Below are 115,343 nucleotides of genomic sequence, written 5' to 3'. Positions count from 1 at the left end.
ACTCCACGATCCGCCCGGCGTACATCACCATCATCCGGTCCGCGACGTAGCGGGCGCTGGCAATGTCGTGGGTGATGTACAACAGCGATACACCTTGCTCGTCACGCAACGCAGTCATCACGTTGAGCAGGCCGATCCGGATCGAGATGTCCAGCATCGACACCGGCTCATCGGCCAAGATCAACTTCGGCCGATAGGCCAGCGCCTGGGCGAAGCCGATCCGTTGTCGTTGCCCACCGGACAACTCGTAGGGGTAGCGATCCACGATCTGTGCCGCCGGCGACAGACCGACCGCGGTGAGCAGCCGTTCGGCCTCGGCTCGCCGTTCGCCGGGCGCGATGTCGGGACGATGCAGCTTCAATCCCCGCAGGATCCCGTGCGATACCGGGTAAGCCGGATTGAGCGAGCTGAACGGGTCCTGGAACACCATCGGCACTGCGGCCCGATACCGCAGCACCTCGCGGCGGGAGCGCAGCGACGACAGCGGTTTGCCGTCGAAAAAGATCTCACCGCTGGTCGGACGATAGACCTGCGCCAGCAGCCGAGCGATGGTGCTCTTGCCGCTGCCGCTCTCGCCGACCAGGGCGACGATCTCGGACCGACCGATCGAGAAATTGGCGTCATCGACCGCATGCAGCCGGCCGCGTCCGCGTAGCCCGCTGCCGACGCGGAACGTCCGGGTCAACCCCTTGGCCTGCAGCACGTCGTGGGTGTCCCCGGAGTTCGAAGCCGCGGTCGACGTGTCCGTCCGTGCGTCAGTCATGATCACCGGCTCTCCTCGTCTCGGTACCGATCCGGGCCGGATCGGCAAGCAGGCAGCGGGACCCCACTCCGGCGATGTCATACAGCGCGGGCTCGGTCGTCGCACAATCGGCGAACGCCAACGGACAGCGCGGTTCGAAGCGGCAGCCCGGTGGCAGTGCGGACAGACTCGGCGGTGCGCCCGGGATGCCCTCCAGCGGTCTCCGTTCACCCTTGATCGACGGGAACGCGTCCAGCAATCCCCTGCTGTACGGGTGTGCCGGGGTGTCGAAGACCTGCCGGGTCGGGCCGAATTCCACCTCCTGGCCGGCATACATCACCATCAGTCGGTCGGAGAAGTGACTGACCAGACTCATGTCGTGGGTGACGAAGAGCACCGCGAAGCCGAGCCGGTCCTGCAGTTCCTTGATCTGTAGCATCAACGAGCGTTGAGCGACGACGTCCAGCGCCGACGTCGGCTCGTCCATGATCACCAATTCGGGGGTGAACAGGAGTGCCATCGCGATCATCGCGCGCTGCCGCATCCCGCCCGACAGTTGATGCGGGAAGCTCGCCAAGTGGGCCCGGTCGATGCCGACCAGGTCCAGCACGTCCTCGGATCGGGCGCGGATCTCGGCCTTGTCCCGCACGCCGTGTGCGCGCATCGTGTCGGCGAACTGGTCCCGCAGCCGCTTCACCGGGTTGAGCGCATTCATCGCGCTCTGCATCACCACCGACATCTCCCGCCAACGGATCGGCGCCAGCTCGCGGGCATTCATCGCCACCATGTTCTTGCCGCGGAAGACCACCTCGCCGCCGGCGATCCCGGCCGGTGCGGTCAGCAGTTGTGCGATCGCGAACAACAGCGTCGACTTGCCGCACCCGGACTCCCCGACGATGCCGAGGAACTCCCCCGGCTGCAGCGTCAGGTCGACATGATCGACCGCCGTGACCGGGCCGGCGGAGGTGTCGTAGGTGACCGACAGGTCGGTGACCTCCAGCAGATTGCTCACGTGGACGCACCCTTCCGTCGGCGCACCGGACGCAGCGCCGGATTGCTGATCTCGTCGAAGGCGTAGTTCAGCAGGGCGAACGAAGCCCCGAGCAGCGCGATGCAGAGCCCGGGTGCGACCACCCACCACTGCTGTCCGGTCTGCAGTGCCTCATTGCTCTGCGCCCAGTGCAGCATCGTCCCCCAACTGATCGACGACGAATCACCCAAGCCGATGAACTGCAGGCCAGCGGCAGCCAGCAACGCGTACAGCGCCGCGCCGAGGAAGTTGGCGGCGATCAGCGAGATCATCGTGGGCAGCATCTCGAACAGGATCACGTACGGTGCCCGTTCGCCCCGCACCCGCGCGGATTCCAGGAAGTCCCGATTCCGCAGCGACATGGCCTGGGCGCGGAGCTGGCGAGCACCGTAGGACCAGCCGGTGACCACCAACACACCGATCACCACCGCCAGGTTGCCGCCACCGGCGTAGGCGGCGATGACGATCATCAACGGAAAGGCGGGGATCACCAGGAAGACGTCGATCAACAGTGACAGCAGGTCCTCCGCCACACCCCCGAGATAGGCTGCGGAGACCCCGATGATCACCGACAGCAGACTGGCCAGGGCACCGGCGACCACGGCAACGAGCAGCGACAGCCGGGTCCCGTAGATCAACTGGGCCCAGATGTCCTGACCGAACGCGTTCGTCCCCAGCAGATGCCCGGCACCGGGTGGCAGCAGTTGGGCGAACTTCTGATTGGGGTCGTGCACCGAGGTGAAGATCCCGGGCACGATCGCTGCTACCACGAAGATCAACAACAGCACGGCGCCGACCAGGGCCTTGCGGTTACCCAGCACCGCCCGGAGCACGCCCGAACCGGACCGCACTCGGGTTGTCGACGCCGCTTGATCGGTTGCCGCGCCGGCTGTGACAGCACTCATCGCTCCGCCCTCCTCAGCCTGCGGTCCGGACGCGCGGATCGAGCCAGGCGGTCAGGAAGTCGCTGATCAGCACCGCGACCAGGACCGTGACCGTGATCAGCACGAACAATGCCTGCATCAACGGATAGTCCTGATTGTTGACCGAACTCAGCAGCATGTAGCCGACTCCCGGATAGTTGAAGGTGTATTCGACCAGGATCGATCCGCTGACCACGAATCCGAGCGACATCGCAAAGCCCGAGAGATTCGGCAACACCGCATTCCGGGCAGCGTAGTTGATCATGATCTTCCGGTCGGCGATCCCCTTGGCTCGCGCCATTCTGATGTAGTCCTCGGCCAGGGTGGTCACCACGTTGTTGCGCATGGTCAGGATCCAGCCGCCGATCGAGACCACCAGGATGCTGATCGACGGCAGGATCGCGTGTTTGATCACGTCGACGACGAACTCGGCATTGAAGCCCGGATCGAGGATCGGGTCGTACCCACCGTCGTTCGGCAGCGCACCGTTGGTGCCGAGTGAGAAGGCCATGATCAGGATCAGCCCGACCCAGAAGTACGGCAGTGCCGAGGTGATCACGAACACCGGCGGTAGCACGCTGTCCACGGCCCCGTTGCGTCGCCATCCACCGATCACGCCGATCCCGGTGCCGACGACGAACGCGACCACGGTGGTGATGCCCACCAGGCCGAGCGTCCACGGCAGGGCCTGGGCGACGACCTGACTCACCGGCTGCGGAAAGAACGTCAACGACGTACCGAAGTCTCCGGTCAGGGTGTTGCCCAGATACTCCACGTATTGCACCGGGAGCGGCTTGTGAGTGTTCAACCCGAAGGCGACCTCGAGCGCCTTCAGCGCCTCCGGATTCACCCGCCCCTTGTAGCGGGCCATCATGGCCTCGGCGGGGTTCCCCGGCATCAGCCGGGGAACGAAGAAGTTCACCGTCAGTGCCACCCACAGGGTGATCACGAAGAACCCCAACCGCCGCACGATGAAGCGCATCAGCCGCTCCCGGTCCGGTAACTGTCGATCATGACTATCCCTTGGGCTTCAGGTGCAGCAGCACCTGCTCGAGGTCGGGCACCGCATACGGCGCCGGCAGCGCGTACGGGTCCTCCTTGGTCGGCCAGCCGGTGAAGTCCTTGGTGTTGTACTGGAACCAGCTCACACTCTCCAACACCGGGATGGTCGGCACGTCGGCGAGCATCACGCTCTGCAACTCGTCGACGATCTCGTGCTGCCGCTTGTCGTCGGCCCCCGGGTACTCGTTGAACAGTGCATCGGTCTTCTTGTCGGAGTAGCGGGAGTAGTTGCTGGACGCGTTCTCCCCCAGCGGCGCGGTGTTGCCGCTGTACAGGTTCTGGCGCAGCTCGTAGTACGGCAGCGGCCCGCCGGTCTGCGACCCGTAGGCCAACTGGAAGTCGCCCTTGTAGAGCTTGGTGTTGTAGGTCTGGCCGGCGATGTTCTGCACGTCCAGGGTGATGCCGAGCGGCTGCAGCTGGGACTTGATCTCCTGCAGCTCGGCCTCCCAGTCGGTGTAGCCGGAGACGCTGATGATCGTCAGCTTGAGCGGCTTGGACGTCGAATAGCCCGCCTTGGACAGCAGACTCTTGACCTTGGCCTTGTCCTGCTGGTAGCCGTACTTGTCCGCCGCGGCCTGGTCGTACCAGTCCTTGAAGGTCGGCAGCACGATGCCGGCCTGGTTGGAGGCCGGAAGCTGGCCGCCGACGCCGATCTTGGAGACCTGTTCCTTGTCGATCGCGTAGGCCAACGCCTGCCGGACCGCCAGGTCCGCGGTCGGTCCCTTCTTCAGGTTCAGGAAGATCTGCACGTTGGCCACCGGCGGATACCAGTAGTGGTTGTTCTCCTTGTCACGATCGACGTAGTAGCGATCGACGTTGGGAATGTACTGACCGCCCCACTGCGCCTTGCCGGTGGCAAGATCAAGATTGGCCGGGCTGTTGTCGGTGTAGGACGGGTAGTTGACCGTCTTGATCACCGGCTTGCCCTGCTGCCAGAAGTTGGGATTGGCCTGGTAGCGGATGTTGGCCGGCTTGCAGTTGTCGATCGTGTACGGACCGCTGCCGACCGGCTTCTTGTCGGTGAACTGCACCGGATCCTTGGCCGCTTCCCCGGTGCTCCAGACATGCTCCGGCACGATCGGGGTCTGACCGGCGATGTAGTAGAAGTACGGCTCCGACGGCTGCTTGAACTTCATCGTCACCGTCGACCCGCTGGCCTTCACCGACAACAGACCGGACGACCAGACCGCGTTCAGGTCTAGCCCTTTGTACTTCTTCAGCAGGTTGAAGGTGAAGGCGACGTCGTCGGCCGTCAGCGGCTTGCCGTCGTTCCACTTCACGCCGTCCCGGATGGTGAAAGTGAGCGTCTCCTTGTCACTGCTCCATTTGGCAGCCGACGCGATCATCGGTGTCTGCTTGGCATTCTGCAAGGTGTTGACGTGCACCAGCGTCTCGTAGACGAATCCGATCGACTGGCCGTTCACCGACGGGTTGAACGGATTGAACCCGCAGGTCCAGGTGGCCCCGCCGACGTTGGCGATCGTCAACGAAGCACCCTTGGACCCGGATCCCGACGATCCCCCGCCGGAGCATCCGGCGATCAGGCTGAGGATCGCGATCACCGCGACGATCAGCGATTTCCGCTTCATGATCATTTCCTCCCGTTGTCGGATGCTCCGGTCGCCACAGCCGGACCGGTCATCCGAAGACTTCTTCCTGCAGTTGACGAACGGCGGCCTCGACGGCACCATGGCGGACCGCATTCTCACGCCCGGTGGCCGGTCGGACCTCCGGGCGATGAGCGACCAGCCGGTGCAACCGGTCGGCCACTCGGTCGGCGAGTCGATCTCCTCCGGCGACGCCGATATCACCGCCGAGGATGACGAGCTGGGGGTCGAGCAGCGAGACCGGAATGACTACCGCCTGGGCGATCCGCCCCGCAAGATCACCGAGGAATCCTTCCGGGTCACCAGGAGCCTGGCCATGATCGGCAACACCCGACACGGCACGCCGGACCGCTGTCGTCGCTCGGCTGGCGGCGATCCCGTAGGAGGAGGCCAGGGACAGTACGCCGGCAGCGTCGATCAGCCTGCTGATCGGCTGACCGTCGGTGGTGATCGGCGCGAAGTCGATCTCTCCGGCGGCTCCGCGCGATCCGCGATGCAGACGCCCGCTGACGATCACGGCCGCCGCGACACCGCGGCTCATCCAGAGCAGCACGACGTCGGTGTAGCCGCGGGCGCAGCCGTGCAACAATTCGTCGGTGGCGACCAGATTGACGTCGTTCTCCACCGTGACCGGCACCCCGAGCGCTTCGGTGAGCCGGCTGGGCACATCGAATCCGAGCCAGCGCGGCATGTGACCGGCGTAGCCCAGCAGACCGGTGAGTGGATCGATCGATCCGGAGATCCCGACCACGGCCCGGTCCAGGTCGGCCAGCTTCAGCCCGTGGCCGCGGGCAGCATCGATCACGGCGCGGCGAAGGGTCGGGATCGGATCCGGTCCGGTCCCCCGGCTGGTCACCTTCCGCTCGGCGACGATTCCGCCCGCCAGGTCGGCGACGGCGACATCGAAGCTGGAGGAGATCACATCGATGCCGATGGCGTAGCCCGCGGTCTCGTTGACCGTCCACAGCCGCGCATTCGGTCCGGGGCCGGCACTGGCCCGATGTCCGTCCTGACGGACGAGCTCGGCCTCCTGCAGCCGGCGCAGCAGCTCCGCAGCCGCGGGCTTGGACAGCCCGATCTCCTGCTCCAGTTCGATCCGCGACATCGGACCACGACGGATCAGTGCATGCAATGCGGCACGATCGTTCATCGCACGGAGCGCCCGGGGACCGCCGACTCGCACAGCTCATCCCCCTTCCCGACAGCTTCGTCGCTGCCGTCCCGAACGATCAGGCCATCCGCCAACGGCCCGGCCACCCTCAACGACCAAGGACGACGCCAGAACTTAATGGTCTGGAAAGTTCCCAGATAGAAAGAGGATGGCGCAGGGTCATCAGGGCGTCAAGGGGTGGACCACCATGTAACAGGTTGTTCACAACGAGATCCGGGCGCCCGGGTCGGCCGGCGGCGAAGTCGGCAGTGTGCTCAGCTCGGCGCCAGGACGGCGGCGATCACGATCAACACGACCAGCGACAAGACGGTGGTGACGAAGACCGAATCGCGGGCGAGGATGACGCCCCGGTCGTACCGTACGGCGTGGGTGAACACATTCTGCGCAGTCGGCAGCGCCGCCACCACGGTGACAGCCAGCACGGCATGCGGCTCGAGGCCGAGCACGTACCTGGCCATCACAAATCCGACCAACGGCTGCACGACCAGCTTCAGCAGCGCGATGTAGCCGATCTGGATCTTCGGCTCACCACGTCCGGGCAGTGGGCCGAGGCGCAGCGAGATGCCGTACGCGATCAGCATCCCGGGCACTGCCATGTTGCCGATCATGTGCAGCGGGTCGTTGAGCACCCGGGGCAGGTGGATCGAGAAGATCGACAGCAACAGGCCGACCAGTGAGCCGAGCATCAGCGGGTTGCGGAACGGCTGGCTGATCAGCCGCAGCCATCGCCGGTCCCCGTGGTTCTGGCTGTTGGTGGTCAGATCGAGGATCGCCAATCCGAGCGGCTGCAGCAAGATCAACTGGGTCAGCAGCATCGGCACGATCCAGGACGCACTGCCGAGCGCGTAGACCGCCATCGGCAACCCGAGATTGCCGGCGTTGACGTAGGCCGAGCAGAAGGTACCGATCACGGTGTCGCTGGCGTTGCGCCGGAAGATGAACCGGGCGGCCAGCACGTAGAGCACGGCACTGACCGCGACACTGGTGATCGACGCGATCAGATTGGCCGAGAAGATCTGCCGGACGTCGGTCTCGGCCAGCACCGTCAGCATCAGTGCCGGACTGGCGACGAAGAACGCCAGCCGGGCCAGCACCGTCTGCGCCGTCGCGCCGGCGATCTTGAGATGGGCGATGGCGAAACCGACGCCGATCACGATCACCAGGGTCAGGAATCCCTGCAGGACTCCACCCACGCGCATCTCTTCCTGTCGGACCGGCCGTTGCCAGCGCCATTCTTCCCTACCGGCCACCGCTACGACGACTCGGTCCACCCGACGGGCGACGGTGCCGGTCAGAAGGCCGGTCGTCAGAAGGTCGGTCTGGCCATTCCTGCGACCACCAGCTGGACGACCACCGCTGCGATCAACAGCAGGGCCGCGACCGGCCACAGCCTGCTCGGCGGGGTGCGGACGACGTTCCAGACGAGCCACCCGGCCGCAGCCACGGTCAGCGCCACCACCAGCCCGGTGCCCACTACTGCCGGACCGAAGGTGGTGACGTGCTTCGAAGCCTCGCCACCCGACGTTCGCGGCGGCAACGAGTAGGTCATCGTCGTCTGGGAAGCGAGCAGCAGCACCATCGCCGCACAGCCGAGCGTGATGACCGCCGAGGCAGCGATCCGAAGGGGTTTTGGCACCGTCCGATTGTGCCGCACCGGCGGACCATCCCGGTCCGCCGCGATCCGGGGCGGGTCAGCCCGGAAGCGGGAGGCCGAAGCCGGGACGCTCCGGCACGACCAACGCCCCGTCGACGAATCGGTAGCCGGAGTCGTCGACCCGATCGGTCCGCCCGGGCACCCCCTCGACGACCGGCACGTTACCCAGACCAGCGGCGAGCTGGGCGGCGTACAGCGTCTTCAACGGGCGACCCCAGGCGTGCGGCGATGCTGCCACTCCGATCTCGAGCAGCCGCGGCATGATCCGCCGCCAACGCGTGATCCCGTACGACATCACGTCCATCAGCAGCACATCGATATGACCGTCCGCGGCAACCGCGAGCAGCGACTCGACGTCGGGATGGGTCTCGCCCTCGGCGATCAACGTGTCCGGACTGACCCGGTCCAGGTGCCGACGCAGCGCCGCGAGGTCGTCGGCGTTGTCGTCGAACGGCTCCTCCACCCAGTACAGGTCGATCTCGGCGACCGCATCCAGATAGCGACAGAAGCCGTCCAGGTCGTAACCGTCGTTGGCGTCGACCAGGATGCGTGCGTCGGGCCACGCCTCCCGGACCGCTCGGGTGATCTCGATGTCCCGGTCGTCGCCGGCCTTGCGGTCCAGCCATCGGTTGCCGCGGCCGATCTTGAGCTTGAAGTCACCGAATCCGAGCCCGGCGTCGGCCGTGCAGTTGTCCAGAACCACCTGCGGCCCCCGCGGCGCATCGTCGGGATCAAGATCATCGAAGTAGATCGCACCGTCGTAGACACCGATCGTGCGATCACCGGCGGCACCGAGGATGTCCCAGACGGGACGGTCTTCGACGACTCCGAGCAGGTCGTGCAGCGCCGCATCGGCCCAGAGATGATCATCGTCACGAACCCCGGTCTCAGAGTCGATCAGCTCGGTCAACGTCTTGCCGATCATGGTGTCGGGGGCCGCAGGCTCGGCCTCGATCATTCCCCAGCCCCGGCATCCGGTGTCGGTGCCGAGGAGCACAATGCGCGCGGCCCCTCCGGAGCCGTGACTGCCGAGCCGCGCGTTCCGTCCGACTGTCCGCGGATAACGCACCGGCAACTCGTCAAACTCGACGGAGGTGACGATCGGGTCCTGTCGGTTCACGATCAGACGTCCTGTTCCACGGCGAAGGGACTCTCGGGCTGCTGCGGCTGAACAGCGTAGCGAACGACCATCGCCGTACGGCGCCGCCCCGGAATACCGGCCCCGACCCCACGGACAGGTCGACGCGCCAACTCCGGCCAAGGGTTGTGCAATCCATCTCGTCTGTTGTAGACAATAGTCGCAACGGATCGGACAGTCACCCAGCTTCTGAGGAGATGGCAACGATGGAGTTCGCCGAGATCGAGAGTCTGTACACCGGCCTGCGAGTCGCCGACGTCCGCGACGGCATGGACTGGATCGGCCTGTTCAGCAAGGGGTCGGTGGCACGCTCGATCCGCCCGCTGATCCCCGGCAGCGCCACGTTCGGCCCGGCACTCACCGTCCGTGGCCGTGGCTCCCAGGTCCAGCCGGAGACGATGACCCCGGAGGAGTACACCGAATGGGCGCGTAACTACTGGTACAAGAAGATGCACATCGAGCCGTACGCGGAGGAGATCACTCCGGGCGACGTGTTGGTCTTCGAGAGCCCGGACCTCGGTGTCGGTCAACTTGGCTCGAACAACACGCTCAAGTTCCGCACCCACGGCGCGAACGGCGCCGTCACCAGCGGTGGCTGCCGCGACATCGACGAGGTGCGGCTCCAGGGGTTCCCGGTCTTCGCCCAGTACATCAATCAGACGATGACCCAGGGCCGACTCGAGTACGACAGCCACAACATCCCGGTCACTGTCGGCAATGTGCTGGTGCGGCCGGGTGACATCGTCGTGGCGGACGGGGACGGCGTGATCGTGGTGCCACAGCAGCACGCGACCGAGGTCGCCACCTACGCTCGCCAGGAGCTCGAACACGACAAGGATGCACGCCGGAAGATGTACGCCGAGCTGGGCTGGGAACCCGACCGCTCGGTGCTCTGACCGGTCGTGCTCACCGACCAGGAGCATGATCACCGAAGACAGGAGGCAAGCTGGTGGCCGGTGACGTGCTGATCGACCGATCGGCCGACGTGCTGACCCTGACGGTGTCGAATCCGACCCGACGCAACGCCCTGACGATGAAGATGTACGCGACCATCGAACGCGAATGCCTCGACGCAGCGGCCGACCCACGGCTTCGCGCCGTCGTCCTGCGGGGAGCCGCGGGCCATTTCGCCGGTGGAACCGACATCAACGACCTGCGCGATATCACCACCGGCGAGCTCGGCGTGCAGTACGAACACGAGATGCGCCGGGTCCAGCAGGCACTGCTCGACCTGAGGGTGCCGGTGATCGCTGTCGTGCAAGGAATCTGTGTCGGCGGCGGACTCGTCTACGCCGCCCTGAGCGACATCGTCCTGTGCACCCCTGACGCCCGGTTCGGCTCGCCGATCGCCCGCACCATCGGCAACACGCTGTCGGCGACCGCGCTGGCGCGGCTGTACGCCCTGCTCGGACGGCGACTCACCACGCGACTGCTGATGACCGGTTCGCTGATCGATGCCGAGACGGCCCGTGATGCGGGCCTGGTCACCGAAATCGTGTCTTCCGACAATCTCCCGGCCGCTGTCGAACGAACGATCGACGCCATCCGGCACTGCGCACCGGAGAGCATCGCATCGTTCAAGGAGCTCGAACGCCGTCTCGACCACGCCGCCGCCGAGATCCCGGTCGACGACATCTATCGGCGGGTGTACGGCAGTGCCGACTTCGCCGAGGGGGTCCGCGCCTTCCTGAACAAACGGACGCCCCGCTTCGGCGGGCCGCCCGACCCGCACTGACAGACCTCAGTCGCCGGAGGACGCCTGCGGTGAGTTCGCTTCGAAGGAGCGTTGCAGGTGGATGGTCAGCTCATCGATCGCCGCCGCCCGATCCCCGGACTCGACGAGCTCCAGCAGCAGTCGGTGCAGGTCGGCATGCGCGTGCAGATCCTCGGCAGCATGCTGCCGCTTGATCAGATTGCGGGACATGCACAGCAGCAACTGCTGCTGCACCGAGGCATAGATCACCTCCAACCGCTGATGGTTGGCGATCTTGATCAAGCTCGCATGGAAGTAGTAGCCGGCCTGCACCATCGCGCCACGATCATCGGAGTCCGCACAGCGATACATCTCCTGCAGTGCGGCCCGCGCCGGTTCGAGCAGGGCGGGATCCTTCACCGGGATCCCGACCTCGAACGCCATCCGCTCCAACGCCGAGCGCAGCGTCAGGATCTCGAACACGTCCTGCTCGGTCAAGGTCGCAACGAACGAACCACGTCGCGGCATGGAGACGACGAGCCCTTCGTTCTCCAGCAGCCGGAGTGCCTCGCGAAGCGGCGGTCTGCTGATCGCCAGGTCCTTGGTCAACCGTTCCTCGATCAGCCGTTCGCCGGGCTTCAGATCGTCGGACAGGATCTGCTTGCGGATCGAATCGACGGCCAACGTCACCAGGCTCGGAGCGTGCAGCGCACGATCGTCACCGGATGCGGGCGGGTCGGTTGGTGTGACCATCGGTACCTCTCGCTCAGGGAAACAGAACAATGCTAACCGCCTGTTGCCTTTTGTCTACGTCTGTTGTAGACAATAGGCGGTACGGATTCATCGGGGCACTGGACCTAGCAATCCTGCCGGTCCGCCAGCAGTGCATCCGTTTCTCAATGAGGAGGGTGGGGTCATTGTCGACACCGGACGCGACCGTCGGTCTGGTCGGCGCGGGCAACCTCGGACGGGCGATCGGGCTCAATCTGCTGGACCGGGGCTGGGCCGTGCGGACACTGGACCGGTCCGACGAACGACAGCGGTTCCTGGTCGACGCCGGCGCGACGGCAGCCACCGGGCCGGACCTGATCGACTGCCGGACCATCTGTTTCGTCGTCCCGGACGACCGGGCCATCCGGGAGGTCCTGGAGTCGGCCACGACCTCGCCCCCGCTGGCCGATGGTCTGGGCGCACAACACACCGTCGTCGTGATCAGCACCATCCTCCCCCGCGCCGGCCAGGAACTGTCAGCGGTGATCAAGAGGACCGGCGCCGGCTATGTCGAGGCGCCGGTCACCGGCGGACCGGATCGGGCCCGGACCGGAGAACTGAGCGTCTACCTGGCCGGAACGCCGGACGATCTCGACGCCGCGGCCCCGTTCCTGCAGGCGATCGGCACCGAGCACCATCGACTCGGCGACGTCGGCGCCGCCGCCGCGACGAAGTTGGCCAACCAGCTGATCATGTTCGCCGCTCTCGGCGGGATCCAGGAGGCGCTGCGGCTGACCCGACGGCACGGCGTCTCCGAGGACGATCTGCTGTCGGCACTCACCGGCGGCACGGCCGACACCTGGGTCGGCCGGAACTGGGGATTCTTCGACCGGATCGCCCGCGACTACAACGCGGCAGGAGTCCCGGTCGATCAACGGCCGTGGTCGAAAGATCTCCGCGAGGTCCTCGACGTCGCCGACGAACTCGGCGAGTCGACACCCTTGGCCCGACTGCTCTCCGAAACCGTCGCCGATCAGATAGAACAACACGCTCTGGCCACCGATGACAAGGCCGTGACCGGATGACCGCCACCGGAGATGTCGCTGCGCCGGTCTCCGATCCGATCGCCGGCCGTACCTCCCCCGGTCGCCGACCGCACCGGATGCAGAAGATCGAACATCGGGCCGGCTTCGCATTCCTGACACCCTGGCTGATCGGGATGGCCGCGCTGACCCTCGGTCCGATGATCTACTCGCTCTACCTGGCCTTCACCGACTACAACCTGCTGAGCTCGCCGCAATGGGTCGGCCTGGGCAACTTCCGGGCGATGTTCGCCGACGACCGGTTCATCAGCTCGGTCCAGGTCACCCTGCTGTACGTGGTCGTGTCGGTGCCGGTCGTGCTGATCGTCTCGATGCTGGTCGCGCTGCTGTTGAACACCGGACTGCGCTTCATCAAGGCCTACCGCGCGCTGTTCTACCTCCCGTCGTTGCTTGCGGCCAGCGTGGCGGTGGCGACCCTGTGGCGGCAGATCTTCGGCCCGAGCGGCTTGATCAACAACCTGCTGTCATTGGTCGGCATCCATGCGCAGAGCTGGATCGGCAATCCGTCCACCGCCCTCGGAGTGATCATCTCGCTGAACGCCTGGGCGTTCGGGGCAACCATGATCATCTTCCTGGCCGGCCTGCGTCAGGTGCCGTCCGAGCTCTATGAGGCGGCGTCGGTGGACGGTGCCGGCCGGCTGCGCAAGTTCGTCAGCATCACCGTGCCGTGGATCAGCCCGCTGATCTTCTTCAACGTCCTGATGGACACGGTGCACGCGTTCCAGGCCTTCACTTCTGCCTACGTGGTCAGCGGCGGTTCTGGCGGCCCGTCGGACTCAACGTTGTTCTACACGCTCTACCTGTATCAGAAGGGATTCACCGAGTTGAACATGGGCTACGCATCGGCGATGGCCTGGCTGCTCGTCATCGTCCTCGGCGTGTTCACCGGCCTCTTCTTCCTCTCGGCCCGATTCTGGGTCCACTACGGAGATCGCTGATGGCTTCCACCACGGGCTCTGCCGGCACCCTCACCCGATATGTCCGCAAGCCGCGGACCCGACTCGCATCGGAGATCGTCAAACATTTCCTGTTGATCGTGTTGCTGTTCGCGATGCTCTACCCGCTGTTGTGGATGGTGGCTGCCTCGTTCCGTCCGAACAGCGAGATCTTCAGAAGCCTCGGCCTGTGGTCGTCCAACCTCACCGTGTCCAACTACGTGAACGGATGGACCGGTGGCGGCCTGCAGTTCTCCCGCTACTTCCTCAACTCGGCGTTGATCTCCTTCCTCGCCGTGGTCGGAAACATCTTCGCCTGCTCGTTGACTGCGTACGCCTTCGCCCGACTGGAGTTTCCCGGCCGGCGGATCTTCTTCGCGATGTTGCTGGTCACCTTGCTGCTGCCCTACCACGTCACCCTGGTGCCGCAGTACATCCTGTTCAACAAGCTCAATCTGATCAACAGCTACGTACCGCTGGTGCTGCCGCGCTTCCTGGCCGTCGACGCCTTCTTCGTGTTCTTGATGGTGCAGTTCATCAGGGCGCTGCCGCGCGACCTGGACGACGCTGCACGAATCGACGGCTGCGGCCATCTCGGTGTCTTCACACGCGTGATCGTTCCGCTGGCTCTGCCGGCGATCGGCACCACGGCGCTGTTCACCTTCATCAACACCTGGAACGACTTCCTCGGGCCGATGCTCTACCTCAGCGACTCCAACCTGTGGACCGTTCCGATCGGTCTGAACGCATTTCTCGATGCCACCGGCGGCCAGTCGTCCTACGGCTCGCTGTTCGCGATGGCCCTGCTGTCCCTCGCCCCACTCGTCGGATTCTTCGTCGCCTTCCAGAAGGTGCTCATCGAAGGCATCGCGACCTCGGGTCTGAAGTGAAAGGAATCATGCCATGCGATTGTCGAAGCGGGCGACAACACTCAGGAAAGGGCTCGCACTGCTGCTGGCGGCGGGCCTGGCCAGCACCGTAGCTGCCTGCAGCGGGTCCGACTCAGGAGCCAACGCGGACGGTCCGGCCAAGGGCGCGATCCAACTGGCCTACTGGGGATCCTCGACGAGGGTCGACAAGACCAACAAGATCCTCGCCGACTTCAAGAAGGAATATCCCGACGTCTCGGTCAATCCCTCTGTCACCGACTTCGGGACCTACTTCCAGAAGTTGAACACCCAGGCCGCCAGCAAGAGCATGCCCTGTGTCGCCGGCATGCAGACCCGTCAACTCAACGACTACACCTCGAACCAGACACTGGTGCCGCTGGACGACCTGGTCAAATCCGGCAAGCTCGACATGAAGGACGTCCCGAAGAGCATCCTGGACAGCGGGCGCGGCCCGGACGGCAAGCTCTACATGATCCCGTACGGCGTCGCCTGGAATGCCTTCCTGGTCAACAAGACCGTCGCAGACAAGTACGACATCCCCGACCTCAAGGAGGGCTACACCTGGGATGAGTGGCTGGCCTGGCTGAAGCAGGCCAAGTCCAAACTGCCCAAGGACGTGGCGCCGATCCTGGAGCAGGGCGGCAACGAGGCGCTGTTCTCGGCCTACGTTCTCAGCAATGGACAGAAGATGTTCAACGACCAGGGCAAGGTCGGCTTCAGCAAGCAGAGCCTGACCGAGTACTGGACGATGTGGGAGAACCTGCGCAGGACGGGACTGACCAACTCGATGCAGAACGCTGCTTCCGAGCCCGACCAGATCGAACAGCACGCAGTGATCGCCGGGAAAGTGCTGATGCAGGGCGAGGCAGGCAACCAGTACGTCGCCGCGATCGCTGCCGCACCGGACGTCAAGCTCACCGAGCACGCCTTCCCGAGCGGCTCCAGCGGGCTGGGCAACATGTTCTTCACCAGCGGCTGGTCGATCCCGAAGAACTGTGACAATCAGGCCGCCGCCGCAGCGTTCATCGACTACTGGACCAACAACGACAACGCCGCCAAGATCTACGCGTCCGACAACGGCGCGGTCGCCAACAAGCGTCAACTCCAGGATCAGATCGACAACCCGTCCTCCCCCGGCCTGGAAGTCGTGCTGAAGAACTACCAGTACATCCTGTCCGAGGATGTCCCGAACCCGGTCATCCCGCCGGGCTACAACGCCAGTTTCGAGACGTCGTTCGAACGGGAGTACGAGAACGTCGCCTTCGGCAAGAAGTCGATCAAGCAGGCCGTCGACGACTTCTTCGCCGCGGCCAACTCCACGATGGGCAACAAGTCCTGATGCCAGCAGCCCCGAACATCCTCGCCAACCGAGATGGGAAGTGATCATGTCCGAGCCATCCCCCGATCATCACGCCGCTGATCATGACCGGGAGACCGCCCATGGCGGGTCGCAACAGCGTCCCGGAGCGCTCGACGGCATCCGGGTCCTCGACCTGACCCAGGTGATGTCCGGGCCGTTCTGCACGATGATCCTGGCCGATCTCGGTGCCGACGTGATCAAGATCGAGAACCCCGAGCACGGCGATCAGACCAGGAAATCGTGGGGGTACTCGGTGATCGGTGAGGACAGTCGAGCCTTCCTGTCGTTGAATCGGAACAAACGCAGCGTGGTGCTCGATCTGAAGGACGACGGTGATCATCGGACGTTCCTGGAGCTGGTCCGCACCGCCGACGTCGTGGTGGAGAATTTCCGACCCGGTGTGGCCGAACGACTCGGCGTCGACTACCCGACGTTGCGGGCGGTCAACGACCGGATCATCTACGGCAGCATCTCCGGCTTCGGACGCACCGGCCCGTACGCGACGCATCCGGGTTACGACCTGATCGCGCAGGCGATGACCGGGATCATGAGCGTGATGGGCCAACCCGGCGAGCCGCCGGTGAAGTCGGCGATCCCGGTCGGCGACCTCGGAGCAGGGCTGTTCTGCTGCATCGGCATCCTCGGCGCGCTGATGTCACGGCAACGGACCGGCACCGGCCAGTACGTCGAGACGTCGCTGTTCGAAGCGGCGCTGGCCCTGTCGGTCTGGGAGTCGACCGAGTTCTGGTCCACCGGCAAGGCACCCGAACCCTTGGGCTCGGCGAATCGGATGTCGGCGCCCTATCAAGCGTTGGCCACCGCGGACGGCTACCTGACCATCGGCGCCAACAACGAGAAGTTGTGGCGCCTGCTCTGTGGCGTACTGGAGTTGCCGGAGCTGCTCGACGATCCCCGGTTCGTCGACAACAACCACCGGATGGACCACCGGGAGGAGTTGGCCGCCCGGTTGGAGAAGCGGCTGGCGGACAGGACGACCGACGAGTGGGTCACCGCGCTGCTGGCCGCCGGCGTCCCGGCCGGCCCGATCCGTGATTACGCCTACGTACTCACCGAGGACCCGCACGTCCGCGCGCGCAACATGGTGACCACCTACGACCATCCGGTCGAGGGCGAGACCTCGGTCCTGAACTCACCGATCACGCTGTCCGACACCCCTGTCCGGGAGGCCGCGTCGGCACCGTTGCTCGGCGAACACACTGCCGACGTGCTGGCCGAGCTTGCGGTCCACTCCGGCGCCTCCGCGGCCCCTCGATCCGCCAAGCAGGCCGAAGAGCGGATCGGCGAATGAGCAGCAGACCCGAGGATCCGTCGGACCGACCCGATGAGCACCGACCGATGGTGATCGACGCTCATCAACACTTCTGGAAGACCGCAGCCCAGGAACAGCCCTGGCGCGGACCCGATCATCGGATCCTGGAACGGGACTTCGACGTCGATGATCTTGTCCCCGAGCTCGATCGCGCAGGTATCGACGGCACAGTGCTCGTCCAGTCGGTCGACGAACCCGCTGAGAACCTCCGGCTCGCTCGATACGCCGCCAGTGATCGGGTCGCCGGTGTGGTGGCATGGCTGCCCCTGCGGGACCCGCGATCGGCGCGACGTGAACTCGCCGGGCTGAAGATTCCCAAGCTGGTCGGCGTCCGCTGCCTGATCGCCGACGACCCCTTGGACTGGCTCGCCGACCCCGAGCCGCTCGGACTCTTCGGTGAGCTCGCCGATCACGGGCTCAGCTGGGATGTGGTGCCCATCACCCGCGAGCAGATCGGCGCTGTGATCAAGCTGGCCGAGGCTGTACCCGGACTGCGGATGATCATCGATCATCTCGGCCGGCCGCCGTTGGAGACCGCGGGCTGGCAGCCGTGGGCGGGCCAGCTCGCCGAACTCGCGGCCTGCCCGAACGTGGCGATCAAGCTCTCGGTCGGCATCGATGCGCTGACAGCCTGGTCCGGTTGGAATCCCTCCACCATCGAGCGCTATGCCGATCACGCACTGGACCTCTTCGGCCCGGATCGCGTGATGGTTGCCAGTAACTGGCCGGTGGTCGAGTTGCGGGCCGGCTACCACACGGCGTGGACCGACCTGTCCCGGCTTGCGCTCCGCGATCGGCACGACCCCGAAGAACGCAGGGCCGTCCTCGGCGGTTCGGCGCAGCGGTGGTACCGGCTCCCGACCGTCTCCGGTGCCGCCACCCGTCAGGGGGTGACCGCCCCGACACCCTGATGTGTTGCCCGGTCGACAACCAGTTCATGATCAGAAAGAAGGATACGGAAGTCATGACAACAACGGTGTCCAACAGCACCAGGACCATCGGCGGCTTTGCCAAGGCCGACAACAATCAGCTTTCCAGTCTCTACCAGCCACTACGAGTGGTCGATGTGGCCGATGCGCTCGACGGGATCGGCTACTTCAACATCGGTCTGATGGACCGCGAGGTCCGGCCGTTGTGGGTCGGCATGAAGTTCTGGGGCGAGGCCGCGACCATGCGCTGCGTTCCGGCCAACAAACCGATGTGGAAGCTGGACTCGACCGACGATATCGTCGGTGCACACGGCATCTGGTTCGAGAAGAATCCACCGGCGCGGATGCCCACCGATCTGCCCGCGGGCCATGTCATCGTGATGGACGCCGGCGGCGGTCCCGAGGTCGGCTTCTGGGGCAGTGAGAACTCCATGGGTGCGGTCGCTGCCGGCGCAGTCGGCATCATCACCGACGGCTACTGCCGCGACACCGCCGAGGTAGCCAGGCAGCGGACGCCGATCTGCTCGCGGTATCGCGGCCGGACGATCATCCCCGGCCGGATCGAGGCGGTCGAGACCCAGACCACGATCGCCTGCGGCGGCGTCCAGGTCAATCCCGGCGACATCGTCGGTGCCGACGACGACGGCGTCATCGTCGTCCCGCAGGAGGTCGCCCACGAGGTCGCCGGACACGCCCGAGCGATCCTGCTGTCCGACATGCGGGCCCGCAAGAAGAAGTATGACGCTCTCGGCATGACCGGCGACGAAACGGTGGACGCGGCGCTCGTCGAGGCCTACTTCGCCGACGTCTGAGGGCGAACACACCCGCACGTCAATCGACGCGGAACCACCGTCTGAAACACAGGAGCGTCCCGGACGAATCCGGGACGCTCCTGTCTGTTGATCAAGGGAAGGTGATCAGCTGCAGCCGCTGGTCGATCCGCAACCTTCGCAGACGTAGCAGCTGCCGCTGGGCCGCATCTTCGTCCCGCAAGTGAAGCAGAGTGGTGCGTCGACGCTCATCCCGGAGATCGACTCCATCAGCTCGGCGGTGGTGTGTGCATTCTTGGGTGCCGGCGCTGACGACGTCGACGCCTTGGTGGCCACCGACTCGGTGGTCGGCTCGGCTACGGCCGGCGCCTCGGTCTTCGCCTCCGACGTCAGCGAATCCGCCTCGGACTCGTCGGTCGCCTCCTCGACGGGCAGGTACGAACCGGTCTCGACCTGACGGGCCCGCTCAGCGGCGGTGTAGATCCCAAGTTCGGACCGTTCGTCGAAGCTCAGGTAGTCCAGCGCCAACCGGCGGAACACGTAGTCCATGATCGACTGCGACATCCGCACGTCCGGGTCGTCGGTCAGACCGGCCGGCTCGAACTTCATGTTGGTGAACTTCTCGACGTAGGTCTCCAGCGGCACGCCGTACTGCAGTGCCACCGAGATCGCGATCGAGAAGGCATCCATCACACCGGCAAGGGTCGAGCCCTGCTTGCCGAGCTTGAGGAAGACCTCGCCCAGTCCGCCGTCCTCGTGAGCACCGGAGATCATGTAGCCCTCGGCACCACCGACCGAGAACGAGGTGGTCCGGCTGACCCGGGACTTCGGCATCCGGCGGCGGATCGGGCGGTACTCCACCCGCACCTCCTCGGACTTGGCGTCGGCGGACTGGGTGTCGCCGGCCTTGTCCGATCCCTTGGACTTGGCGTCGCTCAACGGCTGACCGACCTTGCAGTTGTCCCGGTAGACCGCGAGCGCCTTGAGGCCGAGCTTCCAGCCCTCCAGGTAGACCTCACCGATCTCTTCGACCGTTGCGCTCTCCGGCAGGTTGACGGTCTTGGAGATCGCGCCGGACAGGAACGGCTGGGTGGCCGCCATCATCCGCACGTGGCCCATCGGCTTGATGGCCCGCTGCCCCATCGCGCAGTCGAACACCTCGTAGTGCTCCGGCTTCAGGCCCGGAGCGTCGATCACGTGACCGTGCTCGGCGATGTACTCCACGATCGCTTCGCTGGTCTCGGTGGTGTAGCCGAGGTTCTTCAACGCCCGCGGGATGGTCTGGTTGACGATCTGCATCGAACCGCCGCCGACCAGCTTCTTGAACTTGACCAGGGAGAAGTCCGGCTCGATGCCGGTGGTGTCGCAGTCCATCATGAAGCCGATGGTGCCGGTCGGTGCCAGCAGCGAGGCCTGGGCGTTGCGGAAGCCGTTGCTCTCACCGAGCTTGACGACCTGGTCCCATTCCTTGGCGGCCAGCTTGTGGATGTCGCCGTCGAAGCCGCCCAGCGTTCGCAGCTCATCGTTGGCGGCCTGATGCTTGCGCATCACCCGCTTGTGGGCGTCGGCGTTGCGGGCGTAACCGGCATACGGTCCGACCACGGCAGCCAACTCGGCGGACCGCCGGTAGGCAACGCCGGTCATCAGCGAGGTGATGGCACCGGCGACGGCGCGGCCACCTTCTGAGTCGTAGCCGTGGCCGGTCGCCATCAGCAGTGCGCCGAGGTTGGCGTACCCGATGCCCAGCTGACGGTAGTCCTTGGTGGTCTTGGTGATCGCCTCGGTCGGGAAGTCGGCGAAAGTGATCGAGATGTCCATCGCGGTGATGATCAACTCGACGGCCTTGGTGAACAGCGGCGCGTCGAAGGTGTCGTCGTCCTTCAGGAACTTGAGCAGGTTGAGGCTGGCCAGGTTGCAGGAGCTGTTGTCCAGGCTCATGTACTCCGAGCACGGGTTGGACGCGGTGATCCGGCCGGTCTCGGGGTTGGTGTGCCAATCGTTGATGGTGCCGTCGTACTGGATGCCCGGGTCGGCGCACTCCCACGCCGCCTGGGCGATCTTGCCGAAGAGCTCCTTGGCGTCGACGGACTCGATCACCTCACCGGTGTGCCGCGCACGCAGCCCGAAGTCGGTGCCGTCCTCGACGGCCCGCATGAACTCGTCGGTGACCCGGACCGAGTTGTTCGCGTTCTGGTACTGCACCGAGGCGATGTCCTTGCCGCCGAGGTCCATGTCGAAACCGGCGTCGCGCAGCGCGCGGATCTTGTCCTCCTCGCGCGCCTTGGTCTCGACGAACTCCTCGATGTCGGGATGATCGACATCCAGCACCACCATCTTGGCCGCCCGACGGGTTGCGCCACCGGACTTGATGGTCCCGGCCGAAGCATCCGCGCCACGCATGAACGACACCGGCCCCGACGCCGTGCCGCCCGAGCTGAGCAGTTCCTTGGAGGACCGGATCCGGGACAGGTTCAGGCCCGCGCCCGAACCGCCCTTGAAGATGAAGCCCTCTTCCTTGTACCAGTTGAGGATCGAGTCCATCGAGTCGTCGACGCTCAGGATGAAACAGGCGCTGACCTGCTGCGGCGCGTTGGTACCGACGTTGAACCAGACCGGCGAGTTGAAGCTGAAGAACTGGTGCAGCAGCATCCAGGTCAGTTCGTGCTCGAAGATGTCGGCGTCGGCGCCGGTGGCGAAGTATCCGTTCTCCTCGCCGGACCTGCGATAGGTCTTCACGACCCGATCGATCAGCTGCTTGAGGCTGCGCTCACGGACGTCGGTGCCCACGGCACCACGGAAGTACTTCGTGGTGACGATGGTGGACGCGTTCACGCTCCAGAAGTCGGGGAACTCCGCACCCTTCTGCTCGAAGACCGTCTCACCCGTCTTCCAGTTGGTCTGGACGACGTCACGCGGCTCCCAGCTCACCTCGTCGTACGGATGCACGCCCTCAGTGGTGAAGACGCGGCCGATGGTCAGTCCCCGGCCGGCGCCGGGGACCTTCTCGGCGGCCTTCTTCTGCCGGCTGGACTGCTGGTCCGAGCGGGTCGTTTCGGACATAGGTGACTGCCTCTCTCTCCAGCAGATGCCGAGATGTCGGGTCCGGCCTGCTGATCGTGGAACTGCTGATGCTGAACGTCGTGCTGTATCGGTCTTGCCACTGCTGCTGTTGCGATGTGGTGAGGTACTACCGGTACCCGGGCCCGAGCTCGGTCATCGGGCAGCGGGGGGTCAGACCGGGACGGACCCACGCACCCTTCCCCAAGTGCGCGGAGGCCCGTCCCGGAGTTCAGGGGGACCGCTGGTTGCCCGATCCGGCGGCGCGTTTGCTCACCGCGGATCGGCGACCGGTGCGGCTGCGCGCGGCAACGGGCTTGGCGACGCGGCCGGCGGTGGCCAGCTCCGGGATCAACGGTTCGATCCCGGGCGGATCCTGCTCGATCCGCAGCGTCGCGATCTCGGCCTCGAAGTCGTCCACCGACGCGAACTGGCGGTAGACGCTGGCGAACCGCAGGTACGCCACCTGGTCGAGCTTGCGCAACGGCCCCAAGATCGCCACCCCCACCTCGTCGGCGGGCACCTCCGGCTTGCCGGACGCCCGCAGCGCCTCCTCGACCTCCTGGCCGAGCTTGGCCAGCTGGTCCTCATTCACCGGCCGGCCCTTGCAAGCCTTGCGTACGCCACTGACAACCTTGTCGCGATTGAAGGGTTCGACAACGCCCGACCGCTTCACCACCGCGAGCAGCATCTGCTCGATCGTGGTGAACCGGCTCTCGCACTCCGGGCACTGCCGACGGCGGCGGATGCTGCCGCCGTCCTCGGCGACCCTGGAGTCCAGCACCCGGGTATCGGTGTGCCGGCAGTACGGGCAATGCACGACGTCCTTCTCTCTGCTCCGGCCTCGTCCTGGGGACAACTCTGGGGACGACTTGTGGGCGACCATGTGGATCGGATGTGGACGATGTGTGGATAGCGAACACAAATTGTGGACGAAACACACGTCTGTAACTACTAGATATGGATACTACGTCCGCCGGGGTGAGCAGTCAACCGTCACCGCCGGCCGCGCGTGGCGTGTCGGAGGGGACCGTCCGGGCAGCCTCGATGAGCCCTCAGTGAGGGCGGACCGACCAGCCCAGCCGCCCAGCCGAGCAGCTCTGGCGCATGGGGTGGCCGCCGCCATAGGCTGTCCGGCAGCCGCGAGGGCGATCGACCCCGACCAGGAGGTGTGCCGTGGCGAACGGGCTCTTCGCCGGGATCCCGGTCCGGGACTTTCGGGCTGCCCTGGCGTGGTACGTGCGGCTGCTGGGTGCCGAGCCGTCGTTCTACCCCAACGACATCGAGGCCGTCTGGCAGCTGGCGGAGAACCAGTTCGTCTACATCGTCCAGCAGCCGGAGCGCGCCGGTGGCGCGGTCAACATGATCTGGGCCGATGACCTGGCCGACCGGGTGGCAGCGCTGGCCGCCCGCGGACTGGAACCGACAGAGATCGAGCGACTTGACGGAGTCAGTAAGTACGTCTACCGGGACCCGGACGGCAACGAGACGGGACTCGGCGGCACGACCTGATCCGAACCCGGACGGACGGCCTGCGCTGCGGCGCGGGACGGCCCGGTGTCACAAAACACGGCGACACCTGCCGAGCAGCCGGGACGACCGGGTGGCGGAGCGCTGACGGTCGTGATCAGCGACCGGCGACGGCCGAATGGCCCGCCGGCGTGTAATCGGGTGAGGTCACCGTCAGTGCGGTCGCCGTGATGACGGTGACCGCGGCTGCCATCAGCATCGCACCGGTGATCATCACCACCGCGATCCCTCGGTTGGTCAGCCGCCAGCTCGCGGTCGCCGCCTGACGCACCGAACGCACTCCGGCCGCCGCAACACGCTCGTCGCGGCATGCCGTGGCCGTTGCCTGCCGGCCGTCGACGGGGACCGAACGGCCGGGAACCAGCCGGGGTGCAGCGACGCCGGTCGTCGAGCGGCCCACCGGCGCGGCACCTCGGCCGCTACCCCGGCTGCGCCGCGGCCGACGGACCCGGATCGGAGCTGCGGTTCGGGTTGCCCGATCCTTGTCGCCGTGCGCCGACGAGACCGCCTCGATCGTTGCTGCACTCATCTTCGACTCCCCTGTAACTCGATTCGAGCCAAGTGACTGACTCGCACGTCTCTCGAACGGATGTTCGATCGAACGCCTGTGTGATTTGTAGTCGATCCGCGGGTCATTCGCAAGACCATTCGTACATTCGTTCTCATTCGTTACCTCGTCGGCCGTACGCTGCTGCGATCCGACGAACAACAGCACATCAGGCACCTCTGACAGTTCTCCTCGACCGCTTCGCCGAGACGCCCCGGATCCCCCGGATCCGAGCGCGACACGCCGACACGCCGCTCGAACAATTGTTTGATTCCCGCCTCAGTTTTCCCTACGGTGAGCACATGGCCGATTCGAAGAAGAGCTCCAGCCGCACTGGGGGACGCGGTACTACCTCCACCGCCGGGAAGCAAGGCAAGCGGGGCCGGCCGCGCAATTCAGACGTCGAGGCGCAGATCGCGCAGGCCCGTCGTCGTTCGGCGGAGGTCTCGGAGCGGGCGTCGGTGACCCCGCTGCCCGACGGCCCGCCGGATGCGAGCGGTCTGACACCGCGGCAACGACGCGTCCTCGAGGTGATCAAGGACGCGGTGGAGAATCGCGGCTACCCGCCGAGCATCCGCGAGCTCGGCGACGAGGTCGGATTGGCCAGCTCCTCCAGCGTCGCCCACCAGCTGAAGGTCCTTGAGCAGAAGGGATTCCTCCGCCGCGACCCGAACCGGCCGCGGGCGATGGAGGTGATCCTGCCGCAGGACTTCACCGGCACCTCCGACGGTGTCTCCGCTGTCCGCCCGCTTCCCCACCGGGTATCGGCGACCAGCGACGAGACCGGCATCGACGACGCGTTCCCGGCGCCGGTGCACGTACCGGTGCTCGGTCGGATCGCAGCCGGCGGGCCGATCCTGGCCGAGGAGCGCTATGAGGATGTCTTCGCGCTACCCAAGCAGGTGGTCGGCGAGGGTGATCTGTTCCTGCTGGAGGTCCGCGGCGATTCGATGATCGACGCAGCGATCTGTGATGGCGACTGGGTCGTCGTCCGTAAGGAACAGACTGCGGAGAACGGCGACATCGTGGCCGCGCTGCTCGACGACGAGGCAACAGTCAAGACGTTCCGCCGGGCCGACGGTCACGTCTGGCTGATGCCACACAACGAGGCCTACGACCCGATCGACGGCGACGCCGCCTCGATCCTCGGCAAGGTTGTCGCGGTGCTGCGGCGGGTCTGAGCCTGATCAGTCAGGCTGGGCGCGATCTGTCAGGCGGGAGCGGCCAGCGCGTTGTCCAGCCATTCCCGCGCCTCTCCCGGCGCATCGGCAGTGATCATGTCGACGCCGAGCTCGACGGCGAGCGCGGCGTCGTCGGCGTTGCGCACCGGCCAGCCCGCAACCTGGATGTCCTCATCATGCAGACGGTCCACCACTGCCGGCGTCAATCCCTTCCACCCCGACATCACCGCCGAGGCGCCGACGTCGTGGGCGCTGACCCGCAACGCGTCGTCATAGGAATTGGCGATCACCCCGCGCGGGATCTGCGGCAGCAACTGTTGCAACTCGGCCAGGATCGGCACCTGGAAGCTGGTCAGCAGGCATCGTTGTTGATCATCGGGATATTCGGCGAGCACCTCGGCCACCAGCGCCGGTGCGGTCGGCGCCTTGACCTCGATCTGGAGATCGGACTGGGTCAGCTCCAACACCTCCGGCAACGTCAGCAGGCGTTGCCCCCGCGGCAGTCGCAGGCGCTGCAGATCGCACCACGCGGTCGTACTCACTCGCGGCGCCGGACTCGCCCCCAGCACGCGGGCAAGATCATCGTCGTGACTGATCACCGGCACCCCGTCGGCACTGAGCCGGACGTCGAACTCGATCTCGTCGACGCCCAGTTGCTCCGCGGTCACCAGGCTGAGGGCAGTGTTCTCCGGGGCGTGCGCCATCGCACCGCGGTGACCCGTCACCCGGATCCCGCGCGGACCACCCGGAACCGCTGCGGTCCCGGTTGCGCGCCGACCTGCATTAACAGTCACGGGTCCAATCTTCACACACCACGCAAAATCGTTGGTGGACCGACACAGGCTGCACCAAGGTCCCTTCGATGTCGCGAATCATCCGGTCCCAGCCAGTGTTTTCCCTAGCCATCGCGATGATGGAAGCTCTCGGAGGCGAGCCCGACAGACCACGAGGCGACGACGACGCGACGCCGAAGACCCACGCGTTCGGCACCGTTCATCTAGACTTCATATGTTATTTGTGCGCCGCATGATGTGATCTTCTTCGGCGTCCATCACAGGAGGGTTCACACAACGATGACGCAGACCCGCGACGCGCGGCTGGCGGCGATCGTCGATCATCTGGTCGAGGTCGGTTCGGAGGCGGCCAAGCAACTCGCCGCCCGCTTCGACGTCTCGGTGATGACTGTTCATCGTGACCTGGACGAACTCGAGCAACGCGGTCTGGTCCGCAAGTTCCACGGCGGCGCCAGCGTCACCCGGACCGGAAGCTACGAGATCGCCGCCGCGATCCGTCGGCGGTTGGCCGTCGCGCAGAAACAGACGTTGGCCAACGCAGCCGCCGAGTCCGTCCGCGACGGCCAGACAGTGATGATCGACGACTCCTCGACCGCTTCGGCGATGGTCGATCCGCTGATCCGCTCCGCGATGACCATCCAGGTGATCACCAACTACCTGCCGTCGCTGATCGCGCTCTCCCGCTCGACCCGAGTAGTGGCCCAAGCGATCGGTGGTGAGTACGACCGCAGCCACGAGTCCTATCTCGGAGTCGGCGCCGTGGACGCCGTGCACGCCTTACGTCCCGACACGGTCTTCGTCTCCTCGACCACTGCGGATGCGGCCGGCATCTATCACCAGGAAGAGCGGATCGTCACGCTCAAGCAGGAGATGCTGCGCTCGGCCCGGCGCCGCGTGCTGCTGTTGGACGAGACCAAGATCGGCGCATCCTCGCTCTACCGGGTCTGCGGCTGGGAGATGATCGACGAACTGATCACCACCGACGCAGCCCCGGCGGAGGTGTTGGCCGAGATCGATCCGCGGGTGAAGGTCACGGTTGTCGCCCTCGGCGCCGCCTCGTCGGAAGAATCTCCGGCGGGTGCGGGACACTAGTGTCCCCCGCGCCGACCGGTACCCCCTACCAGGGCACAACGGGGCCGACGACCAGCAGGTCGCGCCGCCGGGACCGCCTGACCGGCTTTCGGTAAATGGGCTGACACCGCCCGCTGAGACTGCATAGGCTTGTCCCGACGGCAACAGGCCCCAGGACCAGGATCAGGAGGAGCTGACGATGCGAGCGACGTACGCGGTTCTTCGTCTTCCCTCTCCGTTCCCTCCTGGTCCAAGGATTTCGCGTGCCGTCCACTCGCTTTCTCAATCTGGGCATCCTCGCCCACGTCGACGCCGGTAAGACCACCCTCACCGAGCAGTTGCTCTATCTCGGTGGAGCGATCGACGAGCTCGGCTCGGTCGATACCGGCACCACCCGCTCCGACAGTCTCGCCCTGGAGCGTGAACGCGGCATCACGATCAAGTCCGCTGTCGTCTCGTTCCCGCTGGACGATCGGCTGATCAACGTCGTCGACACCCCGGGCCACCCGGACTTCATTGCCGAGGTCGAGCGGGTGCTCGGCATCCTCGACGGGGCGATCCTGGTGCTCTCGGCCGTCGAGGGAGTCCAGCCGCAGACGCGCATCATCATGCGTGCTCTGCAGCGACTGCAGGTGCCGACGCTGCTCTTCGTCAACAAGATCGACCGGTCGGGAGCCGACCTCGATCGGGTGATCGCCGAGATCCGCACCCGATTGACACCCGATGTCCTGGCCATGGGCCGGGTGCTGCGCGCCGGGTCCCGGGCCTCCTCGTTCGCCAGCTTCGGCACCGACGACCCGGCGTTCGCCGAGCGCGCGACGACTACCCTCGCCGAGCACGACGACACGGTCCTCGCGGCGTACGTCGACGGCAGCACCGTCGCCGGGTCCGAGTTGACCGCCGACGTCGCGGCTCAGACCCGAGCCGGCGTGCTGCATCCGATCTTCGCCGGGTCGGCCGTCACCGGCGCCGGCGTCGGCGACCTGCTGTCCTCCCTGACCACCCTGTTGCCGACCGCACCCGGCACCGCCGAGGCACCGGTATCGGCCCGGGTCTTCAAGGTCGAACGCAGTCCGAGCGGTGCCAAGATCGCCTACCTGCGGATGATGGACGGCACCGTACGGCCTCGACAACGCCTGGAACTTCCCGGTGGTCGCAGCGGCAAAGTGTCATCCCTGGAGACCTATGACGCCGGCGGCTGGACATCGACCGAGCTGCTCACCCCCGGGCAGGTCGGTCGCGTCCGCGGCCTGGCAGCGGTCCGGGTCGGCGACCCGGTCGGTGAGCTGGTCGAGCAGGCGGAGCCACAGTTTCCACCGCCGACACTCGAGGCCGCGGTCGAGGCGGTGCGCCCCGCCGACGGCCCGGCGCTACGGGCGGCGTTGGGACAGCTCGCCGACTCCGACCCCCTCATCAACGTCCACCTCGACGCCGCCGGCACCCCCACCGTTTCGCTGTACGGCCGGGTGCAGCGAGAGGTGCTCGAGGCGACGCTGGCCGACGAGTACGGCGTCCGGGCCCGGTTCGCCGATGCGGCAGTGCTGCACATCGAACGACCTCGCCGGGCAGCCATGGCGGTCGAACGGCTGAACACCCCGAGCAATCCGTACCAGGCAACGATCGGGCTGACGATCGAGCCGGCCGAACCCGGTAGCGGAGTGCAGTTCGTGATCGCCGCCCCGGCACTCGACATGCCGTTGTATCTGTACGGCGATGTCGGCCGCTTCGGGGCCGCGATCGAACGACACATCCTGGAAGCCCTCGACCGCGGCCACTACGGCTGGGCCGTCACCGACTGCATCGTGACGCTCGTCGAGGTCGCCTACAGCGTGGCCGATGGCCCGCCGTCCAAGCGCGGCCCGACCAGCACCTCCCGCGACTATCGCAAGGTCGCCCCGGTGGTGTGCCGGCAGGCGCTGCGGCTCGCCGGCACCCAGGTCTGCGAGCCGGTCCTCCGGGTATCGCTCGAGGTGCCGGAGGCCGACGCGGCCGCCCTGCAGACCGTCCTCGGCAGGATGCGCGCCCAACCGATGGGCCAGTGGCAGACCGGGCCGATGGCGCGGATCGAGGCCCGTCTGGTCGCGGCGCGATTGCATGATCTGCAGCACCAGTTGCCCGATCTCACCGGCGGCGAAGGCGTCCTGGAGTATCGGTTCGACAGCTATCAGCCCGTCCGTGGGCGACCACCGCGGCGCGCCCGGCACCACGACCGGGCCGACCCGGCGGAGTCGCTGATCTGATCCGAACGCGAAGGTCGGAGATCGTTCTTCCGCTCGTCACGGCGACCTCGACCCGGCGCCTCATCTGACCGTCTGGGACGCGAAGACATCACGCACATCGACATCGCGGGCCGAGGACCTGGCGCGGCTAGCTGACTGCCTTGTCCAGCGCCTTCAGGTAGCCGTCGATCCCCCACGTCAACGACAGTGCCGTGGGTGGCGAGACGGCGGCCACGAACTCGGGGCCGACGACGGTCGCGACATGGTCGGCACGGACCTGCTGCATCGACTTGGCGTAGGACTTGTCCAGGAACGCGTCGGCCTGCTTCTGATCATCGGCATAGACCAGCAGCACATCACTGCGCAGCTTGCTGACCTGCTCGTAACTCAACGTGTAATAGAAGTTGTCGTCGTCGGGGGCGAGTTTGTCGACGCTCGGAGCACTCACCATCCCCAGATCGGTCAGGAACGCCACGCGAGGGTCACGCTTCTTGTAGACGTAGAAGCTGTCGCCGGTGTCCCAGACCGCTGCGACCGTCTTGCCCTTGAACTGGGGGTGCGCCGCAGCCTTCTGTTCGACCTGCCGGTCGATCCCGGCCAGCAGCTGCTCGGTCTTCGGCTCCTCGCCGAGCACAGTACCGACCGTTCTGACGACATCGCGCCACGGCGTCGCCCACGGCTGATCGGGATAGGCCACGGTCGGCGCGATCTTGCTCAACGTCGCGTACTGCTTGGCCGTGATGCCGGAGTAGTTGGCCAGGATGACGTCCGGGGCGGCCTTGGCGATCTCTTCCATCGGCACCTCGTTCGAGCCGCTGGGATTGCTCAGCAGGGTTGGGGTCTTGGCACCCATCCGGGTCAGCTTCTGCTTCACCCAGGGCAGTACACCCGACTTGTCCACACCGTAGGTCTGTTCGGGCATCGCCACCGGCACCACGCCGAGAGCCAAGGCTGCGTCGGTGCTGCCGAAGCCCCAGGTGACCACCCGCTCTGGCTTCTTCTCGATCGTCGTCGAGCCGAAGGCGTGCTTGACCGTCACCGGAAAGTTGCCCGCACCGCCCGCCGCTGAACTGCTCGCCACCGATGACGGCGCACGGCCCGCTGTCGGCGAGGACTCGCAGCCGGCCACTACGATCAGGCCGATCACACTCAACAGCGCGACCACGGCGCGGATAGGTCTGAACACGTATTTCCCCTTCGACAGCGGACATTCCGACAACACATCGAGCTCAAGTTAGGTAAACCTCAGTAAGGGTAACCCAAGTCGTCGCCGAGTCGTCAGTCGGCGCCGCCGCTGAGACGCTGACCGGACCCGGTTCACCGAAACCGACCGCTGCCGGTGATCATGGTCGGGTGAACCGCGAACTGCTCAGCACCTTCGGCCTGGACCCGGAGGTCCTGCACCTCAACCACGGCGCGTTCGGTTGTGCACCGATCCCGGTACGGCGGGCGGCTGAGGTCTGGCGGGATCGGGCCGAGCGCAACCCGCATCGATTCAACGCCGACGAACTGCCGCCGTTGATCGCCGAGACCCGACAGCGGGCGGCGAGCTTCCTCGGCATCTCGCCGGAGTCCGCCGGACTGGTCCGCAACGTCTCGGAGGGAGTCTCGGCAGTGCTCGGTTCGCTGGACCTCGGCGCGGGCGACGAGATCCTGCTCAGCAGTCACGGGTACGGCGCCGTCCGGATCGCGGCGACGAGTTGGGCCGAGCGTCGGGGCGCGAGCGTCGTCAGCACCGATTTCGCCGTCGGGGCCGACGACGAGGACATCGTCGCCGCCTTTGTCGAGCGCTGCAGTCCTCGGACCCGATTGGTGGTCGTCGACCAGATCACCTCGGGGACCGCGATGGTGTTGCCGGTGGCGAGGATCGCGGCCGCCGTGGATGCGCCGGTCCTTGTCGATGCCGCCCACGTCCCCGGCACGCTCCGGACCGACATCGCCGGACTCGGGGTCGCCTACTGGGTGGGCAATCTGCACAAGTGGGGTTACACCCCACGCGGCTCGGCGGTGTTGTGGACCCGCGAGGACCTCCGAGCGGTGACGTTCCCGGCAGTGCTCAGCTGGCAGCTCCCCGACGGGTACGCCGCGGCCTTCGACCACCCCGGGACCGGCGACTACGCCGGCTGGCTGGCGATCGGCGACGGGCTGGATTTCTGGGAACGCCTCGGCGGCTGGGATCAGATCGCCCGGCAGGCAACGATGATCACCGACGCCCAGCATCGACTCGCCGAGGCGATCGATGCGGACCTGAAGGATCTGGCGACGGTCCCCGCACCGACGATGCGACTGCTGCCGCTGCCCGACCTGCCCGACGAGTCGGCCGACCGGCTCAGCGGACTGCTCGCCGAACGGCACCGGATCACGGTGCCGACGACCGGCCATGGTGGCCGCAGATTCCTGCGGATGGCTGCGGCGCCGTACAACACGCCGGACGACTACGACCGGCTCGGTGAGGCACTGCTCGACGTCATCGGCGGCTGACCGGCGGCGGTTGTGGTGCTTGCCGCCGGGCCGCCTTTCCCGCATGATGGTCCACAACAACATCACAACCGCTGTACCAGGGGATTGAGGGCCGGCACCCGAATGGATGCTGCCCATGCACACCTCCCCTCGTCGTCGAGCGTTCGTGATCTTCTGGATCGCGCAGACCGTTTCGCTCGGCGGTCTGCAGATCAGCGGCCTCGGACTGCCGCTCACCGCGTTGACGGCGTTGTCCGCCGACACCCGGACGCTCGCCGTGCTCTCCGCTGCCGGCACCGCACCATGGATCATCTTCGGGTTGGCCGTCGGCACCGTGGTCGACCGATTCCCGCGCCGGCTGTTGATCATGATCTCCCATCTCGGCCGGACCGCTGTGCTGGCGACGATCCCGGTGTGTTGGCTGTTCGGCGTGCTGTCCGTCACCCAGTTGATCATGGTCGCGGGGGCGGTCGGGATCCTGGCGATGATCTTCGAGACCGCCTATCACGCCTACCTGCCGTATCTGGTGCCGGCCGCGGAGCTGTCGGCCGCCAATCGCCGGTTGGCGATCACCGACGGCGCCGCCCGGGCGTCGGGCCCGGCCGCAGCCGGGGCCGTGATCCAGTCCGTCGGAGCTCCGCTGAGCATGATCATTCCGGCGGCCTGCCACCTCTTCTGCGGAGCCGCTACGGCCGTGTTGCCCGCCACTCCCGCTACCTCCCGGCGTCCCCGGGCAGCCGACCTGCTGGAGGGTGCCCGGTTGGTCTGGCGGGACCGTCGGCTGCGCCGGCTGGTGGGCCAGGAGATGGCGTTCGGGTTCGGGTTCGCCGTTGCGTCGGCGGCGTTGCTGGTCAGCTACGCCGACGCCGGTCTGTCGTCGTCCATGATCGGACTGGTGATCGGAATCGGCGCGGTGGCCGGTATCGCCGGGTCGGTCGGTTCGGCCCGGATCGGTACGCTGCTCGGCACCGAAGCGATGATGAGGCTCGGGCTGGTGCTGCGCGCCGTCGGGCTCGGTGCCCTGCCGTTGTTGTTCGGACTGGAGATCGCACCCGTCGTCGTCGCCGCCGGATGTCGAGCCGCGATGTCAGCGGGATGGTCGCTGTGGGACATTCCACGGCTGACGATCATGCAGTCCGCTGCCACCGACGATCTCGGCAAGATCAACGGGACCGCACTGTTCGCGGTCCGCACCGCAGAACTGCTCGGATCGTCGACCGCCGCTGCCCTTGCCGCAGCGCTGGCACCGCCTGCGGTGATCATGGTCGGTGCCACGGTGGCGACGGTTGCGGCGATCGGCTACCTGCTGCGACGTCGTTGATCGCGCGGCGGGCCCGTGTAGCTCTCGTCGATGACGGTCAATCCGCGACCAGCATCGAACTGGTCAGCCGTTCGACGGCACGCAGCTTGTTGGTGACGTCGAGTGCCGCGACCTTGTAGGCCTCGGACAGCGTCGGGTAGTTCAGGACGGTGTCGACCAGATAGTCCACGGTGCCGCCGCAGCCCATGATCGCCTGGCCGATGTGCACGAGTTCGGTCGCGTTCGTGCCGAACACGTGGACGCCGAGGATCTGTCGGGTGTCGGTGTGCACGATCAGTTTGAGCATCCCGTAGGAGTCACCGATGATCTGGCCGCGAGCCAGCTCGCGGTACCGCGAGATGCCCACCTCGAACGGGACCGCCTCCTCGGTCAGTTCGGCCTCGGTCTTGCCGCAGTAGGAAACCTCCGGGATCGTGTAGATGCCGATCGGCTGCAGCGCTGCAAGATCATGAGCCGGTTCGTCGAAGGCATGCGATGCGGCGAGTCGGCCCTGGTCCATCGAGGTTGCTGCCAGGGCAGGGAATCCGATGACGTCGCCGACCGCATAGATGTGCTCGACCTCGGTCCGGTAATGATCATCGACCACCAGCCGTCCGCGGTCGTCGGCCTTGAGCCCGGCCGAGTCCAGTCGTAGCCGCTCTGTGTTGCCCTGTCGTCCGGCCGAATACATCACCACTTCGGCGGCGATCCGCTTCCCCGAGGCCAGCGTGGTGATGGTGCCGTTGCCACCGGCCTCGACACCGGCGACCTCCTCCCCCAATCGGAAGGACATGGTCTGGTCCCGGAGGTGGAACTTCAGCGACTCGATGATCTCCGGATCGCAGAACGGCAACATCGCCGGTCGCTTCTCCACCAAGGTCACTCTGGTGCCGAGGGCGGCGAAGATCGACGCGTACTCCACGCCGATCACGCCGGCGCCGACGACCACCATGGTGTCCGGGACCCGTTCGACATCGAGGATCTGATCGGAATCGAGCACCCGGACCCCGTCGAAGGTGATGTGGCCCGGACGGGCGGGGGTCGTACCGGTGGCGATGATGATCTTGTCAGCGGTGACCGTGCGCTGCTGATCCGGGCCGTCCACCTCGACCTCGAGGGTGTGCGGATCGGAGAAGCGTGCCAGGCCACCGATCAGGTCCACGTGGTTGCGCAGCAACTGCGCCCTGATCACCTCGGTCTCCCGACCGATCACATGCTGTAACCGACCGAGCAGATCGGTGACGGTGATCTCCTCCTTGACCCGGTAACTGGCGCCGTACAGCTCCCGCAGTTGCATCCCGGTCAGGTAGAGCACCGCCTCCCGGAGCGTCTTCGACGGGATCGTTCCGGTCTGCACACAGACGCCGCCGACCATCGTCCGGGCGTCGATCACACAGACCCGTTTGCCCAGCTTGGCAGCCATGATCGCCGATCGCTGACCGCCCGGCCCGGAGCCGATGACCGCCAGATCGTACTCATGTTCGTGGTCCATGTCCGAACGATTACACGTCTGGTCAGCATCCGCCAGCGAATCGGCACAGAGATTCGGCCCCGGGTCGGTGACCCGTTCGGTCGATACCGTGGATAGCTCATCGAGGGGGAATGATCATGGGAACGCGAGTACACCGTGTCGCGGCAGCAGCCGCCGCCGGGATCATGCTTGCGAGTTCGACAGTCCTGGCCGCTGATGCCGAGACCACACAGCCGCCGGCGTTGCGGGACGACTTCGCCAGGACGTCGGGCGGTTACTGCTTCATCGACATCGACACCGATACCGAACGCTGTGCCGCCACCGAAGCCGCCGCCCGGACGATGGTCAAGGACCGGACCCTGTTCATGACGGCCTGGGCCAAGCCGAAGTGGCAGGGCAAGTACATCAGCTTCTTCACCAAGGTCAGCCAGCCCTGCAGCTGGCCGCAGATCTTCGGCAAGACGCGTGATCTTCGCAAGCACCACGTCGGTCTTCCGGGTAAGCAGAACTGGAACAACCGGATCAGCTCGCTGGTGATGCGCAAGGGCTGCAAGGTCACGCTCTACGCGCAGAAGGACTTCGAAGGCAACTCAACGGACTGGCTCGGGACGACCGGCCGACTCGGCAGGGTCCCCGATCCCGGTGACAACTGGAACAACGCCGCGACGTCGATGCTGTACGGCGGGACCAGCCCGGACTAGTCTCAGTCGACTGACCCGGCCCGCTTGGCGGTGCTACTGATCGGCGGCGTTGCGCAGGTGCGGGTCGGCCAGATGATCATGAGGCTGGAATCCTGCGACCAGCACCCGCCGTTCGGCATCCAGACCGTCCCACAGCTGGTCGGCCAGATCGACATGTGAGGCGGCAGCGACGGTGATCGACACAGGGACCCGATTGGTCACCGGTTCGGCGACCGGGCCGGAGTAGGTCGACAGCAACGCACCCTGCCCGACCTCCAGCGCACCGATCCGGGTGACGATGGTGTCCGACGACGCCCGCTCGGCCGACCCGCGATGGGCCGCGGCCAACCAGACCTGGTCCTGACGATCGATGACGGTGGTGATCCGCGGCGTGTAGATCGGCGGATCACCTTCGTACTCGAGATCCTCCAATGCGACCGCGGGCGGTGCACCCTCGGCCAACCGATCGGCCACCGGGTCGGTCTGGGTGCCGTTGCTCAGCACGAAATGCCGATCGCCGCCGCGAACGGCGCGGTAGTGCCGCAACGGGTCGTGCGCATCACCGACGGTCGGCTCGACGAAGAGGTCGCCGTCATCGGTCAGCCGGATCCGGCGTTGCCGGGAGGCTTCACTGCGGCCGGTCGCCGCGTAGCTGCAGGCGAGGCCGGCAGCGGTGCGGGCAACCACCAGCACCCGACCGGGATACGGACGTTCGGCGAGCACGGTGGCAAGATCAACATCAGTCACGGCTCCCATCCTTGCCTATTGCCGGTCGGAGCGCGACACGGGGCGGCGTTCGTCCGACACCGCCGACTTCGTGACCTCGCCGAAATCCCTGTCAACGTTGACATACACTGCGGTTATGCAGAGCGACGAGCCCGAGGAGATGATCGTTCCGGCATCGGCGCCAGATGCTGCCACCGCTGCGTCCGCCGACGCTCCGCAGCGCCGGCGACGCCCCCGGCTCGAGGACGTTTCCGCGGCCACGGGGGTCAGCAACAAGACCGTGTCCCGGGCGCTGCGTGGCGACCCGAAGGTGCGCGACTCCACTCGGCAGCGGATCATCGCCGAGGCGGACCGACTGGGTTTCCAGATGAACGACGTGGCCGCCGGGCTGCGCCGCAAGAACCAGTCGATGACGACCATCGGAGTCACTCTCGGTGACTGCAGCAACCCGTTCTTTGCACCGATGTTGCGGGGGATCCACTCCGTTGCCGCCGAACACGGCTACCTGGTGTTGAGCGCCGACGCACAGAACGATCCCGATCTCGAGCACCGGGCCATCCGGTCGTTCTTCGCCCACCGGGTCGCCGGACTGATCATCGCGCCGATCGGAAACGATCTTGGTTACCTGGCCAACGAAGCTGCCTTCGGCTCCGCGATCGTCTTCGTCGACTCTCCCCCGCCGGGACTGGGCGAATCGATGGATTCGGTCACCACGACCAATACCTCCAGCACCCGCGAGGGAATCGACCATCTGTTGGCCCGCGGCCACCGCAGGATCGCCTACCTCGGCCATCCGCGTGGCGGCAGCGGTGCCGAGGAGCGCTGGGCGGGCTACCTCGAGGCGCTCGACACCGCCGGTCTGACGGCCGAGCCGGAGTTGGTCCGGCACGATCTGATCACAGAGTCCGATGCCCGCCAGGCAGCCGAGGAACTGCTCGGAACGGCCCGGCCCGATGCGATCTTCGTCGACAACAACCGGCTGTGCACCGGTCTGCTGCAGTCCCCCGCCTTCGCCGCCCGGCGGCTCGACGTGGTGAGCTTCGACCGCTTCCCGCTGGCTGCTTCGTTCGGGATCTCGGTGATCGACAGCGATCCCTACGACGTCGGCCGCGAAGGTGCCCAACTGCTCTTCGATCGGCTCGCCGAACCCGGCCGGCCCCCGCAACGTCACGAGGTGCCGGCCCGGCTGATCGTGCATCACGACCCGAGTTACTGAACCTGCTGCAACCAGGCATCGGCGAGAGCCTGATGCCCCGCGGCCGTCGGATGCACACCGTCGGCGGCCCAGTGCTCGGGGCCGGTCTGCTCCGCCAACTCGGTGAACATCCGATCGGCCTCGATCAACGTTGCCCCGTACTGTTCTGCCAGCTCGTGCACCACATCGATCTTCGCGTCCAGATCATCCCGCCACTTCAGCTGATCCTCGCTGACAGGCAGCAGGAACGGCTCGATCAGGATCAGCTGGATGCCGGCGTCGGCCAACGGTCGGAGCAGCTCCCGATAGCCCGCCCGATACTCCGCTGCTGTCACCTCGTCGAAGTCCAGGGCGAAGTGGAAGCCGCAGTCGTTGATGCCGACCAGGACCGACACGAGATCCGGCCGTGCCTCGAGCACGTCGGTCTGCCACCGACCCTGCAGATCGACCACCCTGTTGCCGGAGATTCCGCTGTTCATCCAGACCGGTGAGCGGTCCGGGTGTGCCAGGTCCCACTGTCCGGCAACGCGCAGCGGATAGCCGTAGCCCAACGGGTTGTCGGTGTCCAGTCGGCGACAGTCGGTGATCGAGTCACCGGTGAACATCACCCGGGTCCCGGACCGTACGATGATCGTCATCCTTGCTCCTCGGTCTGCGGTCGGCGTCGTCCGGTGATCATTTCCCGATCAGCTTGTTGATGCCGCTGACGGTCTGGTCGATCCCGGCGTCGACGTCCTTCTTTCCTGCCAGCGCTGGATTCCAGGAGGTGCCGACGACGTCGGCAGCCTTCGTCGCCCACGGATCGAGGAACTGGGTGACGAACTTGTCCTTGGCTGCCAGTTCGTAGGTAGCGGTCTTGGCGATGCTCTTGGCCGCGGCGTCGCCGGACTCCAGCGCCTGGTAGTAGCCCTTCGATCCCGGTTCGTAGGCGATCGGCGCGATCGGCTCGGCCTTCATCGCCTCGTTGAAGCCGGTGGTGTCCAGGTAGCTCATCACCTTCCAGGCCGCATCGGGGTCCTTCAGGGTTGCCGGCGAGCACACGCCGTTGGTCTCGATCGGCTGCACCGATGCACTGCTTCCCGCCGGCCACGGCGCGTAGCCCCAGTCGAACTTCGGCTTGTTCGCCGTGATCGACTGATGCAGCCACTGGCCCCCGAACATCAGCGGGATGCCTCCGTTGGCGAACTTCGCCACCGCCGTCGATCCGTCGTAGTCGGGGTCGGTCATCTGACCGGCCTTGATGGCGGCGGCCATCTTCGCCGCCCCTTCACGGAAGGTCGGGTCGGCCTGCAGTGCCGGAGCACCGACCGGCTTGTCCAGCAGCGGCTTGCCGCCGTTGGCCACCGAGTACGCCGACGCGCCCTGCGGACTGGTGAGCAACGGCCAGGCAGCGACCAGCGGCTGGGACTTGGCTGCGGCCTTGGTCTTGTCGAGCTTGGCGATGTCGGCGAACATCTCGTCCCAGGTCCAGCCGATGCTCGGCGTCTTCAGCTTGGCCTTGGTGAAGTCGGTCTTGTTGTAGAAGAAGCCGTAGGTGTTGGCCATCGTCGGGATCCCGTACAGCTTGCCGTCGGTGGTCTTCCACAGGTCGAGTGAGCCGGGCGAGAACTTCGCCTCCTGCAGCCCGTCGCCCTTCTTCAGATGGTCCGACCAGTCGTAGAGCAGACCCTCGGCAGCCAGGTTCTGTTCCTGGGAGTTGGAGCACCAGAAGAGATCCGGCGCCTTCTTGGACATGATCAACGACGCCAGCTTCTGCGCATAGTCGGCATTCGGAGATGCCTCGCGCTTGATCGCGATCCCGCTGCTGGTGGCGTACTTCTTCATCGTCTTGTCCAGCGCCGCGTTGGTCGCCGTCGACTCCCAGGTCATGTAACTGATCGTCGACGAGCCGGTCGCCTCGGCCCCGGAATTGCTGCAGCCGGTCACGGCGCCCGCAGTGATGGTCAGTGCCGCCGCAATCGCGACGACGGCGCGGATGCCTCTGATACGCGGACGGATCGGCCGGTGGTCGCCGTCGGTCCGGTTCCGATTCGGTGTAGTCATCGTGCTCTCCTTCGAGTACTGGTGGTTGCGGTGCTGGACGATCACTTCGCGATGGTCCCGAGCGAGCCGAGTCCCTCCATGAAGTAGCGCTGGGCCAGGAAGAACAGCACCAGCGGCGGAACCATGAACATCAGGTTCGTCGCCATGTAGTAGTTGTATTGCGAGCCCGCAGTGTCGGACAGGAAGGACGCCATCCCCAGCGGCAACGTGAACTTCTCCGCCGACTGCAGGTAGACAAGCGGGCTCAGATAGTCGTTCCAGGACATCTGGAACGACATGATCGCGACCGTGATCCAGACCGGTTTGGTCAACGGAATCATGATCTTGGTGAAGATCGTCCAATGGCCCGCGCCGTCGATGGTGGCCGACTCGTCGAGATAGCGCGGAATCGATTGGTAGTACTGCCTGGCCAGATAGACGAAGATCGGACTACCGAAGAAGGCCGGCAGGATCAACGGGATCCAGGTGTCGATCAGTCCCAGGTTGATGTAGAGGTGCTGCAGCGGGATCAGCCCGACGATCCCCGGGACGAAGATACTGCCCGAGATCAGGGCGAACCAGAATCGGCGACCCGGGAAATCGATCCGAGAGATGCCGTAGCCGACCACCATCGAACTCACCATCGCACCGGCGGTCGAGACCACGGTCACGATCATGGTGTTCAGCAATAGCCGGTAGAAGCCGATCTGTGCCGGACCGTGGACGAAGTTGGACAGCTGGAACTCTCGCGGCAGGAAGGACGGCGGCAGCTGGTTGATGTCGCCGTTACCCTTCAAGGCGATACTCACCATCCAGACCAGCGGCAACAACATGCTGACTGCGAGCAGCCCGCACAGTGCGTACCAGGCGATCCGGGACAGCAGGAGCGGCACCCTGCGGCTCAGCGCCATCGGCCGGCGTTCCACCAGTGCTTCGGCAGTTGCCATCGCGGCCATCAGGCTTCCCCTTGGTAGACACGGTTGCGGGTGATCCGGAGCATGATCATCGTGACGATCATCACGATCACGAACAGCACCCAGACCTCGGCGGTGGCATAGCCCAACTGCGGCGAGGTGATGAAGTCGGCGAAGCCGTCGTTGTAGATCTTGTACATCAGCAGATTGGTGGAGTGCCCCGGCCCACCCTTGGTCAGGATCGCCACCTGGTTGAAGGTCTGGAAGGCGCCGTTCATCGTCAGCATCAACTGCAGCATCATGATCGGGCCGATCATCGGGAGGGTGATCCGGAAGAATCGGCGGAAGGCTCCGGCGCCGTCGACCTTGGCAGCCTCGTGCAGCTCGTCGGGTACGGCCTGCAGCCCGGCCAGGAAGATCATCATCGTGCCGCCGACGCCCCAGACGCCGACGATCAGGATCGCGGGTAGCGCGACTTTGGCGTCGCCCAACCACAGGCTGGTCGGCAGGTGCAGGACCTGCAGCAGTTGATTGGCCAGACCGTAGGTCGGGTCGTAGATGTATTTCCACAGCGTCAGCACGGCGACGCCGGGCAGCACCACCGGCAGGTAGAAGATCGTCCGGAAGAACTTGACACCCTTCAGCGCTCGGTTGACCAGGACCGCCAGGGCGAGACCGGCCGCCAGGGTCGCCGGCACCGACATGATCACCCACAGCACGGTGACCCGCAGCGATGGCCAGAAGGTGGGGTCCTGGGTGAACATGAAGACGTAGTTCTCCAGGCCGACCCAGGTGGCCGGTGTGAGTCCGTTCCACTTGGTGAACGAGTGGTAGAGCGAGGTCACCATCGGGTAGCCGATGAAGAGGAACAGGCCGAAGATCGCCGGCGAGATGAAGGCGTAGCCGAGGATGGCGTCCCGTCGTCGTTTCATCGGGTCACCCCCGGTGCACTGATCCGGACGGTCAGGATCTGGAACGGCCGGAGTTCGACGTCGACTCCATGATCCACGACGTCGCAGGTTCCGCTGCCGCGCTCCAGCAGATCGACGATCTCGGCCCGATCGCCGTCGATGTCCCAGCGGAGGCGTCCGCGGGTGCGCGCGCCGAGCGACTCGTAGAGCCGGACGATCAGATCGCCGGACCGGTCCTCGGCGAGCTTGATCGCCTCGATCACGATCCCCTCGCCGTCAACGGTGACGATCGGCTCCGGTGCCGCCCCGCCGGTGATCCGGCGGACCGGCAGGTTGAGCCGCAGACCGGCCGCGACGGCGTCCCCGATCCCGGCACCGGTGATCAGGCTGTAGCGGGCCCGGTGGCTGCCCTGATCGGTGTCCGGGTCGGGATAGCGCGGTGCGCGGAGCAGCGACAATCCGATCTCCGTACCAGGCCGTCCGGCTGCCTGCTGCTCGATCCGCCGGACGCTGTGCCCGTAGGTCGAGTCGTTGGCGACCGCGACACCGAAGCGTGGCTCCCCGACGTGCACCCAACGCTGAGCACAGATCTCGAATTTCGCCTCGTCCCAGGTGGTGTTGTCATGGGTCGGTCGTCGGAGGTGGCCGAACTGGATCTCCGCCGACGACTCGTCGGCCCGCAGATCCAGACCGAAGACCACCTTCAGCAGCTTCTCCCGCTCCTGCCAGTCGACATCGACGGCGAAGTCGACCCGGTCCGATCCCGGACTGATGGTGATCGTCTGGAGGGCCGAGGAGGAGCCGAACGAACGCTTCACCTCGACGGTCACCGCGCCGTCGGACTCGCTGACCTGCAAGGAATCCAGGGATCTGATCGGGGTTGCCGATCCGCGGTAGAAGGCGTCCAGGTCCCAAGCGTCGAAGGCATTCGGCAGATCCTGGTGGATGACCAGATCGGCCAGCCGCGCGTCCTCGGCGACCAGCTCGCGGGCGGAGCGGAGGTCGATCAGTGAACTGATCGTGCCGTCCGGCTCGATGATCATCCGCAACGTCCGGTTGTCGATGATCAGCCGGTCATCGTCGCGCTGCACGATCGGAGCCTCGGACCCGGCTGCGAGCCCCTCGGCAGCACCAAGAGCCGGTACTCCGTCGGCCGGCACCGGTGCCGCGTTGAACCGGACGATCGTGTCGCCGGATCCGGCCAGCGTCGTCAGGGCAGTCATGATCAACTGCTCCAGGTCGGCGAGCACGCTGTCGTAGGCAGCCCGTGCCTCGCGATGCACCCAGGCGATCGACGATCCCGGCAGGATGTCGTGGAACTGGTGCAACAGAACGGTTTTCCAGCACCGGTCGAGGGCGTCGTACGGGTAGTCCGCGCCGGTCCGCAGGGTCGCGGAGGCACTCCACAGCTCTGCCTCCCGCAGCAGGTGTTCGGCTCGTCGGTTGCCGCGCTTCATCGCAGCCTGGGAGGTGTAGGTGCCGCGATGGGCTTCCATGTACAGCTCGCCCACCCAGGTCGGCGCATCGGAATAGTCGGCCTGGGCACGCTCGAAGAACTCGGTCGGGGTCAGATGCTCCACCGGCGGCGCGCCCTCCAGGTCCGCCTGACGACGGGCCCGCTCCATCATCAGCCGGGTCGGTCCGCCACCGCCGTCGCCGTGGCCGAACGGGACCAGTGAGGTGCCGGCGCCGGCGTGGTCGGAGAAGTTCGTCGAGGCATGCTGGAGCTCGGCCGGGGTCAGCTCGGCAAGATAGGAGTCGACCGGTGGCAGATGGGCGAACACCCGGCTGCCGTCGATCCCTTCCCACCAGAAGGTGTGGTGCGGGAACTTGTTGGTCGGATGCCAGGCGAGCTTCTGGGTGAGGAACCAGCGATATCCGGCCAATGCGGCGATCTGTGGCAGTGCGGCGGAGTAGCCGAACGAGTCCGGCAGCCAGACTTCCTGGGGCTCGACGCCGAACCGGTCGGCGAAGTAGCTCTTGCCGTACAGGAACTGTCGGACGAGAGCTTCACCGCCGGGCATGTTGGTGTCGGACTCGACCCACATCCCGCCGGCCGGGACGAACTGTCCGGCGGCGACGGCCTCGGCGATCCGGGCGAACAGCTTGGGTTGCTGCTCTTCGATCCAGGCATACTGCTGGGCCTGCGAACAGGCGAACCGCAACTCCGGGTAGTCCTCGATCAGGGAGAGGACGTTGGAGAAGGTGCGAGTGCACTTCCGTACGGTCTCCCGGACCGGCCAGAGCCACGCGGAGTCGATGTGGGCATGCCCGACCGCCGCCAGTCGGTGGGCGCTTGCCGTCGCCGGCTGTTCCAACAGCGGCGCGAGCTCGGCCCGGGCGGCCGGCACGGAGTCGGCGATCCGTTGCGGGTCGATCAGATCGCAGGCTTGTCCCAGGGAACGGATGATCTTGGCCCGGCGTGGCTCGTCGGGACGGAGCTGCTCCGCCCAGCCGATCAGCACATCAAGATCAACAGCCAGTGCCTCGACATCTCGATCCAGCAGCACCAGATCGGCTCGGCGGAAGCGGTAGTGCGGTTCGCCGTCCACGTCGATCCCGTCGCCCAACCGGGTCGGGCGGAAGGCGACTGCCGCGAGGTCGGGATTGGCCGCAGCCTCGACGTAGATGTCGATCATGGTCAGCTGATCATCGATCGGCACGTAGTGGTTGCGAGGTTGGACGCCCTTCAGGATGCTGCCGTCGGCGCGATAGGCGAGCCCTTCGCTCTGGAAGCCGGGTCCGCCCTCGAATCCAAGATCAACAGCGACCACCGGCTCGGCACCGGCCCGTCCGACCGGGACCGCACCCTGCAGCCGGAACCAAGTGGTCGTCCAGGGCTCGCCCCACCGGCTCCCGGGTGTGAACGGCTCGAAGGGGCCGGCAGTCGCCTGGTCGAAGGGTTCCGGTTCGCCGGCGAGCCGGCGGGCCGTGATCTGCAACGGCGTCGCGGAGTGTTCGACAGCGGGCCAGACCCGCTCGTCGAGCATCCGGCGGGCCCTGTCGATCGTCCGTTGAGGGTGCTGATGCATCGATTCCTATCCCCTGCCGAAGCGGACCCGGACCAACTCCTGGGCCCCGGTCGATGAGGTGTAGTAGGTGAAGTACTTGGTCAGACCGTCCCGGCTGGTGTACTCGGGATGGGCGAACGAGGCGTACTCGGTGCCGCTGGTCTTCGGTGCCGTGAACAGCTTCTGCGGCGTCGACCACGGCCCCCACGGGTGCGGCGCGGTCTGGTAGAGGACATCCTGGGATGCCCACGGCATGTAGCTGTTGACGTAGGCACCGAAGGCGTCGTCGTAGTAGACGGTCGCGCCGGCGGCGCCGGGACCCTTCACCAGGACGGTGCGGTCAGGGTCGGTGGACCAGATCGGCTGTCCGTCCTCGTTGCTGCCGGTGAAGTAGCGCCAACGGGAGATGTCCTGGATGTGGTCGATCGGGGCCTTGGCCACCGCGCAGCCGTCCAGGGTGCACTTGCCGTAGCCGTACAACGTGTTGCCGACCAGCACCATCGCGTTACCGGTCCAGGCCTGGTCGGGGGTGAAGAAGAGGGTCTTGTCGGTGCCTTCGGGGCTCGGGATGTCGGCCGGTCGATGCTCTGCGGTCAGCCGGGTGATCGTCTTGTCCTCCATGTCCACCGCGACCAGGCCGGTGCCGAGTGCCTGGCCGACGAAGCCCGACTCACACGGGGTTCCGTCTCGTCCGCCGCGGCACAACTTGCCGTAGGAGACCAGGATCCGGTGCCGCGCGTGATCGACGACGGCCGGTCCCGGCCAGTGCGCAAACACTGTGCCGCAGTAGTCGTCGGTGGATCCGGTGCAGTCGTCCGCTGCGTGCGCATCCTGGAAGTCGGTCTCGGCGGCGGACAGCGGGACGAAGTCCGGCGGTGTCCCGGTGGAGGTCTCGTCGAGCGCGTCGGCGGACCGGAGTGTGATGTTGTCCGAGGCGTCCAGGTCGCTGGTGATCGCCGCCGTACTGGAGATGAACCCGTCGGGATCGGTCGTGATGGTGTCGTCGAAGAACCACACCGACTGGTCGCCGTACTTGACGCTCTGCCCGTTGTCCCGGGCCGCGACATGCGGATTCTGATCGATCGGACCGAGGAAGCTGACGTCGGAGACGGCCAGCTCGGAGCGCGGCGTCTGACGGTCGGACGGCGGGCCGGCCACGGCCGGGGCCGAAGCGGTAACGATCAGCGCCGCCGTCGCAACAGCGATCGGGATGGCGCCGGCCAACGGGATGTGTCGGGTCAACGGGATGTGTCGGGCCAAAAGGAATGTTCGGGGATGGCGCACGGGATGACTCCTCAGTGAGTGACAACCGGGCGGCCGCGCCGGCCACTGACGTGGTCGGGGCAGAACCAGGAGAGATGATGTCAACGTTGACATTGATTTGTCAACGTTGACATTGTAGCGATCGGATACCGTGCCACCCGGCCATCAGCAGCACCGAACCCCACGATCGGAGCCACCCACGTGTCAAGTACGCCGTCAAGTGACCTGATCGTGCTGACCGGACCGTCCGGGGTCGGCAAGAGCACGATCAGCCGCGGGCTGCATCAGCGACTAGCGGGCGCGAACTGGCTGCTGTGGCAGGCGGATCTGTGCCAACCGCGCACCGAGGGCATCGACCTCGACTCGATCGGCGCGGAGACCGGCGAAGCCCGGATGTTCGCCGGCAACCTCGCCGCGATCGCCGGCTACCTGAAGCAAACCTGGTCGATGCTGGTCGAGCTGACGGTGCACAGCGCGGCCGATGCGCGCGCGGTTCGCGCCACCGCTCCCGGTCGGTCCATGATCATCAGGCTGGACTGCACGGCCGAAACGCTGGCCCGCCACTTGGCCGAACGCGACACTCCGGTCTCGGACGAATGGGCGAGGTCGTACTTCGAGTCCTGGCGTGACGTCGAGCTTCCCGATGCTCAGTTGATCACGGTGGATGGCCGCAGTGCCGAGGACGTCGTCGATCAGATCATGGCCTTGTGGGCCGGGTCTGCCCGATGATCTTCGCCGCAGGGCCTCGTTCACCTGCGCAGCCGCGACATCCGCTGCTGCGCGGCGGGCTCGTGCTGTTGTTGAGCCTCGTGCTCGGCGGACTGACCTCGTTCGCCCAAGGCATGCTGCCGTCCTGGTTCAGCTCCGTCGCCAATTCCGCCAGTGGCTGGACGCTGCTGACGGCGGTGCTGATCTGGCGGGTTCGGCTGTCCTGGTGGCTGTCTGCGGTGCTCGGTGCGGCGAGTTTTGTGCTGCTCACCGTCGGGTATGCCGTGGTGTCGACACTGCGCGGGGCGTACTACAGCCCGATCCTGTTCGTGGTCGTCGGTGTCCTGATCGGCCCGTTCGTCGGGGTCGCGGCCCGCTGGTTGTGGGAGCGAAGATTTCGGGCGGCGGCCGGTACGGCGGCGCTGGCCGGCATCGCGATCGGCGACGCCGGCTACGGCCTGACCGCGGTCGGCGACACCACCAGCCCGGTCTACTGGATCGTCATCGGCGCCGTCGGGGTCGCCCTGATGGTGACCATGCTGAGTAGGACGATCCGCGGCGGGGTGCCGATCCTTGTTGCGGTGTTGGGGGCGGTCGCCGTGGCAGCGGCGTACAACGTGGCGTTCCGGCTGCTCGGCGGGACCCTCTGACCCGCAGCGCCGGACTCACGCGGCGGAGAGAAAACCGCTATCGGCCCCGGCTCGGTGACCAATAGGCTCGCCCGACATGACCGAGGCCGACTGGCGGGACAACGGGTTCAGACAGCGTCGCCCCTCGCCGGAGACGCTCGGCTGGGTTGCTGAATCGATGGGTCGGGGCAGCCGAATCGTCGGATATCGGCGGATGACCGGTGGCGTCTGCTCCGCGGTGAATCGGCTGACCGTCGAGCGCCACGGCGTGCGAACGTTCGTCGTGCTCCGGCAGTATCCGGACGGGCCCGAGCTGCGGACGGCCTTGGAGACGGAGATCGCCAACCTCGGGGTGGTGGCCGGAAGCGGTCTTCCGGTCCCGAGCGTCCTGGCGGCCGATGTCGCCGGTGCCTCGACGGGAGGTCTGCCGTCGTTGCTGATGACCCGGCTGCCCGGCCACGTCCACCTCGATCCGGCCGAGCCTCGCGCCTGGCTGACCAGGATCGCGGAGCTCGCTGCCGTGCTGCATTCCCTCGATCTGCCCGCAAAGACGTTCAGACCCTGGACGGATTCCTGAATCGCTCCCCTGGACGCGCTTCGGGTGCCGAACGGCGCGCGGAAGCCTGCCGTGTGGAAGGCTGCATGTGAAGCCATGGCGGCGCGGCCTCCCGCGGACCCGGCGGTCTTCCTGCACGGTGATTTCCTGCCCGTCAACCTGCTGTGGTCGCGCGGCAGGATCACCGGACTGACCGACTGGAACGGCATCCATCGCGGCTCTCGCGCAGTGGACGTCGGGCAATGTCGGCGATTCCTGGCGGCGCTCTACTCACCCGACTGGTCGGAGCAGCTGCGATCGCTCTATCAGTCGATCGCCGGCGTGGCGCTCGATCCGTGGTGGGACCTGTATGCCCTGCTGCACTACAACGACAGCCAGCCGAAGTGGATCAGTGGCCAGGTAGCCGGTCGTCGTCCCGTCGATGGGCCCGGCATGACTGCCAGGGTCGAGGTCGCCGTCGAGACGGCTCTCCGGCGCCTCGGTTAGGGCGTACGGCCCGGCCGATCCAGCTCGGCCAGAGCACGGCGGAGACGAGCGACGTTGAACCGAACGCCCTGATCGTCGCCGATGCCGACATGGTGGGCGATGTGTCCGATCTGGGTCTGGCACAGCGACACGGCGATCGAGCGGCGCAGCTCCGGATCGGTCGGTGAGCCGGCCCGGTGCCCGAGCAGGACCGCCTCCAGGCCGTCGTCGCCGAACGTTTTCCAGACGTAGCCGAACTCCCCCGCGGTCGATCCGGCATGCCACATCCCCCAGTCGATCAGGCAGCTCACCCGAGATCGGGAGTCGACGAAGACGTGTCCACGGTTGAGGTCGCCGTGACACAGCACCGGCTCGGTGTGCGGGGCGGGATCCTCCTGCAGAGCCTCAAAGGTCCGTTCGATCTCCGCCTCGCTCAGGCCGGCCCGGACCAGCTCCGGCCGCTCGGCGAGTCGATCCCGGATGAAGTAACCGCGCAACTCGGCCGGGTCGGGCCAGCGGCCGTCCGGACCGGGCCGCCATGCGCCGGGCATCCGGACCTCGTGCAGCCGGGCCAACACTCTGCCGAGATCGACCAGCGCGGCGTGATGGTCTTGGACGGACAGGTCGTCGGCAACCTCTTCGAGGGCTCGGCCCGGTGCCGCCGCAAGGATCATCACATCCCGTTCGGCATCGTCGCTGGCCACCCGATCCAGCGCAACGATCTCCGGCGTCGGCACGCCGGCGCCGCGGGCCGACTCCATCGCCGCCGCCTCAGCCGAGAAGTCGCCCTCACCGTTGCGTCGGATCCGGACGAACAGCGGTGCATGACCGTCCACGGTGACCCGATGGACCTCGTTGTCGTAGCCGTTCACGACCCGGTGCATCGACGTCACCTCGCCCCCGATGATCTTGTGCACCAACCCGGCTATCCGGTCCGGTGGCGTCGCGAACTGCGCATGGAGGGACTGCAGGAACGCCGAGTCGGTCATACGGCGATTGATCCACAGTACGGCCGTCGATGCGACCGAATATCCGTCCGACCGTAGCGCTCGGCTCCGGTAGCGTGCGTCGAGTGGCCAAGCCGACAATCCGGCCCGCGCGAGCGGAGGAGCATGCGACGATCTCGGCGCTCGCCCTGCGGTCCAAGGGACATTGGGGCTACTCGCCGGAGTTCCTGCAGGCGTGCCGAGCCGAGTTGACCTACCGAGCCGAGGACTGCGGGACAGGGATGTGGGTCGCTGACGACGGGACCGGACCGCTGGGCTTCAGCCGACTGGCGGGCGTTCCACCGGACGGTGAGCTGGCCGCCTTGTTCGTCGACCCGGATGCGATCGGGACCGGCTGCGGGCGGCTGTTGCTGGAACACATCCTTCGCGAGGCGGCTGCCCGGGGCTTCCGCCGGCTGGACCTGGACGCCGATCCAGGAGCCGAGCCGTTCTATCGGCACTTCGGCGCAACCCGGATCGGCAGCTCGCCGAGTGGTTCGATACCGGGACGCGTGCTGCCACGGTTGCGGTTCGACCTGGTTGCAGCATGATCGCGAACAGGTAGGGGTCGCACCGTGTCGACGATGACCCTGCCGTTCCACACCCGCGGCCGCAACGGCCGGCTGCGGATCAACGTTCATCCCAACGACGATCCGTATGCCACCGGCCATGATCAAGTCGCCAAGAACTTCGACGCCTCGGCATTCACCGGTTTCCCTGTGCTCACGGCCGAGGTCGACTTCCCCCGCGAGGGACCGGCCGGTTGGTTCGGGTGGGTCCAGCTGATCCGTCACCTCCGACGAGGTGAGGTGATCGACGAGGAAATCGACCGCAATCCGTTACTGGCCGGGACGCCGCTGTATGTCGAGGGCTACCGGCCGACCTTCGCCGACGCCCCGGCCAACCCGGACCATCGTGATCTTGATTGGCTGGCGGATGCTTTCCTGGTCAGCATCGGACCCGCCCGGCTGTCCCCTGTGGTCGGCTTCAGCTGGGGCTACCGACGATTTTTCGACGACCGAACCGATCTGATCGATCCCGAACCGGCAGCCGCCGATGCCTGGGAACGCATCCGGCAGCGGATCCGACGGGACTTCGCCGATTGGGAGACTGACCCGCTTTTGTCGTGATCTTGGACCAGTCGAAACCACCTCAGCAGCGCCGCCGACCGGCGACTGCGAGCCCCTAAGGTCCGGCCGTGATCTTCGGGCTCAGCGGGAAACGCGCAACACCGCGAAACCAGCGATCTGTCAGCAGCCTCTTGCCCGCGACGTCGATTCGCTCGCGACCGGCACCCTTCACCCGAAGCATGAACACACCGACACCGGTACGGATCCACTGCGGATTGTCCAGACAGCGACGGGGAATGTGCACCCGGATCACGGCTTCCTTCACGTCCCGGCGGACCCGCAGACCGTTGCAATGAATTTGCTGATCGAAGTTCTTTGTCAGTGAGATGTCATGGTGCCGTTTCGTCTTCAGCGCGACAACAAAGAACGTCGGCCGGTGCTTGGCAGAGGTAGCGATCTCAACCACTGTCGCATTGGATCCACGCAGCTGACGAGCCTTGATCACGACCTCTACGGAACGGGCACGATGATTGGTCCGCACCGCCGTGATGTCACCGTTCGCCCCCGTCTTGTTGACCAGATGCTGACCGTCGTCGCCCTTGATCGCGTAGACGTCACGCCTGGTGTCCTTCACCACATGCGTTGCCGCATCGGCCTGCTCGCTTGTGGTCAGGGTGACCGCCAACAGGACGGTCAGCAGGGCGCCGGTGCGGACACCGAAACGCCGCCAGAGCTTGATCATGCACGGATCGTAGCGGCCGATCTTCCGCGCCGTCGGCGTTCTGACAGATCGGTCGAAGTCACCCGACCGGGGTCGGATCGAGCCCGATGATCAGGACGGTGCGCTGAGCCGGCGCAGTGCGCCGATCACCTGTTCGCGATCACTGGTCGGCCACATGTCCGGCATCGACGATCGCAGGAAGCTGCCGTAGCGGGCGGTCGCCAACCGCGGGTCGAGGACCGCGACCACGCCGCGATCACTCGCTCGACGGATCAACCGGCCGGCACCCTGGGCCAACAACAACGCGGCATGAGTCGCGGCGACCGCCATGAACCCGTTACCGCCGGCCTCGCTGACCGCGCGTTGCCGAGCGACGGTCAGCGGTTCGTCCGGGCGCGGGAACGGGATCCGGTCGATGATCACCAACTGGCAGGTGTCACCCGGCACGTCGACGCCCTGCCACAGCGACAACGTGCCGAACAGGCTGACGTCGGTCTTCTCGATGAAGCGGCGGGTCAGATCCGACAGCTGGGCATCGCCCTGACACAGGATGGTCATCTTCGGTAGCTGCTTGCGGACATACTGTGCTGCCGCCTCCGCGGCCCGCCGGGACGAGAACAGCCCCAGCGTCCGGCCGCCGGCCGCCCAGACCAGCTCGGCGATCTCGGCCATCATCTCCTCGCCCAGGCCGTCGCGACCGGGTCGTGGCATGTTGCTGGCCACGTACATGATCCCCTGCCGGCGGTAGTCGAACGGTGAGCCGACGTCGAGACCGCGCCAGGTCAGCGGTCCGGCCGGTCGGTCCCCCGAGCCGGCTGCCGCTCCATCGCCGGACAGGCCGTCGTCCTGCTCGACGTCGTCATCCACGTCAAGATCATCATCCAGCGACATCTCAAGATCGTCACGATCATCGACGCCCTCCTCGGCACGGACCGACGCCTGCCGGGCGGCTGCCTGTTGATCATGGGACACCGGCTCGTCGTCACGTTCGTCGGCGCGCAACCCGACCGACGCCGCGACACCGGCGAAGTCCCCACCCAGCTTCAACGTGGCCGAGGTCATGATCACCGTACGATCGCTGAACACCCGGTCCCGCATCAGTCCGGCGACGGTCAACGGTGCGACCCGGACGTCGCGTCCGTTGCGTTCGGAATCGGTCACCCAGATCACGTCGTAGTCGTCCAGCTTGCAGATCCGCTCCGCGACGTCGAAGATCTCCTTCACCGCGGCGGCGGCCTGCTTGCGTTCGTTGTCCTCCTTGCCCTCGCTGGTCAATGCGCTGACCACGCGCCGTCCCGCGGCCCGGACCGCAGACACAGCCGTGATCACCGAGGAGTCGGGATCCTCGATCCGCTCCGGCTGCACCGCATCGAGCGCCTCCCGCAGGCCGTCGGCCGATTCCAGGAAGTCCAGGGCAAGATCATCTTCGAGGAAGTTGAGCGCCCGCCGGCCGACCCGTTCGATTCCGGTCGGGTGCAACTCCGCCGACGCCGCACCGGTCACCCGGGAGACCAGTTCATGGGCCTCGTCGATCACGATCACCTCGTGCTCGGGCAACGCCGTCCGGCCGTGCATCGCGTCGATGGCGAGCAGTGCGTGATTGGTGACGACGAGGTCGGCGCCGCGGGCCTTCTCCCGGGACCGCTCGACGAAACAGGAGTCGCCGAACGGACACTGTTGGGTGCCCAGACACTCCCGGACCGGGATCGACACCTGCTGCCAGGCTCGATCGGTGTGCGGTGGCGCATCGTCCCGGTCGGCTACGCCGCGCTCCTCGTGCTCGCGCTCGGCCCACTCGCGCAGCGCCAGCACCTCGGCGCCGAGCGCGGAACTGGCCGCTTCCTCCTGCGGCTCGGCCTGACCGGCGATGGTGGCGCGCAGACTCTCGGCCAACTCCGCGGAGTCGATCAGCGACTCCTGGGCACTGACGGACCCGCCGTTGACCCGGAGCCGGCAGGCGTAGTTGGTGCGGCCTTTGAGGATGGCCGCTGTCGGTCGCCGACCGGTCACCGATTCGACGGCTTCCAGCGCCGCCGGGATGTCGTTGCCGGCCAACTGGGCCTGCAGGGCGAGCGTTGCGGTGGCGACCACCACCCGGTCGACCTTGTGGTCGGACAGCGCGATCAGCGACGGCGCGAGGTAGCCCAACGACTTGCCGGTACCGGTGCCGGCCTGGACCAGCAGATGCCGTCCACTGCCGAAGGCCTCGGTGATCGCCGCGGCCATCTCGGCCTGGCCGGGACGATGCTGACCGTTGATCTTGGCGACCGCGGCATCGAGGACATCCTGTGCCGCCGGTTTGTCGGCCGATGTCCTGTCGTCAATCACCGCACCAAGGTATCTGCACCCTCCGACAATCGGTACGCATTGACCTCGGCGGCGAGTCCTTCGTTGACCCGGGCCACGACCAGCGTGCCGTCGCCGGTGTGCTCCAGGGTGCTGAACTCGCCCTCGTGGTGGATCCGGTTGATCAGGTCTCCCCGCTCGTACGGGATCATCGCTCGCACCTCGACGCCTGGTCGGGGCAGCCGTTCCTCGATCCGGGCATGGAGCGCATCGATGCCACGACCGGTCCGCGCCGAGACGACCAGCGCGTCGGGGAACTGATGCCGCAGCACCGTCAGCGTGGCCGGATCGGCCTGGTCGGCCTTGTTGATCACCAATTGTTCGGGGACCTGGGCCGCGCCGATGTCGCGCAGCACCTCCCGTACGGCCTCGATCTGGCCCTGCGGATCGGGATCGGAGCCGTCGACGATGTGCAACAGCAGATCGGCCCGGATCGATTCCTCCAACGTCGAGGCGAACGCCTCCACCAGATCATGCGGCAGGTGCCGGACGAAGCCGACGGTGTCGGTCAGCGTGTAGTCCCGGCTGTCGGCGGTCTGGGTCCGTCGCGTCGTCGGGTCAAGGGTGGCGAACAGCGCATCCTCGACCAGCACGCCGGCGCCGGTGATCCGGTTCAACAGCGAGGACTTGCCGGCGTTGGTGTAGCCGACGATCGCCACCGACGGCACCTGGTGCCGGTGCCGTTCGGCACGCTTGGTCTCGCGGGTGGAATCCAGCTCGCGCAATTCGCGACGCAGTTTGGCGATCCGCGTGTTGATCCGTCGCCGATCGGTCTCGATCTTGGTCTCACCGGGACCGCGACCGCCGATGCCGGCACCGGCGCCGGCTCGACCGCCGGCCTGCCGGGACAGATTGCCGCCCCACCCACGGAGCCGCTGCTTGAGATACTGCAGCTGGGCCATCTCCACCTGGGCCTTGCCCTCGGCACTCTTGGCGTGCTGGGCGAAGATGTCCAGGATCAGCGCGGTCCGGTCGATCACCTTGACCTTGACCCGGTCCTCCAGGTTGCGCAGCTGCGCGGGGGCCAGCTCACCATCGCAGATCACCGTGTCGGCGCCGGTGGCGACCACCACATCGCGGACCTCGGAGACCTTGCCGCTGCCGATGTAGGTGGCCGGATCCGGGCGGTCCCGGCGCTGCACCAGCCCCTCCAGCACCTGGGATCCGGCGGTCTCGGCGAGCAGCTTGAGCTCGGCCATGGCGTTGTCGACGTCGGCCTGTGACCCGGAGGTCCAGACACTGACCAGGACGACCTTCTCCAGCAGCAGCTGCCGATACTCGACCTCGGTGATGTCGGTGAGCTCTGTCGACATCCCGGCGACACGTCGCAGCGAGATCCGATCGGCGAGATCGAATTGATCCCCGTCGTAGTCGGTGCCGACCGTGTCGACCTCGGCGTCGAGGTCGGCGAAAGAGTCGGTGTGCGTCGCCGTGGTGTCTGATTGGTCAGCCAAAGCCGGATTCATCCTTCGATCGGTTCGTCGTGCTTGCTCCCAGCTTCTCACGGGCCACCAACACGGGCCAGCGCTTTAGCCTCGATCCACCGATGTGCCGCTACTGCGCGACCCCATCCGGGCACATCGGCGGCGTTGCCGCCGCTCAACGGTCAACCAGACCGCCCTCACGACGGCAACTTGCCGATGCACCCGCCTGGCGCCGCTCGCTACGCGGCACACCGGTGGATCGAGGTTTAGCCCTGTGCTTAATGAGCTCAGTTCCCGGTGGCAGCGAAGATGAGCGGCAGTCCCACGCTGAGCACGAGGATGACGCCGATCAGCACGAAGATCGTGATGGCGGCCGTCTTGCCGCGAACCGGCTGGGGCGTCGGCCCGATCCGACCGCTCAGGAAGGTGATGGCGGGCGGCGAATAGTGCAGTTCGACCCGCTGCCCGGGTTGAACGGTGACCGCTTCGGCTGCGCGACCGTACTCCCAGAGGTATTGGGTGCGGATGTCGATCTGTCGCATGCCGGCCGGGACGGTGATCTCATTGTGTCCCCAGCTGACGGCGACCGGGTAGCCGTCGATCTTGCCGATGGCGCTGACCATGCCCATCGAGCCCCACGGCTTGCGCAGTTCAAGCACCAACTGACCGGTCGGTCCACCGAATCCCGGCTGCCCCTGCGGGTTCGGCGCACCCTGCCCGAACCCCAGCTGCCCGGGGATCTGCTGCCCGGGGATCTGCTGCCCGAATCCTTGCGGCCCGGAAGCCGGCTGCCCGTACGGCTGCTGCCCCTGCTGCGGCGCGTTGCCGGGTCCGGGCGGCGGGGTCCAGCCGTTCGGTTGCTGCGCCCCGGGTTGCTGCGCTGGTGGAAAACTCATGGGGACACTATGACGGTCCCGAGGTCGATCACCCGACCGGTGCCGGCTCAAGCCAGCCGAAACGTCCCCTCGGCGACGATCTCGGCGGGTCCGGTCAGATAGCTCTGCCGTTCCTGCAACTCGACCTCGACCGTGCCGCCCGGTACGTCGACCCGGTAGCTGATCGGAAAGGTCGACTCTCCGGCCCGGCGAGCCGCGACCGCGGCCGCGGCGCAGGTACCGGTGCCACAGGAGCGGGTCTCCCCCGAGCCGCGTTCGAAGACCCGCATGGCGATGTGCCGCGGTCCGACCGGCTTGATGAATTCGATGTTCACACCGGCGGGGAACCGGTCAGCGGGCGCCCAGGTCGGAGCGTGGAACAACTCCAGCACGTCAAGATCATCGACGAAGGCGACGGCATGGGGATTTCCTACGTCAGCAGGGAATGCGGAGATCTCCGAGCCCAGTCCGCCGACCTGCACCGCGACCGGATCGTCGTCGACCTCGATCGGGCCCATATTGACCCGATAGCGGCCGTCGGCCAACACCTCGGTCGGCTTCAGACCGTCCCGGGTGGCGATGTCGATCACCGGGCCGGTTGCCAGCCCGCGCTCGATCAGGAAATGGGCGAAAACGCGGACCCCGTTGCCGCACATCTCGCTGACCGACCCGTCGGCGTTGTGGTAATCCATGAACCACAGATCATCCGGGCCGTCCCAGTCCGGCACGTGCTGCGAAGCGACCACCCGCAGCACGCCGTCGGCGCCGATCCCGGCCCGTCGGTCACAGATCGCAGCGACCTCCGCCGGAGTCAGGTCGAGCTCCCCGTCGAGATCGGGAACGATCACGAAGTCGTTCTCGGTGCCGTGGCCCTTGATGAACTCGATCTGCTGCACGGCACCAGTCTGACAGGTGATCAGGAAGCGACGAGGGGCAGCGCTCGGTCGACGAGATCGTCGGCCATCCCGTCCAACCAGGTGATGCGCGGGTCGCGTCGGAACCAGCCGTCCTGTCGTCGGGCGAACTTGCGGGTCTGGGTGATGGTGCGCTGTCTGGCCTGCTGTTCGTCGAGTTCACCGGCGAGGTACTGCAGGATCTGGCGATAGCCCAGGGCGCGGCTGGCGGTGAGCCCGTTGCGGAGTCCCCGCTGTTCCAGCCGGCGGACCTCGTCGACGAAACCGTCGGCCCACATCTGGTCGACGCGAGCCTCGATGCGTTCGTCGAGCACCGGTCGCGGCAGATCGAGGCCGATCTCGATCACGCCGTCGATCGCGTACTGCGGCTCGGGAAGCGAGGCGCTGTACGGCCGACCGGTCAACTCGATGACCTCCAGGGCACGCACGATCCGCCGACCGTTGCCCGGCAGGATCGACGCCGCCGCACCAGGGTCGCGGTCGGCCAACCGCCGATGCAGTCGATCGGCGCCGATCCTTTCCAGGTCGGCCTCCAAGGCGGCTCGGAGCTGCGGGTCAGTGCCCGGGAACTCGAACCGATCGACGATGGCACGAACGTAGAGCGCCGAGCCGCCGACGACCACCGGTACGACGCCGCGGTCCCGGCAGTCGGTGATCGCGGCCCGCGCGAGTTGTTGGAAGTCGGCGACTGAAGCGGTTCGGTCGAGATCGAAGATGTCGATCAGATGGTGCCGGACGCCTCCTCGTTCGGCGAGCGTCGGCTTGGCGGTGCCGATGTCCATGCCTCGATAGACCAGCATCGAATCGGCGTTCACGATCTCGGCCGGTCGACTGTCGTCGATCAGACGCCGCGCCAGCCGCACGGCCAGCGAGGATTTGCCGGAGGCCGTCGGACCGATCAGCACCGGCACCGGTGTCTCAGCCGGTTCGATCTGGGCGTGGTTTGTCACGTCTTCATGATCGCGCAACGCGAACATCGGGCGATGTTGAGGGCCCGGGGGTCGCGCTCTGACCCGAAGGTGCGTAAGAATGCGAAGGTCAGCGATCACCAACAGGTGGTCACCGAGACGAAGGAGTAGCCATGGGTATTTTCGATAAGGCCAAGGATCTTGCTGGCGAGAACACCGACAAGATCAACGATGCCGTCGACCAAGGCGCCGATGCCATCGACGAGAAGACCGGTGGGAAGTACGGCGATCAGATCGATCAGGGCTCCGACTTCGCCAAGGACAAGGCGGGCGAGTTCCTCGGCTCTGACAACCAGGACGCCGGTCAGCAAGAAGGCCAGTGACCATCGGTCGAGAGCATCTCGACCGAGAAGTTCCACGGTCATAGCGATCAGACGCCGGGAGGGACCCCGCACAGGGTCCCGCCCGGCGTCTTTTCTCTTCTCTGGCACCGATGATCGTCATTCTCCAATGCCGTTGCAATTCTTGATCACGACCGGTGATCGGCAGCCGACAGATGATCAGAAGATGACGACCCGACGGCAGTACGGCGAACACCGACACCGTTCACCCCGAGCTGCCTAGACTCCCGCCTGTCCCGCTGATCACTCCAGGAGCCGACCGTGCAGCTACGTCCCGCCAGACCGACCCCGACCCGACGAGCGGTCGCCGCTCTGGCAGCCGGGACCCTCGCTGCCGCCGGCATGATCATCTTTCCCGGGCCCGCGCAAGCCGCCGCCGAACAGTCGATCACCGCCATCCAGGGCACCGGGGCCTCCAGTCCCCTGGTCGGCCAGACCGTCAGCACCGAGCCGTCGGTGATCACCGCGGTCTACCCGGCAGCCAAGGGCTTTGCGGGTTTCGTCATCCAGGCCCCGGGATCCGGCGGCAGCTGGGATCCTGAGCAACCGTCCTCCGCGGTCTTCGTCTACGCCGGATCGAAGATGGGCACCGCACCGTACGACGTACAGCTCGGCGATGCGGTCACCGTGACCGGCAAGATCAGCGAATACCAGGGCCTGACCGAGATCAACGCCACCGGTGTCGATCCGGTGGAGCAGTCCCTGCCAGCTCCGAAGCCGATCACCGGGGTGCGCTGGCAGGACACCGCAGCACACCGGGAAAACCTGGAGTCGATGCTGCTACAGCCGGACCAGTCGTTCGCCGTCGCCGACACCTATCCGCTGTACAAGTACGGCGAGTTGGCACTCGGCGCCGACGGTGTCCCGGTCCAGCCGACCGACGTCGGCGCGCCCGACACCCCGGCCTACACCGATCAGCTGACTGCCAACGAGGCCAACGCGGTCGGCCTGGACGACGGGACGAATCAGACCTTCACCGCCACCGACGACTTCGCCGGTGGCACGCTGCCCTACCTCACCCGTGATCACGACATCCGGCGTGGCGACCAGGTGACGATCAACGAACCCGTGATCGTCGACTACCGCAACGACAGCTGGAAGTTCAATCCGACCGCACCGATCGCAGCCGGTGAGGAGATCGCGACCGTCGAGGAACAACCCAAACCGGCGGTGCCGACGGTCGGCAACGGCCTACGGGTCGCCTCGTTCAACGTGCTCAACTACTTCACCAGCACCGGACAGGGACGGGATAGCTGCACCGGTGGCAATCCCGACACCTCCGGATCGGACAACGTCACCTTCGACTGCGACGTCCGCGGCGCCTGGGACGCTGATGATCTTGGCCGACAGCAGGCCAAGATCGTCGCCGCGATCAACCAGCTTGATCCGTCGGTCGCCGGCCTGATGGAGATCGAGAACTCCGCCCAGCTCGGCGAGCAGACCGATGAGGCGGTGTCCACCCTGGTCGATGCCCTGAACAAGGCTGCCCACGAGGACGACAAGTGGGCCTTCGTGCCGTCCAGCAAGCAACTGCCGGACGAGGCGGACGTGATCACCAATGCGCTGATCTACCAACCGGGCAAGGCAGAACTCGTCACCGCCCCCTATGCCGACGGCGCCGACGCCGGCAGTGGCGGCGCCTTCGCCAATGCCCGCACCCCGATCGCCGCCGGCTTCGCACCGGCCGGCGGTGGTGAGCCCGTCCTGGTGTCGGTCAATCACTTCAAATCCAAGGGCTCAGCCCCCGACGACGGACCGAACGCCGACCAGGGCGACGGACAGGGTGCGTGGAACGCGTCCCGGATCGAACAGGCGAAGGCGCTGTCGAGCTGGATCAGTGCGGTGCGCAAGCGGACCAAGATCAAATCGGTCGCCCTGATCGGTGACTTCAACTCCTACAGCCAGGAGGACCCGATCCGGACCCTGGCCGCTGCCGGCTTCGCCAACGCAGCACCCGCCGATCAGTATTCCTACACCTTCGACGGGCTGGCCGGCTCACTGGACCATGTGCTGCTGAACAAGGCGGCCCGCAAGCGGTTGGACGGCGCCGGCGTCTGGGGCATCAACTCCCCCGAGCCGCTGGCCGCGGAATACTCGACCTACCGGACGACCAAGATCGACTACTACCGTGCCGATCCCTATCGGTCCAGTGATCACGATCCGGTGCTTGTCGGTCTCGCCGCCGGGAAGAGGAGCAGCGGCCGCCCTCATTGATCAGACCTGCCGGTGAACCGGCCGGTGATCAACCGTTGCGGCCTCCGGTGGCGGCCTGGCTGGTCTTGTTCAACGCGTTGCGGACGGCCTTGCGCATCGGCCGGTGCAGCCGTTCCTCCACCCCGTAGTGCAGCAGGACGGCCAGCACCAGCACCACGGCGATCGCCATCGCCAGCACCAGATAGGCGGGCAGGTGCTCGTGGGTGAGGTCGATGATGAAGAAACCGAACTGGACGTGGATCAGATACAGCGGATAGGTCAGCCCACCGACCACGGTCAGCCAGCGCCAGTCCAGTGCTGCCAACGGGCCCGAGCTCACGGCCCAGATCGCCACCACCATCAGCAGCACGATGACGGCCAACACGGTCGGTGAGACCGGTCGCTTCACCAACTCGCTGGCCCGCTCGGCGTAGTCGGTGACGTATTGCAGACACCAGATCAGGTTCAGTCCGACGCCGAGCCAGGCGACGATGTCACCGCGATCGCGGTAGATCAGGAACAGCAACATGCCGACGGCGAAGAACGGAGCATAGGTCGGGAACAGCAGCGAGTTCAGCAAGTTGGTGTCGGTGGCATCGGCGAGTTGCCCCATCACCGGCCAGATCAGCGCGAACGCGAGCACCCGTCGGCGGGTGATCCCGACCAGCACGAAGACGCCCATCAGCAGATAGAACTTCAACTCGACCCAGAGGGTCCAGAAGGCGCCCTGCACCGGGCTGACATCGAAGGCGCCCTGCATCATCGTCAGATTGACCAGCCCGTCCATCAGTCCGGTCCCGCGGCCACCGTGCCAGAACTGCTGCAGGATGACGGTGATGATCACCGCCGCCCAGTACGCAGGGAACAGCCGCGACGCACGCGAGGCCACGAAGTCCTCCAGCTTGCGTCCGTACGCCGTCATCAAGATCACGAAGCCGGAGATCATGAAGAACAGCTCGACGCCGATGAAGCCGTAGCGGGTGAGGTGCTGCAGGGTCGGGAACTTGACGGCGGGGATCACACCCCAGGTGTCCAGCCCGATCCCGGTGAAGTGATAGCCGAGCACGGCGAACGCCGCTACGAACCGCAGGCCGTCCAAACCACGCAGCCGGGTCGCCCTGGCCGGTACCGCCGCCGTCGCGGTGGCTGTGGCCGTCGTGCTGGTCGACCGGCTCGCGACCGGCTGATTCGGATCGGTGGCTGTTTCGGTGCTACTCACGGGGCGTCAGAGTACATTCCGCAGGACGAGATCTCGGCATCCGAACTGCCGTGCCGCGGGACTCCTGGGGGCGGGCTAACCGGCGCTGAGTGCTGCCCGGATCCGATCGAGCTGGGCAGCGGACTGCTGCACCGCGTCGCGCTGCGTCGCGTCGGTCTGCTGCGCGCTGCGTACGGCCTGCTCGATCCGTTCGTTGTTGGACTGCTGCTGACGCTGGTGTTCCTGCTGCTCTGCCCGTCGGCCCAGCAGCACCCGTCCGGCGAGCACGCCGAACACCACCCCGACGAGCAGCAGGAGGACCACCAGGACCGCGGAGACACCGGCGATCGCCAGGATCAGGGCCAGCACGATGCAGCCGCCGGCCGCGCCGGCGAACCCGTACAGCCGCGGATTGCCGTTGGCGGGGTCGGTCACCGGAGGCACCCGCTGGGCCGCTGCCCAGGCCTGACGATCCGGCCCGTCGGCGGTGACCGGAACCGATTTCCCCGACACCCGGACGAGAACGCTGGTCGGCTCGCTGTGCAGCACATTCGGAGTCTCGCCCTCGATCGCAGCGAGCAGACCGGGGACGACCGCCGCTCGCAGGTCTGCCCGAGCCTGTGAACCTGCCGGGGCCTGCAGGAAGCTCGCCCGGACCACCTGGGCCACCGTCGCCGACGACTCGGCGGCATCGGCAGCGCCCTGACCATCGGGCTGTTCCTCGGAATGCCCCGGAGTCGGATTCTCGATCCGAGCGCGCAGAGCGCGAGCCCGGATCAGCAGCTCACGCTCCGCACCGTAACCGGCGTCGATCAGCTCGAACACGAGTTGCCGCAGGCCGCCGACACTGCCGGTCGGCCGCTGGTCGACCTGCGCTGCGGGCTGGTCGGCCTGCTCTACCGGCTGCTGTTCTGGCTGGGCCTCGATCGGTGCCGGTCGGTCGGTGGCTGCCGAGGCCTGCTGCTCGATCCAGTCCAGCGTTGTCCGTCCGGAGGCCGATCCCTCCCGGTGCGCCCAACCCCACCAGTCGGCGCCGTCGTCGGCAGGCATCCAGGCAGCCCAATCCTGCAGCAGCACGGGCAACAGGCCCTCGCCGTAACTGCCCTCGACCACGGCCCGCCAGATGGTCTGCTGGCTGTCAACCAGTCGGCCGTCAGTCGGTTGCAGCAGGGCGGGCACGCGGGCGGCGACGCCGGCGCCGTGGCCGAGCGCCCCGGCGGCTGCCACCAGGAACACCTCGGCCGACGGGTCGGCCTCGGCGAGCCGGGCCTCCGTTGCCTCGTCCGGTGCGCCGGTGACCCGGGCGATCAGGGCGTTGGTCGCCGGCGCGACCCAGTAACCGGTGTTGCGGTCGTCGACCGGCTGGGCCGGCCTGCCGTCGCCGAGCGCAGCGATCGCGGCCAACGACTCGCGACGGATGGCCGCCGAGTCGCCGTAGCCGGCAAGTTGTTCGCGGAGGTCACCCAGTTCGACATAGGCGTCGAAGGCCGCCGACAGTGCATTCAACCGGCTTTCCAGGGAGCCCTGCAGCCGGGACAGCTGGCTGCTCAGCCGGGCACTGCTGCGCGCCGAAGCCGCGTAGGCCTGGCTCTCGACGTCGGCCAACCGCTCGCGCAGCACGTAGTCCCGGTCCCGGAACCACCAATCGAACCCACTGATGTCGCTCATGACCCGACATCATTCCGTGCCGCGGGACCGAGACCGGCGGTGACTCACCGGAGCGGCGCGCGGTAGCTGCCTTCGTGGATCGCCTCGGCGAGCGGTCGACGGCTCCGCCACCGGTGGCGTTCCAGATCCGGCGTGTCCTGCAACCCGCTGACGGTGCCGACGCAGAGCCACGCGATCGGCCGGATCGTCGTCGGGATATCGAGCAGCTGTTGCAGGAATTCCTCGCGGTAGAAGGAGACCCAGCCGACGCCGAGTCCTTCGGCGGTGGCGGCCAACCACAGGTTCTGGATCGCCAGGCAGGTCGAGTACAGGCCGGCGTCGGCGATCGCATGCCGTCCGAGGACAGCCGGACCGCCGCGATCGGGGTCGTAGCTGACCACGACGCCGAGGCTTGACTCCAGGATTCCTTCGATCTTGATCTTGCCGAACGTCTCGGCCCGCTCGCCGGTCAGGGAGTCGGCGAACACGTCCCGTTCGGTGGCCACGTGCTGCTGGAAACGACGACGGGTGGCAGGGTCGCGGACCAGGATGAAGTCCCAGGGCTGACTGTGCCCGACGCTCGGAGCCTGGTGCGCTGCGCCGAGGATACGGAGAAGTTGATCATCAGGCAACGGCTCGCCGGTGAACTCGGCGCGGACATCGCGTCGCCGCTCGATCACGTCGTACAGGCTCGCCAGCGGTCGCGCTTCAGACACGGGCGATGACGCTACCGCACCTGGCAGCTGTCCTGCGTCGGCGGCAACGGCGCCGGAACGCCGAGGGTGGGCATCCCGAGACCGACCGTGTTGCGCTGATCTTGTTCAGCTGACTCCTGCCGCGCCTGCCAGGCGTCGCCGCCACGGGTTCGGCGTAGGCCGATCACGGCCGTGTCGGTGCCGTCGTCGATCGGGTCTGCGGTCAGGTGATGGGGTGCGGCGCGGGTGATCACCACCTCGCCGAGGTCTCCCGGCCGGGGCCGGCTCGCTGTGTCCTCCCCCACCGCGACATGCACCAACCGGTTGTCCTGCGCCCGACCGGACATCCGATGGGTGGCAGCGTCCTTGCGCCCCTCGCCGTCGGCGAACATCACCTCGACCCGTTGGCCCTCGAGCTTGCGGTTCTCCTGCCAGCTGATGTCGTTGACCAGCTCGACCAGACGTTCATAGCGTTCCTGGACCACCGGCTGCGGCACCTGGTCCGGCATCGTCGCGGCCGGCGTACCGGGTCGGATCGAGTACTGGAAGGTGAACGCGCTGGCGAAGCGGGACTGCCGGACGACCTCCAGGGTGTCGGCGAAGTCCTGCTCGGTCTCGCCGGGAAAGCCGACGATGATGTCGGTGGTGATCGCCGCGTCCGGCATCGCCGCCCGGACGTCGTCGATGATCTTGAGATAGCGGTCACTGCGGTAGGAGCGTCGCATCGACTTGAGGATCGCGTCCGAACCGGACTGCAGCGGCATGTGCAGCTGCGGCATCACGTTCGGGGTCTCGGCCATCGCGGCGATCACGTCGGAGGTGAAGTCCCGCGGATGCGGCGAGGTGAAGCGGACCCGTTCCAGTCCGTCGATCTCGCCACAGGCCCGGAGCAGCTTGCTGAACGCCTCCCGGTCCCGGAACTCGACGCCGTAGGCGTTCACATTCTGGCCGAGCAGGGTGATCTCCTGGACACCTTGATCAACAAGCATCCGGATCTCGGCCAGGATGTCGCCCGGACGCCGATCGGTCTCCTTGCCACGCAATGCCGGCACGATGCAGAACGTGCAGGTGTTGTTGCAGCCGACACTGATCGACACCCAGGCGGAGTAGGCAGAGTCGCGGCGGGTCGGCAGCGTGGACGGGAAACGCTCCAAGGATTCGGCGATCTCGACCTGGGCCTCGGACTCGACCCGAGCCCGTTCCAGCAGTCGCGGCAGCTGACCGATGTTGTGGGTCCCGAAGACGACGTCCACCCAGGGCGCCTTCTCGGTGATCAGCCCGCGGTCCTTCTGGGCCAGGCAGCCGCCGACGGCGATCTGCATCCCCGGACGGGACTGCTTCACCGGCAGCAGATGGCCCAGGTTGCCGTACAACCGGTTGTCGGCGTTCTCCCGGACCGCGCAGGTGTTGAAGACGACGACATCGGCCTCGTCACCGGCCGCCTGCCGATATCCCGCGTCCTCCAACAGCCCTGCCAGCCGTTCGGAATCGTGCACGTTCATCTGGCAGCCGTAGGTGCGGATCTGGTACGTCCGCGGGCTCGGGACCGCGGTGAGCTGACTATCGACCGACATGATGGTTCAGGGTAATCGCTGCGGGTCGGTCACACCGAAACGGACCAGCAGTACAGTGAGCCGGAGGTGACTCGTGGCAAACACCGTGGCCGGCCGATTCCTGCTCAGCAACGTTGCCGTCATCGTCTGCTGTGGCTGCTATCTGCTGTGGTGGATCCTGGCGTTCAAGCCGGTCAACCCCGTTCCGGGCCTGCGCAGCGGCTGGCTGCTGATCCCGGCCGTCGTCGCCGGCTTCGTCGGCATCGTGCTCGCTGTCCGGGCGGGAACACACTCCACCACGGCGCGCAGACTGTTCCCACCGTGGCGGCTCCTGGTGGCGGGCATCGCCTGTTACCTCGTCCTGCTGCTGCTGACCCGGCTGCTGTTCCACCGCCAGGTGACGGCCGAACTGGTCCTGATGGTCGGCTGGGCGGTGCTCGTGCTGTATCAGCTCAATGCCCTGTACGGCGCCGGGGTGTTCGGTCGGCAACGAACGCTGCTGTTCGTCGCCGTGAGCATCGCCGCACTGGTCGGCTGCCTGGTCTGCTACACGATCTACTACGACCTCGGCCCTCGCGCCGGTTTCGTGGTCGGCATCGTCCCGCTGGCGTTGGGTGCCATGGTGATGGCCGTCATCTCCGCCGCCATCTTCCGCAGCCCCGTACGGTGATCCAGCGGCCGAGCCCTACAGTTGGCGATCATGACTTCCAGCGACAGCACCGGCACGACACCGGCACCCAGCGGCGAACAGTACGAGATCACCTCCGGGTCCTACCGGGCGGTGATCACCGAGGTGGGAGCGACACTGCGGCTGCTGCAGGTCGACGGCAAGAACATCCTGGCCGGATTCGCCGAGGGTGATCGGATCTCCGGCGGCCACGGCCAACAGCTGTTGCCCTGGCCGAACCGGATCCGCGACGGTCGCTACAGCTTCGGCGGCCAGGAGCAGCAATTGGCACTCAGCGAGCCGGAGCGGCACAACGCCATCCACGGACTGGTCCGCTGGTTGCCGTGGAACGTTGTCGAGCACACCGCCGACACCGTCGTCCAGCAGGTGACGCTGCATCCCCAGCAGGGCTGGGACACGACGTTGCTGTGCACCATCACCCACCAGTTGTCCGATCGCGGCCTGACCGTCACGGTCGCGGCGCGGAACGTCGGCGACGTGGCGGCACCCTTCGGCTATGCGGCCCATCCCTACTTCACCCTCGGCGAGTCGGCGGTCGATCAGGTCGAGATCAGTGCCCCGGCCAGCAGCTACCTGGAAGTCGATGACCGGCTGCTGCCTGTCGCGGTCCGGCCGGTCGACGGTCTGGACGAGGACCTGCGGACCGCGGCACCACTGGCGGCCCGGGACTTCGACACCGCCTTCACCGCCCTGGCCACCGACGGCGATCAACCCTGGCGCGTGCGACTGGCCCTCGGCGAACGGGAGACGTTCATCTGGGGAGACGAGAAGCATCGCTGGATCCAGATCTACACCGGTGCCGGCAAGCGCGACCTCGGCATCGCCGTCGAGCCGATGACCTGCGGTCCGGACGCCTTCAACACCGACCTGACCAGCGACGGGCTGATCGTGCTCGAGCCGGGCGACCAGTACGAGGGCACCTGGGGCGTCTACGGCCGCTGAGCCCGTCGAAGGCCCCGAACCCACCCAACGGGTCCTGAGCCCGTCGAAGGACCGTGTCCGATCATGGCTGGATCCCGATGCCCTTCGACGGGCTCAGGGACCTTGTGTCGAGGTCGTAACCGAAACTCAACACCTATTGCCGGTGGTTGGGGTGGGGTGTCGTCTAGGGTCCTCCCTATGACCGAAACCAACCCCGCCGGGGGGCCGGGGGACGAGGTGCTGCTCAACTCTCGTCCGACCGTCGCCGTCGGAGAGCCGCTGGTCGTGCTCAGCGACGTCGAGAAGTACTTCGGCGAGTTGCACGTGCTGAAGAACATCAACCTGTCGGTCGGCCGGGGCGAGGTCGTCGTCGTGATCGGCCCGTCGGGGTCCGGCAAGTCGACCTTGTGCCGTTCGATCAACCGCCTGGAGACGATCCAGTCCGGATCGATCACGATCGACGGTTCGCCGCTGCCGAGCGAGGGCAAGGAACTGGCGCGGCTGCGGGCGGACGTCGGGATGGTCTTCCAACAGTTCAACCTGTTCGCCCACAAGACGATCGTGGAAAACGTCACCCTCGGTCCGGTCCGGGTACGCCGGAAGGCAAAGACCGAAGCCCACGATCGGGCGATGGAACTGCTCAACCGGGTCGGGGTCGGCAACCAGGCCGACAAGTACCCGGCCCAGTTGTCCGGCGGCCAGCAGCAGCGGGTCGCGATCGCACGGGCTCTGGCGATGGATCCGAAGGTGATCTTGTTCGACGAGCCGACCTCGGCCCTGGACCCGGAGATGATCAACGAGGTCCTGGACGTGATGATCAAGCTGGCCGAGCAGGGCATGACCATGATCGTGGTCACCCACGAGATGGGTTTCGCCCGAACGGCGGCCAATCGGGTGGTCTTCATGGCCGACGGCGAGATCCTGGAGGAATCCGACCCCGAGTCCTTCTTCACCGACCCGAAGAGCGCCAGGGCCAAGGACTTCCTGAGCAAGATCCTGACTCACTGACAATTCACATCTCTGAAGGAGACAACTCCCATGCGTATCAAGAAGGCGATCGCAGCCGCCGGTGCCGCATCCGTGTTGATGCTCGGACTCGCGGCCTGCGCCAGCGACACCACCGGAGGCTCGGGCGGCGAGGGCGGCGGGGGCGGCGGCAAGGCCGTGACGATCGGCATCAAGTTCGATCAGCCGGGCGTCGGCTTCAAGGAGGGCTCGACCTACACCGGCTTCGACGTCGACGTCGCCAACTATGTGGCCAAGGAGCTCGGCTACACCGACGTCACGTTCAAGGAAGCCAAGTCCGCCGACCGGGAGACGCTGATCGAGTCGGGTCAGGTCGACATGATCTTCGCCAGTTACACGATCAACGAGGAGCGCCAGCAGAAGGTCTCCTTCGCCGGACCGTACCTGGTCGCCGGGCAGGACCTGCTGGTCCGCTCCGACGACAGCTCGATCACCGGACCGGAGAGCCTGAACGGCAAGAAGCTCTGCTCGGTCACCGGTTCGACCTCGGCGCAGAACGTCAAGAAGGACTTCGCCGGCAAGGTCCAGCTGCAGAACTACGACTCCTACTCCAAGTGCCTGCCGGCGGTACTCAGCGGCAACATCGACGCGCTGACCACCGATGACGACATCCTTGCCGGTTACGCCGCGCAGCCGCAGTACAAGGGCAAGCTGAAGGTGGTCGGCAAGCCGTTCACCGAGGAGCCGTACGGCGTCGGCATCAAGAAGGGCGATACCGCCCTGTGCAAGAAGATCGACACGGCGATCACCAAGATGATCGACAGCGGTGATTGGAAGAAGGCGTTGGACAAGAACTTCGGCGACGCGAACTACACGCCGGATGCGTCCAAGAACCCGCCGAAGCCGATCGCCTGCAGCTGATCCGCAGCTGAGGCTACTGATGGCAACCGCCGCCGGCCGGGCCGGACAACGCAACTCCCGGCCCGGCCGACGGCCGTTGCTGCCGCGATGATCACGATCACAGCGGCTCGTACAACGAGGAGGTCCTGGTGGGCGACTTTCTGACGCTGATCAAGGAATTCGACTATCTCGCCGCGTTCTGGATGACGATCAAGCTGACGGTCGTGTCGGCCATCGGCTCGTTGATCCTGGGGACGATCATCGCGATCTTCCGGGTCTCCCCGGTAGCGGTACTGCGCTGGTTCGGCACGGCGTACGTGACGTTGATCCGGAACACCCCACTGACCTTGATCGTCTTCTTCGCCGCCTTCGGCGCGCTCCAGGTGCTGCAGCTCTCGCTCGCTCCGCAGGACTCCCCCACCTCCATCGATGACAACAACTTCCGGTGGGGTGTGATCGCACTGTCGGTCTACCACGCCACCTTCACCGCAGAGGCGATCCGCAGCGGGATCAACACGGTGCCGCCGGGCCAGGCCGAGGCGGCCCGAGCGATCGGTCTCAACTTCGGCCAGACACTGGGAACGGTCGTGATGCCGCAAGCATTGCGCGGTGCGATCGCCCCGCTCGGCAACACTCTGATCGCGCTGACCAAGAACACCACCGTGCTGGCCACCGTCGGCGTCGCGGAGGTGTCGTTCCAGATGAAGAACATGATCGAGGCCAAGGCATCGCTGCTGTATCTGATCTTCGCGCTGGTGGCGATCTCGTTCGTGATCCTGACGCTGCCGGTCGGCGCGTTCTTCACCAGTCTGTCCCGGCGATTGGCGGTGCAGCGATGAGTGAATCGACCGTCCTGTTCGACGCGCCGGGGCCGAAGGCTCGGACCCGCAACATCGTCGTCGGCGTCGTCGGCGGCGCCGCCATCCTGGCCGGCATCGTGTTCGTGATCGTCGGGTTGGCCAACGCCAATCAGTTCACCGGCGACTTCTGGAAGCCGTTCCTGCAACCCAGCACCTGGGCCGACTACCTGCTACCGGGGCTGCTGTCGACCCTGAAGGCGGCCGCGCTGGCGATCGTCCTGTCGCTGATCCTGGGCATGTTGCTCGGCGTCGGCCGACTGTCGACAATCGCACCGATCCGGATCGTCTGCGGCGTCTGGGTCGAAGTCTTCCGCGCGATCCCGGTCCTGGTCGGCATGTTGTTCTCCTACTACTTCGCCCTCTATGTGCTGCACCTGCCGAAGAACCAGGCCTTCTTCGGGGTCGTGGTCGGGCTGGTGCTCTACAACTCCTCGGTGATCGCCGAACTGATCCGTTCCGGTGTCGGCTCGCTGCCGCGGGGACAGCGCGAGGCCGGTCTGGCGATCGGGCTGACCGAGGGCCAGGCGATGACGTCGATCCTGCTGCCGCAGGCGGTGACGGCGATGCTGCCGTCACTGGTCAGCCAGCTGGTGGTGGTCCTGAAGGACACCGCCCTCGGCGCGATCATCGGCTACCCGGACCTGCTGCAGAGCGGCTACACCGGCTCCAACCTGACCGGCAACCTGATCCCCACCGTGCTCGTCATGGCTGCGATGTACATCATCATCAACTACAGCCTGACCCGGGTCGCGGCCTGGCTGGAGGGCCGGATGAAGCGGCGCGGCCGCTCGGTCGCCCGGCCGCCGGACCAGCTGATGGGCGACCCGGCCAAGGCTGCGAACGCCGGTGCTGCGTCGTTGCAGGCCAACCAGCCCTGATCCTGCCGGGCCCGATCCTGGTCGGTCAGCGAGCTTCGTCGGGCCATCGCGGGCTGCGGTCGCCGGTGCTGACCGTCGCCGCACCCACGGCATCGAGCGCGGCCTTGGTGTCGCCGTCCAGGGCGATGTCTCCGACCGCGACGTTCTCCTCCAGATGAGCGATGCTTGCGGTCCCCGGGATCAGCAGGATGTTCGGCGCGTGCGCCAACAACCAGGCCAGGCCGACCTGTGCCGGCGTGACACCGCGAGCCGACGCCGCGGCTCGGACCGCTGGCTCGTCGACGACCTTGGGAAAACCCGGGAAGCCCGAGCCGAGCGGGAAGAACGGGGCCCAGCCGATGCCCTCGTCGGCGCACAGCTCGAGCATGTCCTCGTACTCGCGCTGGATCAGGCTGTAGGCGTTCTGCACGCAGACGATCCCGGCCGGCAGCGCTCGGCGCAGGGTGTCGGTGTCGACCGCGGACAGACCGATGCCGCCGATCTTGCCCTCATCGCGGAGCGCGACCATCTCGGCGAGTTGATCATCGAGGTCGACGAGCTGGTCGCCGGTCGCGGTGACGCCCGGCCCGACGTCCAGCCGTCGGAGATTGACGACGCCGATGGTGTCGGTGTCCAGGGCCCGTAGGTTGTCCTCGACAGCTGCTCGGAGCTCGGCGGGATGCTGCGCGGGCCGCAGCGGCGGCTGCCCACCCGGATCGGGGACCGCACCGACCTTGCTGACGATGACGACGCCTTCGTCGGGCTTCAGCGCGCGCCGCAGCACATCGTTGACGAACCCGTTGCCGTAGAACTGGGCGGTGTCGATGTGGTCGACCCCGAGCTCGACGGCCCGTCGGACGACGGCGACCGCGGCATCCGGGTTGTCGTGATGACGTTCCAGGCCCATCGCCCCGTAGCCGATCCGGGCGACACTGGACGTGCCGAGCGCTGCAGTGCCGCCGGGCCGTGATCCTGGTCGGGTGTCGGTGTCCGCCGAGCGATCCGTGCCTGCTGGTGAAACCGTGTCTGCCATGACGCCTTCCGATGACGTGAGATACTCGATTCAAAGCGGAGGTGGCTCCGCTACATCGACCATAGCACTATCCGGAGGTGCCTCCACTTTGTCGTCTCGTCACCAACCGACACGGGAGTCGCCCGATTCCGACGGGTCCTCGACCACGACCTCAGCGGCACGCCGTCCGCGCGCCGATGCCCAACGCAATCGGGAACGGCTGCTGGCCGCTGCGAGTGCGGCTTTCCTCGGCGCAGGGTCCGATGCCGACGTGTCCCTGGAGGCGGTCGCCCGTTCGGCCGGTGTCGGGATCGGCACGCTGTATCGGCACTTCCCCACCCGGCAGGATCTGGTCGAGGCGGTCTATCGCAGCGAACTCGACGACGTGGTGGGGAGTGCGCCGGGATTTCTGTCCGGTCGGTCGGCAGCGGCGGCACTGCGGGCCTGGACCGACCGCTACGCCGCGTTCGTCGCGGCCAAGCGGGGAATGGCCGACACTCTGCGCAACGTGTGGTCGTCGGGCTCCCTGACCCCGTCCGAGACACGGGTACGGGTGCGGGCGACCGTGGAATTGTTCCTCCGCGCCGGCGTCGAGGACGGCACGCTACGGTCCGACGTCGCCGCCGACGACGTGGTCGCCACACTGCTGGGGATCTTCCTGGCCACCGCATCCACGGCCGACCAGGACCAGGTCGGTCGGATGCTCGATCTGGTGTTGGACGGGCTGCGTCCACGCTGAACGCTGAGCCGGCCGCCGGAGGGTCGGATCAACGCGCGGTCTCGACCGCCCGGGACTCTCGGATCACACTCACCCGGATCTGCCCGGGATAGCTGAGTTCCTCCTCGACCTGCTTGGCGATGTCGCGGGCCAGCACCTGGGCCTCGATGTCGTCGACCACGTCCGGCGCCACCATCACCCGCACCTCGCGGCCGGCCTGCATCGCAAACACCTTCTCCACCCCGTCATGGGCCAGCGCGATCTCCTCCAGCCGCTCCAGTCGCTTGACGTAGGTCTCCAGGCTCTCCCGCCGAGCCCCCGGCCGGCCACCACTGATGGCGTCGGCGGCCTGGGTCAGCACCGCCTCGACGGTCTGCGGCTCGACCTCGTTGTGGTGCGCCTCGATGGCGTGCACGATGTCGGGGTGCTCGCCGTACTTGCGGGCCAGATCGGCGCCGATCAGGGCATGGGAGCCCTCGACCTCGTGGGTCAGTGCCTTGCCGATGTCGTGCAGGAACGCCGCCCGCTTGCAGAAGGCGACATCGAGATGCAGTTCGGCAGCCATCAGGCCGGCGATGTGCGCCGATTCGATCAGATGCTTGAGCACGTTCTGCCCGTACGACGTGCGATAGCGCAGTGCCCCGACGACCGGGACGAGCTCGGGATGCAGATCGGAGATGCCGACCTCGGCCAACGCGTCCTCAGCAGCCCGCGTCACCCGATCGGCGATCTTGGACTTGCTGCGTTCGTGGATCTCCTCGATCCGCGCCGGATGAATGCGACCATCGGTGATCAGCTCGACCAAAGTGATCCGCGCGGTTTCCCGCCGGACCGGATCGAAGCTGGACAGCAGCACGCTCTCCGGGGTGTCGTCGATCAGCACGTTGACCCCGGTGACCTGTTCGAAGGACCGGATGTTGCGCCCCTCGCGCCCGATGATCCGGCCCTTCATGTCGTCGCCGGGCAGGTGCACCGCGGTCACCACCGACTCCGAGGTCTGATCCGACGCCACCCGCTGGATGGCGCCCACCACGATGTTGCGGGCCCGCTCCTCGGCCTCCCGACGGGCCTCGTTCTCGATGTCGCGGGTGATCAACACGGCCTGCCGCTTGGCGTCATGCTCGGTGGCGGCGAGCAACTCGGCCTTGGCCTGGTCCTGGGTGAGCCCGCCGATCCGCTCCAGCTCGAGGATGCGGGCGGCATCGGCGATCGCCAGCTCGTCGGATCGCGACGCCACCTCCGACTCCAGCTGATCGAGCCGCTGGGCGCGCTCGTGCAGCGTCCGGCTCTCGTCGTCCAGCCGGGACTCACGCTCGGTCAGCCGCTGCTCGCGGCGGTCGAGGTCCAATCGGGTGTCACGCAGCTGCCCGCGCTGGGTGCGAGCCTCGTCATCGGCCTCGGAACGGGCCTGCTGAGCCTCGCGGAGCAACCGGTCGGCGCGGCCGCGGGTATCGCGCTGATAGGTGTCGGCATCGGAACGCAGATGCTCGGCGTCGGCGCGGATCTGCTCGGCGTCACGTTGTGCACCGGCCATGATCTCGCTGCCGGCTCGGGTCGCGGCGATCCCCGACTGCCGGCGACGGAACAGCATCAAGCCGACCATCACGATCAGGAGGACCAAGGCCACCAGGATCAGCACCTCGACCGCGGCTATGCCGAACATGACCCCGTCACTCCTCTCCGTGCGGGCACGCTCCGAGCGCGTGCCTACCGTACGAGGGTTCGACGAGTCACTCGCGCAGCCCGATTGGCCATGCGCGATCCAGCAACGTCATGCCGCGTCTGCCGGTGCTACTCACCTTCCGTAGAGGACAGCAGTGGTGATTATCAGTCCGGCCGATCAAGACCGGTTTCATCGTTTCAGTCAGCTGCACCCGCAGGGCGAGTGCCGTCAAGATCCCTCAGTCCGAAGACTAGGTCTGCCCCCATCAAGGGTCAAGGACAGCCCGCCGATGTCGCCGGTCGAACTGGCGCGAACGGGCGACCAGGCCAACGCGCGATCTGTCAATCGCCGTCCAGCACTTCGGCCAGCACGCGCGAGGTGATGCCCGGGCCGAACCCTCGGCGGCCCAACGCGCCGGCCAGGCGCCGGTACTTCACCTCGCGGTCCAGCCCGGACATCGCCCGCGCCTTCTTCTGCGCCAGCGCCGTCGCCGCCTCGTACTCATCGTCGGGCTCGACCTGGGCGAGCGCATTGTCGATGTCGTCGCGCTGGACGCCCTTGCGCATCAGTTCCTGCCGCAGGGCCCGCTTGGACAGGTACCGCCGCTCCTGACGGTTGCGCACCCACGTCTCGGCAAACGCCGCATCATCGACGAGGCCGACGTCCTCCATCCGATCCAACACCGCCGAGGCGGCGTCGTCGGGCACGTCCTTCTGAGCCAGCGCCTTGGCCAGCTCGCTGCGCGATCGCGCCTGCGCGGTGAGCTTGCGCAGCACGATCTCCCGCGCTGCCGACTCCGGCTCCGCGTCCGAACCGAGATCGCGCTCGGCCCCGGGCGCGGTCGAGCTTGGCGCGCGCCGCCGCACCGCTGCACGCCGCCCCCGGCTGTCACGCTCATCCGGCTCGGCCGCGGACTGGGATGGGCCGGTCGGACGATCACTCCGGGAGGCCTTCGGCCGCCGGGCCAACTGCTCGGCCTGCCGAAGCGCCTCCTGGGCGATCTGTCGTCGCCGTTCGAGATCGGTCATCGCTGCGCCACTTCCCCACCCTTCGACGGGTTCAGGACCCCGAACCCGTCGCACACGGGACTGTGATCAACGATCAGAACTCGACCTCACCGGTGACCGGATCGACTCCTTCGGGCACATCGCCGGCCGGTCCGATGCCGAGCTTCTCCTTGATCTTGTTCTCCAGCTCGGTGGCCACCTCGGGGTTGTTGCGCAGATAGTTGCGGGCATTTTCCTTGCCCTGCCCGAGCTGGTCGGCCTCGTAGGTGAACCAGGCACCGGCCTTGCGCACGATGCCGGTCTCGACACCCATGTCGATCAGGCTGCCTTCGCGGCTGATGCCGTGCCCGTACAGGATGTCGAACTCGGCCTGCTTGAACGGCGGAGCCACCTTGTTCTTGACGACCTTGACCCGGGTCCGGTTGCCGACCATGTCCTGGCCGTCCTTCAGCGTCTCGATCCGCCGGATGTCGAGCCGGACCGACGCGTAGAACTTCAGTGCCTTGCCGCCGGTGGTGGTCTCCGGGGATCCGAACATCACGCCGATCTTCTCGCGCAGCTGGTTGATGAAGATCGCCGTGGTGCCGGAGGCGCTCAACGCGCCGGTCATCTTGCGCAGCGCCTGCGACATCAGCCGGGCCTGCAGACCGACGTGGCTGTCCCCCATCTCACCCTCGATCTCGGCCCGCGGGGTGAGCGCGGCGACCGAGTCGACGACGACCAGGTCCAGCGCACCGGACCGGACCAGCATGTCGGCGATCTCCAGTGCCTGCTCGCCGTTGTCCGGCTGGCTGACCAGCAGCGCGTCGGTGTCGACGCCGAGCTTCTCCGCATACACCGGGTCGAGCGCGTGCTCGGCGTCGATGAAGGCGCAGATGCCGCCGGCAGCCTGTGCATTGGCGACGGCATGCAGCGCGACGGTGGTCTTACCGCTGGACTCCGGGCCGTAGATCTCGACCACTCGACCGCGCGGCAGACCGCCGATGCCCAGGGCCAGGTCGAGGGCGACCGAACCGGTCGGGATGAAAGCGATCGGCGCCCGCGTCTCGTCCCCGAGCCGCATGATGGAGCCCTTGCCATACTGCTTGTCGATCTGTGCGAGCGCCGTGTCCAGCGCCTTCTCCCGATCTGCTACGGCCATTGCTGTGTCCTCTCAAACTTCGTGGTCGAACTCGTTGTTTTGTCGTCTACCAAGACACTAAGCACGGGCACTGACAGTTGTTCGACCGTCCACGCCAACTGTGGATGACGCTTCGAAGTGCTTCCGTACGGTGGACAACTTACCGAACACCTGTTCGAACATCCAACAGGACACGCCCGGCGCGGCGAGATGTCGACTGGCGAATGAGCCGGAAGCAGCGTACGGTCAGCAGACTTATGAGGCATCTCGGGCGGATCCGGCGAGCTCTCCAGGCCGGAGGGCCCGCTGCTGGTGCACCGACGATCCCGTGGCAAAGGTCACAATTCGGTAGATTGTCAACAAACCTACGATCACGTCGGGCAGAGTATTTCCTGCCCAGTAGATGACCCGGCGGCAGCCAGCTTCGGCACGCTTGGAACGCGGCGGTGCTCCGAAGTCCGGCGGTCACCGGGCAAGATGACCTTGTACGCCCATCCCCAACCCAATCAAGAACACGTCGAGCCGACCTGTCGCTGCAGTTTGTAGCCGCACCGGCGGGCTCGCGGTCGATGAAGAAGGAAGGACCAGATGAGCAGCGCACAATCCGTCCCCGCAGCGGACGGACCCAAGCCGAAGGACGCGCCCCCAGGCGTGCTCCGCAAGGCGATCGCCGGCTCCGCAATCGGCAACGCGACGGAATGGTTCGACTACGGCGTTTACGGCGCAACGACGATCTACATCACCAAGCATCTCTTCCCTGACGACTCGAGCACCATCTGGGTGCTGCTCGGCTTCGCCATCTCATTCCTGATCCGTCCGCTCGGCGGCTTCGTCTGGGGTCCTCTCGGCGACCGGCTGGGCCGCCGCGCGGTACTGGCGATGACGATCATCCTGATGGGCCTGGCCACCGCGCTGATCGGGCTGATCCCGAACTACTCGGTGATCGGCATCGGCGCCCCGGCGCTGCTGTTCCTGCTCCGGATGATCCAGGGCTTCTCCACCGGCGGCGAGTACGGCGGGGCGGCAACCTTCATGGCCGAATACTCCCCGGACCGTAAGCGTGGTTTCTGCGGCAGCTTCCTGGAGTTCGGCACCCTGGCCGGCCTGACCCTCGGGCCGCTGCTGGTGCTGTTCTTCCAGGTCGTCCTGCCGGAATCGGCGATGCAGGCCTGGGGTTGGCGAATCCCGTTCCTGATCGCACTGCCGCTGGCGGGCGTCGGGCTCTACCTGCGGTCCAAGCTCGAGGACACCCCGGTCTTCCGTGAACTGGAGGACAAGGGCGAGAAGAACGACAAGGCGACCACGGCCCTGAAGGACCTGATCACCGCTCACTGGCGTCCGATCCTGACGCTGATGGCGCTGGTCGTCGCCCTCAACGTGGTCAACTACACCCTCCTGCAGTACATGCCCACCTACCTGCAGGAGACCCTCAAGGTCGACCCGAACAAGGCCCTCAGCATCGTCAGCGTGGGTCAGGTCCTGATGATGATCGTGATCCCGTTCAGCGGGGCGCTGTCGGACCGGGTCGGACGCAAACCGATGTGGCTGGTATCACTGATCGGCCTCTTCGTACTGGCCGTCCCGATGTATCTGTTGATGACGGTCAACTTCGGGCTCGCGATCCTCGCGTTCGCCATCCTCGGACTGCTGTACATCCCGCAGTTGAGCACGATCTCGGCGACCTTCCCGGCGATGTTCCCGACCCAGGTCCGCTATGCCGGGTTCGCGGTCGGCTACAACGTCTCCACCTCGTTGTTCGGCGGCACGTCGCCGGTCATCAACGAGGCCATCATCGGCGCGACCGGCTTCAACCTGACGCCGGCGATCTGGATGATGGGCGCGTGCTTGATCGGATTCCTCGGCTGGCTCAGCATGAAGGAGACCGCCGGCGCCTCGATCCGCGGCACCAAGGTGCCGGAGGCGGCACGCACCGCGACGGGCAAGTTCATCCGCCCGGCCGGCGCCTGATCAACGCGAACACCTGATCAACACCTCAGGAGGGGCTTCACCGCTGCGGCGGTGAGGCCTCTTCCTGCTTCGGTGGACCAGCCGTCGATAAAGGATCGGTGACGACCGAGCGCTGACCGTTGACGTCGGCCGACCGACTCCGATAGGAATTTCGTTGACCGAAGAGTTCATCAGCCGCTGTCGGCATCGAGGATCGACACCACTGATGACATCCGGAGTAGCCGCAGCGGCTCCAGACCGGCAGACGGCTTGATCAACGGCGATCTCGCCGTCTGTCTCAGATCATGATCATGATCTGACCGATGCCGGCCGATCGGCGTCGGATCGTAACGAGGACAGCGATTCACGCCACCCGACAGACATCGCTGCTGGTGATCAAACAGAACACCGAGGAAGCTCTGATCGGTGTTTCCCTAGAATTCGGACCGTGAGCCAGCACCAGCCTGCCGGAGAGCGTTCCCGACCTCCGAGCATCAAGGACGTCGCCGCGCGCGCCGGCGTCTCCTGGCGCACGGTCTCGAACGTCATCCACGGCCACCGCTACCTGCGCCCGGAGACCAAGGCGAAGGTCGAGCAGGCCATTGCCGAGCTCGGCTATCGACCGCGTGCGGCGGCTCGCCAACTGCGCGGCGGACGAAGTCACCTGCTCACGCTCGCAGTCCCCTACATCGCTCATCCGTATTTCTCACGATTGGCCCATGCCGTCGTCGAGGCGGCCGGTTCCGACGGGTACGACGTCCTGATCGACGAAACGCTCGGCCGCCCCGACCGTGAACGCCGGGTCGCCGGCGGTTACGCCAGCATCCTCACCGACGGGATCATCTTCAGCCCACTGACGCTGTCGGCGGCGGAGCTCGGCAAGCTCCGCGACAAGACACCGCTGGTGTTGCTGGGCGAACACACCACCGAGGCCGGACTCGATCACGTGGTAGTGGACAACGCCGCCTCTGCACGGGAAGCGACGGCTCATCTGATCGACTCCGGTCGACGCCGGATCGGCTTCCTGGGTTATCTGTTCGACGGGACACTGGGCACCGGGGACCTCCGGTTCGCCGGCTATCGGCAGGCGCTGAAGGACGCCGGGATCCGATTCTCCGCGTCGTGGGTCGTCGGGCCGGCGGCCGATGCCCCGCCGGCGACCGCCGAGGGTGACTACTCCCGCGAGGAGGGCTTTGCCCGGGCGGAGTCACTGCTGGACAGGATCGATGACTTCGACGCGATCGTCTGCGCCAACGACCTGCTGGCCATCGGACTGATGCACGCCTTTCGACTGAACGGCGTCCGGGTGCCCGCCGACATTGCTGTCATCGGTTGGGACGACGTACCGGAAGGGTCCTTCACCCAGCCGACCCTTTCCACGGTTTCGCCCGACCTCGATGCCGTCGCCTCCGCCGCCGTTCGCATCCTGCTCCGCCGAATCGAGGATCCGGCGACGGCGCCGACCGGCCAGGTCACGCCGCACCGGCTGGTGATCAGGGAGTCCACCGGCGGCCCCGCAGCGCGCTGAACGCGCAGATCACCCGCCCGGGTCCGCCCGCTGACATCGCCCTCGGACGGAGACTTTCGCGGTGTTGGCACGTTGCAATAATGGCATTTCTCTGGTTGAGTTCAGCACTGTCGTGCCGCCCCCGGCCGCCGATCGCGGATCGGCAGCCCCCTGGGACGGCACGATCTCGCCGCCGGACCCACGGCCCGATCGGGAGCCCTGGGCGAAAGGAGCAGCCATGACCGATAGCCGGTCACCGAGCCGTCTGAGCAGACGGACGGCACTTCTCGGTCTCGGCGCCCTGGGCGCCGGCGCCGCCCTCACCGGCTGTGACGACGACCGATCCGGACCGGCTGCCGACGGACTGGGCACACCGGACCAGCACGTACAGCTCACGATGATGTCGAACGACGCCTTCGCCGAGACCTGGCAGGACGAGCTCGTCCCGGAGTTCAACAAGGACTTCCCGACCGTCGACGTGACAATCGACTCGACGCCGTACGACAGTCTGGTCGCCAAGGGTGTCCTGAACGGCACCAGTAAGGACCCCGACTACGACCTGATCACGCTCGACGACCCGTGGACTCCGCAACTGGCCGATGCCGGGCTACTGCTCGACCTGAAGCGCGACGCGGCCTCCTGGACCGACCCGGACTACGACTGGGACGACTTCAACAGCGCTGCCCTGGGTGCCAGTGCCTGGAACGGCGGTCAGTACGGCGTACCGCTGCGCTCGAACCTGCTGTTGATGATCTACAACCGCGAGTTGTACGCCGAGGCGGGCGTCGCTGAGCCCACACCCGACCTGAGCTGGGGCAGCTTCGCCCGGCAGGCCCCACGATTGGTCCAGGCCACCGGCGGCGACGACCGGATCAATTCCTGGGCAACGGGCCTGACCTGGGCCCGTGGCGAACTGTCACCCCCGTTCTGGCAGACAGTCCTCAATGCCGACGGCGGACGGCTGTTCGACGACGCCATGCGGCCGCAGTTCAACACCCCCGATGGCCAGGCGGCACTGCAACTCCAGGTCGACCTGCTGAGGTATGCACCTCCCGGAGCAAAGACCTACAACTACAACGAACCCCTGGATGCATTCCGGCAGGGCAGGATCGCCAGTCTGTTCACCTGGGGCAGCGCCTACCAGAGCGTCGCCGTCGACAGCAGCGTCACCACCCTGAGCCCGGATCAGGTCGGCATCCAGACGATGCCCGCCGGCAGTCGGGGTCCGAGCACGCACCGCGGCATCTGGAGCGGCGCGATCTTCAAGAACAGCCGCCACCCACGGGCTGCCTGGACGCTCCTGCAGTGGATGAGTTCCAAGACCGGTGAGCTGTGGTGCGCCAACCACCTCGGCTCGTTCCCCGCGCGCAGGTCCACCCTGGCCTCCCGGCCAGACAAGCCGTGGCTCGCTGCGATGTACGACACGATCCAGAGCGGCTTCAGCGCAGCGGAGAAGAATCAGATGTGGCGACCGCGATCGCCACAAGCCGGAGCGATCCAACAGGTGCTCGCCGACGAGACCAGCGCTGCGGTGCAGGGTCAGCACAGCGTCCGTGACGCGCTGACGCGAGCCGCCGAACAGATCTCAGAACTGCTGGAGCACTGATCCATGACGTCTGTCAACACCCTGACAACACGCCGCCTCCGACGCCGACGCGGTTGGCGCGACATCGCCGGCCGCTGGTCGTTCCTGGCTCCGGCGATCCTGCTGCTGGGCGCGGTACTGGCCTATCCACTGCTGTACACCCTGCGGATCAGCGTCAGTGATTTTGATCTTGCCAGCTTCGCTCCGTCGGAATGGGTCGGCGCCGACAACTACCTCGACGTCCTGACCGACGGCAATTTCGGCAACTCGCTGATCGTCACGGGAATCTATCTGGTGATCTCGTTGCCGGTACAGCTCGCGCTCGGCTTCGGCATCGCGTTCCTGATCAACGCCGAGTGGAGGGGACGCAACGTGGTCCGCGCGCTCTTCCTGGTGCCGATGGTGGTGTCACCGATCGTCTCCGGTGGGATCTGGAAGATCATGCTCGATCCGCTGTGGGGCGTGATCTCCTGGTTCCTCGGCCTGTTCGGCATCGGCACCGTCGACTGGTTCGGCAGCGCCGGAATGGCCATGATCAGCATTGTTCTGATCGACACCTGGCGGTCGGTGCCGCTGATCGTCCTGATCGCCTCGGCTGCAATGCTGACCCTGCCCCGGGACGTCTTCGAAGCCGCCGCCGTCGACGGCGCGGACCGATGGCGCACCCTGACCTCGATCAGTCTGCCGATGCTTGCGCCGATGATCGCCGCGACCTTCGTCGTCCGCTGGTTGACCGCGGTGAAGATGTTCGACGTCATCCTGGCCACAACCAACGGCGGCCCCGGACAGTCGACCAACGTGGTGAATCTGTACGTCTATCGCCAAGCCTTTCAGCTGTTGCGATTCGGCACCTCGTCGGCGATGGCGATCATCGTCCTGATCATCACGGTGGCGCTGACCTTCGTCTTCCTGTGGGGCAGCAAGAAGCTGGAGGACCGACTGTGACCACCGCTCCCCAGAGCAGTGTCCGGCGACGACGGAGCGGCATCGCCGGACGGCGGCTTCGGATCTGGTCCGGAGTGCTGGTCTGCGCATTGTTCTTGCTGCCGTTGGTGTGGCAGCTGCTCACCTCGTTGAAGGAACAGCGCGACATCTTCACCACCCCACCCACGCTGCTCTTCACTCCGGTGCTGTCCAACTATCTGGAGGTCCTGACCCAGGGCGGGTTCGGACCGAAGTTGATCAACACCGCAATCGTCGCCGTCTGTTCAGCGCTGCTGTCGCTGGCCGCCGGAGCGATGGCCGGCTATGCCTTGGCGCGACTGCAGATCAAGGGTGCCGGTGTGATCGGCGCCCTGATCCTCGCCTCCCGCGGCGTACCACCGGTTGCGCTTGCGGTGCCGATGTTCCTGGTCGCCCGGACATGGGGACTGACCGACACCCACGCAGCGCTGATCCTGGCCTACTGCTCGTTCATCATCCCGTACGTGATGTGGTTGATGCGGGGCTTCTTCCGCTCACTGCCCAAGGAGTTGGAGGAGTCGGCGATGCTGGACGGCTGCTCGCGGATGGGGACGTTCTTCCGGATCATCCTCCGCGTCTCGCTGCCCGGGCTGGTCTCGACCTTCATCTTCAGCATCGTGCTGGCCTGGGAGGAGCTGCTGTTCGCCCTGGTGCTGACCAACCGGGATGCCACCACCTTCCCGGTCGCCATCGCCGGCATGGTCGGCGACACCGAGAACGGCGTCAACTGGGGTGCCCTGTCCGCGGCCGGCATGATCACTGTGCTGCCGGTCGTCCTACTCGTCCTGCTGGTCCAGCGATGGCTGATCGGCGGGCTCGCCGAAGGAGCAACGAAGGGATGATCGATCAGTGAGGCTGCCGATACGACCGGTCGCGGACGCAGGAGAAGCGATCACCGAGCGGGAGATCACCGAGCCGGTCGATCTCTGTCTTCCATCCGGGCGCTTGAATCCGGCGGCCGTCGGCTGGACGCGGTCGCCCGTGCACCGAGCGAACCTGCGCGGCTGGGGGCGGAACAAGCGCTTCGAGTACTGGTCGATCTCGACACCGGACGCGGTGATCACGCTGAACATCTCCGATCACGACTACCGCGCCAATGTCGCTGTCACCTACGGCAGCCGGACCGAGGATCGGGAGATCCGACAGGGCGGCAACATCTGGCTGCCCCGCCATGTCGGGATGCGCGATCCGGACAACGCGACACCGATGCGGGCCCAGCGGCGTGACACCACCGTCGAGTTCGTCCCTCGCGGACGGGGATCGGAGCTGTACGCCACCTCACCGAGGATCCGCGTGGCTCTGCGAGTGCAGGCCGAAGCCGATCATGAGTCGATGGGAGTCGTTGTGCCGTGGAGCAATCGGCTTTTCCAATACACCCGCAAGGACAACGGGCTGTCGGCCACCGGCACCGTCACCGTCGATGGCGTCGAGCACCGGGTCGAAGCAGACAGCTCGATGGTGATCCATGATCACGGTCGAGGTCGGTGGCCGTACTTCACCTTCTGGAACTGGGCCTCCGGCAACGGGACCACCACCGACGGCCGACGACTCGGTCTCCAGTTCGGCGGCAAGTGGACCGACGGGACGCCGTCGACGGAGAATTCGATCCGGCTCGACGGCGTCCTGCACAAGATCAGCGAACACCTCCGGTGGCAGTACGATCCCGGCGACTGGCTCCGACCGTGGACCCTCACCGGCCCGACCGTCCGGGTCGAGTTCGTCCCGACCAAACACGTCCACCATGTCTTCAACCGATGGATCGTGCTGAATCGTGCGGACATGTGCTTCGGCCGCTTCTCCGGGACCGTCGACATCGACGGTGACCGGATCAGCTTCAGCGGCGTGCCCGGGCACGCCGAGGAGGTGCAACGACGCTGGTAGCCCGGTCGAACCCGATCGTCGGTCAGCGGGCCAGCACGGCTTGCACGGCATCGGACCAGATCGACGCGGCTTCGTCGACCTGCTCGGAATTCACCACCAGAGCAGGGATGAAGCGCACGACCTGGCTCCAGGCGCCACAGGTGAGCAGCAGCAGTCCACGCTTGGCGGCCTCCTGCTGGACAGCACCGGCAGTGGCACCGTCGGGGTTGCCGTCGGCATCTCGGAACTCGTTGCCGATCATCAGTCCGAGGCCGCGGACGTCGGTGATCTGATCATGCCCGGAGGCGACCGACGCCAACGCTCCACGGAGCTCCTCGCCGCGATCGGCGCTGTTCTGCACCAGCTTCTCGTCCTCGATCACATCCAGAGTCGCCAGCGCCGCGGCACAGGCGACGGCGTTGGCGCCGTACGTCCCACCCTGGCTGCCGGGCCAGGCCTTCTCCATCAGCTCGTCCGACGCAGCGATGCCGGACAACGGGAAGCCCGAGGCCAGGCCCTTGGCGGTGACGAGCACATCGGGCCGGACGTCGAAATGATCTTCGCCCCAGAATTTGCCGGTCCGGCCGAAGCCGGTCTGCACCTCGTCCAGCACCAACTGGATGCCGTACCGGTCGGCACGTTCCCGCAGCCCGGCGAAGAAGCGCGTGTTGCCCGGCACGTAACCACCCTCACCCAGCACCGGCTCGACGAAGAACGCCGCGGTCTCCTCCGGCTGACTCAGCGTCTGCAGAACGTAGTCGAGTTGCTTGAGGGCAAAGTCGGTGGACTCCTCCACGCTCCAGCCGAAGTAACCCGGGTCGGGGAACGGCGAGACGTGCACACCGGACATCAGCGGCGAGAAGCCGCCCTTGAACTTCGTGCCGGAGGTGGTCATCGAAGCGGCCGCAACGGTCCTGCCGTGGAAGCCACCGTGGAAGACGATCACATTCGGCCGCCGGGTCGCCTGCCGGGTCAACCGCAGTGCCGCCTCGATCGCCTCCGAACCGGAATTGGCGAAGAACATCCGGTCCAGACCGGTGGGCAGCACCTCGCTGAGCCGGTCCACCAGGGTGAGCAGCGGTCGGTGCATGACCGTCGTGTACTGGGCGTGGATCAGCTTCCCGACCTGCTGCTGGGCCGCCTCGACCACCCGCGGATGGCAATGACCGGTGCTGGTCACTCCGATCCCGGCGGTGAAGTCCAGGTAGCGCCGGTCCTGCTCGTCATAGAGATAGACGCCCTCGCCGCGGGCGGCGACCACACCGGTCGCCTGCTTGAGGATCTGGGAGAGTTCAGCCATGGGGTTCCACCTCGGTCGGTCTGCGTGCTGATGTCAGTGCTGATGTCATGAGGATCACTGTTGTCCGATTGTCGACAATCTTAGGATCGGTTCTATGCTGCCTACCAATCGGCAGAAACGCAATCCCGACTCGCGTCGGATTCCGACCGGCCACCCTGACCACGACCGTTCAAGGAAGATGGAGTGATGAACACCGCATCCGAGACCGCTGTGATCGACGCCGTCAACAAGCAACTCTTCATCGGCGGATCCTGGACCGACGCATCCGGGGCAGCAACCTTCGACGTCCACGACCCGGCCACCGGCAAGGTGCTCTGCTCGGTCGCCGACGCCTCCCCCGCCGATGGCCGGGCCGCCCTCGACGCGGCCGTCAAGGCCCAGCCGGTGATGGCTGCCCTGAGCCCACGGGAGCGGGCCGACATCCTGACCCGCGCCTTCGAACTCCTGCACGAGCGGATCGATGATCTTGCTCTGCTGATGACGCTGGAGATGGGCAAGCCGCTGGCAGAGGCGAAGGGCGAGATCACTTACGCTGCAGAGTTCTTCCGGCATTTCGCCAGCGAGGCGGTCCGGATCGACGGCGGCTATCAGACCGCCCCTGCCGGCGGCGCGCGATTCCTCGTCACCAAGCAACCGGTCGGTCCGTGCATCCTGATCACACCGTGGAACTTCCCGATGGCGATGGGCACCCGCAAGCTCGGACCGGCGATCGCCGCCGGTTGCAGCAGCGTGATCAAACCGGCCCCGCAGACGCCGCTGTCGATGCTGGCGCTGGCCGGCATCCTGGCCGAGGCCGGACTGCCTGAGGGCGCAGTGAACGTGATCACCTGCACCGATGCGGCAGGCGTCACCGAGCCGATGATCACCTCCGGCCTGGCCCGCAAGCTGTCGTTCACCGGCTCGACCAAGGTCGGCAAGATCCTGCTGGCCCAATGTGCGGAGAAGGTGATGCGGACCTCGATGGAGCTCGGCGGCAATGCGCCGTTCATCGTCTTCGACGACGCCGATCTGGACGAGGCGGTCGCCGGCGCCGTGGCCGCCAAGATGCGCAACATGGGCGAGGCCTGTACGGCCGCCAATCGGATCTATATCCAGTCCTCGATCATCGACGAATTCGGTAAGCGGCTGGCCGAGAAACTCGGCGCGATGACGGTGGGCCGCGGCACCGAGGACGGTGTCAACGTCGGGCCGCTGATCGACCAGCCGTCACTGGACAAGGTGCAGCGGCTGGTGGCCGACGCGGTGGATCGCGGCGCAACCGTGATCACCGGCGGTGAGCCGGTCGACGGCGACGGCTACTTCTTCACGCCGACCGTGCTGAGCGGGGTCAGCACGGATGCAGCGATGAACGCCGAGGAGATCTTCGGGCCGGTCGCACCACTGACCCCCTTCGACGCCGAGGACGAGGTGATCGCACTCGCCAACGGCACCCCGTGGGGCCTGGTCGGGTACGTCTACACCAACGACCTGCGGCGCGCCCTGCGGGTCTCGGAGGCACTGGAGTTCGGCATGGTCGGGCTCAACCAGGGCGTCGTGTCCAACCCGTACGCCCCGTTCGGCGGGATCAAGGAGTCCGGTCTCGGCCGGGAGGGCGGTTCGATCGGGATCGACGAGTTCCTCGAGGTCAAGTACATCGGCATCACAGCCTGAACCGGACAGGCCTGACCCCAGGGGTGACCCCTGACAGGACCGACGAGTCGAGCCGGCCCGGACAATCGTCCGGCCGGCTCGATTCAGGTGCCGCCTCAGGCGTTCGCCACCGTCAGCTGCTCGATACCGTCAGCTGCTCGATGTCGGCGCGGTACTTCCGTTCGCCGGCCGAGCCTCGGTCGGCCTGGTCCCTACGGTCGGGGTCTGACTCGCCGGCGCCTGCCCGGTAGCGGTCTGACTTGCCGGGGCCTGACCCGTCGCGGCCGGCCGTGCGGGTGCCTGGCTGCCTGCCTGACCCGCCGGCGTCTGACCGGGCGGCCGGGTCTGACCGGACGACTGGGTCTGACCGGACGACTGGGCCTGCCCGGACGGGGCTGCCGACGCCGGCTTTGCAGCCGGCCTGTTCTTCGGCGGCGAGGTGTCGATCGGAAGTTCCGCGGCGCCGATGACATGCCGGATCAGCTCGCGGTAGTTCATCATCACCGCACGCAGTTCGTCGGTGCCCAGCTCCGCGTCGTTCCAGCGAGCACGGATCGCCTGCCGGCCGCCGGCGATCACGTTGGTCAGATGTTCCAGAACGTCGCCGACCACCTGGTCGGAGCGACGAACGGCCTCGCGGGGCTCGTCGAGGAAGTAGGCCTGGGTCTGCAGCCACTTCTGCTCCAACCCGGCGACAACCGATGCTGAGCCTGCCGGGGCGGGAGTCCCCGGTTTGGCGGCCTGCGGAGCAGTCGGCTGAGCGTTGGCCGGTGCCGGTTGCGTCGGGGCCGGCGTGCCGGCCGCAGCGGGTGTGGGCGTTCCCGCAGGTTGAGCAGCCGCCGCGGCCTGAGCCGATGATGAAGGCTGGGCCGATGACGGCTGAGCAGCCGGTGCCGGCTTCGCGGGCTGGGCCGACTCTCCGGTTTGAGCGGACGCAACCGGCTCGGCCGAAGCTGCGGGTTGAGCTGGTGTCGACTCTGCTGCCGCCGCGGGCGGCTGAGCTACGGGCTCGGGAGCGGGAGGCTCCTCGGTCTTGCCCAATTTGGTCGACTGACGGGAACGAAAGGCCATGGGGGAACTCCGTAAAGAGACGGCTACTCGAACTAGGGATCCAGACAACCGTGCTTTGAAGGCGGTCGTCAAGCCGTACGGATTATCCATGGGCCTTTCATTAACTGGTCATGGGTCAGCCCGACACATAACGGGTGATCCACTCGACCAGCGGTCGAGCTTTGCGCCACTCCTTGCCGATCGCTGTCGCGAGCTCGGCGGAGTGAATGATCGGCTCGAAGCCGAACGACTTGCCCAATGTCAGCGACCGGTGCCGGAGCAATTCGATACGCGGATGGTCGGCACTGAAGCCCCGCGGAGAGGTCTTCAGTCGATCGCCTCCCAGCTCCCAGCCGGCCCGCCGCAGCCGGGCGAGCAGACGTTCCAACTCGGGGCCACGGACGTCGTCGGCAACCGTGCGGCGATACCGGTCCAATGCCGGTGGTCCGGCGTGGTAGAACCCGGCCGCGATCCGCACGCCTGCTGCACCGAGCTCGACGTACCATCCGGTCGCTTCGGCGGTGGCCACAAAAGCGCCCTGATGCGTTTTGTACGGAGTTTTGTCCTTGGCGAACCGCACGTCGCGGTAGGGACGAAAGATCTTGGCCGCCCCGAATTCGGTCTCCAACGCCTGGGTCAGCGCCAGCATCGGGGCTCGGACGTGTTCGTCGTAGGTCGCTTTGTGCGCGCTCCAGAACGATTTGCTGTTGTCCAACTCCAGGTCGTCGTAGAAGTCCAGCGCGGCGATGCTGAATCCGGTGAAGTCCGACATCGGCGTGATCCTACGCCGGAGTGATCGATCGGCGGCCGCACCCACCCTGCGACTCGGTCATCCGGCACGCAATGCCGTGGCGAAGTCGACGGCGCGAGCGATCACGGTCGGATCGGCCAGGATCCGCTGGTGTCCGAGACCCTCGGTGCTGATCAGTTCGGCGTCCGGCCAGGCAGCCGCCAATCGCTCCCCTTCGGCGTACGGGATCTCCTTGTCCCGGCGGTCATGGATCAGCAGGGTCGGCGGCATCGCGCTCGGATCCTCGACGGTGGTCGGGTCGAAGTCGGACAGCGGCCGACGGGCGAGCCGCTCGATCCGGGTGTGCAGGCCGGCAAAGACCCGCGGCCCGAACCCGAAGACGGCCCCGACGGCCTTCAGGTACGTGGTCGGATCGACAGCGGGCGCGATCAATACCAAACGATCCACCTGCAGCCCGTCGCGAATCGCCAGTACTGCGGTGGCGCAGCCGAACGAGTGCCCGATCACCACCGCCGGACGACCGTGAACGGCGGCGACATCAGTCAACGCCCGAGCGAATTCCATCCCGTTGCCCCGGCCCCGTCCGAGGCTGCCCGGCTCGGAGTCGCCGTGGCCGGGCACATCGAAGGCGATCACCCGATAGCCGGCCTCGACCAGCGGTGCGACGAGCGCACCGAGTTGACCCCGCCAGCCACCCCAGCCATGCATCAGGTACGCCGCAGGACCGTCGCTACCCCAGGTCTCGACCGCGATCCGGTGACCGTCGGACTCGACCCAGGAGCGGTTCCCCGGGCCGGGGCGTGCGTCCCGGCGGCGGCCGGCGTTCCCCGGAAGGGTGCACCACAGATCCAGCGCCCAGCGTGACGCCGGCCAGGGTGCCAGCCGCTCCAGCACGCCGAAGGCGCGCCGGGTCAGCGCTACCCGTGCCAGTTGAAGTCGTACGGTCGTGCTTTTCTTGCGTGCTGCCGATCCCGCGGACATGGCGTTACCTCATCTCAGCTTCGTACGGAGTTCAGCAGGTCCTCGAAAGCCCGCTGGGAACGACTGGTCGCCTCGGCAGGCCCGACCACGGACGACCAGTGATAGCCGGCATACATGATCCCGCCGAGCGCGAAGGCCAATTGCATCGGATCAGCGTCGGCACGGAACTGGCCCTCACTGATCCCGGTGCCGAAGATCTGCGCGACCGAGTCATAGAGATCGCGATGATCTTGGATCAGTTGATCATGGACGGCGCCGTCCTGGCCCTCGAATTCGGTGAGAGCCTTGACGAACAGGCAACAACCGGGAACGCGCTGACCGCCGCTGTCACGCCACCGGACGAACAGCTCACGGACCCGCGGCTCACCGCGCGGCACCGCTACGGCCGGTCGCAGCACAGCGTCGATGAATTCAGCCCTGGCCTGGGCCAGCACGTCGAGCTGCAGCGCTTCCTTGGACCGGAAATGGGCGTACAGACCGCTCTTGCTGAGACCGGTGTCGCGGGCCAACTCGCCGATTGTCAGCCCGCCGAGACCGACCCGGAACGCGGTGGCGACGCCGCGATGCAGGATCGCGGTCTTCGTCTCGCCCCCCTTGGTCACAGCACAAATCTAGCACGATCGTGCTATTCGAGCGCCACTGATTTCGGGTCGCGATTCACTCTGCGGGCATCAGTCGGGCGAGCGCATCGTCCATGTGCTCCACCATCAGCCGATCGGCGTCATCGGGATCGGCCTTGGCGATCGCGTCGGCGATCGCCTGATGCTCGGCAACGCGGTCGTCGGACAGCGCGTAGCTCTCGGCCAGCGCGTGGATGCACATCCGGGTTTCGGTGATCATGGTCCGGTGCACCCGGCGCAGCCGTTCGCTGCCGGACAGCGCGACCAGCTCCTCGTGGAACGCGATATCGACCTCGGAACGAGCCGGGACGTCATGGGCCTTTTCCATCTCGATGCAGATGTCGGTCAACCGGTCTCGGGCACCAGAGGGGTCGCGTTTGAGCAGCAGGCCGAGCGCGGCGCGTTCGATCGCGCTGCGCAGCAGGTACATGTCGCGGACATTGTCGGGAGTCATCTCGATCACGAAGACACCGCGATTGCGGACCGAGGTCAGCAGACCTTCTTGGGTGAGCCGCTGCAGTCCTTCGCGGAGCGGTCCCCTGCTCACCCCGAGGGTGCGGGCGAGATCGGCCTCGTAGAGCTGAGCGCCGGCGGGAATGTCGCCGTGACCAATCGCATCGCGGATCTTGTCGGCGATGATGCTCGGTGTGGACTCCCGGATCAGCGGTTCCAGGTAGCGGCTGGTCTTGTTCATTGTCGACTATCCTACGACTTCGATGCCTCTGATCACGCTGGACGACGCCGCAACCCGTTCGCTGCTCGAGCCACGGGTGTTGATCAGTGCCCTGCGGGAGGCCTTCGCCGACCTGCGCGACGGGGCCTTCGAGCTGCCGCAGCGACTGGCGCTCGCCGACTCCGGCTATCTGGTGATGCCGACCCGGCACAGCGGCCGTGAGTCCCTGGTGGTCAAGATCCTGTCACTGGCCGCCGGTCGGGATCCGATGATCAGCGGTCTGGTCAGCTGGTCGAGCACCGCGACCGACCGCTCGGTGGTCGCCCCGGCCGAGACCATCACCTCCCTGCGGACCGGGGCGATCACCGGACTGGCCACGGATCTGCTGGCCGCGCCGGACGCCTCGCGCTTGGCGATCTTCGGCGCGGGAGCGCTGGCCGCCGATCAGGTCCGGGCGGTGCACGCGGTGCGGCCGCTGAGCGAGGTGACCGTCGTGGTTCGAACGCCGTCCAGGGCCGATCCGCTGATGGCCCGATTGCGGGCAGAGCTTCCCGAGGTGGACCTTGCTGTGGTGGCGATCGGCGATCGCGACCTGAGTCGCTGCGACATCATCTGTTGTGCCACCTCCAGCACTGCGCCGCTGTTCGCGGTGACGGAGTTGGCCGAACGGGTCCACATCAACGCGGTGGGCTCGTACAAACCGTCGATGCACGAGTTCCCCTCCGAGTTGATCACCGACGCCGCGTCGGTTGTTGTCGATGATCTTGCCGCCTGCATGACCGAGTCCGGCGAGTTGATCGACGCCGTGCGGGCCGATCTGATCGGCACCGACGATCTGACCGAGTTGACCACGATCGTCGGCGGAGCACCCGCCGTGTCGGGACGAACCGTCTTCAAGTCGGTCGGTGTAGCGATCCAGGACTGGGCGGCGATGGAGCTGTTGGCGGCGTCGCACAGCTGATCGGTCCAAGATCGACTGCGGCGGCAGCCGGTCCGAAGCGCTGGCGGACGCAAACCAGAATCCAAGGGCCGTGGATCCGCCGCGTTCGTCGCTCTGCGTCGGGCACTGGGCAGCTGCTGGTCGCCGGATGTGCTGACTCCGCTCCGGCGCGCGTGGGCATACGCGGAGTGATCAACTCCCAACTCTCCGGGATCGGATCGGATCCGGATGGATATTCGGCCCGCGGGTTCAGCGGCGTTGTCGCATGGATCGTTCGGTGAAGCGGACATGTTGTCGGGGTCGCTGTCGCGGATCGATCCGTACCGGTGGGATGACCTCGGGCAGTCCGTGGTGGTCCAGTCGGATGGTCCATCGACTGGCCGGTGCTGCGGTGGGGTCGGGTTCGACCAGATGGTGGTGGTGGGTGCAGAGCAGGACGCCGTTGGACAGGCAGGTCTCGCCGCCGTCCCACCACGGCAGGATGTGATGTCCCTCGCACCGGATCGGTGGCACGTCACAACCCGGGAAGGCACACCCGCCGTCGCGCAGGGTCAACGCTTGCCGCAGCGCGCCGGTGAACAACCGCACTCTTCGGCCAAGATCCAGGACCGTCGACGGGCCACCGAAGACCGCCGGCAGCAGGTCCGCACCACACGCCAACCGGCGGGCTTCGCCGGGTGTGACGGTCTCGTCGGAGCCGAGGATCACTCCTCCGGATCGGAGTCCGGCCAACAGGTGCTCGTAGTCGATCACGATCACCACCCGCGGCCGGTCACCATGCACCGACGGGGCGAGTTGGCGTCGGGCCAGGTCGTCGATCATCGCGGTCAGAGCGTCGGCGCGGCGTTGCGCCAGGGTCGGCACCTCGGTGTCCGGGTCGATCCGGTGATCAAGGCCTTTGGCTCGGGCCTGTTTCTCATAGGCATCGAGCTGACCGATGAACGCTTCCCCGGCAACCGCGGGCAATCGGCCATGAAAATCGATCGATCCGTGTTCACCATGCCGCCAGGTCAAATACCGGTCCCGCCGGGCCCGACGTTCCTCGGCCTCCAACTGGGCGCCGAGTCGTTCGTCCACGGTGTCGGGCTCGAGCTGTTCGATCAGACGGTTCGCCAGCCGGCGCAACGCATCGGCAGGGAACTCGGCGGCGCGGATAATCAACTCGGATTGCAGTCCTTCGACCTCGACCGGGTCGGCGGTAGCAGGGAGATTCTTCAGACTGGTGCAGATCGCGGTGGCTTGTTCCACCGTCACATCCGCCGAGCCGATCGCAGCCGCGATCAACTCGAATCGTTCCAGCTGTTCGGCAAGCCGGACCATCGCCCGACCCTGCCGGGGTCGGAGCCGGCCGGTATCGGTGATCCGGTCGGCAACGGTCCAGCCCTGCTGATCCTCACAAATCCGGCGACGTCGGGTCTCGGCGATCACCCGCAACTGTTCACCCCGGAGCCGGTCGGCAACAGCGCCGAGTTGATCCAGCCGTTCCAACAACTCGATATCGGACAACTGCCACAGCTGTGTTGATGCGATCCGGTCCACCGCCTGCCGCACACCCACCAGGGGCGGGGCGACGGTGTGCACCAGATCACCCGGATCGTCGGGCAACTCGAGATCCCACCGTGATCCCTCATCCCAACACGGATGATCATCCGACGGGCCATCCAGAAAACCAGGAGACAACCAGTCCGAGACACTCGAACGCCCCGACGCAGCATCACCCGCCGCGTCGGCAATGAACGTCCCGTTGGTCATGTCCAACACACTAGAACGACCCACCGACAGTTCTTCCGAGCATGAGCTCGGCCGACTCGGCCGACAGGTCGGGGCGGCGTTGGGCGGAGCGGATCGGCTCCGGACAAGGAGCTCGATGTTGGCCGGCGAGCATCCCTCTCCCCTGGCTGGCGGTCAGCTGAACGCGCAGCCTGGAATAGTTCTCTGCATGACCTCCCCGTCCCGTACGGCCGACCGCGCACCCAACATCGTCTTGATCACGACGGATCAGCATCACTGGAAGGCGATGGGCACCCGGACCCCGATCTTGCAGACTCCGCATCTGGACCGGCTCGCTGCCGAAGGTGTCACCGTCGATCGGGCCTACTGCCCGAACCCGCTCTGCACGCCGTCGAGAGCCTCGATCCTCACCGGTCAGTATCCGTCCAGCCATGGCGCCTGGACGCTCGGGACGAAGCTCGACGAGTCGGCGACGACGGTGGCCGGATTACTGTCCGCCGCCGGCTATCGGACCTCGCTGATCGGGAAGGCGCACCTGCAACCACTCGCGTCCGTCCCGGGCCAGACCTCGATCGAGACGCCGGAACACTTCCGGGATTGGGATCTGTGGCGATCGTTCCACGGACCGTTCTACGGCTTCGACCACATCGAGATCACGCGCAACCATGCCGACGAGCAGTGGGTCGGAGCCCACTACGCGCTCTGGATGCAGGAGCAGGGCCTGACCGATTGGCCGCGCTACTTCCGCAATACCGACGGCAGCGGTGGACGCCTCCATCGCTGGGATCTCCCGGCGGAGTACCACTACACCAGGTGGACCGGCGACCGGACGCTGGCCATGATCGACGATGCGGTGACGACCGAGCGCCCGTTCTTCACGTGGGCCAGCTTCCACGATCCGCATCCGCCCTACCTGGTGCCGGAACCGTACGCATCGATGTACGACCCTGCCGACTGCGAACCCGGCGAATTGGTCCCCGGCGAGCTGGACCAGATGCACCCGTGGTTTGCCGAGACCCAGAAGGACGATCCGGACTTCAGCCGATGGTTCGAGACGCCGTACGCGACGCACGGCTTCAACCGACAGGTGATCGACAAGGACACCATGCGCCAACACCTGGCGATCTACTACGGCATGATCAGCTTCATCGACGATCAGGTCGGGCGCATCCTCGACTCCCTTGATCAGCGCGGATTGACCGACAACACACTCGTCGTCTTCACTACCGATCATGGACACTTCCTCGGCGCACACGGTCTCACCGCCAAAGGCCCGTTCCACTACGAGGACCTGATCAGGATTCCCTTCCTGGCGCGCTTTCCTCCTCAGATCCCGGCCGGCAGCGCGACGGAATCGATCACCTCGCTGATCGATCTCGCACCGACCTTCCTGGCTGCCGCCGGACAACCGACCCCCGGAGCGATGCAGGGAGTTGATCAACTCCGAGCCTGGTCGGGCGGAGCCCCAGCTCGTGATCATGCCGTGGTGGAGAACCGCTTCCAACCCAGCCGGGTCCACATCCGCAGCTACGTGGACGACCGGTACAAGATCACCATCTATCGCGGCGATGATCACGTCGAGGTCTTCGACCTTCAGCAGGATCCCGACGAGCTACACAATCTGGCCAAGGACCCGGCCCACGCCGACCTGATCGCACACCTCAGCCACCGCTTCCTGGACGCCGAACTGCAACGCGAAGCCAGCAATCAGGTCCGGATCTCGCACGCCTGACGTCGCGCCCTCGCTTGATCACCTCGGCATCATCGATCGACGGCGCGGCCCTCGATGATGGTGCGTTGATCAGGCGGTCGTGGACGACGGCACAACGTGATACGGGCGTTGGCACAGCGATTCGCCGATCCCCGGGGAGACCTGTCGTCGGTGCGTATCGGTCTCGACGACGAAGTAGTACTGCACCGGGAAAGAGCCGTCGGCGACGTCGTCAGGAAGCTCACCGATGAACACGCCGCCCTCGTGTCGCAGTTGCAGGCGGCGATAACTCTCGCCCTGATGGAGATGCCGGAACCGGACCTCGACCGAGGCGGCGTCGGCTTCCACCCGCAGCGGCAACGGGTTGCCCGGCTCGAAGTTTGCCGGCGGCTGATGCGTCAGTGGGTCCGGTACCCGTTCGGGCATGGCCAGCGGCAGCGCAACGGCTCCGCTCGGATCGCCGGGGAGCTCCACCGCTTCCTTCCGCAACGCGGCCAGGTCCCGATCGAGCTGGTCGAGTCGGTCGGTCCAATGCCCCCGCTCGGTGACGCGGTCACCGAAGCAGATCTCGTCGGCATACACCCCATCGGCCAGAGTGATCACCTCGGCGAAGGCTTCCCGGCCGACGGCGTACTCCTCGACCGCGGCCAGCAACTCGGCACCGTTCTTCGCCTGCTCGTAGCGGGCGTACCTGATGCCGGCGCGAATCCGCGCCGCATAGAAGCGCGCCAGGGCGGCCTGAATCCTGACGTCGACATCGACCCGGACGAATTCCGGATCCGTCGGATCGACGACGCTGCTGGCGGCGGCGTCGAGCGCGGCGACCGCCGACCGGGCCAGCCCGTCGAGCCATCGGGCAACCTCCACCGGTGTGTACCGGCCGGTCGGCTCGCCGTCGACCTCGGAGGCGACGTATTGGTAAGTCGTGTCGAAGATCGCCGGGTCGAACGGCGAGATGCCTCCCCACAGCTTCGGCTCGGCGGTGTCGAAGTCGTACACGCCGGCGCCACCGGTGTGCGCCAACGGGAAGTTGGTCGGCACCTCCGGCCAGAAGAAGTTGTTGGATGCACTCATCCCGAGCACGGTCGTGACCAGCGGCAGAACCCGACTGCCAACCGACAGAGCGTCCTCGATCGGCCCGGCAGCCTCACCGAACACACCGCTGAGGTAGCGGCGCCATTGGGTGGGATCAGCGTCCGGGTCGTACATCAGACGTCCGGCGAGGCGATAGAAGTAGCGGTACTTCTTCCAGTCCTGGAGGCCGTTGCTGAGTTCGTCGTCACGGTACAGATCGCGGTTGCCGAAGCCGCTGTTCTTACGTCCCCGGAAGGTCAGCGGCTCGCACCATTCGACACCGACCGCCCCTCCGATCACCGATTCTCTGGCGTAACCGCTGAGCAACTCAGGAGATGCGCTCAGCAGGAAGCGTTGACTTCCCGGCCAGACCCGGAACAAGAAGTCGTACGGACGGTCGGCGGAGAGGAAGTCTCCGATCCCGTAACGGGTGAACCGACGCGCGTTCTGCGTGATGCCCCGCAGGTCGTCATCATTGCTGGGCCGAGCTTTTTCAAGATCACGGACCGCGGTCTGGTGATATGGAAGGCCCATGTGCTCGGCCCAGTACTTCGCCGAGACCTCGACCTTTCCTCGGCTGCTCGCGCCGGCGATGTCCAGCAGCGCCGCGTCGACACCCTTGGAGTGCACATCGATCGACACCTGACGGTCGAGGTCGGCCATTCCGCTCAACGCTTCCCGCCAGAAGTTGGACCGCTCACCCTCCGGGACTCCCCCTTCGTAGTGCACCCGCAGGGTGATTCCCTTGATCGTCGGGACGGCTCGGAGAAGCGTCGGCAACGCCTTACTCGTGTAGCCGGCGACCTGATCCTCACGCAGTCCGCGGATCCGGTAACGCAGCCCCTTCGCCTCGCCCAGTTCGGAATGCAGCGCATGGTTCCAGAGACCGAGCTGGAAATCGATGCCTCGGCGACGACACTGATCACCGATGGAGCGCAGGGCGGCCAGGTTGGCGGCGCGCTCGTTCTCGTCGACGCCGGCGACCCTGACGTCGTACCCCGGCACGTCGATCAGGAAGGGGTACGCCAGGCAGAAGTAGTTGTCGACGACGTTGAGGTCGTGGGAGAAGTTGTACTGCATGCCGAGCGCGAGCTGGAATCGATTGATGCGATGTGTTGCGAGCTCATCGAGATACTGGCTCCAGAAGTCCTCGCTGCGAAACCACGGCAGGTCGAGGGCGTCACTGGAGAAGGTCCGCAGCATCCCTCGCACGGGCGTCCGGGGCGCGAACTCTTCGGCACCGATCGAGGCCAGCGCCGCCGAGGGATCCGTCGCGAATCGGGCTCGGTCGGCGACCTCGGCGAGCCCGTACGCAACGCCGACGTCATCGCCACCGGACACCAGCAACGTGCCGTCGCCGCTCCGCGAAAATCGGAATGCCTCACGCGCAAGAGTCGGATCGATCGCGATCGACGGGTGCTGCGCATCGGTCGGCAGCGCGACCTTCAGCTGATCGCTCGCCCAGGCGATCACCGACGATCTCTCTGGGTGCGGCATCGACGACACTCCTCCACGTCTTCATCGACAGCCCGTCGACACTCGACGGTCATTCCACATTACAGAACTCAAATTCCGTAAGAAAGTTACGTGCCCACGCTCGCGCCCGTCAAGTCGGCCGAGGCGCACGGGCCAGCCACCAGCAGGACGTCCGGGATCCGCTCGACCGCAATCTCGGCGGCGGCCGCGTCCGTCGCATGTTCGCGCGAGAGCCGATACAGCTCGCGAAACGCCGGTGGCTCGCTGGTCGGACGCCAGTCGACAAGCGGCAGGTACGGCACCGGGCTGCGGCCGACCGTCCAATGGGAGGTCTGCGTGCCGTCCGGCCGAAATCCTGCCCAGACGACGTCGGTGGGTGCGAACGCGACCACGGCGTCCACCAGCGGATCGAGTGAACCGGTGAGCAGCACCGCCTCGGCACCGAACGATGTTCCGACCAACACCAGGCGATCGCATTCTGCGGCCACCGCCGCGACCCGCTGCCGGAACAGCTCGACCGGTATCTCCCAGGGCTGCGCATGCTGGCCAGGGCCACCGAACCACTGGATCGTCTCCACGATCGCTCCGGCGGAGCAGAGCACCTGCGCACGGTCGGTGTCCAGCCGTCCGCTCGACCCGGCAACGGTCAGCACGCCGGTGCCGTTGTGCACGTCGGGGACGAATCTTTTCCCGACCGGATCAGACAGCGCGATCTCCCTCACAGCCGCGACAATAGCCGGGCGTGCCCGGCAACGCCGGTTCAGGTATGCGGACAACCGCAATGTCCGCCGCCGTGCCGTTGCCTACCGTTGCCCGAGTGCAGACACTACGCAGGTTGGCTTGGCTGTTGATCATCACCGTCATGATCATCACGCTGCTGATGATCACCGCCATCGGGTCCCTGAAACTGGCCAGGAATCAGCTCACGGCAGGCGCGGTCCAGCTGGGCGCACGCCAAGGCTCGGCGGCACTGCTGAAGGTCAGCGGCCCCGGAGTGAGCCGAACGTGGTCCAGCGGTGTGGCGCGCCCCGGTGCCACGAGTCCCGTGACGGGCGCGGAGCGGTTCCGGATCGGCAGCGTGACCAAGACGTTCGTCGCCACCGTCGTGCTGCAATTGGTCGATCAGAGTCGAGTCGGCCTGGACGAGCCGATCGAACGCTATCTCCCCGGGCTGGTGCCGAACGGCAAGATCATCACCGTTCGGCAGTTGCTCAACCACACCAGTGGTCTCTACGACTACATGAAGCGGTACGACCTGTCGACCAACCGATGGCGGGGTCCGGAGCGTTATCTGCACTACACTCCTCGGCAGCTGCTGCGGGTGGCGTTTGATCATCCTCCCTACTTCGCCCCGGGCGCCGACTTCCGCTACTCCAACACCAATTACGTCGTCCTCGGCCTGCTGATCGAACACCTGACCGGCCGCCCGTATGCCTCAGAGATTCGACGCCGGATCCTGCAACCGTTGCAGCTGAGCGGGACATCGCTTCCCGGCGACGATCCGCGGATCCCGGAGCCGGCCGTGCGAGCCGTCGGATCCGGCGGAGACGGCCGGACCGTCGATGTCACCGAGCAGAACGAGAGCCTGGATTGGGCCGCCGGCGAAATGATCTCCACCCTGGCCGACCTGGATACCTTCCTGGACGCCCTGTTGGCCGGACGATTGATCAGCTCGTCCGCACTGCACCAGATGCAGCGCACGGTCCCGATGGGCCTCGGATTCAGCTACGGTCTGGGTCTGGAGCGCTTCGACCTTCCGTGTGGCGGGCACCTCTGGGGCCATGGTGGCCAATTGTTGGGTTACGTCAGCTACGCCTATCGTCGCGACGACGGCCGGTCGATGACGATGCTGGTCGCCTCGGGAAGCGATGACGCGTTCGCCGTATTTCTCGCACTGGCGACTGCCACCTTCTGCGCGACCTGATCTGCGGTACGACTCCGACTACTTGACCAGGTCACCGTCGCGGGCGTTCAGCGCGGCGTAGTGCGCGAGTTTGTCCTCGTCGACGGTGACGCCGAGACCGGGGCCGTCCGGGATGCTCAATCGTCCGTCCTGCAGGGGAATCGGGTCGATGATGTCGTCCTCATGCAGGTAATACATGCTGTCGATCGCCCGGCTCAGCTCAGGAGTGGAAGCGACGACGGCGAGGTGCGCGGCGGTGGCGATGCCGAGCTCTCCGCCACTGTGCAGATTCATCCCCAGCCCGAAGGTCCGGCAGTGCGCTGCGAGGTCCTTGGTGGCCTTGATCCCGCCCCATTTGTAGACGTCGCCGTGGATGACGTCGACCGCGCCCAGCCGCACCGCCGGAGCGAAATCGTCGAACTCCACGACGCACATGTTGGTGCAGAGCGGGATCCTGATCTTGGAACGCACCTGGGCCATCCCGTCGATCCCCCGGCACGGATCCTCCAGGTATTCGAGGTCGAGATCTTCCAGCTGCAGCCCGGCCCGGATCGAATCCGGGACACTCCAGGCGGCGTTCGGGTCGACCCGCAGCTCGACCTTCGGCAACCGGTCGCGCAACGCCTTCATGATCGCCACGTCCCCGTCGACATCCTTGGTGCCCTTCAGCTTGACGGCGGTGAATCCGCCCTCGGCAACCACTCGAGCCGCATGATCGGCGAGTGCGGACGGCAGCTCTGCGACCGACGCCGTCGGGGCGTCGGCGCGAGTGATCAACGCCGTGATCGGCACCGAGTCACGGACCCGACCTCCGATCAGGTCGGTCAGTGACTGGCCGGTGATCTTCCCGATCAGATCCCAGCAGGCCACATCCAGACCGGCCAACGCCGCATAGCCGATGTAGCCGTAGAAGAACGGCACCATCGTGTGCTTGCCGTGGAATGCCTCCAGGGCGAACGGACTGCAGCCGACCAAGGACTCGGCGAGTTGCTCGGTCAGCCGAGCGACGGGCGCACCCCACATCGTTTCGCCCCAGCCCTCGTGACCGTCGTCGGTGCGGATCCTGACCACGGTCCGGGTCTCGCCGATCTTGGTCTCGAACGAGCTGGTGAAGGGATTGGTCAACGGCAGGTTGACGACCCAGACGTCGACGCTGGTGATGATCATGCTCGGTGGTTCCTCCAGAGATCAGGTCGGTCGGCTAGCGGGTGGTGAAATCGAAGGCACGCAGCGCGGCGCACATGCCCTGTACCCGACGCTTCAGCAGGATGGTTCCGGTTGCTGCGTCGGCGTCGTTCGGGTCGTCGGTGATGCCACCGACCCGAGACCATTCGCCGTGCCGTTCGACGGTGAGGGTCGGATGCGGGCTGCGGTCGAACAGCGGCGGTGGGTCGGCGGGCGCATACGGCCGGTCCTCGGCGACGAGATCGGGGTGCGCGGCCATCATCAGCGAGGTCTCGAACCAACCCGCGTGGCCCGGAGTCCGTTCGACTCGTTCCACCTCCTGGTCGGCCTGGTCGGCACTCGAGTCGTCGGTCAGCGTCCAGTAGGAGCAGGCCGCCGCCGAGCCCTGCTGCTGCAATGCATGGGTCTTGACCGCGAGTCGGATCAGCTCGTCGTTGCCGCCGTGTCCGTTGACGATGATCATCCGGCGGAAGCCCGTTGCCGACAGCGACGCCAGGATGTCGGCCAGGACAGCAGCGACGGTCGCCGGCTGCAAGGTGACCGCTGCCGCGAAGAGGTGATGCGGGCTGTGGCCGTAGGTCAGGGTCGGCAGCCGCAGCCACTCGGTGCTGTCACTCTCCAGCCTGGTCAACGCACGGTCCAGCACGGCGTCCACGAGCAGGAAATCGGTCCCCAACGGCAGGTGATCGGCATGCTGCTCGATCGATCCGATCGGCAGCACGGCGATCCCGCCGCCGGCAGCGGCGGCTCGCGCCTGACCCCGGGTGAGTTGGGCCAGATGGCGTACAGTCACGTTCGCTTGCTCCGTTCCGGCTCCAGGACGTGGAGCCCACCTGATGGACTGGAAGGACGATGACCGACTCTGTTGCCGGCGTCCGGCACCTGCAGGCCCGGCCGACGGCTGGGACGCTCCCGGACCTGATGCTCGGCAGTGTCGAGCTGGTCGCAGACTCCGTACGGGTTGCGCTGGTCAGTCCGACCGGGCAGATCATCCGACGTTCCGCGGCGCCGTTCGGCACCGGCGGTGATCGGGATGCTGTGCAGACCACAGTGCTGGACACGGTGCAGGACTGCCTGGCCGGACAACGGTTGCGGGGTGTCGGTGTGGCCAGCGTCGGCCTTGTTGATCACACGACCGGAGTGCTGCATCGGATCGACGACCGTCCGGACCTCACCGGCTTCCCGATCGCCGCGACCCTGCGGCGCGCCCTGCAAGTGCCGGTCTTCGCCGATCACCGGGCCCGGCTGCAGGTACTCGGCGACCGGTGGTTCGGCCATGGTTCGGGGCGGTCCTGCTTCGCCTCGGTCTCCACCGGAGACACCCTCGGCGTCGGCATCCTGCACGAGGGTCACGTGATCGCCCCGCTCGGCGGACGCAGCGGTGCGCATATCACCGTGGTGGCCGGCGGCCGGCGCTGCTCCTGTGGCAATCGCGGCTGCTGGAAGACGATCGCCACCACCAGCTGGCTGCGCGAACAGGCGACCGAACGTGGCCTCGGTCCGATCGCCGGGGTGGCCGCGTTGGTGACAGCTGCGCGCAACGATGCGGTGGCTCGTCAGCTGATGCACGACTACGCCGACAACCTCGCCATCGGCCTGTCCTCGGTGCAACACCTGCTGACGCCCGGCCTCTACATCGTCCACGGTGACGCGGCCGCCGGCGGGGGGAGCTTCCTCGGCCGGATCGAGGATCGTCTCCGCGCCGTCAGCGACTGGGCCGAGTTCGCCGAGCGTCCGCGGCTGGTCGCTGCCGACACCAACGCCGACGACGTGGCCCTGCTCGGCGGGGCCGGGCTGGTCCTGTCGCGGCTGTCTACCTGACGGGGCCGGCTCTGCGGTCGCGGAGGCCTCCCGCCGGGTCATGCGGCGGCTCGCCGACGGCGACGCGACCGCCGTGGATCGGGCTCCAGGACGGCGCCGAGCAGCGTACGGGTGTAGTCCGATTCCGGTTCGTCGAAGACCTGGTGGACGGGTCCGCTCTCGACCACCGCACCGGAACGCATCACCGCAACCTGGTCGGCCAGTCGCCGGACGACGGCGAGGTTGTGGCTGACGAAGACGTAGCTGAGGCCGTACTCGTCCTGCAGTGAGCCCAACAGGTCGAGGACCTGGGACTGCACCGAAACGTCGAGGGCGCTGGTCGGCTCGTCCAGGATGATCAACTTCGGCCGCAACGCGAGGGCCCGCGCGATCGAGATCCGCTGCCGCTGGCCGCCGGAGAATTCATGCGGGTATCGGGTCCGGTCATCGGCGTCGAGTCCGACGGAGGTGAGTAGCTCGACGACCCTTTCGTCCCGTTCCCGGCGCCCGCGTCGACCCCGCAGAGCCACCTCGTGGGTGACCAGCGGTTCGGCGACGATGTCAGCCACCCGGAGTCGCGGATTCATACTGGAAAAGGGATCCTGGAAGACCACCTGCATCTGACGACGCTGTTCGAACATCTCCCGCGTGGTCAACTGCGCAAGATCACGACCGTTGAGCTCGATCGTGCCCGCGGTGGGTTCCAGCAGTCCGAGCATCATCCGGGTGACCGTGGTCTTGCCGGACCCGGACTCACCGACGATCGCCAACGTTCGTCCCGCCGGGACCTCCAGATCCACCCGGTCCACCGCGACGAACGGATCCTGACGGCCGGAGACCCGGAATTCCTTGTACAGCTGCGAGGTCCGCAGGATCGTCTCCGGTGCGGTCACGATGCCCTCTCCTCGCGATCGTCGCGCAGCCGTGGCGTCGCCGCCAGCAGTTGCCGGGTGTAGGAGTGCTGCGGATCGGTCAGGATCGCCTCGACCGGCCCGCGTTCGACGATCTCCCCGGCCCGCATCACCAGCACGTCATCGGCGACCTCGGCGACTACTCCGAGATCGTGGGTGATCAACAACAGCGCCATCCCGCGGGACTGCTGCAACTCCACCAGGACGTCGAGGATCTGGGCCTGTACCGTGACGTCCAGTGCGGTGGTCGGCTCGTCGGCGATCAACACCTGGGGGTCGCCGACCAGGGCCATCGCGATCATCACGCGCTGCCGCAGACCGCCGGAGAGTTGGTGCGGATACTGCGTGGCACGGCGTTCGGGGTCGTCGATCCCGGCCGACCGCAACGCCGCCAGCACGGCATCGCGATGCTGCCTGCGTCGCCCGCCCCGGTGCCGGCGGAGCACCTCGCCGATCTGGACACCGACCCGCGTGGTCGGGTTGAGGCTGGACATCGGATCCTGGAAGATCATCGAGATCGCATTGCCGCGGATGTCCTGCAACTCCGCCTCGCCGATGGTCAACAGATCCCTACCGTCGTAGCGGATCGAACCCGACGGATAGCTGGCCGGCGGCGTCGGGTTGAGTCGCAGGATGCTGGCCGCGATCGTCGACTTGCCGCTGCCCGATTCGCCGACGATGGCCAACGTCCGGCCGGACCGCAGCTCCCAGGAGACTCCGCGGACGGCGTGCACGGTCCCCGACGTCGCGGCGAAGTCGACCCGCAGGTCGTCGACGGCGAGCACCGGCTCGTTCGAGGTCTGCTCACTCATCGACGCTGCCCCTTCGGGTCGGTGGCGTCGCGGATCGCGTCACCGGTGATGTTGATCGACAACGCCGTGAGCATCAGCGCCAGTCCCGGGAAGACCGCGACCCACCACGAAGTGCCGAGATAGAGCTGCCCGTCGGCCAACATCGAGCCCCAGGTCGGGATGTCGGCCGGCACGCCGAGACCGAGGAAGCTCAGCGCGGACTCGACGATGATCGCCGAGGCGACGTTGAGGGTGGCGATGGTCATCAACGGGGCGAAGACGTTCGGCAACAGATGCCGGCGCATGATCATGATCGGTCCGACGCCGATCGCCCGAGCCTCCAGCACGAAGTCCCGTTCCCGCAGGGACAACACGCTGGATCGTGCCACCCGGGCATAGCCGACCCAGTTGGTGACGCCGAGCACGATGATCACGACCCAGAGCCCGTTGCCCAGGAACGCGACCACCGCCAGCGCCAGCAGGATCGACGGGAAGGCCAGCTGGACGTCGGCGAGCCGCATCAGGACGCGGTCGACCCAGCCTCGTCGAAAGCCGGCGACGATCCCGATCACCGCGCCGATGGTGCCGGAGATCAGCGCCACCGCGAGTCCGACGAAGAGTGACACCCGCGAGCCGTAGATCAGTCGGCTCAGCACGTCCCGTCCCAGGTTGTCGGTGCCGAGCAGGTGGACCCTGCCGTCCGCGGCGTGCCAGCTCGGTGGTTGCAGCCTGATCAACAGGTCCTGGCCGTTGGGATCGTTCGGTGCGATCAGTGGCGCGAACACCGCACAGAGCACCACCAGGGCGAGCACAGCCAACGCCGGGGCGGCCAACCGGACGCGCAGCACCTTCCTGATCATCGCGGATGCTCCTGTCGTCGGGGCGAGGCTTGTCATCGGCCCTCCCGGACCCGCGGATCGAGCACCGCGTAGGACAGATCGACCAGCAGATTGACCACCACGAACACGGTCGCGAAGAACAACACCGCACCCTGCACCAGCGGGAAGTCGCGATTGGAGATCGCCTCCACCGTGAGCCGCCCGATCCCGGGCCAGGAGAACACCTGTTCGGTGAGGATCGCGCCGCCCAGCAGGGATCCGAGCTCCAGGCCGATCACCGTGATCACCGGCAGTGAAGCGTTCCGCAGTCCATGGCCGATCACCACTTCACGCGGACGCAGGCCCTTGGCGACGGCGGTCCGGATGTAGTCCGACGACAGCTCGTCGGTCAGTGAGGTGCGCAGCACCCGTGCCACCACCGCGATCGAGTAGATCGCCAGGGTGACGGCCGGTAATACCAGGTTGGCGAACGAGCCGTAGCCGGCAGCCGGCAGCACCCGCAGCCGGACGGCGAAGATCAGGATGAAGACGATCCCGACCCAGAACGCCGGAGTCGACTGACCGATCAGGATGACACCGCTGATCACCGTGTCGGTGATCTTGCCACGGCGGATGCCGGCGACGATGCCCGCGGGCAGAGAGATCAGCAGCGACAGCACGAACGCGGAGAACGCCAGCAGCACCGTCGCCGGCAGCCGTTCACCGATCAGCGACAGCACCGGCTGATCGAAGTAGATCGAGGTGCCGAGGTCGCCGCGTACCAGGCCGCCGAGATACTGCAGATATTGCACGGCGAGCGGTTGATCGAGCCCCAGCTGCGAGGCCAGTCGTGCGGCCTGTTCCTTGGTGGCGTCCGGCGGGAGCAGCAGCGCCAGCGGATCGCCGGAGATCCGGACCAGACCGAACGCGACGGTGGCGACCAGGAAGAGCACGACCAGTGACGACACGACCCGGGACACGATCGCCCGGCCGACTCCCGCGCCGGCCGCCGGACGGGAGGAGCTGGACGGCTGGTCGATGATCACTGCTGCCATCGGGCACTCTCCATCGTCAGATCACCGATCACGTTGGGTTTCCAGCGGATGTGGTCGTTGCGGACCAGGATCGTGTCGGCCTGGTACAGGAAGACGAACGGCGCCTCTCGGGCCAGCATCCGCTGCAGTTCGGAGAAGGCCTTCTTCCGGTCGGCGGGCTTGATCGAATTCTCCTCCCGGTCGATCAGCGCATCGGCGCGTTCGTCGTGCCATCGGCTCTGCCGTCGGTCGGAACGGATGTTGGATTGCACCGGGCTGGTCCCGTCCAAGGTCCACCCGGTAGTGGCAGCCAGGTAGATCGGACCGAGCGCCCTGCGGTTGTCGCTGGTCAGCCGCTCCGAATACATCGACGGGTCGAGCAACGACACCTTGGCCTCGACGCCGACCTTGGCCAGCAGCCCGGACATCGCCTGGGCCGTCGCCGAGTCGTCGCTGGACGCGGTCAGAGTGGTGGAGAAACCACGAGGATGCCCGGCCTGGGCCAGCAGTCTCCGGGCCAGCCCGAGATCACGGGGGTACGGTTTGATCGACGAGTCGAAGCCGAACGACTCCCGGGGGATCATCGTCGGCACCTCACGGCCGTGCCCGTTCAAGATCGCCTTCACCAGCAGCGGCACGTCCATCGCGTGGTTGAGAGCCCGCCGGACGCGGACGTCGGACAACACAGGATCGCTGGTGTCCAAGGAGAGATAGGACATCCGCAAGCCCGGCAGCGCTTCCACCTGGACGCCCTTGTAACCCTCCAGTTGCAGCGCCGCGTCCGGCACCAGGCCGGTGACCAGGTCGACCTCGTCACTCTGCAGCGCCGCCAGCGCCGACGCCGGATTCTCCAGGGTCTGGATCTCCAGGTCGTCGTAGGCCGGACGGCTCCCCCAATGCTTCGGGTCGGCGCGCATCCGGATCGCAACCCCGCGTTTCCAGCTCTCGAACCGGAACGGCCCGGTGCCGACCGGCGCCTTGGCGAACTGCGCATCACCGACGTCGGCGAGATAACGCGGTGGGACCATCACGCCACCGAACAGGGACACCTTGGCCGGGAGCACCGGATCGGGCTGGCTGAGCACGAAGTCGACGGTGTAGTCGTCGATGATCTTGACGCCGGTGACGTAGCGGAGCTCGACGATCGGTGACTCGGTCTTCGGGTCCAGCAGCCGGTCGATGCTGTATTTGACGGTGTGAGCATCGAAGCGCTCGCCGTTGTGGAACTGCACACCGCGGCGTAGCCGGAAGCGCCAGTGATGATCATCGACGGCCCGCCAGGAGGTCGCAAGCCGGGGCACCAACTCGTTGTCGACGCTGCGGGCCGTGAGCGTGTCGAACATATTGATCAACACGTTCATCGAGGTCATGTCGCCCTGCTTCTGCGGATCCAGGGTGTCCGGGTCGCCGGCCTGGGAGACCCGGATCCGGCGCCCGTCGGCGGACGCGGAGGTCGATGCGCAGCCGGCCAGCCAGGCCGGCATCCCGAGCAGCGGAGCCGCCAACGCCGATCTGCGGAGCAGATCTCGTCGACTCACTGGTTTCACAGAAACATCCTTTTGTTTCACTAGTCGAAACTGCGGTTGAACGACTGTAACCTGTTGTCATGCCCAGCGGAACCCCTCAAGCTCATTCATCAGGGGCACATCGATCAGCGGCGGATCAGCGCTCGTCGGCAACCAAGGTGCTCGACGTGCTGACCGCACTGTCCGATCACCCCGGCCCGCATCGGCTGACCGACCTGGCACTCAGCACCGGGCTGGCCAAGGCGACGGTCTATCGGATGCTGCAGAGCCTGGTCGAACGCGGCTTCGTCGTGACCGGCCCCGGCAGCCGATACGCGATCGGCCCGCGTTTCCTCGGCATCGCCAACGCCGCGCTGGTCGACGCGCCGTGGCACAAGATCGTTCGCAGCGGCCTGGAACAGCTGCGGGCCGCGACCGGGATGAGCGCCCACTTCGCCCAGCCGTACGGGAAACGGACGGTGATCGTCGATTCGGCGGAATCGACCGACCCGTTCGGCTTGCCGGCCCGTCCCGGCCGATCGGACGACGTCACCAGCACCGCGTTCGGCCAGGCGCTCGACGGTCACGACGCGGTGCTCGCCGATGACCGCGACGATCCCGGCGTCCGTTCGATCGCTGCACCGGTATTCGGTGCCGACGGTCAGGTGCTGGGTGCGATCGGCGTCGCCGGTACGACCTTCACGCTCTCCGACGATGCGACCATCGACCGGATCAGCGATCTGGTGACCCGAACGGCGGGCGAATCCTCCGCCGTGCTGGGCGCCTACCGTCGACGCGACGGCGTCGGATGAGCGCCTCAGCTGCTGACGTCGATCATCAACTCACCGCACTGATCGCCGCCGGTCGTGAACAACGGATCTTCTCCGCCGCAGCCTGGGCCGCCGGTGACCGGGACGGCGTCCTCGTCCGCGGCCACCTCGGCACCCGAGCCTGGCCGGAGTACGCGGGCGAAGTTGATCAAGAAGAACGACCGCTGGACACCGGCCCGCTGAACGGCACCGAACTCTTCGACCTGGCCTCGGTCACCAAGCCGTTGGTCGCGTTGGTGATCTTCGCCCTGATCGAGAACGGCCGACTCGATCTCGGTGACACCGTCGGCCAGGTCCTCGATGAGTACGCCGGGTCGTCGTTCGCCGATCGCCCGATCGCCGAACTTCTGCTGCACACCTCCGGCCTGCCCGGCCGGATCCCCCTCTTCCGCCGAGCCGGATCCCGCACTGCCATGTTGGAGGCGCTGGGACAACTGCCGATCCTCACCCGTCCCGGCAGTCGAGTCGAATACTCCTCCCAAGGCTTCATCCTGCTCGGCCTGATCGCCGAACGGGTATCCGGCGACCGACTGGACGCCTTGATCACCGATCTGGTCGCCAAGCCCGCCGACGCTGCGACCCTGCAGTTCCAGCCGAGCGGGATCCCGTGCGTAGCAACCGAATCCTGCGCCTGGCGAGGCAGGATCGTGCAGGGGCAGGTGCATGACGAGAACGCCGCGGTCCTCGGTGGAACGGCTGGTCACGCCGGCCTCTTCGGCTCGCTGGACGACCTGATCAGCATCGGCCGAGGCCTGCTCGCCAACCAGACCGACCCCGTCTTCGTCGCCCCGTCGACATTGCGCGTGATGACCAAGCCACGCACTGACGAGCTCAACCTCCGCCGCAGCTACGGCTGGCAGGGGGTCGACCATCCCAGCTCCGTGGCCGGCAGTCTGATCGGCCCGAACGGCTACGGCCACACCGGCTTCACCGGCACCTCGCTCTACGTCGACCCGGACGCCGGCCGGTGGTATGTCCTGCTCACCAATCGCGTCCATCCGAGCCGAGACGCCGAGGGCATCGGCCCCATCCGGCGACGGGCTCACAATCTGCTCTCTCGGCTCTGACTCTCACGGCAGCGAGGCGTGGCCTCCACCGCTGCCAGCGTCGGCCCATGAACACCACCAACGATCGGGCAACTGGACGACCCGTGACGCCGGCACACAGGGGCTACCTGGACGGACTGATCGGCTATGTTCGGTTGCAACGACGACTCGGAGCGCGAGTTGGGGGATGTCTCCGGTACATCCCCCAAATCGTGCCGCGCGGAGCCCGATCCGGGGGCCAGGAACCGCCGAGGTTTGTGTCGCCGCGCTCGACTACGTACGGTCATAGGTGCGCTTCGCAGGCCTTTGGTCCCCCGCGTAGGCGCCCGCCGACCCGAGCTGGTCGGGCGGCCGACAAGGCGATTCACCCGTTCACCGGTGCGGGCGGATAGCGGGCAGAGGGTAGAAGAAGGCACATGAGCGGCAACGCAACGTATCGGCTGAAGAACACCAGCATCCTGTCGGTCTGCGCGGTCGAGGCGCCGGTGGTGGCGACCTCCGCGCAGTTCGACGACCGACTGGCGGCGACCCACGAACGCACCGGCCTCAAGCGCGGGATGCTCGAGGAACTGGCCGGGGTCCGGGAGCGACGCTGGTGGCCCGAGGACGTCAGCTTTGCCGACGCCGCCGCGATGGCCGGAGCCAAGGCATTGGCCGAAGCCGGCATCACCCCCGCGCAGGTCGGCGTCCTGATCAGCACTGCCGTCACCCGACCGCACCTGGAGCCGTCCTCAGCGGTTGCGGTCCATCATCAGCTCGGGCTGCCGACCAACTGCTTCAGCTTCGACGTCGCCAACGCCTGCCTCGGCTTCGTGAACGGACTGCAGGTCGCCGGGATGATGATCGACTCCGGACAGATCGACTACGCCTTGCTGGTCGACGCCGAGTCGGTCCGTGACCTCCACGAGGCCACCCTGCGGCGCCTGGAGAGCCCGGAAGCCACGGCCAAGGAGGTCAAGTCCCAGTTCGCCAGCCTCACTATCGGATCGGGCGCGGCAGCGATGGTGATCGGCCGCAGCGACCAGCACCCCGAGGGCCATCGCGTGATCGGCGGCGTCAGCCGGTCCGGCAGCGAGCATCACGAGCTGTGCATCGGCGACATGAACCTGATGAACACCGACAGTGGCGCGCTGTTCCGGGCCGGCATCAAGCTTGCCATCGACACCTGGACCGACGCCGCCGAGGACTTCGACTGGTCCGGGGCCGATTACTTCTTCTGCCACCAGACCTCGGTCAAGCACATCGCGGCGATGGCCACGGCGATCGGCGTCAGCACCGACCGCTGCCCCACCACGGTCGAGACCTACGGCAACCTCGGCGCGGCCGCCGTACCGTTCACGTTGGCTCAGAACGCCGACCGGCTGCAGCCGGGCATGCAGGTGATGCTGATGGGCATCGGTTCCGGCCTGAACACCTCCTTCGCCGAGATCGCCTGGTGAGTCGAGAGCGCCTGGTGACGACGGCGCCGTACCCGCGCACCCGAGCACGAACGCGACGGGGACGGGTTGCGCAACCGGCCGTTGCGCCGGACCTCAGCGGATACGCCGACGTCGACCCCGGCTGGTCGCGACTGATCGAGGTCACCGATCCCGGCACCGGGACGGCACACACCTGGCACATCCTGGACACCCACGCCGCCGATCCGGACCGCCCCGTGGTCGGCACGATGCTCTGTGTGCACGGCAACCCGACCTGGTCCTACCTGTGGCGCCGGTTCCTGGCCGAGGCGCTGCCCGGCTGGCGGGTGGTCGCGGTCGATCAGCTCTCGATGGGCTGGTCCGAACGACTCGACCGGTCGCGCACGCTGCCCCAACGGGTTGCCGATCTCGGCGCGCTCACCGACCGGCTCCGGATCACCGGACCGGTGGTCACCGTCGGGCACGACTGGGGCGGCATCATCTCGCTCGGCTGGGCGCTGCAGCATCGCGATCAGCTGGCCGCCGTCGTGCTGGCCAACACCGGCCTGGACCTGCCGGTCGGCGCCGAGTTGCCGACGTTGCTGCGACCGGCGCGGACTCCGGCATTGCTGCGCGCGACCTGCGTGCGGACCCCGACGTTCGTCCGAACCGCCGCTGCTCTCTCCCGCCCCGCCCTGCCGGCCCGTGTTCGCGCCGAGCTGGCCCGACCGTACGGCAGCGCGGCCCGACGGGAGGCGGTCGGCGACTTCGTGGCCGACATCCCGCTGGAGGCCGATCATGTCAGCCGACCGGCGTTCGACGCGATCGCTGCCGGCGCCGGTGACCTCGAGGTGCCTGCGCTGCTGCTGTGGGGCGGTCGAGACCCGGTCTTCCACGACGGCTTCCTCGATGATCTTGAACGCCGACTGCCGCAGGCCGACGTGCACCGCTACCCCCGCGCCGCCCACCTGGTCACTGAGGACGAGCCGCGGACCGCGACCGACACCTGGCACTGGATCCAGCGGCACGTCGCGACGTCCGCGCCGCAGCCGGCCACCGAACCGGTCCCCCAACCGACCCCGGAGGCCGTCACCTGGACCGAGGACGATCTGCCCTGGGCCGCTCTGGTCCGACGGGCCGACGACCCGGCCACGGCTGCCGCCGAAGTGCACAACGGGGTGACCAGCACGGTCTCCTTCGCCGACCTGGAACGCCGGATCGCCGACACCGCCGCCGGGCTCCAGCACTTCGGCCTGCAGCCCGGTGATCGGGTCGCGATGCTCGTGCCACCCGGAATCGACCTGACCGTCGCGGTGTACGCCTGCTGGCGGGTCGGTGCGGTGATCGTGGTCGCCGACGCCGGACTCGGAGTCCGCGGCATGGCACACGCCCTGCGCAGCGCGCACCCCCGGTTCGTGATCGGGATCGGCAAGGGGTTGCTGGCGATCCGGGCGCTGGGCGTCCCGGGACGTCGGATCGGGGTCGGTTCCCGGACGGCGCTGGCACGGATCGGCGGCTGGGAAGCCGACCTTCGCCAGATCGAGGAGGACGGCCGCGGCCGCACGCTGCCGCACCGCGACCCGGCCGACACCGAGGGTGCGGTGCTGTTCACCTCCGGCGCGACCGGCCCGGCCAAGGGAGTGGTCTATCGGCAGAGCCAGCTCAAGGAGCAGATCGCCAAGGTCGCCGGCATCATGCGGGTCGGGCCCGACGACCGGCTGGTCGCGGCCTTCGCACCGTTTGCCCTCTACGGACCGGCGATGGGGATCGGCGCCGTCGTCCCGGACATGGACGTCACCGCACCCGGAACGCTCACCGCGGTGGCGCTGGCCGACGCCGTACGAGCACTGGACGCGACCGTGGTGTTCGCCTCCCCTGCCGCGTTGCGCAATGTGGTCGCCAGCAGCGACGCCCTGACCGCCGAACAACGCGCCCTGCTGCACGGCGTGCACACCGTGCTGTCAGCCGGTGCGCCGGTACCGGCGCCGTTGCTGCGGGAGGTGCAGCAGCTGCTGCCGAACGCCGAACTGCACACCCCGTACGGGATGACCGAGGTGCTGCCGGCCACCGACATCTCGCTGGCCGAGATCGAGAGCGCCGGCCGGGGCAACGGAGTCTGCGTCGGCCTGCCGCTGCCGGGCGTGACGCTCCGGGTGAGCCCGCTGGACGAGCAGGGCCGGGCCGACGGGCCGCTGACCGACCAGGTCGGTGTGACCGGTGAGATCTGTATCGCGGCCGCCCATCGCAAGGACCGCTACGACCGGCTCTGGGCGACCGAGCAGGCCGCCTCCCGCAACCCCGGCTATCACCGGACCGGCGACGTCGGCCACCTAGATGATCATGGTCGGCTCTGGGTCGAGGGCCGGTTGCTGCACGTGATCAGCACCGCCGACGGTCCGGTCACCCCGGTCCGCGTCGAACAGCGGATCGAGGAACTGCCGCAGGTGAGGTCGGCGGCCGCGGTCGGTGTCGGACCGACCGGCACCCAGCAGGTCGTGGCCGTGGTCGTGCCGACCGGTGCAGCACCGTCCCGGCAGCATGTCGCCGATCCGGACCTGGCAGCGGCCGTCCGCGCGGTCTCGACCGTTCCGCTGGCCGCGGTACTGGTGCTCGACGCGTTGCCGGTGGACATCCGACACGCGTCGAAGGTGGACCGGACCCGGCTCGCTCGCTGGGCCGGACGGTTGCTGGCCGGCGAACGCGCCGGGAAGGTCTGACGGCGATGAAGGTGCTGGTCACCGGTGCCAGCGGGATGCTCGGCGGCGCCACCGCCCGGGCCCTCGCCGCGCGCGGGGACGACGTCACCGTGCTGCAGCGCCGACCGTCCGGGTCGGGGTTGCGCGAGGTGCTCGGCGACATCGCCGACCTCGCCCTGGTACGCCGCGCCGTCCAAGATCAACAAGCCGTCGTTCACCTGGCAGCCAAGGTCAACGTGACCGGAGCCGAGGCGGACTACCGCCGGGCCAACGTCGACGGCACCCGGGCGGTGGTCCGGGCCTGCCAGGAAGCCGGCGTCGAGCGGCTGATCAACGTGTCGTCCCCGTCGGTGGCGCACAGCGGTTCGTCCCTGGTCGGTGTCGGGGCCGGCCCGGCAGACCCGAGCACCGCACGCGGCCCATACGCCCGGACCAAGGCCGAAGCCGAGTTGCTGGCATTGGCCGCCGACAGTGCGACGCTGGCGGTCCTGGCGGTCCGGCCGCACATCGTCTGGGGCCCGGGCGACACCCAGCTGGTCGGCCGGATCGTGGCCCGGGCCCGGCAGCGTCGGTTGCCGTTGTTCGGTCAGGCTGCGGTGCTGGTCGACACCACGTATGTGGCGAACGCGGTCGACGCGCTGGTCGCCGCAGTGGACCGCTGCACACCCGACGGCGTGCACGGCGAGGCGCTGGTGGTGAGCAACGGTGAACCCCGGCCGATCGGCGAGATCCTTACGGCGATGGCACGAGCCGGCGGCGCTCCGCTGCCGACCCGTCACCTGCCCGTCGGTCCGGCCCGGCTGGCCGGCAGCCTTGCCGAGCAGCTCTGGAAGCTGCGGCCCGGCGACGACGCCGATCCGCCGATCACCCGGTTCCTGGTCGAACAGCTCTCCACCGCCCACTGGTTCGACCAGCGACGGACCCGGCAGTCGCTCGGTTGGCGGCCGTCGATCAGCCTGGACGAGGGCTTCGCCGAGCTGACCCGCTGGTACGCCGCCAACGGCAGCTGAGCTTTCAGAGCATGCTTGCAACCTGCTAGCACGGCGCTAGATTTGAGACATGACAACGCTCTACATCCGCGACGTTCCCGACGAGGTGGCGGAACGGCTGAAGCAACGCGCGGCCGCCGACGGCCAGTCGCTCTCTGCCTACGTCGCCGCAGCGTTGACCACGCTCGCCGAGCGTCCGAGCAACGCGGAGGTGGTCGCACGGCTACGTCTGCGCGACCGATCCGATGCGCCGACGCCGCAGGAGATCATCGCCGCAGTCCAAGCCGACCGTCCATGATCGTCGTCGACGCATCTGCGATGGTGGAAGCACTCATCGGGAAGGATCCGGACGACGGCCTATTGGAAGCGCTGGAGGGCGATCTCGCAGCGCCGCACGTTCTCGACGTCGAAGTCCTCTCTGCGATCCGGATCCTGACCCTCGGACGAAAGCTCAACGCATCATCAGCACATCAGGCGATCTCCGACCACTTCGCGTTCTCCATCCTCCGTCAGGAGATCGAGCCGCTCGCGGAGAGGATCTGGGACCTGCGCCACCAGTTCACCAGCTACGACGCGTCGTACATCGCCTTGGCCGAAGGCCTCCGAGCGCCCTTGGTCACCTGTGATGCAAAGCTCGCGACGAACGGTCACAGCGCAGACGTCACGGTCTTTCCGCGTAGCGACTGACAGCCGCTCGATCCGCGAACAACGCTCCGAGACTCAACGCCGCCTGCTGCTGCCCGCTCACCCGCAGGCCTTCCCAGACCGACACCTGATTGGCGGTCAGCACCGGCTTGCCGACCGCAGCTTCAAGATCATCCAGGATGCCCAGCGTGTGCATCGCCGTGTCCGGCACCAGGATCGCGCCGGCCTGCGGAGTATCCGCAGCTTTGATCATGGTGATCACCTCGTCCCGGCCGAGCTTGCCGACATCGGAGGCGTAGAGGATGTCGGAGGCACCGAACCCGGCAACAGTGATCCCCGCGCCGGAAAGGAAGTCGACGAACAGCCTGGCGACGTCATCGGGGTACGACGCCGCAACCGCGACGCTGTCGACACCGAGCTGCCGGGCGGCACCGGCAAAGGCCAACGACGTCGACGATGCCGGCAGTCCGCAGACCGCCGAGAGCTCGTCGGCTTGAGCCTGGGCGCCCTCCCAGCCGAAGACGAAACTGCCGCTGGTGCAGGCCCAGATGATCGCCTCCGGCTGCTCACCCTTCAGCTCGGTGGCGCCGTCGG

At 66.8% G+C, this 115,343-nt stretch carries 103 protein-coding genes and 1 pseudogene (2 of these 104 running past the window's edge); 49 read left to right on the top strand and 55 right to left on the bottom strand.

Annotated elements, in window-relative coordinates:
• The 9 genes from BLU38_RS26800 to BLU38_RS26760 all read right to left on the bottom strand — a co-directional run.
• Window positions 1-763: the 5' portion of an ABC transporter ATP-binding protein gene (locus BLU38_RS26800; protein WP_091529371.1), read on the bottom strand. It extends 302 nt beyond the left edge of the window; 763 of the gene's 1,065 nt are visible here — the first part of the coding sequence; it begins with the start codon at window positions 761-763; the stop codon falls past the left edge of the window.
• Window positions 756-1,754, bottom strand: coding sequence for an ABC transporter ATP-binding protein (locus BLU38_RS26795; RefSeq protein WP_197679880.1), 999 nt, complete (start codon window positions 1,752-1,754; stop codon window positions 756-758). The genes BLU38_RS26800 and BLU38_RS26795 overlap by 8 nt, the downstream gene beginning before the upstream one ends.
• The gene (locus tag BLU38_RS26790; protein ID WP_091529369.1) at window positions 1,751-2,677 is read right to left on the bottom strand and encodes an ABC transporter permease; all 927 of its coding nucleotides are present in this window, start codon (window positions 2,675-2,677) and stop codon (window positions 1,751-1,753) included. Before BLU38_RS26790 ends, BLU38_RS26795 begins: the two co-directional genes overlap by 4 nt.
• 13 nt (window positions 2,678-2,690) lie before the next feature.
• The gene (locus tag BLU38_RS26785; protein ID WP_091529366.1) at window positions 2,691-3,677 is read right to left on the bottom strand and encodes an ABC transporter permease; all 987 of its coding nucleotides are present in this window, start codon (window positions 3,675-3,677) and stop codon (window positions 2,691-2,693) included.
• 34 nt (window positions 3,678-3,711) lie between these two features.
• Window positions 3,712-5,346 carry an ABC transporter substrate-binding protein gene (locus tag BLU38_RS26780; protein ID WP_091533220.1) on the bottom strand — a complete coding sequence of 545 codons (1,635 nt, stop codon included), beginning with the start codon at window positions 5,344-5,346 and terminating at the stop codon, window positions 3,712-3,714.
• 49 nt (window positions 5,347-5,395) lie between these two features.
• A complete protein-coding gene (locus BLU38_RS26775) occupies window positions 5,396-6,514 on the bottom strand; it encodes an ROK family transcriptional regulator (protein WP_091529364.1) in 1,119 nt (372 codons plus the stop codon).
• A 275-nt stretch (window positions 6,515-6,789) separates the two neighbouring features.
• Window positions 6,790-7,728 carry an AEC family transporter gene (locus BLU38_RS26770; protein WP_091529363.1) on the bottom strand — a complete coding sequence of 313 codons (939 nt, stop codon included), beginning with the start codon at window positions 7,726-7,728 and terminating at the stop codon, window positions 6,790-6,792.
• Between the two features lie 113 nt (window positions 7,729-7,841).
• Window positions 7,842-8,171 (bottom strand): hypothetical protein, encoded by a 330-nt coding sequence (locus tag BLU38_RS26765; RefSeq protein WP_157683737.1) that lies wholly within the window; start codon window positions 8,169-8,171, stop codon window positions 7,842-7,844.
• A 55-nt stretch (window positions 8,172-8,226) separates the two neighbouring features.
• Window positions 8,227-9,309: a mandelate racemase/muconate lactonizing enzyme family protein gene (locus BLU38_RS26760; RefSeq protein ID WP_091529357.1), complete on the bottom strand. Its 1,083-nt coding sequence runs from the start codon at window positions 9,307-9,309 to the stop codon at window positions 8,227-8,229.
• Between the two features lie 215 nt (window positions 9,310-9,524).
• On the opposite strand from BLU38_RS26760, the gene BLU38_RS26755 reads away from it, so the two are divergent.
• On the top strand, window positions 9,525-10,223 hold the full coding sequence (locus BLU38_RS26755) for an RraA family protein (RefSeq protein ID WP_197679879.1): 699 nt from the start codon (window positions 9,525-9,527) through the stop codon (window positions 10,221-10,223).
• A 53-nt stretch (window positions 10,224-10,276) separates the two neighbouring features.
• Window positions 10,277-11,062, top strand: a complete 786-nt coding sequence (locus BLU38_RS26750) for an enoyl-CoA hydratase-related protein (RefSeq protein WP_091529351.1) — start codon at window positions 10,277-10,279, stop codon at window positions 11,060-11,062.
• 6 nt (window positions 11,063-11,068) lie between these two features.
• On the opposite strand, the gene BLU38_RS26745 is transcribed toward BLU38_RS26750, so the two are convergent.
• Window positions 11,069-11,773, bottom strand: coding sequence for a GntR family transcriptional regulator (locus BLU38_RS26745; RefSeq protein WP_091529349.1), 705 nt, complete (start codon window positions 11,771-11,773; stop codon window positions 11,069-11,071).
• A gap of 164 nt (window positions 11,774-11,937) precedes the next feature.
• Between BLU38_RS26745 and BLU38_RS26740 the strand changes: the two genes are divergently transcribed.
• The 7 genes from BLU38_RS26740 to BLU38_RS26710 are packed head-to-tail and all read left to right on the top strand — an operon-like array spanning window position 11,938 to window position 19,090.
• A complete protein-coding gene (locus BLU38_RS26740) occupies window positions 11,938-12,816 on the top strand; it encodes an NAD(P)-dependent oxidoreductase (protein WP_172836230.1) in 879 nt (292 codons plus the stop codon).
• Window positions 12,813-13,772, top strand: a complete 960-nt coding sequence (locus BLU38_RS26735; RefSeq protein ID WP_231920058.1) for a carbohydrate ABC transporter permease — start codon at window positions 12,813-12,815, stop codon at window positions 13,770-13,772. The genes BLU38_RS26740 and BLU38_RS26735 overlap by 4 nt, the downstream gene beginning before the upstream one ends.
• Window positions 13,772-14,659, top strand: coding sequence for a carbohydrate ABC transporter permease (locus tag BLU38_RS26730; protein WP_091529344.1), 888 nt, complete (start codon window positions 13,772-13,774; stop codon window positions 14,657-14,659). Before BLU38_RS26735 ends, BLU38_RS26730 begins: the two co-directional genes overlap by 1 nt.
• Before the next feature lie 13 nt (window positions 14,660-14,672).
• On the top strand, window positions 14,673-15,998 hold the full coding sequence (locus BLU38_RS26725; RefSeq protein ID WP_091529342.1) for an ABC transporter substrate-binding protein: 1,326 nt from the start codon (window positions 14,673-14,675) through the stop codon (window positions 15,996-15,998).
• A gap of 46 nt (window positions 15,999-16,044) precedes the next feature.
• The gene (locus tag BLU38_RS26720; protein WP_091533215.1) at window positions 16,045-17,328 is read left to right on the top strand and encodes a CaiB/BaiF CoA transferase family protein; all 1,284 of its coding nucleotides are present in this window, start codon (window positions 16,045-16,047) and stop codon (window positions 17,326-17,328) included.
• Window positions 17,325-18,260: an amidohydrolase family protein gene (locus BLU38_RS26715; protein ID WP_091529340.1), complete on the top strand. Its 936-nt coding sequence runs from the start codon at window positions 17,325-17,327 to the stop codon at window positions 18,258-18,260. The genes BLU38_RS26720 and BLU38_RS26715 overlap by 4 nt, the downstream gene beginning before the upstream one ends.
• Window positions 18,261-18,313: 53 nt before the next feature.
• Complete coding sequence (locus BLU38_RS26710) at window positions 18,314-19,090, top strand: RraA family protein (protein ID WP_091533213.1); 777 nt, start codon at window positions 18,314-18,316, stop codon at window positions 19,088-19,090.
• A gap of 105 nt (window positions 19,091-19,195) precedes the next feature.
• Here the strand turns inward: BLU38_RS26710 and BLU38_RS26705 are convergent, their stop codons facing one another.
• Both BLU38_RS26705 and nrdR read right to left on the bottom strand, forming a co-directional pair.
• A complete protein-coding gene (locus tag BLU38_RS26705) occupies window positions 19,196-22,108 on the bottom strand; it encodes a vitamin B12-dependent ribonucleotide reductase (protein ID WP_091529337.1) in 2,913 nt (970 codons plus the stop codon).
• Window positions 22,109-22,337: 229 nt separating this feature from the next.
• Entirely contained in the window at window positions 22,338-22,925 is a 588-nt protein-coding gene (gene nrdR / locus BLU38_RS26700) for a transcriptional regulator NrdR (protein ID WP_091529335.1), read from the bottom strand.
• A 356-nt stretch (window positions 22,926-23,281) separates the two neighbouring features.
• Here nrdR and BLU38_RS26695 point away from each other — a divergent pair, with 356 nt between their 5' ends.
• Window positions 23,282-23,617: a VOC family protein gene (locus BLU38_RS26695; protein WP_091529332.1), complete on the top strand. Its 336-nt coding sequence runs from the start codon at window positions 23,282-23,284 to the stop codon at window positions 23,615-23,617.
• Window positions 23,618-23,732: 115 nt separating this feature from the next.
• Here BLU38_RS26695 and BLU38_RS26690 read toward each other — a convergent pair whose 3' ends face one another.
• Window positions 23,733-24,164, bottom strand: a complete 432-nt coding sequence (locus BLU38_RS26690; RefSeq protein WP_091529330.1) for a hypothetical protein — start codon at window positions 24,162-24,164, stop codon at window positions 23,733-23,735.
• A 320-nt stretch (window positions 24,165-24,484) separates the two neighbouring features.
• On the opposite strand from BLU38_RS26690, the gene lexA reads away from it, so the two are divergent.
• Window positions 24,485-25,363 carry a transcriptional repressor LexA gene (gene lexA, locus BLU38_RS26685; protein ID WP_091529328.1) on the top strand — a complete coding sequence of 293 codons (879 nt, stop codon included), beginning with the start codon at window positions 24,485-24,487 and terminating at the stop codon, window positions 25,361-25,363.
• A 29-nt stretch (window positions 25,364-25,392) separates the two neighbouring features.
• On the opposite strand, the gene BLU38_RS26680 is transcribed toward lexA, so the two are convergent.
• Entirely contained in the window at window positions 25,393-26,088 is a 696-nt protein-coding gene (locus BLU38_RS26680) for a glycerophosphodiester phosphodiesterase (protein ID WP_157683736.1), read from the bottom strand.
• 348 nt (window positions 26,089-26,436) lie between these two features.
• On the opposite strand from BLU38_RS26680, the gene BLU38_RS26675 reads away from it, so the two are divergent.
• Window positions 26,437-27,249, top strand: coding sequence for a DeoR/GlpR family DNA-binding transcription regulator (locus tag BLU38_RS26675; RefSeq protein WP_091529323.1), 813 nt, complete (start codon window positions 26,437-26,439; stop codon window positions 27,247-27,249).
• A gap of 242 nt (window positions 27,250-27,491) precedes the next feature.
• On the top strand, window positions 27,492-29,468 hold the full coding sequence (locus BLU38_RS26670; protein WP_091529320.1) for an elongation factor G: 1,977 nt from the start codon (window positions 27,492-27,494) through the stop codon (window positions 29,466-29,468).
• Window positions 29,469-29,595: 127 nt separating this feature from the next.
• Here BLU38_RS26670 and BLU38_RS26665 read toward each other — a convergent pair whose 3' ends face one another.
• The gene (locus BLU38_RS26665) at window positions 29,596-30,633 is read right to left on the bottom strand and encodes an iron-siderophore ABC transporter substrate-binding protein (RefSeq protein WP_197679878.1); all 1,038 of its coding nucleotides are present in this window, start codon (window positions 30,631-30,633) and stop codon (window positions 29,596-29,598) included.
• A gap of 167 nt (window positions 30,634-30,800) precedes the next feature.
• Between BLU38_RS26665 and BLU38_RS26660 the strand changes: the two genes are divergently transcribed.
• Both BLU38_RS26660 and BLU38_RS26655 read left to right on the top strand, forming a co-directional pair.
• Complete coding sequence (locus tag BLU38_RS26660; protein ID WP_157683735.1) at window positions 30,801-31,928, top strand: aminotransferase class V-fold PLP-dependent enzyme; 1,128 nt, start codon at window positions 30,801-30,803, stop codon at window positions 31,926-31,928.
• A gap of 115 nt (window positions 31,929-32,043) precedes the next feature.
• Window positions 32,044-33,228: an MFS transporter gene (locus tag BLU38_RS26655; protein WP_157683734.1), complete on the top strand. Its 1,185-nt coding sequence runs from the start codon at window positions 32,044-32,046 to the stop codon at window positions 33,226-33,228.
• Window positions 33,229-33,265: 37 nt separating this feature from the next.
• Here the strand turns inward: BLU38_RS26655 and sthA are convergent, their stop codons facing one another.
• Window positions 33,266-34,699, bottom strand: a complete 1,434-nt coding sequence (sthA, locus tag BLU38_RS26650; RefSeq protein WP_091529313.1) for a Si-specific NAD(P)(+) transhydrogenase — start codon at window positions 34,697-34,699, stop codon at window positions 33,266-33,268.
• Between the two features lie 116 nt (window positions 34,700-34,815).
• On the opposite strand from sthA, the gene BLU38_RS26645 reads away from it, so the two are divergent.
• The gene (locus BLU38_RS26645; RefSeq protein WP_157683733.1) at window positions 34,816-35,379 is read left to right on the top strand and encodes a hypothetical protein; all 564 of its coding nucleotides are present in this window, start codon (window positions 34,816-34,818) and stop codon (window positions 35,377-35,379) included.
• 33 nt (window positions 35,380-35,412) lie between these two features.
• On the opposite strand, the gene BLU38_RS26640 is transcribed toward BLU38_RS26645, so the two are convergent.
• Complete coding sequence (locus BLU38_RS26640) at window positions 35,413-36,105, bottom strand: IMP cyclohydrolase (RefSeq protein WP_157683732.1); 693 nt, start codon at window positions 36,103-36,105, stop codon at window positions 35,413-35,415.
• 115 nt (window positions 36,106-36,220) lie between these two features.
• On the opposite strand from BLU38_RS26640, the gene BLU38_RS26635 reads away from it, so the two are divergent.
• Window positions 36,221-37,300, top strand: a complete 1,080-nt coding sequence (locus tag BLU38_RS26635; protein WP_091529305.1) for a LacI family DNA-binding transcriptional regulator — start codon at window positions 36,221-36,223, stop codon at window positions 37,298-37,300.
• Here BLU38_RS26635 and BLU38_RS26630 read toward each other — a convergent pair.
• Genes BLU38_RS26630 through BLU38_RS26605 form a run of 6 tightly spaced genes read right to left on the bottom strand, consistent with a single transcriptional unit; the run spans window position 37,294 to window position 45,421 of the window.
• Window positions 37,294-37,917, bottom strand: coding sequence for an SGNH/GDSL hydrolase family protein (locus BLU38_RS26630; RefSeq protein WP_091529303.1), 624 nt, complete (start codon window positions 37,915-37,917; stop codon window positions 37,294-37,296). The genes BLU38_RS26635 and BLU38_RS26630 overlap by 7 nt on opposite strands.
• Before the next feature lie 37 nt (window positions 37,918-37,954).
• Window positions 37,955-39,322 carry an ABC transporter substrate-binding protein gene (locus BLU38_RS26625; RefSeq protein ID WP_157683731.1) on the bottom strand — a complete coding sequence of 456 codons (1,368 nt, stop codon included), beginning with the start codon at window positions 39,320-39,322 and terminating at the stop codon, window positions 37,955-37,957.
• A 41-nt stretch (window positions 39,323-39,363) separates the two neighbouring features.
• A complete protein-coding gene (locus BLU38_RS26620) occupies window positions 39,364-40,257 on the bottom strand; it encodes a carbohydrate ABC transporter permease (protein WP_231920057.1) in 894 nt (297 codons plus the stop codon).
• On the bottom strand, window positions 40,257-41,147 hold the full coding sequence (locus tag BLU38_RS26615; protein ID WP_091529298.1) for a carbohydrate ABC transporter permease: 891 nt from the start codon (window positions 41,145-41,147) through the stop codon (window positions 40,257-40,259). Before BLU38_RS26615 ends, BLU38_RS26620 begins: the two co-directional genes overlap by 1 nt.
• Window positions 41,144-44,158: an alpha-mannosidase gene (locus tag BLU38_RS26610; RefSeq protein WP_091529295.1), complete on the bottom strand. Its 3,015-nt coding sequence runs from the start codon at window positions 44,156-44,158 to the stop codon at window positions 41,144-41,146. Before BLU38_RS26610 ends, BLU38_RS26615 begins: the two co-directional genes overlap by 4 nt.
• A 6-nt stretch (window positions 44,159-44,164) precedes the next feature.
• Window positions 44,165-45,421: a DUF4185 domain-containing protein gene (locus BLU38_RS26605; RefSeq protein ID WP_157683730.1), complete on the bottom strand. Its 1,257-nt coding sequence runs from the start codon at window positions 45,419-45,421 to the stop codon at window positions 44,165-44,167.
• Window positions 45,422-45,601: 180 nt separating this feature from the next.
• Here BLU38_RS26605 and BLU38_RS26600 point away from each other — a divergent pair, with 180 nt between their 5' ends.
• The 3 genes and pseudogenes from BLU38_RS26600 to BLU38_RS31900 all read left to right on the top strand — a co-directional run bounded on the left by BLU38_RS26600 (window position 45,602) and on the right by BLU38_RS31900 (window position 47,779).
• Window positions 45,602-46,129 (top strand): AAA family ATPase, encoded by a 528-nt coding sequence (locus BLU38_RS26600; protein WP_157683729.1) that lies wholly within the window; start codon window positions 45,602-45,604, stop codon window positions 46,127-46,129.
• Entirely contained in the window at window positions 46,126-46,758 is a 633-nt protein-coding gene (locus BLU38_RS26595) for a DUF6518 family protein (RefSeq protein ID WP_197679877.1), read from the top strand. Before BLU38_RS26600 ends, BLU38_RS26595 begins: the two co-directional genes overlap by 4 nt.
• Before the next feature lie 76 nt (window positions 46,759-46,834).
• Window positions 46,835-47,779: pseudogene (locus tag BLU38_RS31900) on the top strand (phosphotransferase family protein).
• On the opposite strand, the gene BLU38_RS26580 reads toward BLU38_RS31900, so the two are convergent.
• Complete coding sequence (locus BLU38_RS26580) at window positions 47,776-48,747, bottom strand: phosphotransferase family protein (protein ID WP_091529283.1); 972 nt, start codon at window positions 48,745-48,747, stop codon at window positions 47,776-47,778. The pseudogene BLU38_RS31900 and the gene BLU38_RS26580 sit on opposite strands and share 4 nt — an antisense overlap.
• 83 nt (window positions 48,748-48,830) lie before the next feature.
• Between BLU38_RS26580 and BLU38_RS26575 the strand changes: the two genes are divergently transcribed.
• Together BLU38_RS26575 and BLU38_RS26570 are read left to right on the top strand one after the other, a co-directional pair.
• Window positions 48,831-49,295 (top strand): GNAT family N-acetyltransferase, encoded by a 465-nt coding sequence (locus BLU38_RS26575; RefSeq protein WP_231920056.1) that lies wholly within the window; start codon window positions 48,831-48,833, stop codon window positions 49,293-49,295.
• A 33-nt stretch (window positions 49,296-49,328) separates the two neighbouring features.
• Entirely contained in the window at window positions 49,329-49,874 is a 546-nt protein-coding gene (locus BLU38_RS26570; protein ID WP_091529277.1) for a hypothetical protein, read from the top strand.
• A 55-nt stretch (window positions 49,875-49,929) separates the two neighbouring features.
• Here the strand turns inward: BLU38_RS26570 and BLU38_RS26565 are convergent, their stop codons facing one another.
• From BLU38_RS26565 to miaA, 6 genes are all read right to left on the bottom strand, one after another.
• The gene (locus BLU38_RS26565) at window positions 49,930-50,556 is read right to left on the bottom strand and encodes a hypothetical protein (protein ID WP_091529274.1); all 627 of its coding nucleotides are present in this window, start codon (window positions 50,554-50,556) and stop codon (window positions 49,930-49,932) included.
• A gap of 90 nt (window positions 50,557-50,646) precedes the next feature.
• Window positions 50,647-52,761, bottom strand: coding sequence for an ATP-dependent DNA helicase (locus BLU38_RS32120; RefSeq protein WP_407939721.1), 2,115 nt, complete (start codon window positions 52,759-52,761; stop codon window positions 50,647-50,649).
• Between the two features lie 98 nt (window positions 52,762-52,859).
• The gene (gene hflX / locus BLU38_RS26555; protein WP_091529271.1) at window positions 52,860-54,347 is read right to left on the bottom strand and encodes a GTPase HflX; all 1,488 of its coding nucleotides are present in this window, start codon (window positions 54,345-54,347) and stop codon (window positions 52,860-52,862) included.
• 245 nt (window positions 54,348-54,592) lie between these two features.
• Entirely contained in the window at window positions 54,593-55,201 is a 609-nt protein-coding gene (locus BLU38_RS26550; protein WP_091529268.1) for a hypothetical protein, read from the bottom strand.
• 47 nt (window positions 55,202-55,248) lie between these two features.
• A complete protein-coding gene (gene dapF, locus BLU38_RS26545; RefSeq protein WP_172836229.1) occupies window positions 55,249-56,076 on the bottom strand; it encodes a diaminopimelate epimerase in 828 nt (275 codons plus the stop codon).
• 20 nt (window positions 56,077-56,096) lie between these two features.
• A complete protein-coding gene (gene miaA / locus BLU38_RS26540) occupies window positions 56,097-57,044 on the bottom strand; it encodes a tRNA (adenosine(37)-N6)-dimethylallyltransferase MiaA (RefSeq protein WP_231920054.1) in 948 nt (315 codons plus the stop codon).
• A 131-nt stretch (window positions 57,045-57,175) separates the two neighbouring features.
• On the opposite strand from miaA, the gene BLU38_RS26535 reads away from it, so the two are divergent.
• Together BLU38_RS26535 and BLU38_RS26530 are read left to right on the top strand one after the other, a co-directional pair.
• Window positions 57,176-57,385 (top strand): antitoxin, encoded by a 210-nt coding sequence (locus tag BLU38_RS26535; protein ID WP_091529261.1) that lies wholly within the window; start codon window positions 57,176-57,178, stop codon window positions 57,383-57,385.
• Between the two features lie 279 nt (window positions 57,386-57,664).
• Entirely contained in the window at window positions 57,665-59,617 is a 1,953-nt protein-coding gene (locus BLU38_RS26530; RefSeq protein ID WP_091529259.1) for an ExeM/NucH family extracellular endonuclease, read from the top strand.
• Window positions 59,618-59,645: 28 nt separating this feature from the next.
• Here the strand turns inward: BLU38_RS26530 and BLU38_RS26525 are convergent, their stop codons facing one another.
• The 4 genes from BLU38_RS26525 to miaB all read right to left on the bottom strand — a co-directional run bounded on the left by BLU38_RS26525 (window position 59,646) and on the right by miaB (window position 64,710).
• Window positions 59,646-60,815: an acyltransferase family protein gene (locus BLU38_RS26525; protein WP_091529256.1), complete on the bottom strand. Its 1,170-nt coding sequence runs from the start codon at window positions 60,813-60,815 to the stop codon at window positions 59,646-59,648.
• A 75-nt stretch (window positions 60,816-60,890) separates the two neighbouring features.
• Window positions 60,891-62,462 (bottom strand): hypothetical protein, encoded by a 1,572-nt coding sequence (locus BLU38_RS26520; protein ID WP_091529254.1) that lies wholly within the window; start codon window positions 62,460-62,462, stop codon window positions 60,891-60,893.
• Window positions 62,463-62,506: 44 nt separating this feature from the next.
• Window positions 62,507-63,157 carry a 5,6-dimethylbenzimidazole synthase gene (bluB, locus tag BLU38_RS26515; protein WP_231920053.1) on the bottom strand — a complete coding sequence of 217 codons (651 nt, stop codon included), beginning with the start codon at window positions 63,155-63,157 and terminating at the stop codon, window positions 62,507-62,509.
• Window positions 63,158-63,168: 11 nt separating this feature from the next.
• A complete protein-coding gene (gene miaB / locus BLU38_RS26510) occupies window positions 63,169-64,710 on the bottom strand; it encodes a tRNA (N6-isopentenyl adenosine(37)-C2)-methylthiotransferase MiaB (RefSeq protein ID WP_091529252.1) in 1,542 nt (513 codons plus the stop codon).
• Window positions 64,711-64,783: 73 nt separating this feature from the next.
• Between miaB and BLU38_RS26505 the strand changes: the two genes are divergently transcribed.
• The 6 genes from BLU38_RS26505 (at window position 64,784) to BLU38_RS26480 (ending at window position 69,902) form a co-directional block, all read left to right on the top strand.
• A complete protein-coding gene (locus BLU38_RS26505) occupies window positions 64,784-65,359 on the top strand; it encodes a hypothetical protein (RefSeq protein ID WP_091529250.1) in 576 nt (191 codons plus the stop codon).
• Between the two features lie 30 nt (window positions 65,360-65,389).
• Entirely contained in the window at window positions 65,390-66,319 is a 930-nt protein-coding gene (locus BLU38_RS26500; RefSeq protein ID WP_091529247.1) for an aldose 1-epimerase family protein, read from the top strand.
• A 177-nt stretch (window positions 66,320-66,496) separates the two neighbouring features.
• A complete protein-coding gene (locus tag BLU38_RS26495; RefSeq protein WP_091529244.1) occupies window positions 66,497-67,306 on the top strand; it encodes an amino acid ABC transporter ATP-binding protein in 810 nt (269 codons plus the stop codon).
• Window positions 67,307-67,336: 30 nt separating this feature from the next.
• Entirely contained in the window at window positions 67,337-68,185 is an 849-nt protein-coding gene (locus BLU38_RS26490) for a glutamate ABC transporter substrate-binding protein (protein WP_091529241.1), read from the top strand.
• A gap of 128 nt (window positions 68,186-68,313) precedes the next feature.
• A complete protein-coding gene (locus tag BLU38_RS26485) occupies window positions 68,314-69,003 on the top strand; it encodes an amino acid ABC transporter permease (RefSeq protein ID WP_231920052.1) in 690 nt (229 codons plus the stop codon).
• Entirely contained in the window at window positions 69,000-69,902 is a 903-nt protein-coding gene (locus tag BLU38_RS26480; protein ID WP_091529237.1) for an amino acid ABC transporter permease, read from the top strand. Before BLU38_RS26485 ends, BLU38_RS26480 begins: the two co-directional genes overlap by 4 nt.
• Before the next feature lie 25 nt (window positions 69,903-69,927).
• On the opposite strand, the gene BLU38_RS26475 is transcribed toward BLU38_RS26480, so the two are convergent.
• The gene (locus tag BLU38_RS26475; protein ID WP_091529235.1) at window positions 69,928-70,914 is read right to left on the bottom strand and encodes an aldo/keto reductase; all 987 of its coding nucleotides are present in this window, start codon (window positions 70,912-70,914) and stop codon (window positions 69,928-69,930) included.
• 88 nt (window positions 70,915-71,002) lie between these two features.
• Between BLU38_RS26475 and BLU38_RS26470 the strand changes: the two genes are divergently transcribed.
• Window positions 71,003-71,632 (top strand): TetR/AcrR family transcriptional regulator, encoded by a 630-nt coding sequence (locus BLU38_RS26470; RefSeq protein ID WP_231920051.1) that lies wholly within the window; start codon window positions 71,003-71,005, stop codon window positions 71,630-71,632.
• Window positions 71,633-71,660: 28 nt separating this feature from the next.
• Here the strand turns inward: BLU38_RS26470 and rny are convergent, their stop codons facing one another.
• The 3 genes from rny to recA form a co-directional block, all read right to left on the bottom strand.
• Complete coding sequence (rny, locus tag BLU38_RS26465) at window positions 71,661-73,274, bottom strand: ribonuclease Y (protein WP_091529229.1); 1,614 nt, start codon at window positions 73,272-73,274, stop codon at window positions 71,661-71,663.
• A gap of 341 nt (window positions 73,275-73,615) precedes the next feature.
• The gene (locus BLU38_RS26460; RefSeq protein ID WP_091529227.1) at window positions 73,616-74,302 is read right to left on the bottom strand and encodes a regulatory protein RecX; all 687 of its coding nucleotides are present in this window, start codon (window positions 74,300-74,302) and stop codon (window positions 73,616-73,618) included.
• Between the two features lie 73 nt (window positions 74,303-74,375).
• Complete coding sequence (gene recA / locus BLU38_RS26455; protein WP_091529224.1) at window positions 74,376-75,422, bottom strand: recombinase RecA; 1,047 nt, start codon at window positions 75,420-75,422, stop codon at window positions 74,376-74,378.
• A 567-nt stretch (window positions 75,423-75,989) separates the two neighbouring features.
• Between recA and BLU38_RS26450 the strand changes: the two genes are divergently transcribed.
• The 6 genes from BLU38_RS26450 to BLU38_RS26425 all read left to right on the top strand — a co-directional run bounded on the left by BLU38_RS26450 (window position 75,990) and on the right by BLU38_RS26425 (window position 83,284).
• The gene (locus tag BLU38_RS26450; RefSeq protein WP_091529221.1) at window positions 75,990-77,369 is read left to right on the top strand and encodes an MFS transporter; all 1,380 of its coding nucleotides are present in this window, start codon (window positions 75,990-75,992) and stop codon (window positions 77,367-77,369) included.
• Window positions 77,370-77,796: 427 nt separating this feature from the next.
• Entirely contained in the window at window positions 77,797-78,876 is a 1,080-nt protein-coding gene (locus BLU38_RS26445) for a LacI family DNA-binding transcriptional regulator (RefSeq protein ID WP_197679876.1), read from the top strand.
• A 217-nt stretch (window positions 78,877-79,093) separates the two neighbouring features.
• On the top strand, window positions 79,094-80,461 hold the full coding sequence (locus BLU38_RS26440) for an extracellular solute-binding protein (protein ID WP_091529218.1): 1,368 nt from the start codon (window positions 79,094-79,096) through the stop codon (window positions 80,459-80,461).
• 3 nt (window positions 80,462-80,464) lie between these two features.
• Window positions 80,465-81,385: a carbohydrate ABC transporter permease gene (locus tag BLU38_RS26435; protein ID WP_091529216.1), complete on the top strand. Its 921-nt coding sequence runs from the start codon at window positions 80,465-80,467 to the stop codon at window positions 81,383-81,385.
• Window positions 81,382-82,245 carry a carbohydrate ABC transporter permease gene (locus BLU38_RS26430; RefSeq protein ID WP_091529214.1) on the top strand — a complete coding sequence of 288 codons (864 nt, stop codon included), beginning with the start codon at window positions 81,382-81,384 and terminating at the stop codon, window positions 82,243-82,245. Before BLU38_RS26435 ends, BLU38_RS26430 begins: the two co-directional genes overlap by 4 nt.
• A gap of 7 nt (window positions 82,246-82,252) precedes the next feature.
• Window positions 82,253-83,284 carry a DUF2804 domain-containing protein gene (locus tag BLU38_RS26425; protein ID WP_091529212.1) on the top strand — a complete coding sequence of 344 codons (1,032 nt, stop codon included), beginning with the start codon at window positions 82,253-82,255 and terminating at the stop codon, window positions 83,282-83,284.
• Between the two features lie 22 nt (window positions 83,285-83,306).
• Here the strand turns inward: BLU38_RS26425 and BLU38_RS26420 are convergent, their stop codons facing one another.
• Window positions 83,307-84,563 (bottom strand): aspartate aminotransferase family protein, encoded by a 1,257-nt coding sequence (locus BLU38_RS26420; protein WP_091529210.1) that lies wholly within the window; start codon window positions 84,561-84,563, stop codon window positions 83,307-83,309.
• 186 nt (window positions 84,564-84,749) lie between these two features.
• Here BLU38_RS26420 and BLU38_RS26415 point away from each other — a divergent pair, with 186 nt between their 5' ends.
• Entirely contained in the window at window positions 84,750-86,213 is a 1,464-nt protein-coding gene (locus BLU38_RS26415; RefSeq protein WP_091529208.1) for an NAD-dependent succinate-semialdehyde dehydrogenase, read from the top strand.
• Between the two features lie 129 nt (window positions 86,214-86,342).
• Here BLU38_RS26415 and BLU38_RS26410 read toward each other — a convergent pair whose 3' ends face one another.
• From BLU38_RS26410 to BLU38_RS26390, 5 genes are all read right to left on the bottom strand, one after another.
• Window positions 86,343-86,879 carry a hypothetical protein gene (locus BLU38_RS26410; protein WP_091529205.1) on the bottom strand — a complete coding sequence of 179 codons (537 nt, stop codon included), beginning with the start codon at window positions 86,877-86,879 and terminating at the stop codon, window positions 86,343-86,345.
• A gap of 499 nt (window positions 86,880-87,378) precedes the next feature.
• Complete coding sequence (locus BLU38_RS26405; RefSeq protein ID WP_091529203.1) at window positions 87,379-88,014, bottom strand: DUF2461 domain-containing protein; 636 nt, start codon at window positions 88,012-88,014, stop codon at window positions 87,379-87,381.
• Between the two features lie 57 nt (window positions 88,015-88,071).
• Complete coding sequence (locus tag BLU38_RS26400; protein WP_091529200.1) at window positions 88,072-88,974, bottom strand: alpha/beta fold hydrolase; 903 nt, start codon at window positions 88,972-88,974, stop codon at window positions 88,072-88,074.
• Between the two features lie 14 nt (window positions 88,975-88,988).
• Window positions 88,989-89,576, bottom strand: a complete 588-nt coding sequence (locus BLU38_RS26395; RefSeq protein WP_091529198.1) for a TetR/AcrR family transcriptional regulator — start codon at window positions 89,574-89,576, stop codon at window positions 88,989-88,991.
• Window positions 89,577-89,631: 55 nt separating this feature from the next.
• Complete coding sequence (locus BLU38_RS26390; RefSeq protein ID WP_091529195.1) at window positions 89,632-90,288, bottom strand: GntR family transcriptional regulator; 657 nt, start codon at window positions 90,286-90,288, stop codon at window positions 89,632-89,634.
• Between the two features lie 22 nt (window positions 90,289-90,310).
• Between BLU38_RS26390 and BLU38_RS26385 the strand changes: the two genes are divergently transcribed.
• Window positions 90,311-91,228, top strand: a complete 918-nt coding sequence (locus BLU38_RS26385) for an ornithine cyclodeaminase family protein (protein ID WP_091529193.1) — start codon at window positions 90,311-90,313, stop codon at window positions 91,226-91,228.
• A gap of 228 nt (window positions 91,229-91,456) precedes the next feature.
• Here the strand turns inward: BLU38_RS26385 and BLU38_RS26380 are convergent, their stop codons facing one another.
• Window positions 91,457-92,959 (bottom strand): HNH endonuclease signature motif containing protein, encoded by a 1,503-nt coding sequence (locus BLU38_RS26380; RefSeq protein ID WP_091529191.1) that lies wholly within the window; start codon window positions 92,957-92,959, stop codon window positions 91,457-91,459.
• 187 nt (window positions 92,960-93,146) lie between these two features.
• On the opposite strand from BLU38_RS26380, the gene BLU38_RS26375 reads away from it, so the two are divergent.
• On the top strand, window positions 93,147-94,670 hold the full coding sequence (locus BLU38_RS26375; RefSeq protein WP_091529188.1) for a sulfatase family protein: 1,524 nt from the start codon (window positions 93,147-93,149) through the stop codon (window positions 94,668-94,670).
• Between the two features lie 69 nt (window positions 94,671-94,739).
• Here the strand turns inward: BLU38_RS26375 and BLU38_RS26370 are convergent, their stop codons facing one another.
• Both BLU38_RS26370 and BLU38_RS26365 read right to left on the bottom strand, forming a co-directional pair.
• A complete protein-coding gene (locus BLU38_RS26370; RefSeq protein WP_157683727.1) occupies window positions 94,740-97,220 on the bottom strand; it encodes a hypothetical protein in 2,481 nt (826 codons plus the stop codon).
• Between the two features lie 86 nt (window positions 97,221-97,306).
• Window positions 97,307-97,975: a hypothetical protein gene (locus BLU38_RS26365; protein WP_157683726.1), complete on the bottom strand. Its 669-nt coding sequence runs from the start codon at window positions 97,973-97,975 to the stop codon at window positions 97,307-97,309.
• 41 nt (window positions 97,976-98,016) lie between these two features.
• On the opposite strand from BLU38_RS26365, the gene BLU38_RS26360 reads away from it, so the two are divergent.
• Entirely contained in the window at window positions 98,017-99,123 is a 1,107-nt protein-coding gene (locus BLU38_RS26360) for a serine hydrolase domain-containing protein (RefSeq protein ID WP_197679875.1), read from the top strand.
• 18 nt (window positions 99,124-99,141) lie between these two features.
• Here BLU38_RS26360 and BLU38_RS26355 read toward each other — a convergent pair whose 3' ends face one another.
• Window positions 99,142-100,269, bottom strand: coding sequence for a mandelate racemase/muconate lactonizing enzyme family protein (locus tag BLU38_RS26355; protein ID WP_091529180.1), 1,128 nt, complete (start codon window positions 100,267-100,269; stop codon window positions 99,142-99,144).
• A gap of 34 nt (window positions 100,270-100,303) precedes the next feature.
• Window positions 100,304-101,080: a creatininase family protein gene (locus tag BLU38_RS26350; RefSeq protein WP_091529178.1), complete on the bottom strand. Its 777-nt coding sequence runs from the start codon at window positions 101,078-101,080 to the stop codon at window positions 100,304-100,306.
• Window positions 101,081-101,139: 59 nt separating this feature from the next.
• Here BLU38_RS26350 and BLU38_RS26345 point away from each other — a divergent pair, with 59 nt between their 5' ends.
• Entirely contained in the window at window positions 101,140-102,108 is a 969-nt protein-coding gene (locus BLU38_RS26345) for an ROK family protein (RefSeq protein WP_091529175.1), read from the top strand.
• Between the two features lie 38 nt (window positions 102,109-102,146).
• Here the strand turns inward: BLU38_RS26345 and BLU38_RS26340 are convergent, their stop codons facing one another.
• Genes BLU38_RS26340 through BLU38_RS26320 form a run of 5 tightly spaced genes read right to left on the bottom strand, consistent with a single transcriptional unit; the run spans window position 102,147 to window position 107,188 of the window.
• Window positions 102,147-102,980, bottom strand: coding sequence for an ATP-binding cassette domain-containing protein (locus BLU38_RS26340; protein WP_091529173.1), 834 nt, complete (start codon window positions 102,978-102,980; stop codon window positions 102,147-102,149).
• On the bottom strand, window positions 102,977-103,810 hold the full coding sequence (locus tag BLU38_RS26335; protein ID WP_091529170.1) for an ABC transporter ATP-binding protein: 834 nt from the start codon (window positions 103,808-103,810) through the stop codon (window positions 102,977-102,979). Before BLU38_RS26335 ends, BLU38_RS26340 begins: the two co-directional genes overlap by 4 nt.
• Window positions 103,807-104,649 carry an ABC transporter permease gene (locus BLU38_RS26330; protein ID WP_197679874.1) on the bottom strand — a complete coding sequence of 281 codons (843 nt, stop codon included), beginning with the start codon at window positions 104,647-104,649 and terminating at the stop codon, window positions 103,807-103,809. The genes BLU38_RS26335 and BLU38_RS26330 overlap by 4 nt, the downstream gene beginning before the upstream one ends.
• Window positions 104,650-104,681: 32 nt before the next feature.
• Window positions 104,682-105,662, bottom strand: a complete 981-nt coding sequence (locus BLU38_RS26325) for an ABC transporter permease (RefSeq protein ID WP_091529167.1) — start codon at window positions 105,660-105,662, stop codon at window positions 104,682-104,684.
• The gene (locus BLU38_RS26320; protein WP_197679873.1) at window positions 105,650-107,188 is read right to left on the bottom strand and encodes an ABC transporter substrate-binding protein; all 1,539 of its coding nucleotides are present in this window, start codon (window positions 107,186-107,188) and stop codon (window positions 105,650-105,652) included. Before BLU38_RS26320 ends, BLU38_RS26325 begins: the two co-directional genes overlap by 13 nt.
• 59 nt (window positions 107,189-107,247) lie before the next feature.
• On the opposite strand from BLU38_RS26320, the gene BLU38_RS26315 reads away from it, so the two are divergent.
• The 7 genes from BLU38_RS26315 to BLU38_RS26285 all read left to right on the top strand — a co-directional run bounded on the left by BLU38_RS26315 (window position 107,248) and on the right by BLU38_RS26285 (window position 114,791).
• Window positions 107,248-107,958 carry an IclR family transcriptional regulator gene (locus BLU38_RS26315; RefSeq protein ID WP_091529165.1) on the top strand — a complete coding sequence of 237 codons (711 nt, stop codon included), beginning with the start codon at window positions 107,248-107,250 and terminating at the stop codon, window positions 107,956-107,958.
• Window positions 107,955-109,043, top strand: a complete 1,089-nt coding sequence (locus BLU38_RS26310) for a serine hydrolase domain-containing protein (protein WP_091529162.1) — start codon at window positions 107,955-107,957, stop codon at window positions 109,041-109,043. The genes BLU38_RS26315 and BLU38_RS26310 overlap by 4 nt, the downstream gene beginning before the upstream one ends.
• A 395-nt stretch (window positions 109,044-109,438) precedes the next feature.
• The gene (locus tag BLU38_RS26305) at window positions 109,439-110,461 is read left to right on the top strand and encodes a 3-oxoacyl-ACP synthase III (RefSeq protein WP_091529159.1); all 1,023 of its coding nucleotides are present in this window, start codon (window positions 109,439-109,441) and stop codon (window positions 110,459-110,461) included.
• The gene (locus tag BLU38_RS26300) at window positions 110,458-113,136 is read left to right on the top strand and encodes an alpha/beta fold hydrolase (RefSeq protein ID WP_231920049.1); all 2,679 of its coding nucleotides are present in this window, start codon (window positions 110,458-110,460) and stop codon (window positions 113,134-113,136) included. The genes BLU38_RS26305 and BLU38_RS26300 overlap by 4 nt, the downstream gene beginning before the upstream one ends.
• Window positions 113,137-113,141: 5 nt before the next feature.
• A complete protein-coding gene (locus BLU38_RS26295) occupies window positions 113,142-114,125 on the top strand; it encodes an NAD-dependent epimerase/dehydratase family protein (RefSeq protein ID WP_091529153.1) in 984 nt (327 codons plus the stop codon).
• Window positions 114,126-114,174: 49 nt separating this feature from the next.
• Window positions 114,175-114,402 carry a FitA-like ribbon-helix-helix domain-containing protein gene (locus BLU38_RS26290; protein WP_091529150.1) on the top strand — a complete coding sequence of 76 codons (228 nt, stop codon included), beginning with the start codon at window positions 114,175-114,177 and terminating at the stop codon, window positions 114,400-114,402.
• Complete coding sequence (locus BLU38_RS26285) at window positions 114,399-114,791, top strand: type II toxin-antitoxin system VapC family toxin (RefSeq protein ID WP_091529148.1); 393 nt, start codon at window positions 114,399-114,401, stop codon at window positions 114,789-114,791. Before BLU38_RS26290 ends, BLU38_RS26285 begins: the two co-directional genes overlap by 4 nt.
• On the opposite strand, the gene BLU38_RS26280 is transcribed toward BLU38_RS26285, so the two are convergent.
• Window positions 114,766-115,343 carry the 3' portion of a maleate cis-trans isomerase family protein gene (locus BLU38_RS26280; protein ID WP_091529145.1) on the bottom strand. 166 nt of this gene lie beyond the right edge of the window, so 578 of the gene's 744 nt are visible here — the last part of the coding sequence; its start codon lies off the right edge, out of view; the stop codon is at window positions 114,766-114,768. The genes BLU38_RS26285 and BLU38_RS26280 overlap by 26 nt on opposite strands.

This window comes from Microlunatus soli, from assembly GCF_900105385.1.
Lineage (GTDB): Bacteria > Actinomycetota > Actinomycetes > Propionibacteriales > Propionibacteriaceae > Microlunatus > Microlunatus soli.
This window is presented reverse-complemented; position numbering and strand designations above follow the sequence as displayed.

Coding starts and splice junctions, on each gene's coding strand:
- BLU38_RS26790 (WP_091529369.1), bottom strand. CDS start 2,677: ATGAGTGCTGTCACAGCCGGCGCGGCAACCGATCAAGCGGCGTCGACA.
- BLU38_RS26785 (WP_091529366.1), bottom strand. CDS start 3,677: ATGCGCTTCATCGTGCGGCGGTTGGGGTTCTTCGTGATCACCCTGTGG.
- BLU38_RS26780 (WP_091533220.1), bottom strand. CDS start 5,346: ATGAAGCGGAAATCGCTGATCGTCGCGGTGATCGCGATCCTCAGCCTG.
- BLU38_RS26775 (WP_091529364.1), bottom strand. CDS start 6,514: ATGAACGATCGTGCCGCATTGCATGCACTGATCCGTCGTGGTCCGATG.
- BLU38_RS26755 (WP_197679879.1), top strand. CDS start 9,525: ATGGCAACGATGGAGTTCGCCGAGATCGAGAGTCTGTACACCGGCCTG.
- BLU38_RS26745 (WP_091529349.1), bottom strand. CDS start 11,773: ATGGTCACACCAACCGACCCGCCCGCATCCGGTGACGATCGTGCGCTG.
- BLU38_RS26735 (WP_231920058.1), top strand. CDS start 12,813: ATGACCGCCACCGGAGATGTCGCTGCGCCGGTCTCCGATCCGATCGCC.
- BLU38_RS26730 (WP_091529344.1), top strand. CDS start 13,772: ATGGCTTCCACCACGGGCTCTGCCGGCACCCTCACCCGATATGTCCGC.
- BLU38_RS26725 (WP_091529342.1), top strand. CDS start 14,673: ATGCGATTGTCGAAGCGGGCGACAACACTCAGGAAAGGGCTCGCACTG.
- BLU38_RS26720 (WP_091533215.1), top strand. CDS start 16,045: ATGTCCGAGCCATCCCCCGATCATCACGCCGCTGATCATGACCGGGAG.
- BLU38_RS26715 (WP_091529340.1), top strand. CDS start 17,325: ATGAGCAGCAGACCCGAGGATCCGTCGGACCGACCCGATGAGCACCGA.
- BLU38_RS26710 (WP_091533213.1), top strand. CDS start 18,314: ATGACAACAACGGTGTCCAACAGCACCAGGACCATCGGCGGCTTTGCC.
- BLU38_RS26705 (WP_091529337.1), bottom strand. CDS start 22,108: ATGTCCGAAACGACCCGCTCGGACCAGCAGTCCAGCCGGCAGAAGAAG.
- BLU38_RS26690 (WP_091529330.1), bottom strand. CDS start 24,164: ATGAGTGCAGCAACGATCGAGGCGGTCTCGTCGGCGCACGGCGACAAG.
- lexA (WP_091529328.1), top strand. CDS start 24,485: ATGGCCGATTCGAAGAAGAGCTCCAGCCGCACTGGGGGACGCGGTACT.
- BLU38_RS26675 (WP_091529323.1), top strand. CDS start 26,437: ATGACGCAGACCCGCGACGCGCGGCTGGCGGCGATCGTCGATCATCTG.
- BLU38_RS26655 (WP_157683734.1), top strand. CDS start 32,044: ATGCACACCTCCCCTCGTCGTCGAGCGTTCGTGATCTTCTGGATCGCG.
- sthA (WP_091529313.1), bottom strand. CDS start 34,699: ATGGACCACGAACATGAGTACGATCTGGCGGTCATCGGCTCCGGGCCG.
- BLU38_RS26645 (WP_157683733.1), top strand. CDS start 34,816: ATGGGAACGCGAGTACACCGTGTCGCGGCAGCAGCCGCCGCCGGGATC.
- BLU38_RS26635 (WP_091529305.1), top strand. CDS start 36,221: ATGCAGAGCGACGAGCCCGAGGAGATGATCGTTCCGGCATCGGCGCCA.
- BLU38_RS26630 (WP_091529303.1), bottom strand. CDS start 37,917: ATGACGATCATCGTACGGTCCGGGACCCGGGTGATGTTCACCGGTGAC.
- BLU38_RS26625 (WP_157683731.1), bottom strand. CDS start 39,322: ATGACTACACCGAATCGGAACCGGACCGACGGCGACCACCGGCCGATC.
- BLU38_RS26620 (WP_231920057.1), bottom strand. CDS start 40,257: ATGGCCGCGATGGCAACTGCCGAAGCACTGGTGGAACGCCGGCCGATG.
- BLU38_RS26615 (WP_091529298.1), bottom strand. CDS start 41,147: ATGAAACGACGACGGGACGCCATCCTCGGCTACGCCTTCATCTCGCCG.
- BLU38_RS26610 (WP_091529295.1), bottom strand. CDS start 44,158: ATGCATCAGCACCCTCAACGGACGATCGACAGGGCCCGCCGGATGCTC.
- BLU38_RS26595 (WP_197679877.1), top strand. CDS start 46,126: ATGATCTTCGCCGCAGGGCCTCGTTCACCTGCGCAGCCGCGACATCCG.
- BLU38_RS26580 (WP_091529283.1), bottom strand. CDS start 48,747: ATGACCGACTCGGCGTTCCTGCAGTCCCTCCATGCGCAGTTCGCGACG.
- BLU38_RS26570 (WP_091529277.1), top strand. CDS start 49,329: ATGACCCTGCCGTTCCACACCCGCGGCCGCAACGGCCGGCTGCGGATC.
- BLU38_RS26565 (WP_091529274.1), bottom strand. CDS start 50,556: ATGATCAAGCTCTGGCGGCGTTTCGGTGTCCGCACCGGCGCCCTGCTG.
- BLU38_RS32120 (WP_407939721.1), bottom strand. CDS start 52,761: ATGGCCGCGGCGATCACCGAGGCCTTCGGCAGTGGACGGCATCTGCTG.
- hflX (WP_091529271.1), bottom strand. CDS start 54,347: ATGAATCCGGCTTTGGCTGACCAATCAGACACCACGGCGACGCACACC.
- BLU38_RS26550 (WP_091529268.1), bottom strand. CDS start 55,201: ATGAGTTTTCCACCAGCGCAGCAACCCGGGGCGCAGCAACCGAACGGC.
- BLU38_RS26535 (WP_091529261.1), top strand. CDS start 57,176: ATGGGTATTTTCGATAAGGCCAAGGATCTTGCTGGCGAGAACACCGAC.
- BLU38_RS26520 (WP_091529254.1), bottom strand. CDS start 62,462: ATGAGCGACATCAGTGGGTTCGATTGGTGGTTCCGGGACCGGGACTAC.
- miaB (WP_091529252.1), bottom strand. CDS start 64,710: ATGTCGGTCGATAGTCAGCTCACCGCGGTCCCGAGCCCGCGGACGTAC.
- BLU38_RS26500 (WP_091529247.1), top strand. CDS start 65,390: ATGACTTCCAGCGACAGCACCGGCACGACACCGGCACCCAGCGGCGAA.
- BLU38_RS26495 (WP_091529244.1), top strand. CDS start 66,497: ATGACCGAAACCAACCCCGCCGGGGGGCCGGGGGACGAGGTGCTGCTC.
- BLU38_RS26490 (WP_091529241.1), top strand. CDS start 67,337: ATGCGTATCAAGAAGGCGATCGCAGCCGCCGGTGCCGCATCCGTGTTG.
- BLU38_RS26480 (WP_091529237.1), top strand. CDS start 69,000: ATGAGTGAATCGACCGTCCTGTTCGACGCGCCGGGGCCGAAGGCTCGG.
- BLU38_RS26475 (WP_091529235.1), bottom strand. CDS start 70,914: ATGGCAGACACGGTTTCACCAGCAGGCACGGATCGCTCGGCGGACACC.
- rny (WP_091529229.1), bottom strand. CDS start 73,274: ATGTTCGGCATAGCCGCGGTCGAGGTGCTGATCCTGGTGGCCTTGGTC.
- BLU38_RS26460 (WP_091529227.1), bottom strand. CDS start 74,302: ATGACCGATCTCGAACGGCGACGACAGATCGCCCAGGAGGCGCTTCGG.
- recA (WP_091529224.1), bottom strand. CDS start 75,422: ATGGCCGTAGCAGATCGGGAGAAGGCGCTGGACACGGCGCTCGCACAG.
- BLU38_RS26450 (WP_091529221.1), top strand. CDS start 75,990: ATGAGCAGCGCACAATCCGTCCCCGCAGCGGACGGACCCAAGCCGAAG.
- BLU38_RS26440 (WP_091529218.1), top strand. CDS start 79,094: ATGACCGATAGCCGGTCACCGAGCCGTCTGAGCAGACGGACGGCACTT.
- BLU38_RS26435 (WP_091529216.1), top strand. CDS start 80,465: ATGACGTCTGTCAACACCCTGACAACACGCCGCCTCCGACGCCGACGC.
- BLU38_RS26420 (WP_091529210.1), bottom strand. CDS start 84,563: ATGGCTGAACTCTCCCAGATCCTCAAGCAGGCGACCGGTGTGGTCGCC.
- BLU38_RS26415 (WP_091529208.1), top strand. CDS start 84,750: ATGAACACCGCATCCGAGACCGCTGTGATCGACGCCGTCAACAAGCAA.
- BLU38_RS26405 (WP_091529203.1), bottom strand. CDS start 88,014: ATGTCGGACTTCACCGGATTCAGCATCGCCGCGCTGGACTTCTACGAC.
- BLU38_RS26400 (WP_091529200.1), bottom strand. CDS start 88,974: ATGTCCGCGGGATCGGCAGCACGCAAGAAAAGCACGACCGTACGACTT.
- BLU38_RS26390 (WP_091529195.1), bottom strand. CDS start 90,288: ATGAACAAGACCAGCCGCTACCTGGAACCGCTGATCCGGGAGTCCACA.
- BLU38_RS26385 (WP_091529193.1), top strand. CDS start 90,311: ATGCCTCTGATCACGCTGGACGACGCCGCAACCCGTTCGCTGCTCGAG.
- BLU38_RS26380 (WP_091529191.1), bottom strand. CDS start 92,959: ATGACCAACGGGACGTTCATTGCCGACGCGGCGGGTGATGCTGCGTCG.
- BLU38_RS26375 (WP_091529188.1), top strand. CDS start 93,147: ATGACCTCCCCGTCCCGTACGGCCGACCGCGCACCCAACATCGTCTTG.
- BLU38_RS26370 (WP_157683727.1), bottom strand. CDS start 97,220: ATGCCGCACCCAGAGAGATCGTCGGTGATCGCCTGGGCGAGCGATCAG.
- BLU38_RS26355 (WP_091529180.1), bottom strand. CDS start 100,269: ATGATCATCACCAGCGTCGACGTCTGGGTCGTCAACCTGCCGTTGACC.
- BLU38_RS26345 (WP_091529175.1), top strand. CDS start 101,140: ATGACCGACTCTGTTGCCGGCGTCCGGCACCTGCAGGCCCGGCCGACG.
- BLU38_RS26335 (WP_091529170.1), bottom strand. CDS start 103,810: ATGAGTGAGCAGACCTCGAACGAGCCGGTGCTCGCCGTCGACGACCTG.
- BLU38_RS26330 (WP_197679874.1), bottom strand. CDS start 104,649: ATGATCAGGAAGGTGCTGCGCGTCCGGTTGGCCGCCCCGGCGTTGGCT.
- BLU38_RS26325 (WP_091529167.1), bottom strand. CDS start 105,662: ATGGCAGCAGTGATCATCGACCAGCCGTCCAGCTCCTCCCGTCCGGCG.
- BLU38_RS26315 (WP_091529165.1), top strand. CDS start 107,248: ATGCCCAGCGGAACCCCTCAAGCTCATTCATCAGGGGCACATCGATCA.
- BLU38_RS26310 (WP_091529162.1), top strand. CDS start 107,955: ATGAGCGCCTCAGCTGCTGACGTCGATCATCAACTCACCGCACTGATC.
- BLU38_RS26305 (WP_091529159.1), top strand. CDS start 109,439: ATGAGCGGCAACGCAACGTATCGGCTGAAGAACACCAGCATCCTGTCG.
- BLU38_RS26295 (WP_091529153.1), top strand. CDS start 113,142: ATGAAGGTGCTGGTCACCGGTGCCAGCGGGATGCTCGGCGGCGCCACC.
- BLU38_RS26290 (WP_091529150.1), top strand. CDS start 114,175: ATGACAACGCTCTACATCCGCGACGTTCCCGACGAGGTGGCGGAACGG.
- BLU38_RS26285 (WP_091529148.1), top strand. CDS start 114,399: ATGATCGTCGTCGACGCATCTGCGATGGTGGAAGCACTCATCGGGAAG.